This is a genomic window from Nostoc sp. NMS9, from assembly GCF_017114995.1.
Lineage (GTDB): Bacteria > Cyanobacteriota > Cyanobacteriia > Cyanobacteriales > Nostocaceae > Nostoc.
This window is the reverse complement of sequence record NZ_JABXKL010000026.1, coordinates 1-97,174: the sequence shown is the minus strand read 5'-3', so window position 1 is coordinate 97,174 and position 97,174 is coordinate 1. Positions and strand designations below refer to the sequence as shown.

General features: G+C 41.3%; 73 protein-coding genes, 3 tRNA genes and 1 pseudogene. 33 read left to right on the top strand and 44 right to left on the bottom strand.

Features of this window, described 5'->3' with window-relative positions; translation table 11 throughout:
• Positions 1-14: 14 nt before the first annotated feature.
• The gene (locus HWQ40_RS09510) at positions 15-641 is read left to right on the top strand and encodes a Uma2 family endonuclease (protein ID WP_366933942.1); all 627 of its coding nucleotides are present in this window, start codon (positions 15-17) and stop codon (positions 639-641) included.
• A 138-nt stretch (positions 642-779) separates the two neighbouring features.
• Here HWQ40_RS09510 and HWQ40_RS09505 read toward each other — a convergent pair whose 3' ends face one another.
• Complete coding sequence (locus tag HWQ40_RS09505; RefSeq protein ID WP_289799106.1) at positions 780-935, bottom strand: hypothetical protein; 156 nt, start codon at positions 933-935, stop codon at positions 780-782.
• A gap of 109 nt (positions 936-1,044) precedes the next feature.
• Here HWQ40_RS09505 and HWQ40_RS09500 point away from each other — a divergent pair, with 109 nt between their 5' ends.
• From HWQ40_RS09500 to HWQ40_RS09490, 3 genes are all read left to right on the top strand, one after another.
• Entirely contained in the window at positions 1,045-1,848 is an 804-nt protein-coding gene (locus HWQ40_RS09500) for an SAM-dependent chlorinase/fluorinase (RefSeq protein WP_292776975.1), read from the top strand.
• A 331-nt stretch (positions 1,849-2,179) separates the two neighbouring features.
• Positions 2,180-2,836, top strand: coding sequence for a DUF2301 domain-containing membrane protein (locus tag HWQ40_RS09495; RefSeq protein WP_292776972.1), 657 nt, complete (start codon positions 2,180-2,182; stop codon positions 2,834-2,836).
• Positions 2,836-3,525, top strand: a complete 690-nt coding sequence (locus HWQ40_RS09490) for an ElyC/SanA/YdcF family protein (protein WP_292776970.1) — start codon at positions 2,836-2,838, stop codon at positions 3,523-3,525. Before HWQ40_RS09495 ends, HWQ40_RS09490 begins: the two co-directional genes overlap by 1 nt.
• 196 nt (positions 3,526-3,721) lie before the next feature.
• On the opposite strand, the gene HWQ40_RS09485 is transcribed toward HWQ40_RS09490, so the two are convergent.
• Positions 3,722-4,858 (bottom strand): alpha/beta hydrolase, encoded by a 1,137-nt coding sequence (locus HWQ40_RS09485; protein WP_292776968.1) that lies wholly within the window; start codon positions 4,856-4,858, stop codon positions 3,722-3,724.
• A 219-nt stretch (positions 4,859-5,077) separates the two neighbouring features.
• Here HWQ40_RS09485 and dprA point away from each other — a divergent pair, with 219 nt between their 5' ends.
• On the top strand, positions 5,078-6,196 hold the full coding sequence (dprA, locus tag HWQ40_RS09480; RefSeq protein ID WP_292776966.1) for a DNA-processing protein DprA: 1,119 nt from the start codon (positions 5,078-5,080) through the stop codon (positions 6,194-6,196).
• Positions 6,197-6,571: 375 nt separating this feature from the next.
• Here the strand turns inward: dprA and HWQ40_RS09475 are convergent, their stop codons facing one another.
• Entirely contained in the window at positions 6,572-6,733 is a 162-nt protein-coding gene (locus HWQ40_RS09475) for a hypothetical protein (protein ID WP_292776964.1), read from the bottom strand.
• Between the two features lie 414 nt (positions 6,734-7,147).
• On the opposite strand from HWQ40_RS09475, the gene HWQ40_RS09470 reads away from it, so the two are divergent.
• Together HWQ40_RS09470 and HWQ40_RS09465 are read left to right on the top strand one after the other, a co-directional pair.
• Positions 7,148-8,041 carry a hypothetical protein gene (locus HWQ40_RS09470; protein ID WP_292776962.1) on the top strand — a complete coding sequence of 298 codons (894 nt, stop codon included), beginning with the start codon at positions 7,148-7,150 and terminating at the stop codon, positions 8,039-8,041.
• A gap of 164 nt (positions 8,042-8,205) precedes the next feature.
• Complete coding sequence (locus HWQ40_RS09465; RefSeq protein WP_292776959.1) at positions 8,206-9,069, top strand: PIG-L family deacetylase; 864 nt, start codon at positions 8,206-8,208, stop codon at positions 9,067-9,069.
• Positions 9,070-9,209: 140 nt separating this feature from the next.
• On the opposite strand, the gene HWQ40_RS09460 is transcribed toward HWQ40_RS09465, so the two are convergent.
• Both HWQ40_RS09460 and HWQ40_RS09455 read right to left on the bottom strand, forming a co-directional pair.
• On the bottom strand, positions 9,210-10,775 hold the full coding sequence (locus tag HWQ40_RS09460; protein ID WP_292776957.1) for a serine hydrolase: 1,566 nt from the start codon (positions 10,773-10,775) through the stop codon (positions 9,210-9,212).
• Positions 10,776-10,949: 174 nt separating this feature from the next.
• The gene (locus HWQ40_RS09455) at positions 10,950-11,690 is read right to left on the bottom strand and encodes an RNA methyltransferase (RefSeq protein ID WP_292776954.1); all 741 of its coding nucleotides are present in this window, start codon (positions 11,688-11,690) and stop codon (positions 10,950-10,952) included.
• A gap of 705 nt (positions 11,691-12,395) precedes the next feature.
• Between HWQ40_RS09455 and HWQ40_RS09450 the strand changes: the two genes are divergently transcribed.
• The 3 genes from HWQ40_RS09450 to HWQ40_RS09440 all read left to right on the top strand — a co-directional run bounded on the left by HWQ40_RS09450 (position 12,396) and on the right by HWQ40_RS09440 (position 17,463).
• A complete protein-coding gene (locus tag HWQ40_RS09450) occupies positions 12,396-14,000 on the top strand; it encodes a serine/threonine-protein kinase (RefSeq protein ID WP_292776951.1) in 1,605 nt (534 codons plus the stop codon).
• Between the two features lie 273 nt (positions 14,001-14,273).
• Positions 14,274-16,817 (top strand): penicillin acylase family protein, encoded by a 2,544-nt coding sequence (locus tag HWQ40_RS09445; RefSeq protein WP_292776949.1) that lies wholly within the window; start codon positions 14,274-14,276, stop codon positions 16,815-16,817.
• A 202-nt stretch (positions 16,818-17,019) separates the two neighbouring features.
• Entirely contained in the window at positions 17,020-17,463 is a 444-nt protein-coding gene (locus HWQ40_RS09440) for a hypothetical protein (RefSeq protein ID WP_292776947.1), read from the top strand.
• A gap of 70 nt (positions 17,464-17,533) precedes the next feature.
• Here HWQ40_RS09440 and HWQ40_RS09435 read toward each other — a convergent pair whose 3' ends face one another.
• From HWQ40_RS09435 to surE, 10 genes are all read right to left on the bottom strand, one after another.
• Positions 17,534-17,725, bottom strand: a complete 192-nt coding sequence (locus HWQ40_RS09435; protein WP_292776945.1) for a hypothetical protein — start codon at positions 17,723-17,725, stop codon at positions 17,534-17,536.
• Positions 17,726-17,963: 238 nt separating this feature from the next.
• A complete protein-coding gene (locus HWQ40_RS09430) occupies positions 17,964-18,650 on the bottom strand; it encodes a DUF3800 domain-containing protein (protein WP_292776943.1) in 687 nt (228 codons plus the stop codon).
• Between the two features lie 701 nt (positions 18,651-19,351).
• Positions 19,352-22,144: a preprotein translocase subunit SecA gene (gene secA / locus HWQ40_RS09425; RefSeq protein ID WP_292776940.1), complete on the bottom strand. Its 2,793-nt coding sequence runs from the start codon at positions 22,142-22,144 to the stop codon at positions 19,352-19,354.
• A 307-nt stretch (positions 22,145-22,451) separates the two neighbouring features.
• Positions 22,452-23,039, bottom strand: coding sequence for a cytochrome C (locus HWQ40_RS09420; protein WP_292776938.1), 588 nt, complete (start codon positions 23,037-23,039; stop codon positions 22,452-22,454).
• A 284-nt stretch (positions 23,040-23,323) separates the two neighbouring features.
• Complete coding sequence (locus tag HWQ40_RS09415; protein ID WP_292776935.1) at positions 23,324-23,707, bottom strand: type II toxin-antitoxin system RelE/ParE family toxin; 384 nt, start codon at positions 23,705-23,707, stop codon at positions 23,324-23,326.
• A complete protein-coding gene (locus HWQ40_RS09410; protein ID WP_292776982.1) occupies positions 23,697-23,954 on the bottom strand; it encodes a hypothetical protein in 258 nt (85 codons plus the stop codon). The genes HWQ40_RS09415 and HWQ40_RS09410 overlap by 11 nt, the downstream gene beginning before the upstream one ends.
• 274 nt (positions 23,955-24,228) lie before the next feature.
• Positions 24,229-25,137, bottom strand: a complete 909-nt coding sequence (locus HWQ40_RS09405) for a MoxR family ATPase (RefSeq protein WP_104909400.1) — start codon at positions 25,135-25,137, stop codon at positions 24,229-24,231.
• A gap of 166 nt (positions 25,138-25,303) precedes the next feature.
• Positions 25,304-26,365: a bifunctional riboflavin kinase/FAD synthetase gene (locus HWQ40_RS09400; RefSeq protein ID WP_292776933.1), complete on the bottom strand. Its 1,062-nt coding sequence runs from the start codon at positions 26,363-26,365 to the stop codon at positions 25,304-25,306.
• A gap of 504 nt (positions 26,366-26,869) precedes the next feature.
• Positions 26,870-27,766 (bottom strand): MBL fold metallo-hydrolase, encoded by an 897-nt coding sequence (locus tag HWQ40_RS09395; protein ID WP_292776931.1) that lies wholly within the window; start codon positions 27,764-27,766, stop codon positions 26,870-26,872.
• Positions 27,767-28,043: 277 nt separating this feature from the next.
• On the bottom strand, positions 28,044-28,850 hold the full coding sequence (surE, locus tag HWQ40_RS09390) for a 5'/3'-nucleotidase SurE (RefSeq protein ID WP_292776929.1): 807 nt from the start codon (positions 28,848-28,850) through the stop codon (positions 28,044-28,046).
• A gap of 343 nt (positions 28,851-29,193) precedes the next feature.
• Between surE and pheS the strand changes: the two genes are divergently transcribed.
• Together pheS and HWQ40_RS09380 are read left to right on the top strand one after the other, a co-directional pair.
• Positions 29,194-30,186: a phenylalanine--tRNA ligase subunit alpha gene (gene pheS / locus HWQ40_RS09385; RefSeq protein ID WP_292776927.1), complete on the top strand. Its 993-nt coding sequence runs from the start codon at positions 29,194-29,196 to the stop codon at positions 30,184-30,186.
• 165 nt (positions 30,187-30,351) lie between these two features.
• Positions 30,352-30,954 (top strand): Uma2 family endonuclease, encoded by a 603-nt coding sequence (locus HWQ40_RS09380; protein WP_292776925.1) that lies wholly within the window; start codon positions 30,352-30,354, stop codon positions 30,952-30,954.
• 158 nt (positions 30,955-31,112) lie between these two features.
• Here the strand turns inward: HWQ40_RS09380 and HWQ40_RS09375 are convergent, their stop codons facing one another.
• Positions 31,113-31,997 carry a hypothetical protein gene (locus HWQ40_RS09375; protein ID WP_292776923.1) on the bottom strand — a complete coding sequence of 295 codons (885 nt, stop codon included), beginning with the start codon at positions 31,995-31,997 and terminating at the stop codon, positions 31,113-31,115.
• Complete coding sequence (locus HWQ40_RS09370; protein WP_292776920.1) at positions 31,966-32,202, bottom strand: hypothetical protein; 237 nt, start codon at positions 32,200-32,202, stop codon at positions 31,966-31,968. The genes HWQ40_RS09375 and HWQ40_RS09370 overlap by 32 nt, the downstream gene beginning before the upstream one ends.
• Before the next feature lie 528 nt (positions 32,203-32,730).
• On the opposite strand from HWQ40_RS09370, the gene HWQ40_RS09365 reads away from it, so the two are divergent.
• Both HWQ40_RS09365 and HWQ40_RS09360 read left to right on the top strand, forming a co-directional pair.
• Positions 32,731-33,024, top strand: coding sequence for a DUF433 domain-containing protein (locus HWQ40_RS09365; RefSeq protein WP_292776917.1), 294 nt, complete (start codon positions 32,731-32,733; stop codon positions 33,022-33,024).
• On the top strand, positions 33,021-33,365 hold the full coding sequence (locus tag HWQ40_RS09360; protein WP_292776915.1) for a DUF5615 family PIN-like protein: 345 nt from the start codon (positions 33,021-33,023) through the stop codon (positions 33,363-33,365). Before HWQ40_RS09365 ends, HWQ40_RS09360 begins: the two co-directional genes overlap by 4 nt.
• Before the next feature lie 63 nt (positions 33,366-33,428).
• Here the strand turns inward: HWQ40_RS09360 and HWQ40_RS09355 are convergent, their stop codons facing one another.
• From HWQ40_RS09355 to HWQ40_RS09345, 3 genes are all read right to left on the bottom strand, one after another.
• Complete coding sequence (locus tag HWQ40_RS09355; RefSeq protein ID WP_292776913.1) at positions 33,429-35,315, bottom strand: S9 family peptidase; 1,887 nt, start codon at positions 35,313-35,315, stop codon at positions 33,429-33,431.
• 296 nt (positions 35,316-35,611) lie between these two features.
• Positions 35,612-35,842, bottom strand: coding sequence for a hypothetical protein (locus HWQ40_RS09350; RefSeq protein ID WP_292776911.1), 231 nt, complete (start codon positions 35,840-35,842; stop codon positions 35,612-35,614).
• Positions 35,823-37,268 (bottom strand): ATP-dependent DNA helicase RecQ, encoded by a 1,446-nt coding sequence (locus tag HWQ40_RS09345; RefSeq protein ID WP_292776978.1) that lies wholly within the window; start codon positions 37,266-37,268, stop codon positions 35,823-35,825. The genes HWQ40_RS09350 and HWQ40_RS09345 overlap by 20 nt, the downstream gene beginning before the upstream one ends.
• A gap of 152 nt (positions 37,269-37,420) precedes the next feature.
• Here HWQ40_RS09345 and HWQ40_RS09340 point away from each other — a divergent pair, with 152 nt between their 5' ends.
• Together HWQ40_RS09340 and HWQ40_RS09335 are read left to right on the top strand one after the other, a co-directional pair.
• Positions 37,421-37,858 (top strand): GNAT family N-acetyltransferase, encoded by a 438-nt coding sequence (locus tag HWQ40_RS09340; protein WP_292776908.1) that lies wholly within the window; start codon positions 37,421-37,423, stop codon positions 37,856-37,858.
• A 132-nt stretch (positions 37,859-37,990) separates the two neighbouring features.
• Positions 37,991-40,444: a HEAT repeat domain-containing protein gene (locus tag HWQ40_RS09335; protein ID WP_292776906.1), complete on the top strand. Its 2,454-nt coding sequence runs from the start codon at positions 37,991-37,993 to the stop codon at positions 40,442-40,444.
• Between the two features lie 310 nt (positions 40,445-40,754).
• Here the strand turns inward: HWQ40_RS09335 and HWQ40_RS09330 are convergent, their stop codons facing one another.
• From HWQ40_RS09330 to HWQ40_RS09300, 7 genes are all read right to left on the bottom strand, one after another.
• The gene (locus tag HWQ40_RS09330) at positions 40,755-44,075 is read right to left on the bottom strand and encodes an NB-ARC domain-containing protein (RefSeq protein WP_292776903.1); all 3,321 of its coding nucleotides are present in this window, start codon (positions 44,073-44,075) and stop codon (positions 40,755-40,757) included.
• A gap of 32 nt (positions 44,076-44,107) precedes the next feature.
• The gene (locus HWQ40_RS09325) at positions 44,108-44,557 is read right to left on the bottom strand and encodes a hypothetical protein (RefSeq protein ID WP_292776901.1); all 450 of its coding nucleotides are present in this window, start codon (positions 44,555-44,557) and stop codon (positions 44,108-44,110) included.
• A gap of 274 nt (positions 44,558-44,831) precedes the next feature.
• Entirely contained in the window at positions 44,832-45,227 is a 396-nt protein-coding gene (locus HWQ40_RS09320) for a hypothetical protein (protein WP_292776897.1), read from the bottom strand.
• An 841-nt stretch (positions 45,228-46,068) separates the two neighbouring features.
• Positions 46,069-46,731 (bottom strand): SnoaL-like polyketide cyclase, encoded by a 663-nt coding sequence (locus tag HWQ40_RS09315; RefSeq protein ID WP_292776895.1) that lies wholly within the window; start codon positions 46,729-46,731, stop codon positions 46,069-46,071.
• 357 nt (positions 46,732-47,088) lie between these two features.
• Positions 47,089-47,412: a GNAT family N-acetyltransferase gene (locus tag HWQ40_RS09310; RefSeq protein ID WP_366933940.1), complete on the bottom strand. Its 324-nt coding sequence runs from the start codon at positions 47,410-47,412 to the stop codon at positions 47,089-47,091.
• Between the two features lie 257 nt (positions 47,413-47,669).
• Positions 47,670-49,274 (bottom strand): 2-isopropylmalate synthase, encoded by a 1,605-nt coding sequence (locus tag HWQ40_RS09305; protein ID WP_292776892.1) that lies wholly within the window; start codon positions 49,272-49,274, stop codon positions 47,670-47,672.
• A gap of 102 nt (positions 49,275-49,376) precedes the next feature.
• Positions 49,377-49,898, bottom strand: coding sequence for an NYN domain-containing protein (locus tag HWQ40_RS09300; RefSeq protein WP_041565194.1), 522 nt, complete (start codon positions 49,896-49,898; stop codon positions 49,377-49,379).
• Between the two features lie 739 nt (positions 49,899-50,637).
• Between HWQ40_RS09300 and HWQ40_RS09295 the strand changes: the two genes are divergently transcribed.
• The gene (locus HWQ40_RS09295; protein ID WP_292776889.1) at positions 50,638-52,992 is read left to right on the top strand and encodes a CHASE2 domain-containing serine/threonine-protein kinase; all 2,355 of its coding nucleotides are present in this window, start codon (positions 50,638-50,640) and stop codon (positions 52,990-52,992) included.
• Between the two features lie 307 nt (positions 52,993-53,299).
• Here HWQ40_RS09295 and gorA read toward each other — a convergent pair whose 3' ends face one another.
• A complete protein-coding gene (gene gorA, locus HWQ40_RS09290) occupies positions 53,300-54,643 on the bottom strand; it encodes a glutathione-disulfide reductase (protein ID WP_292776886.1) in 1,344 nt (447 codons plus the stop codon).
• Between the two features lie 327 nt (positions 54,644-54,970).
• The gene (locus HWQ40_RS09285) at positions 54,971-57,292 is read right to left on the bottom strand and encodes a tetratricopeptide repeat protein (protein WP_292776884.1); all 2,322 of its coding nucleotides are present in this window, start codon (positions 57,290-57,292) and stop codon (positions 54,971-54,973) included.
• A gap of 265 nt (positions 57,293-57,557) precedes the next feature.
• Here HWQ40_RS09285 and HWQ40_RS09280 point away from each other — a divergent pair, with 265 nt between their 5' ends.
• Positions 57,558-58,403: a peptidoglycan-binding protein gene (locus HWQ40_RS09280; protein ID WP_292776881.1), complete on the top strand. Its 846-nt coding sequence runs from the start codon at positions 57,558-57,560 to the stop codon at positions 58,401-58,403.
• A 97-nt stretch (positions 58,404-58,500) separates the two neighbouring features.
• Here the strand turns inward: HWQ40_RS09280 and HWQ40_RS09275 are convergent, their stop codons facing one another.
• Complete coding sequence (locus tag HWQ40_RS09275; protein WP_292776879.1) at positions 58,501-59,160, bottom strand: exonuclease; 660 nt, start codon at positions 59,158-59,160, stop codon at positions 58,501-58,503.
• Positions 59,161-59,290: 130 nt separating this feature from the next.
• Between HWQ40_RS09275 and HWQ40_RS09270 the strand changes: the two genes are divergently transcribed.
• Together HWQ40_RS09270 and HWQ40_RS09265 are read left to right on the top strand one after the other, a co-directional pair.
• The gene (locus HWQ40_RS09270; protein WP_292776877.1) at positions 59,291-62,035 is read left to right on the top strand and encodes a tetratricopeptide repeat protein; all 2,745 of its coding nucleotides are present in this window, start codon (positions 59,291-59,293) and stop codon (positions 62,033-62,035) included.
• Positions 62,036-62,058: 23 nt separating this feature from the next.
• Positions 62,059-62,232, top strand: coding sequence for a hypothetical protein (locus tag HWQ40_RS09265; protein ID WP_292776875.1), 174 nt, complete (start codon positions 62,059-62,061; stop codon positions 62,230-62,232).
• A 44-nt stretch (positions 62,233-62,276) separates the two neighbouring features.
• On the opposite strand, the gene HWQ40_RS09260 is transcribed toward HWQ40_RS09265, so the two are convergent.
• From HWQ40_RS09260 to HWQ40_RS09245, 4 genes are all read right to left on the bottom strand, one after another.
• A complete protein-coding gene (locus tag HWQ40_RS09260) occupies positions 62,277-63,878 on the bottom strand; it encodes a TROVE domain-containing protein (protein ID WP_292776873.1) in 1,602 nt (533 codons plus the stop codon).
• A 37-nt stretch (positions 63,879-63,915) separates the two neighbouring features.
• Positions 63,916-64,041: transfer RNA gene (locus tag HWQ40_RS09255), tRNA-OTHER, on the bottom strand.
• A 208-nt stretch (positions 64,042-64,249) separates the two neighbouring features.
• Positions 64,250-64,374 (bottom strand) — tRNA-OTHER (locus tag HWQ40_RS09250).
• Between the two features lie 44 nt (positions 64,375-64,418).
• Positions 64,419-64,548 (bottom strand) — tRNA-OTHER (locus HWQ40_RS09245).
• Between the two features lie 1,014 nt (positions 64,549-65,562).
• Between HWQ40_RS09245 and HWQ40_RS09240 the strand changes: the two genes are divergently transcribed.
• From HWQ40_RS09240 to HWQ40_RS09225, 4 genes are all read left to right on the top strand, one after another.
• On the top strand, positions 65,563-67,641 hold the full coding sequence (locus HWQ40_RS09240) for a hypothetical protein (protein WP_292776871.1): 2,079 nt from the start codon (positions 65,563-65,565) through the stop codon (positions 67,639-67,641).
• Positions 67,642-67,826: 185 nt separating this feature from the next.
• Complete coding sequence (locus tag HWQ40_RS09235) at positions 67,827-68,399, top strand: PEP-CTERM sorting domain-containing protein (protein WP_292776869.1); 573 nt, start codon at positions 67,827-67,829, stop codon at positions 68,397-68,399.
• A 378-nt stretch (positions 68,400-68,777) separates the two neighbouring features.
• Positions 68,778-68,948, top strand: coding sequence for a hypothetical protein (locus HWQ40_RS09230; protein ID WP_292776867.1), 171 nt, complete (start codon positions 68,778-68,780; stop codon positions 68,946-68,948).
• Between the two features lie 184 nt (positions 68,949-69,132).
• On the top strand, positions 69,133-69,858 hold the full coding sequence (locus tag HWQ40_RS09225; protein ID WP_292776865.1) for a hypothetical protein: 726 nt from the start codon (positions 69,133-69,135) through the stop codon (positions 69,856-69,858).
• 32 nt (positions 69,859-69,890) lie between these two features.
• Here the strand turns inward: HWQ40_RS09225 and HWQ40_RS09220 are convergent, their stop codons facing one another.
• A complete protein-coding gene (locus tag HWQ40_RS09220; protein WP_292776863.1) occupies positions 69,891-71,036 on the bottom strand; it encodes a quinone-dependent dihydroorotate dehydrogenase in 1,146 nt (381 codons plus the stop codon).
• A 28-nt stretch (positions 71,037-71,064) separates the two neighbouring features.
• Positions 71,065-71,256, bottom strand: coding sequence for a hypothetical protein (locus HWQ40_RS09215; RefSeq protein ID WP_292776861.1), 192 nt, complete (start codon positions 71,254-71,256; stop codon positions 71,065-71,067).
• A gap of 292 nt (positions 71,257-71,548) precedes the next feature.
• Between HWQ40_RS09215 and HWQ40_RS09210 the strand changes: the two genes are divergently transcribed.
• From HWQ40_RS09210 to HWQ40_RS09190, 5 genes are all read left to right on the top strand, one after another.
• On the top strand, positions 71,549-74,470 hold the full coding sequence (locus HWQ40_RS09210; RefSeq protein WP_292776860.1) for a GAF domain-containing protein: 2,922 nt from the start codon (positions 71,549-71,551) through the stop codon (positions 74,468-74,470).
• Positions 74,471-75,210: 740 nt separating this feature from the next.
• Positions 75,211-76,983, top strand: a complete 1,773-nt coding sequence (locus tag HWQ40_RS09205; protein WP_292776859.1) for a VWA domain-containing protein — start codon at positions 75,211-75,213, stop codon at positions 76,981-76,983.
• 21 nt (positions 76,984-77,004) lie between these two features.
• Positions 77,005-79,773: a tubulin-like doman-containing protein gene (locus HWQ40_RS09200; RefSeq protein ID WP_292776857.1), complete on the top strand. Its 2,769-nt coding sequence runs from the start codon at positions 77,005-77,007 to the stop codon at positions 79,771-79,773.
• A gap of 30 nt (positions 79,774-79,803) precedes the next feature.
• The gene (locus HWQ40_RS09195) at positions 79,804-82,860 is read left to right on the top strand and encodes a hypothetical protein (RefSeq protein WP_292776855.1); all 3,057 of its coding nucleotides are present in this window, start codon (positions 79,804-79,806) and stop codon (positions 82,858-82,860) included.
• Between the two features lie 837 nt (positions 82,861-83,697).
• Positions 83,698-84,555, top strand: a complete 858-nt coding sequence (locus HWQ40_RS09190) for a PEP-CTERM sorting domain-containing protein (RefSeq protein WP_292776853.1) — start codon at positions 83,698-83,700, stop codon at positions 84,553-84,555.
• A gap of 985 nt (positions 84,556-85,540) precedes the next feature.
• Here the strand turns inward: HWQ40_RS09190 and HWQ40_RS09185 are convergent.
• The 3 genes from HWQ40_RS09185 to HWQ40_RS09175 all read right to left on the bottom strand — a co-directional run bounded on the left by HWQ40_RS09185 (position 85,541) and on the right by HWQ40_RS09175 (position 86,397).
• Complete coding sequence (locus HWQ40_RS09185; RefSeq protein ID WP_292776851.1) at positions 85,541-85,789, bottom strand: hypothetical protein; 249 nt, start codon at positions 85,787-85,789, stop codon at positions 85,541-85,543.
• A gap of 107 nt (positions 85,790-85,896) precedes the next feature.
• Positions 85,897-86,103 (bottom strand): hypothetical protein, encoded by a 207-nt coding sequence (locus HWQ40_RS09180; protein ID WP_292776849.1) that lies wholly within the window; start codon positions 86,101-86,103, stop codon positions 85,897-85,899.
• An 87-nt stretch (positions 86,104-86,190) separates the two neighbouring features.
• On the bottom strand, positions 86,191-86,397 hold the full coding sequence (locus tag HWQ40_RS09175; protein ID WP_292776849.1) for a hypothetical protein: 207 nt from the start codon (positions 86,395-86,397) through the stop codon (positions 86,191-86,193).
• Between the two features lie 1,042 nt (positions 86,398-87,439).
• Here HWQ40_RS09175 and HWQ40_RS09170 point away from each other — a divergent pair.
• The gene (locus HWQ40_RS09170; protein WP_094350216.1) at positions 87,440-87,634 is read left to right on the top strand and encodes a DUF2256 domain-containing protein; all 195 of its coding nucleotides are present in this window, start codon (positions 87,440-87,442) and stop codon (positions 87,632-87,634) included.
• Positions 87,634-88,587: an isoaspartyl peptidase/L-asparaginase gene (locus tag HWQ40_RS09165; RefSeq protein WP_292776847.1), complete on the top strand. Its 954-nt coding sequence runs from the start codon at positions 87,634-87,636 to the stop codon at positions 88,585-88,587. Before HWQ40_RS09170 ends, HWQ40_RS09165 begins: the two co-directional genes overlap by 1 nt.
• Here the strand turns inward: HWQ40_RS09165 and HWQ40_RS09160 are convergent.
• From HWQ40_RS09160 to HWQ40_RS09145, 4 genes and pseudogenes are all read right to left on the bottom strand, one after another.
• Positions 88,578-88,999: pseudogene (locus HWQ40_RS09160) on the bottom strand (DUF29 family protein). The gene HWQ40_RS09165 and the pseudogene HWQ40_RS09160 overlap by 10 nt on opposite strands.
• Positions 89,000-89,110: 111 nt before the next feature.
• Complete coding sequence (gene glmU, locus HWQ40_RS09155; protein WP_292776843.1) at positions 89,111-90,490, bottom strand: bifunctional UDP-N-acetylglucosamine diphosphorylase/glucosamine-1-phosphate N-acetyltransferase GlmU; 1,380 nt, start codon at positions 90,488-90,490, stop codon at positions 89,111-89,113.
• 203 nt (positions 90,491-90,693) lie between these two features.
• Positions 90,694-91,938 (bottom strand): two-component system response regulator, encoded by a 1,245-nt coding sequence (locus HWQ40_RS09150; protein WP_292776841.1) that lies wholly within the window; start codon positions 91,936-91,938, stop codon positions 90,694-90,696.
• 498 nt (positions 91,939-92,436) lie between these two features.
• Positions 92,437-93,360: an MnmC family methyltransferase gene (locus HWQ40_RS09145; protein ID WP_292776839.1), complete on the bottom strand. Its 924-nt coding sequence runs from the start codon at positions 93,358-93,360 to the stop codon at positions 92,437-92,439.
• A gap of 26 nt (positions 93,361-93,386) precedes the next feature.
• Here HWQ40_RS09145 and HWQ40_RS09140 point away from each other — a divergent pair, with 26 nt between their 5' ends.
• Entirely contained in the window at positions 93,387-94,208 is an 822-nt protein-coding gene (locus tag HWQ40_RS09140; protein WP_292776836.1) for a sulfurtransferase, read from the top strand.
• Positions 94,209-94,277: 69 nt separating this feature from the next.
• Here HWQ40_RS09140 and HWQ40_RS09135 read toward each other — a convergent pair whose 3' ends face one another.
• A complete protein-coding gene (locus HWQ40_RS09135; RefSeq protein ID WP_292776834.1) occupies positions 94,278-95,579 on the bottom strand; it encodes a hypothetical protein in 1,302 nt (433 codons plus the stop codon).
• 672 nt (positions 95,580-96,251) lie between these two features.
• On the opposite strand from HWQ40_RS09135, the gene HWQ40_RS09130 reads away from it, so the two are divergent.
• On the top strand, positions 96,252-97,174 hold a 923-nt coding region (locus HWQ40_RS09130; RefSeq protein ID WP_292776832.1), incomplete at its 3' end, for a FecR family protein.

Below are 97,174 nucleotides of genomic sequence, written 5' to 3'. Positions count from 1 at the left end.
TCCGCGCTTCCTAAATATTCTCGAATGGCTGGTACTTTATTTTTTCGCAAGTCCCTTACAGTTCTTGGAACGGGCCAAGTAATGCCCAAGGGTTTCTCGTTGCTGCCAATGTGGGTTTATTTACCACTGGTAAGCAACCGCCGATTGTGCCAGATGTATTTTTGAGCCTAGATGTACAGATAGCAGAAAACTGGTGGGAAAAAAAACATCGCTCCTATTTCTTTTGGGAGTTTGGCAAACCGCCAGAGGTAGTAATTGAAATTGTCTCTAATCGAGAAGGCAATGAAACAGGGCGAAAATTATTAGAGTATGCCAGGATGCGGGTAATGTACTACATTATCTTTGACCCAACTCAGCAACTTGGTGGTGAAATTCTACAGATGTATGAGTTGCGAGGGCGGCAATATATACCCACAAGCGAGCAATGGCTGACTGAAGTTGAGTTAGGTTTATGTTTGTGGGAAGGTGCGTATGAAGGTAAGCGAGATGTTTGGTTGCGGTGGTGTGACATTGAAGGTAATGTGATTCCTACTGTTGCAGAACGAGCCGAACAAGAGCGAGAAGCTAAAGAAACTGCCCTGCAACGGGTTGAACGCTTGGCAGCACAGTTACGAGCCTTGGGTGTTGAGCCAGGAGCGTGAGGAGGGAGTAGGAAGTGGGGTAATTCAATTAATTGCAAAACGCTGTCAGAGCGAAATTGCCAGGAAACCCCCTATCTAAAAAGAAAAAACCCGCCGTAGCGGGTTACACAACAAAACTATGAACAATGAAAACTTGATTTAGCTGGAATACCTCATTTCAGCTTCCAGTTGACGAATCAGCTGTTCGTCGCCTTTTGCTCTGGCTATTTCCAAGCGATGCTCTAGGCTTCTTTGAATATTGGCTCTGTGAGCTTCTCGTGATTTGCTTAGACTTTGTAATCTATTTTGACTCATAGTGATTACCTGCTTTAATTTTTCGCTTTATGTCTTGTATTCTTAACATAACATATATTTTGTAGCTGTTGCTACAGAAAATATCTTTTTTATATAATTTTACCAAAATATGTCTAAGAAGCAGATAGATGAACAACCACTCATGACTTTACTGAGCGATTTCGGCGATCGCGATGTTTATGTAGGCATAATGAAGGGAGTCATGGCCCAAATCAACCCCAGACTGATGGTGGTAGACTTAACGCACCAAATTCCGCCGCAAGACATCGCCGCAGCCAGGTTCAGCCTGATGAATGCTTATGCCCATTTCCCAGTTGGGACAGTGCATCTGGCAGTAGTAGATCCGGGTGTGGGAAGCAAGCGACGAGCGATCGCTGTAGAATTTGCTCAAGGGTTTTTGGTTGGGCCAGATAATGGTATATTCAGCGGGGTACTTAGTCAAAGTCCGGTGATCGCAGCCGTCGAACTCACAAATCTTAATTATTGGCGAACTTCTCAACCAAGTAAGACTTTTCACGGTAGAGATATCTTTGCACCAGTGGCAGCTAATCTTGCTAGTGGTGTTCCTCTCAAACAGCTAGGACAAGAAATCGACCCAGCAAGTTTGGTAAAGCTGGATATAGGCAACTGTAAGCAAACAACAACTGGTGTAGTGGGTTGCATTCAATATATTGACCACTTTGGCAACCTAGTGAGTAACATTCCAGCGAGTTACGTGCAAGGCAAAAGTTGGTATGTGCAAGTTGCTGGATTGAGTGTACCAGGCTGTGAAACTTACAGTGAGGTCAAAATGGGAGAGATAATAGCTTTAGTTGGCAGTCACGGCTGGGTAGAAATTGCTATTAATTGCGGACATGCTCACTCACAATTACAGATTAATTTACAAGATGCGTTAGAAGTCTTGTTTTTTTAAGAAAATCAGACCAGTGAATATTGCTAAAGTTAAGACAGTGAAAAATCATCAGGCTGCAAAGTGCCTGTTGGTGATTTGTGCCAAAGGCAAAGAAAGGAGAAAATTCTAGATATAAAACGGAGGTTGGGCAACTGCACACCACTTAAAAACAAGCATTTTCATTCACCGTAGGCAGTGCCAATTCGACAAAAATTTCCAGAAAGTAACTGCTAAAAGATGTAAGTTTAGGAATGGTGACATGAAGTTCGCCTTATTGCTCATAATAATAAAAGTAACCCTTGAGCAATTTCCCGTTGTACTCTACTAGAGAATCATAATTATATTCTTAGCTATGACTATACAAACACTCTCTGCACCAGAAGTTTATCAAGGTCAGTTTGGGGAATTTACAATTACTCAGAGCGATCGCACTGGCGTAATTATCTATCGTGCTGGATTGATGGTAGCAGCACTGAGCTTTGCGATAGGCAGCGCTTTGATTTTACTCAACAATAACCCAACAGTTGTAACTTTACTGACACCTCTATATGCTTGTTTTAGTCTCGCTCTTGGTGTAAGTTTATTTACCATCCATATCTATATGGCATCACTGCACCGAACGTTGCAAGTTTTTTGGGCAATCGGTAGTATCGCATCAGTGATTCTGGCAATCACTAGTAGTGAACCTTTAGCTCTTGCTGTTTACAACCAGCCAATTACCTTATTTGGAGTTGGTTTTATTTTCGTAGCTTTGACAGGTATTTATTTTAAAGAAGCTTTTTGCTTCAATCGCCTGGAAACAAAAGTATTAACCCCAATTGTACCGCTACTGTTGTTAGGACATTTGGTAGGAATTTTACCAACTCAGGGAGAAAGTGTTTTATTAGGAACTTGGGCGATATTATTTTTAGTGTTTGCCCTGCGAAAGACAGTCCAAGCAATTCCTGCTGATATTGGAGATAAGTCTGTGTTTACCTACTTAAAAGAACAACGTTTAGCTAAGGTTTAATGCGGATAAAAAATCGTCGGTGTCAAAAATTTCCCAAAATCAAACTAATCAAACGCCAAGAAATGTGGACACTTACGGCTCAAGGGTGGGCGATTGCGATCGCTTTGATTGCCTATTTAATATTTTTCCTTTTTACTCATGTACACTCATTTCTCGCCGTAACTTCCCCGATCCAATCAGCAGAAGTATTAGTTGTTGAAGGATGGCTACCAGATTACGCTATAGAAAAAGCTTTGACTGAATTTCAAAACGGTTCTTATCATCAAATAATTACTACCGGAGGCACATTAGGAAAAGGAAGTTATCTTACCGGATACAAGAACTTTGCAGACGTGTCGGCTGACACCTTTATAAAACTCGGTTTAGAAGCAGAAAAAGTAGTAGCTGTTCCGACACCTTTTGTGGTTAAGGATCGTAGTTATGCATCTGCTGCTGAATTTGAGCGTTGGCTATCCAATTCAAACTTAAAAATAGAATCGATTAATCTTTTTTCCTTGGACGTTCATGCCCGTAGGAGTTGGTTTCTTTTTAAAAAAATACTTACCCCTCACATTAACGTTGGTGTAATTGCTGCCAAAACGCAAGATTATAATCCAAACAAATGGTGGAGTTCTAGCGAAGGTGTGCGGACAGTTCTTGATGAAGGCATCGCTTATCTTTATGCACGGTTTTTGAACTGGAAAGCCTAACAGTAGTAATTCGTAATTCGTAATGACGCTCTCTACAAGACGCTGCGCATAGCTTGCTTCTCTGTAAGAGTACGCAGACTCGCTACTGCTACGTTCGCGGAGCGTCTGGTAGAGAAGACAGTAATTCGTAATTACCCGACTTATTTAATAAGTCGGGGAGCTATCTACTGAGCGTTTTATGTTTAATTAGGTTGACCTACTTACCCAGGATTTGTAATAATGCTTGCCGATAAATTTTCAGACCCTCTGCATTCAGATGGTCGCCATCACTGGTGAAATTTTCTTTAAGAACATTATTTTCATATAATGGTGCTAGTCCGGCTGCGGCAACTGGCACTTTTTCTGTTTCAGCAACTTGATTAATCAGAAGATTAATTTGTTCAACTCTAGCAAGTGGGGCTGCTACAGTTGGATCTGAGCTTGCTGCAACTGTCGAATAAAAAGCCGGAATCAGAAAAATCTCTTTAGTTCCCATTGTGCGGACAAGTGCGATCGCCTCTTGGAGATTTTTGCTAAATAACTCATCACTAATTCTATACAAAGCATCGTTTCCACCTATGGCAATAATGGCTTTTTCGCATTTCACCTTGGTAGGAATTAAACTTTTCAGTTGTTCTAGTAATGAGATTGTACTCAGACCATTTAACCCAAAATTAAAAGTACCACTCCCAAGGGTATTGCCAAGTCCAGCCGAAATAGAATCGCCAAATAAGCAACCTGAGAACTGTTTATCCTGGGCGGCGAGTGTTTGATATTGTAGTGCAACTTTCCCTAAAGGTGAAGAACTTACGTCATCTTTCGGCGGCGCATCAGCAGAACTAGAAGAGGAATTTGCCATACCGACTAGCTTCTGAATTTTTGACACGTCAATAACTAGTTGATTACTGGGATAGGCTTGGAGAAAGCTGGCTATTCCTAGACCTTCTGGCGATCTTGCTCCTATGATAATGGCAGATCGTAGTGCTTGTATACTGGCTTGATCGCGACGAGCGATCGCTTGGGAAGCAAAAGATAAAATTTGCTTGCCCATTCCTGTGTTTACCAGCTTATCTAAAGCCACAATATCAAGCGACATTTTCACCTGAAGGGCTTCTTGGAACTTCTGTTTCTCTTTAACGCTGAGGTAATCTAGAAAAGATTGCAGATCGGCAGAAACCTTTTGTGTCTCGTCATAGTTGCGTATATCTGCCACCGGGATCGATTGCTCAAACAATCCGTACCTGACGGTAACTTTTTCGGCTGCCAAACTAGGTAATAAACCAAGCCCGCTATGCAGCAGTAAAAATATAAAGCACCCAGATAGGCTTATTAGAAGACGATAGAAATATTTCATCACAGAAGATAAGAAGATAGATAGTCAATAGTTAATAGTCAAGAGTCAAGAGTCAAAAGTCAAGGGGAATTGGGAAAGAGGAGGCAGAAGTTCTTTGTAGAGACGGCGATTCATCGCGTCTCTTGCCTTAACCAAACAGTATTGCCCCCACTCCCCCTCGCCATCAACAGCCAACCCTAATTTGGGAATACTCAATCCAGTAGGCGTGAGGATAGAACTGTGGTAGAAGAAGGGGCATATTGGCTAGCTTGGGCACAAATTTCGGGAATTGGGCCGGTATTACTGCGACGGCTGCAACAGCATTTTGGCACGCTGGCAACTGCTTGGAACGCTACTAAGGTACAGTTAGGAGAAGTAGAGGGTTTTGGTTTTCAGACACTAGAAAAAGTAGTACAACAGCGATCGCATTTACACCCAGAACAACTATTCACCAAGCACCAGCAGGAAAACTCTCATTTCTGGACACCAGCAGATGCAGATTATCCCCGTTTACTGCTAGAAACTCCTAGTCCACCGCCGATTTTGTACTATCGCGGTGAAGTCGAACTCCAAGAAAATCTCGGACAAAAACCAATGATTGGGATTGTCGGAACCCGCCAACCCTCAGAATACGGTATCCGTTGGACTCGCCAAATTAGTACAGCTTTGGCTAAAAATGGCTTTACAGTTGTTTCTGGGATGGCAGAGGGAATTGACACCGAAAGCCACATCGCCGCCATGAAAGCAGGTGGACGGACGATCGCAGTTTTGGGAACTGGTGTCGATGTCATCTATCCACATAAAAATCGGGATTTGTACAAGCAAATTTTGACGGCTGGGTTAGTCGTAAGTGAGTACCCCACAAAAACCCCACCCGATCGGACTCACTTTCCCCGTCGCAACCGAATTATTGCGGGTTTAAGCCGCGCCATCCTAGTAATGGAAGCGCCTTTAAAATCTGGTGCTTTAATAACAGCTACCTACGCAAATGAATTTGGTAGAGATGTCTATGCATTACCTGGGAGACTGGACGATTATCCATCCCAAGGATGCTTAAAGTTACTGAATCAGGGAGCTTCCTTCATTCTTAAGGAACTAGACGAACTGTTAACAATGCTAGGAGCAATACCACAAATTGATGGAGTTGAGGCTTCCACAGCACCAGAACAGTTAAGTTTGCCAACTTTATCGCCAGAATTGCAAACGGTAATGGATGCGATGGCAAGTGAAGCTTTACCCTTCGATTTGATTGTCCAACAAACCGGCATGGCTGCTGGCTCAGTTTCCGGTGCTTTGTTACAGTTGGAACTTATGGGTTTAGTTTCGCAACTACCAGGAATGCGGTATCAAAAAAGTTAAGGGGTAAAAGACAACACACTTTACTGCTGTATACGTGCTTGTATACATCAGTAAAGTGTTGTCTACATATATGTTTAGACTTGCTTGCCAAAAGTCGATTCAATATCTACCGAATCCGCAACACATTCAGTCCAATTACTGCTGCAATATCTCCAGCACATTGAGAGAACATCGGCAGTTATATAGCTAGTACAGCATGGCGTAAATAAACATACCATTTCAAATGGCGCAAGAGCTTGGAATATAATTCTTTTGACTTTTGAATGCGTGACTTTTGACTTCCGCCTTGCGGTACTAGTGATATTTTAGTTCCCCAAACCCTTCTAAACCATACTTTTTCCATTTATGTAAAACTTCTCTGACTGTCTGTGAAGTTCAATTTACATGAGCCACTATTTTTTCTACATACCAACCGTGTACGTTTAACCTAATTACTTCTGCTTGTTCTTTGACTTTCTGTAGTACATCTGCTGTTCTAAGGTTTAACTTGGTTGTGTCTTGCTCGCGAGTCAGAAATACCCTTAAACAAGCGCCCATATTTTAGCTACCTCAGTAGATTCTTTCACCGTATTTATCTTCACATAGTTCAGTTTTTTCGCACTCAGGACTTACGCAAAGGTAACGTATTTACGTCATTGCGAGCGTTCGCGCAGCGTCTCCCTTAGGAGAAGCGAAGCAATCTCATCAAGACTGGGATTGCTTCACTACACTGCGTTTCGTACCCTACGGGAACACCAAAGGCGAACGCAATGACCAATTATCGCTGCGTAAGTCCTGGTACTTACTTATCACCATTATTATACACAAAAATAATATATTTTCTACACAAAAAAGACATACATCTAGTTAAATCCTCGGATAAGATACAAATAAGAGTAAATACTTAGAAGTATATTAACTTTATACTACTTAGATTTTAGTCTGAATTATCAAGCTACCTTTAAAATAATCATGCCATTCGTACAACCGACTAATACTCTAAATCACGAGATTAAAGAGAATCTTCAGCAATTTTGTTTCTGTACTCTAGCTATAGGTGCAAAGTATCGTAAACTCGCTCTTGATTTAGCAGCAGATTTAGAAAAATTTTCATCCCAACCACTGCTTATCCTGACTGATAAACCACAAGATTTCAATCAATCTTCCCATCTACTGGTTTTTAAGCATCAGCAAAAGAGTATAGGATGTTACCATGATAAACGCTATGTTATTGCAAAAGCTTTATCTCTTTATGATGCTTGTGTGTTTGTTGATGCTGATATGCGAATTTTAAAAGATGTGGCACAGATTCAGTGGCAACCTGGTATCTCAGCTCGCAGTTGTGCAAACATTCTGCAACACTATCAACCAGCCAAGGGTAGACCAGATCGCATCAAACGTATACAGATGATTAAAAAATGTTCTAAAAAATTCAATCTGGACTTAGAGCAAGTCAACTTTATAAGTGAGTTTATGTTTGCTGTTGCTAAAGATTCAGGCAAGGAGATCGAGTTTTTAGAACTATGGGAAAAAATTGGCAACTACTTTGAACTAAATGGAATATATGACAGTGAGGGTAGTGTAATAGGACTAGCGGCAGCTGCTCAAGAATTTCCCCTCCGACATCATGAAATGCCAGAAATTGAATTTTTCAATGACAAAATTGATGCTATTAGAATTAGAAAAGGACAGGTAGAGCAGGAAAAACTAGCAGCCTATTTCGAGAATTACAAACAGAAGGCATTCCGACAGCGCTCACTCCTGGAAAAAATTACTAGCCGCATCGGGAAGTTCGCAAGATATCTCTATTTTTTAGCCTGGTTGCGAGTTACTACATTAAAGGATTTTGTTTTTTACTATAGGTAAAAAATTAAGTTTTTACAGAAAGTTTAAAACCACTGCTGAATTGTCGCCTATCTCTCCTGAAGTTTTTGTTCTTCAGAGTAAATTAGTTATTACTGCTGAGACAATTAACTATCTTTAACGCTAAAACTGAGAATAACCACTTACTTAATGGGACTTTAGAAAATATGAAAATAGGATATCTTCTTCATCGCTTAAGATTAGGACTGCACAACAAGTGGTGGCTGTTTAACTACCGCTGGCGAGAGTTTCAGTTAAAGCTACAGTTTTACTGGCTTATGTATCAAAGCAGTAAAGGAATAGATTTTAGTCAAAAATCGGCACTCATATTTGCTCCTCACCAAGATGATGAAGTACTCGGCTGTGGTGGCATAATTGCACTCAAGCGAGAACAAGGTGTGCCTGTTAAGGTTGTTTTTGTCACGGATGGTGGAGCTTCCCATGCAGATTATTCTAAGATTACTCGCGAGGAAATTGTTCAAATCCGTAGACAAGAAGCACTCACTGCTTTGAACATCTTGGGTGTTAATTCCACAGATATTCACTTTCTCGATAAACGAGATGGTGGACTGCGCTGGATGACCAAAACAGAGCGGCAGCAAACCATTGAGGAAATAGCTTTGTTGTTACGTTCTTTTGATCCGAAAGAAGTGTATGTGACTCACAATCAGGATCGGAGTGTTGACCATGAGATTACTTATGAACTCGTTGTTAATGCAATAGCTGTAGCCGAAGTGAAGGTGGAATTGTGGCAGTACGCCATTTGGTTACTTTGGAAATCTTTGCTATTTCGCAATCTGAAGTTTAAAGAATTAGCAGGCGCTCATCGACAAGCTATCCACAAGGTGCAATTCAAGAAAAAGCAAGCAATTGAAACTTACCGCTCCCAATATCTACCTATAGATGCTGAATCCAGTGCTGTATTACCGCCTGGGTTCCTTTGGAGATTTTTATTACCTCATGAGGTTTTTTTCAAATCAGAATTATCAACATATCTCAAAAAGGATAATGCCATTCATCCAAACTACTAACTTTATCGTTTACGAGAGTAAAGATTTAATAAAACTTTTAGAGAGAATAAAATGCTGATAAGCGAACGCTCTATTCACTGCTTATTTGCGTAGTTTTAATCCGATTATCGGCTCGTAATTAAAAAATTCATAATTCATAATTATCTTGGAGGGTAATACTGAGGATTCATTACTGGAGATTGATAACCGCTTGTGGGTACTGTACTTCCCATGCCGTTGGGTACAGGAGTGACAACAGGAGGCTGATAAATGCTCATGGGCGCAGTGCCTGTTGTACCGTTAGGTAAAGCAGGATTCGCAACCTGGGGCTGATAACCATTTGCGGGTACAGTGTTTGTAGTGGCGTTGGGTGTGACAGGATTTTGGCTAAACTCTTGGTAGGCTGCACGAGAAATTGAGCTAATCAATTTTTCGGCACGAGGATCGTTTTCTGGGCGTTGTACCATGACGGAAGCTATGTAGCGCTTGCCAGTTGGAACAACAATTAAACCTGCATCTGCCAACATTGTGCCGATATCACCCGTTTTGTGGTATGCTCTTGCGCCTGTTCCCAAACCTGATGGTAGCAGAGTGTCTTTTTGGGTGCGACGCAAGATATCGAGCATGAGATCGCGTGATGGCATACTGACTAAATTTCCCTGACTCACAATCGCCATCAAATTCCCTAGTTCCTTGGGACTAGTGGTGTTTGTGCCTTGCAAATCTGGGAGTTGATTACGAATTGTTGTAGCTGTCAATCCCCAACTACGGAAACGCTGGTTTAAAGCATCTATTCCTCCCAGTCGGGCAATCAGCATATTTGTCGCTGTGTTGTCGCTGATTGTAATCATTTTAGTGACTACTTCCAAAGCGGCGTACTGAGTTCCGGGTGGTTTGTATTGCAGATTTCCCGAACCGCCAGCTACCATATCCTGTTGCATGGTCAGCATATCATCTAGGCGAATTTTCCCCGCGTCCACATCCTGGAAAAAGGCAATCAGAATTGGCACTTTAATCGTGCTAGCCGCCGGAAAACTGGTAGAGGCATTGATATCTACATAATTACCAGTATCTAAATCTACTAAGAAAATTCCAGGTGTGAGATTTGGGTTGGTGGCCGCCAAATTTTGCACGGAATTTTTCAACGAGGTAATTTCCTGAGATAGGTATAGACTCGAAGCTGCGGCTGGAGGAGTTTGGGTAGGTTGTGGCTGCGATCGCGCCACATTACTATTAGATTGCGACGCCGAGTTCGTGCTGATGCGATTGGCTGGGTCTAATACTGACAATACAGTGCCCACAATTGCACCCATCCCAACACCCACAATCAATAACCGCAAAACATACAATATGGTTTTGGCCATTGGCTTTAACCGGGTTTTCCGCGATGAGCGTCTGCCTGTTTTTGGCTTTTCCATCCGCACTGTTTTAACCATCACAGCACCTGGTCGGAAGGGAGGAATTTTTCCCTTGACACTAGGTATTGGTTTTACTGCCGTTGGCATGACTAACCCCGATTTTACCCTACGTGTAGCGCCAGAGATTGGGGGAGGACTGATTTGATTTTTTGGGCGTGTTAGTGCCCCGTCAGATCCATTTGTAGTTTGCTGCTGACTGTTAGCTTTAACTCTCTTTTTTACCACTTTTTGAACTTTTTGTGGCTGCTGGCGGCGATTTAAGGGTTGACGCCGCGAGAAAGCTGTTAGTTCGCCACTTGATTCTGACACAGTTACTCCTTGTGACCCACTTGACTGTTTTCTTGCAGACTCTTGACCCCAAACTTAATCTTTAAGCAATATTAATACTCAAATTCCACTTTGCCACTAAGTAGCATTTTTGTGTTTAGTTTAAGCCATATTAATTATTTTGGGGAGATGATTGCGTATATATTAAACGAATAATTACAAGTTTTCACTATTCTTCTGGTTTTTCAGCGCCCATTCTACCTGCTGCAAAATTCCTCGCAGCATAGCTACCTCCCCAGTTTTCAAGTGAGCGCGATTATACAATTGGCGAAATTTTCCCATACGACTAGCTGCCGTATGGGGATATACATAACCAATTTTCAGTAATATTGATTCTAATTGCTGGTAGTATCCTTCCACAACCTCCAAGGGTGCGAGTTCAGTTTGAGGTAAGGTTTGAGTGTCAAGTTGTTGGGCACATTGTGACAATTCATAACAACAAATTGCTACAGCAGTAGCCAAATTCAGGGCGACATAATCTTGACTTGTGGGAATGCCAACAAACCTCTGTGCATAATTTAATTCTTCATTGCTTAATCCCCGGTCTTCTCTGCCAAAAATCAGTGCTGTGGGTTTTTCTGGTTCCTCCAGTAACCAGGGTAGTGCAGTGCGAGGATTTTCTAAGGGTGTTTCCCAACTGCGAACGCGACCAGTGGTAGCGATCGCCCGTACACATCCATGCAATGCTTCTGGTAAGGTCGCCACGAATACCGCAGATTCTAAAATTTCTTGAGCGTGAACAGCCATCATCAAAGCTTCCGTCGATAGTGGATCGCATTGGGGGTTCACTAATACTAAATTATATAGACCGAAATTTTTCATTACCCTGGCGATCGCGCCGATATTTATCGGCCCAGCTGGTTCTACCAACACAATTCTTAATCCAGCCAAGCCCATTTTTTGCCTCCTGTGATCGCACCAGATAATCCTTACAGGCTAATTTTCAGCGTCGTCGTTCTGCTGAAGAGTTTCCTTGAAATCATTTTAGCTGTGTAAGTGAATGCCTGCATCAGGTCTGAACAGTTCAGCGCAATCTCCGCCGTTGGGCTAGTCGTTTGTCGCTTTTTAGAAGTTACCTGCTTTAATCATCACAACATTGATGGGCCCAGCTGGTACCAACACAATTCTTAATCCAGCCAAGCTCATTTTTTGCCTACTGCGATCGCACTCAGAAATACTTTTAGGCTGATTCTCAGCATTGTATGTTCTGCTGAAAAGTTTCTTTGACATCATTGTAGCTTTAATCAAGCCAGAATTAATCTGGGTTTATACATGATTTAATCCGTAACTGTCTTTTTTAAAATTGGTATTAGTTTCGAGTAATCACATATTTAACTGACTATCTATGATTTTAAATTAAACCTGTTATTTTTTTACAAATTTGGGAATTCTATAACTGAGACTCTGACCAAGCACATTTGAACAAACGTCATCGTGCTTGGAGTTAAACACCATGTGTGGCTGTGGGAATCATCCGATATACAGTTAGGGATAATCGGAAAACTAAAAGCTATAAGACGAATTTATCTGCTGAAAGCTGGATTTAGTTTCCTTAATCGTCTACCTTGCTAACAAGTATAAAACAATATTTAAGTGAAAGCTATGAACAACGAACTGGGCAAAGAGCTTGATAATCGCTATATAATCACCAAGCTACTTGGTAGCGGAGGATTTGGCGATACTTATCTAGCTAAAGACAAACGTTTAGAATGGCATGAATGTGTAGTCAAAAAAGTTCAATTAAACAAGATTCCTCCAAATTTTATAGATGATGTAAAAAAGCGATTTCGTGAGGAAGCCAAATTCCTATTTTTATTTGAGGAGTGTGATCAAATTCCTAAAATTACTGATTTTTTTGAGAACAATGGGGAACTCTATATAGTCCAAAATTTTATAGATGGTCATGACTTGAGTAAAGAGATGGACAAGCCTTTGAGTGAGAATCAAGTAATCAATATGTTACAAGATATTCTTGAGGTTTTGGAATTTATTCATCAAGAAAACATCATTCACAGAGATATTAAACCTCAAAATTTAATGCGTCGCCAGCGTGACAAAAAGATTGTAATTATTGATTTTGGGATAGCTAAACTTATTGATGAAATGACTACTAAGGCATCTGCCCAAGGTCTAAAGCCTCGAACTATTAGTATTGGTACTCCTGGTTATATGCCATCCGAACAAATCGATGGAAACCCACAACTTAGCAGTGATATCTACGCAGTGGGTATAATTGGTATCCAAGCCCTCACAGGGCTATCTCCACATGTATTAGATAGTGGTTCTAAAATACATGAGATTGTTTGGCGAAATAAAGCACCAAAGGTTAGCCGAAAGTTAGCAGGTATTTTAGAAAAAATGGTTCGTCGTGACTATAACCAGCGTTATCAAGATGCGACAGAGGCTTTGAAAGCTTTAAAGTCATTAAACACCACACCTGTTTTCCTATTTCCTTTACTTTTGTTATTGTTACTTGCAGGAGCTTTAGGACTTTTAAGTGTATTAGTAGTTTTAGGAATATCAAAAAAGCAATCATTTGATAATCCCCCTATAGTCACAAAACCTGAAGCTCCAAAATATGAATCAGTAAAAATAGTTGATGATGTTTATTCGCCGTGGGTGGAAGGTAGAGACAAGTACGGTGGAAGTGCTGAATTTAAGACAGCAGTTCTGTCTATTGGCTATCGATGGAAAGTTGGAGAATCGAATTTTGTAGAAGATAAAAATAAGACTATTACTCTCACACAATTAAAATCTCAAATCGAGAAAAAAGGAGAAATATTCAAGCAGATTGAGAATCCTAATAAAATTATTTCTGTTGGAACAGCATCTTGTGAAGCAGATTCAAGTCAGGAAGATCCACGAACCCGGGAAGAAGCTAGAGCATTACAACGAGCAAAGCAACTGCAAAAGCTGGTTTCTAAAGAGTTGTTTAGTGTAGGTGAATATAAATTGTTGAATTTAGGTCAATTTAAGTCTGATTCTTGTAAACGTCATCCAGATGAAACATCATTGCAGAGAAGCATTATCATGATCGGTGTTAGGAAAGAAACACCTGGTGTAATTCTTGATCAAGCTCTCCGGGATAAGTTTCAACAGGAACTTAATAACCCTAAAAATAAAATTCAAAACTATTCAGTTAATCTCAATAATTACTCACTTGGCTCGGAAGATAAATTTAGGTTAATTACTGATAACACTCCTTAAAGTAGCCCTCGGCATGGTGCGCTTTCCTGAAGTGTGTCCTTCTTTCTATTGTAAACTTGGCAAGAGTGGTATATTACAGCAGTTTTCAATTGAATAGACTATATGCCAAGGGGCATAATGTATTGTGCGCCTACAATGACTTGTATTCCACGTAGTTGAAAATTGCTGTAAAGTAGCGATGTCTATAACAGGCTATACCTACGTCATTTCCTGAAGATTTTGATTAAATTATTGTAATATCAACCTTGTAATATCAACTGATTTCACTTAACAATGAAAAGCTCCAGGAAAGGTTGGTTACGTAAAAGACTCAAAATTACTCTGATTTTCCTGTTAGTGCTAGGGCTATTGTTAGTGGGATTTACCACCTATACTGTGCGCAAATCCTTTCCGCAAGAGAGTGGCACAATTCAATTACGTGAACTGAAAGCCGAAGTAACCGTCCAACGTCATAAATGGGGAGTTCCCCATATTTATGCTGCCAACTCCCACGATTTATTTATGGCGCAAGGTTATATCCATGCCCAAGACCGCTTTTGGCAAATGGACTTTTGGCGACACATTGGTTCTGGGCGACTCTCAGAAATGTTTGGTTCATCTCAAGTTGACACTGATAAATATCTGCGAACAATGGGTTGTGCAAGAGTAGCGCAGCAAGAAATTCAGGAAATTAATGCAGAGATGAAAGCATACCTGGAAGCTTACGCCGATGGTGTCAATGCCTATTTGGCAGAGCATCAAGGTAGCGCCCTGAGTTTAGAATATGCTGTGCTAAAATTCCTCAATCCTGGGTATAAGCCAGAACCTTGGCAAATACTGCATTCTCTGACTTGGGGTAAGGTAATGGCTTACGACTTGGGCAGAAATTTCGAGAGCGAAATTGAACGTGCTATTTTGCTTAAAACCCTTAACCCAAATCAAGTAGAGGAACTTTTTCCACCTTACCCTAAAGACTTGCCAGTTATTTTACCTGAGTTGCAGCAAGAAACAAGGGAAGCAGCGGAAGAGAGGGACAATAATGTTGAAGTCCTTCTCAATTCTCCAGATGTATTACCTGCTTTAGAGTCAATTACTAAGCCGATGATGGCTTTAGAACAACTCATTGGGCCCACAGGAATAGGTATTGGCTCGAACAACTGGGTAATATCTGGTCAGCGGACGGCAACAGGTAAGCCAATCTTGGCGAATGACCCCCACTTAGGTGTGCAAATACCCTCTATCTGGTACGAGGTTGGTTTGCATTGCACACCGAAGAGTGCAGAATGTCCCTACAACGTTTCTGGCTTTTCCTTTGCGGGAATGATTGGGGTAATTATCGGTCATAGCGATCGCATTGCCTGGGGTGTCACCAATGTACAATCTGATGTAATGGATTTATACATCGAGAAAATCAACCCGAAAAATCCCAATCAGTATGAGGTCAATGGCAAATGGGTTGATATGCAACTCGTGCAAGAGGCGATTCAAATAGCCGGAAGTCAGCCGATTGTACAAACGGTGCGCTATACCCGACATGGGCCGATTCTCTCTGATGTTTCGCCAAATCTGAAGCAATTCAAGTCAAGTCAGCCGCTAGAATTACTGCAAAACTACGCCGTAGCCCTACGCTGGACAGCCCTAGCACCATCCAAGCTAGGGTATGCCATTCCCCAAATCAATCGTGCTCAAAACTGGCAGGAATTCCGTACTGCTGCCAGCAATTATGATGTCCCGGCTCAAAACTTGGTCTACGCTGACATTGATGGCAATATTGGCTACCAATTGCCTGGTAAATTCCCCATCCGCGCTAAGGGAGATGGGCGTTATCCCGTTCCTGGTTGGACGGATGAATATGAGTGGCAAGGCTATATTGACTTTGAGAAATTGCCCAAAAGTTTTAATCCACCTCAGGGTTATATTGCTACTGCCAATAATTTAGTTATGCGTGAATATCCTTACTTGATTACCGCAGACTGGGTTTATGGCTACCGAGCAAAGCGGATTGTTGAAATGATTTCACAACAAACTCAGCCGATTTCCTTGAAGGATGTGCAGCAGATACAGGGTGACGATCGCAATTTAAATGCACAAACACTAGTGCCAGTACTAAAATCTATCACTGTTAATACACCTCGCTTACAAGCAGCCCAAAAACTGCTGCAAGATTGGAATTTGCAGTTAAGAATGACATCGCCTGCTGCTGCTCTATTTGAAGTATTCTGGAAACACTTGCTAGCAGATACATTTCACGATCAGTTGCCTGAAAAGTACTTTCCTGATGGAGGCGATCGCTGGTATGCTGTGGTAGCAAATCTGGTAAATCAGCCCAATAGTTCTTGGTGGGATAACCGCAACACCCCAAAAGTTGAAAACCGCGACCAAATCCTTCGGCAGTCCTTTATAGAAGCCGTGGATGAACTAGAACGAATTCAAAGCAAAGACCCGAACAACTGGAATTGGGGCAAGCTGCATACCATTACTTTTCGGAATGCCACCTTGGGTAAATCTGGCGTTGCACCGATTGAAGCTTTATTTAATCGTGGTGCATTTGCGACATCTGGTAATGGCGAAACAGTGAATGCTAACCGCTGGATAGCAAATAAATCCTTTGAGGTAACTGATATTCCTTCACTGCGGATGATTGTAGATTTGGAAAATTTAGATAACTCAGTAACAATTCACACCCCTGGACAATCAGGCCATGCTTTCCATAGCCACTACAACGATATGGTTGAACCTTGGCGCAAAATTGAATACCACCAGATGTTATGGGAATCAAATAATGTTACAGAAAATACTACTGCCACACTAAGGCTAATTCCAAAAGTGGTAGAGTAAAGGACAACATGACTATACAATTTAAAATCCGGCTATTTACGTGTAATTACATACGCATTTTCGGAAAAATGAAGTATAAAGTAACAGGGCAGAAAGAAAGTTAAAAACAAAAATAAAGATTCTTTTTAGAAAAAGTATTTTCGCCGATCGTGCATTTCTACTGCCCAACTTTCACGAAACATAGTTGGAGATCATAGAACCTATGCAGCACGTATTTAAGCAAAGTTTTATACTTTCAGTCACAACTGCGATCGCTTTATTATTTGCAGGTTGTGGCGAAAGTAAAGTTGCTCAATGTAACAAAGTCATAAAAGTTGCCAATCAGGCATCTACTCTAGGTCAGGAATTCGCTAAAAATCCCAATCCCGCAAAAGGTTCTAAAGCTCTAACTGAACTTGCTGGTAAGATAGACCCACTTGCCAAAGAGATGAAAGCACTGGAAATTAAGGATGAAAAATTGCAAGGTTTCCAAGGACGCTTTCTCACACTCTATCAGAACATCAGTAAGGAATTGAATAATGCAGCAACAGCCATAGATAAAAAGAATATACCAGCAGCAAAGGGCTTTTTGGTATCTCTGCAAAAGAGTAGTAGCGAAGAAAGTTCAATAGTCAACGAAATTAATAGTTACTGTTCTGGCAAATAATCAATTCTCCTCTGCCTTAACTTTTGCTGTGTAGCCAAGATCGACAAGCCAAACTTCTCCACGATTAGGGCTACTCATCAGAAGCTTCTTGCCGATCTAACTCCAAAAAAAGTTCTTCTGCATTCCAAACCAAATCTTCCTTTGACAAATATGGAAAGTCCAAATGTCTGACCCTTTTTAAAATCTCCAAAGCTATTTCCAGTCTCTCTGGCTCTGGCAGACGATCAAAGGTGCTTAACAATTCTTCAACTGGAGCAGTCATGACTCTCTTCATTAGACACCCCAATAGCATAGCACGACCCATATAAACGTTTTGTGAGATGAGATTGCTCTATAGACAATTTTTTAAATTATTCAACGATCGCAGGAAATGAGCGATGGCACCACAGACAATCCCAAAACTACGCCAAGTATAAGCGATGCCTGTGGCGGGCTACGCCTACGTACTCTGTTCAGCTTCAGAAAGTTGCATTAGAGTGTAGTGTTAGACAAATAGAATTTTATTGCTGTATATGTAATCCATGAACTATACCGCCTTCAGAATCAAATCTAGACTGAATGATAGAAAAAAATCTGCTATCTCCCTTTTCAAAATGTCTGAAAATTGTGTAAGCGAGTATATCAGCAAGTTGAATTAGTCTCGAAGCTTTTGAGTCTAAAAATAAAGGTACTTCAGAAAAGTTTCTGATAACACCCCAACTGTATCCAATAGTTCTAAAGTCAGTTGCTAAAGATTGAATTGTTGTCTCGTAAGTGGATTTGTCAAAAATTATGATGCCTCTCTGTGTATTATCATTTTTGTGCAGCCTGATCAAATACCTATCAAACCTACTAGCCAGTTGTTCAAATGCAACTTCAACAGGGTCTTTTGGTGATACTACAGTCTTTTTGATCGCACTTGCGAATAGTCGATTAGTTGGGTGTGACTGTAGGAAAACCTGCAAAATATCTTCAATAGCTTTCTCTCTATCGGTCTTAGGATAGCTTCTCCACTTTCCTCTACCACTCAGCATTGGACTACCGTGCAATTCAACTGATACTGGATCGGCAGGATCAAATCTAGCAGCAATTTGGTCAAGCTGATCAGAAATCCAATATCCTTGGCGCTCAAATACACAAAATCCAGCCAGTACAAAATATTGTTGGTTTGAGTCGTGGGTTGTACCAGACTCATCTGCATACAGCAAATACATGACTGTTCTATATTCTTAGACAATAAAAATCAGTCAAGGGAAGACCTAGCTTCCGCGATCTGAAAAGGTCAGACCTCTTGACTGCTATTTATATTGTATCAGCTACTTTATAGGCTAGCTTGTCTCTGGTTGCCTAGTTATTAAAGTAAAATAGCTTACTCTGCGATCACACCACAGATAACCTCAAAACTACGCCCAGTAGAAGCGATCGCATCTTGTTCAGCTTCAGGAAGTTGTATTAGAGTGTGGTATTAAATAAATAGAGTTTTATTGCTATATATGTATCCCTAAAACTTTTCCATCATCTATACATTCATAACCAAAAGCCTCTTGAAAATAATCGTTTGACATAAACTCTAAATATATATCTCGAAATAAACGACTAATACCAATTCTGTATAAAGATGCGCCAAATTATTTATATAAGGAAGGAACCGCATTCGCGCAGCGTCTCGTAAGAGTTGGACACAAAGGAAGAAAGAAAATTTGGCGCAGCCTCACAAAGAAATGGTATAAGCATCGACAAATCGAAACTAACAACTTCGGGATTTTTGCCTATACGTGCACAATAATATTGCCGATTAACCATATTACTTTTTGGAATAGCTTATCTGATGATGCCTAAATGTCTAATTGTATACAACAAAGACGCAGAAAATGCTCTCTGCGCCTCTGCGTCTTTGTATGAAAAAAACTTACACCATCTCAGACGAAGCCTGCACCATTTGCTGCGGCTGAGGCTGGAACATAAACAACGAGTACACCACATCTCGGCGAATGTTAACCATCATATCCAAGAACAATTCATACCCCTCGCTCTTATACTCAATCAGCGGGTCTTTTTGCCCATAACCACGTAATCCCACCGATTCGCGTAAGGCATCCATTTGTTGCAGGTGTTCCCGCCACAGGGTATCAATGCGTTGCAAGATAAAGAAACGTTCCGCTTGGCGCATCAGTCCGGGTTGAACTTGGTCAATCTGCGCTTCTTTGAGGTCGTAAGCAATTCGCACCTGTTCGTGGAGGAAGGCTTTAATCTCGCTGACTGTGATATCTTCTAATTGACTTGCTTGCAAATCCGCTAGCAGATAGACGAATTCTTTGACTTTTTCAACCAACTTTTCTAACTCCCACTCTTCGGAGGGCAAGTCTACGTTGATGTAGAAGTCAACGATGTCATCCATCGTTTTTTCAGCGTATTTAATCACCTGTTCTTTCAAGTCTTGACCTTCTAGGACTCGGCGGCGTTCGGCGTAAATAGCACGACGTTGATTATTCATCACCTCGTCATACTCAAACACCTGCTTCCGAATGTCGTAGTAGTAGGTTTCAACTTTTTTCTGTGCGCCTTCCAAACTGCGGGTAAGCATCCCAGATTCAATGGGCATATCTTCTTCCACTTGGAAGGCATTCATTAACCCAGCAACGCGATCGCCACCAAAAATCCGCAGTAGGTTATCCTCTAAACTGAGGAAGAATCTCGTGGTTCCAGGGTCGCCTTGTCTTCCTGCACGTCCGCGCAACTGATTATCAATCCGCCGCGATTCGTGGCGTTCTGTACCAATTACGTGCAAACCGCCAATTCCCACTACCTCATCATGTTCGCGGGTAGTAAATTGTTCGTATTCCTGTTTAACGCGGTTGTAAGCTGACCGCAATTTTAGAATCACAGGGTCGTCGATGGGAGCTTTTTCGGCGGCTACAGCTACCTTGTCTTCTGCTTCCAATTCTGGTAAACTGCGATCGCCATACTCACGCACTGCAATTTCTACTGCATCTTTGAGTAGTTTCTCTGTTTCTTTTGTTAACTGGGTGGGGAAGATTTCTGGCGAAGCCCGCCAAGTTTTGACTTTTTTGCCAGGGACAAAGCCTTGACCACCACCGTGTCCTGTAGGCAATCCGGCTGGTCTTTGAACGCCAAAGCTATCTTCATCTTCTGGCATGACGATCCGGGGCATGAAGTATTCCCGCAGCTTCAGACGTGCCATATATTCGGAGTTACCACCCAGGATGATGTCTGTACCTCTACCAGCCATGTTAGTAGCAATAGTAACAGCACCTTTGCGTCCTGCCTGAGCGACGATTTCCGCCTCACGTTCGACATTTTCCGGTCGGGCGTTGAGTAATTCGTGGGGAATTTCCAGTTGCTTCAGTAGCCGACTGAGAAGTTCGGATTTTTCTACACTAGTGGTTCCCACTAATACAGGTCTGCCGAGTTCGTGCATTTCGGCACATTCTTTCGCGATCGCTCCCCACTTGCCTGCTTCTGTCTTAAAGACCATATCAGACAAATCTTCGCGTCTGCGATCGCGGTTGGTGGGAATTACCGCAACTTCCAATTTGTAAATTTTTTCAAATTCTGGTTCTTCCGTTTTTGCTGTTCCTGTCATTCCACCGAGTTTTGGATACAGCAAAAACAGATTTTGATAAGTAATTGTCGCTAGAGTTTGAGTTTCTGGCTGAATTTCTACGTGTTCTTTGGCTTCAATCGCCTGGTGTAGTCCATCACTCCAACGCCGTCCGGGTAGTACCCGTCCAGTAAATTCATCCACAATTACCACTTCCCCATTACGGACGATGTAATTTACATCCTTGAGAAAAAGTTCTTTGGCTTTAATTGCATTGAAAACGAAGTGCGCCCAAGGATCTTCTGGGTCAAATAAATCTGTGACTCCCAAAAGATTTTCTGATTCAGCAAACCCTTCATCTGTCAATAGCACGTTACGAGCTTTTTCATCCACATCATAATGCTCGTCTTTTTTGAGTGTGAATGCTATTTCAGCGGCTTGCAGATATTTTTCTGTAGGTCTTTCCACCTGCCCAGAAATAATTAGCGGTGTCCGTGCCTCATCAATTAAAATCGAGTCTACCTCGTCAATCACGCAATAATTGAACGGGCGTTGTACCACATCTGCCATTGATGTCGCCATGTTATCCCGTAGGTAGTCAAACCCTACTTCGCTGTTGGTGACGTATGTGATATCACACTCGTAATTTTTCTGACGTTCGCTGGGAGTCATGCTTGACTGAATTAGCCCCACACTCAACCCCAAGAACCGATGCACCTGTCCCATCCATTCCGCGTCCCGACGAGCCAGGTAATCGTTGACGGTAACGACGTGTACACCTTTACCAGTAAGGGCATTTAAGTAACTCGGCAAGGTAGCGACTAGTGTTTTACCTTCGCCAGTTTTCATTTCGGCAATTTGCCCCACGTGCAAAATGATACCGCCAAGAAGTTGGACATCAAAGTGCCGCAAGCCTAAGACTCGTCGTCCTGCTTCCCGAACAACGGCGTAAGCTTCTGGCAATATGTCATCTAGGGTTTCGCCTTTAGTGAGCCGTTGTTTAAATTCAACGGTTTTACCTTTTAACTCATCATCGGAAAGAACCTTAATTTCTTCCTCTAAAAGGTTAATTTCAGTAACAGAAGGTTGGTATTTTTTAAGCTTACGAGCGTTGGGGTCGCCCAACAAAAGTTTTAGCATGGCAGGTTATAGAACTGAATCAAAGGGGATGGAAATTAAAGGGTAGGCATTGATTATAAACATTTAACCCAGCCCAAACGTTTTAGTCGTAGATGGGTGTGAAATGAGAATTACCTCAAAAACAGGATAAAAACTAGCCAATCATTTAATAAACTGATTGGTTTTAACTCTTATCTTATATTTACTCTTTCTTCATAGTATCATTTTGCCCCCAGATGGGGCCAGAGAGGGAGTGGGGGAATAGAGTTAGGAGTTAGGAGTTAGGAGTTATGAATTTTTCAATTCCTCACTTCTAACTCCTCACTCCTCACTTCCACTCTGGTGTCAGGCGGCGGAAATTGTAATCATTAGCACTGGGATGACAGCTGACACAGCTGCCAATCTGGACGGGACGTCGTAACTCAACTCCTGGATGCAAAGCTTTGAAATAACGCGAGTTGTTGACGCGATATGGTGTTTCTTCGTCGTCTAGCTGCACACGGGAGAAAGTCGAAAGATATTTCCACACCAAGATGCGTGGCGGATCGACTAAAGGCTGGAGTTGTGCTCCGTAGTGCTGCGAGTCTTGCAGAATATTTTTCCAAGTTTGGGTAGGTAAAACGGCTGGTGGTATGGCAATGTGACATCTGGAGCAGTTTTCTAAATACAGTTCTTGCCCCAGTTGGTATTGTGCAGGTACTACGTCAACAGTGCCAATTTCAGCGGGGGAAGTAGCACTTTGGGCGTTAGTTGCCAAGGCTAGAAGCCAGCCCATAGCTAAACTCCACGTTACAATTACCAGAAGTAAACCGAAAAATTGGCGTTTGAATTCACGTTCCGCGCTTGGCTGTAGTGCTTGGCGTTGGCGTAGCCCGCCGTAGGCATCGCGGATTTTGCGCTTAACAAAAATTGACATTCCTCACATTCCCAGATATTTAAAAGTGGCGCTTGTGCTAATCATAAGACTTACGCAGTATTGGCAGTGTTTCAAATTTTGCGTAAGTAGTTTTGGCAAGCAACACATTTTTGATATCGACAACAGTAATATAAATATTTATTCAGCGCACCACTGACTATGCAAGGAAAAATGTTCTAGTACATCACCGCGTAAATAAACTAACCATTTAAAATCAATGAAATGCTTACTCTATATTCATTTTGAATTTTGAATTTTGAATTCGCCTTGCGGTACTAGCAGTTTTAATCTGACTCACTAGAAAAATCAGCCACAATATCTCGGATTTCATTTGCACCAATATCTTCTCGGTCAGATTTGGAATAAATCGTTAGTAGCAAAAGACTTGTAGGTGACTCAACTTGATAAATCAATCGGTATCCAGCACTCTTACCTTTTTGGATACTACTGTTACGAACTCTCACCTTATAAACAATATATTCCTCACCAATGCCCGCAATGCGTAGGCGTAGCCCGCCGTAGGCATCGCCGACAAAATTTCCTTGCTGTAATTGCAGGGTAATCGGTTGAACATCAGAGCGAATATTGCGAAATCTTTTTGATAGTCTGTAAAGTTCTTGCTCAAACTCATCGGAAAATCGAATTAAAACTGCATTATCACTCAGCATCAATCCTGTCCCATAGCTCACTGATTGGTCTAGTTTGACCAGATTTTGCTTGCTGCAAGGCTCTCCTCAAACTAGCTTTAATCTCCTCAACGGGTGTATCATCAGGGTCAACCTCTTCTGTTTCTGCTTGTTCTGGAACCAACACAATCACCCGAACCTGATGAGGATAAGTGTTTCCCTGAATCGGCTCATCTAGAACTAGATTTCCTTGAGAATCAATCCTGCCGGTAACTTCGATCGCTTTCATTTGTTGTCTACCTGATTTTGTAGGAGATCCTAACACGCCCAAATTCCGGCAGGTTCAGGAAACTTAAGTTCAGTCAAGTCTGACTATTATGAGGTATTTACTAAAATGGTGATGGGAGGAAATTTCCCTGATAGTTTGGATAAGTTGATACGCAATGTGCAAACTGACGCAGAAGGAACCGGAGTAAAAGCGTAAAAAAATATTTTTCCCAGCAATAAATAGAGTTATCGCCATCTCGGATAGCTGTTTTTTAGCTCATCGAAGTCACGTTACCTTAAGGAATAGAAACCGATCGCAATAATCGCTCAACAACAGTCCTTGAATTGCGTCCTCCTCTAGGAATAAGGCGATGGCAAAGAACGTGAGGGACAAGAAATTTCACATCATCGGGAATGGCATAATCACGCCCTAATAGAAAAGCTAGCGCTTGGGCAGCCCGTTGTAATGCTAATGTGCCACGCGGACTGACACCAAGAGCGATTTCCTCATCTTGACGTGTTGCCCGCACCAATTCGAGGATGTACTGTTGCAAGGAAGTTGCCACTTTTACTTGAGAGCAGAGGTAACGCAATTCCTGTACTTCTGCCAAGGTAATACAAGGCTGCAAATTAGCAACTTTTACACCATTTTGGAGATTTTGCAGCATCAGCAGTTCTTCTGCCTCAGAAGGATAGCCCAAACTCAGCGACAACATAAACCGATCCATTTGCGCTTCTGGCAGGGGAAAAGTACCTTGATACTCAATAGGGTTTTGAGTGGCAATGACAAAAAATGGTTGGGGAACTGCACGAGAGACACCATCAACTGTTACCTGATGTTCCTCCATAACTTCCAATAAAGCTGACTGAGTGCGGGGTGTAGCGCGGTTAATTTCGTCAGCCAATAGCACATTGGTAAAGACTGGCCCAGGCAGAAAAGTAAATTCGCCGCTTTTTGGGTTCCAGATGTTGGTGCCAGTAATGTCAGTTGGCAGTAAATCGGGAGTGCATTGTAGCCGTTGAAACTTGCCATCTAGTGAACGAGCTAAGGATTTAGCGAGCAGGGTTTTACCAACACCAGGAACATCTTCTAAGAGAGCATGACCACCACCTAGCAATGCTACTAGCACTAAGCGTATTGCCTCAGCTTTGCCAACGATGGTAAGAGCCAGATTTTGTGTTAAAGCGTCGATTTTTTCTCTCATGCGTTGTAGGGAGTGGGGACTGGGGAGTGGGGAATGGGGAATGGGGAGATGAGGGGGATGAGGGAGATGAGGGGACAAGGAGAATAACCATGCCCAATGCCCCATGCCCCATGCCCAATGCCCAATACCCAATGCCCAATACCCAATGCCCTATCTATTGTTCCCACTAAGCACTCAAAACTTCTCTAGCAACAACGCAATCAAGTTGAATTTGTGTTTTCAGGGCTTCAAGAGAAGGAAATTTTTGTTCGGGGCGCAAAAATTTAACTAGCTGCACAACCAGTTTTTTGCCATACAAATCACCTGACCAATTGAATAAATGTACTTCCGCAGATGAATAAGTACCATTTACAGTTGGACGATTACCGATATTCATGACGCCCAAGTTCTCACTAGGAGCGGTATCTGATGTTTCTTCGAGAGTGAAAACGCGGACAGCGTAGACTCCTTGGCGGGGCAAAAACTTTTCTTTTGGTAGTTGGAGGTTAGCAGTGGGAAAGCCAATTGTTCTGCCCAATTGTTGACCTTGAACGACATCACCAAGGAGAGTGTAGGGGCGTCCTAGTAATAGATTTGCGTTTTCGATGTCTCCCTGCTCAAGGGTTTGGCGGATCAATGAAGTGCTAATGCGGGCATCCTGAGTCGGAGTAGTACTGACGCAACTGGTTTGGATGGACGAATCACCTGTATAAGTTTGTAAGGGAACGATGGTAACGGGAATATTGTACTTGGCAGCGAGTAATTGCAAATCTTGAGCAGTACCACTGCGCTTTTCGCCAAAACAAAAATCCTGCCCGATGCTAATTTGCTGGCATCGCAGTTGTTGCACGAGAATTTTTTCGACAAATTCTTCGGGGGTCAACGCAGACAATTCTTTATCAAAAGGTAGTAGTACCAGTTGTTCTACCCCAAGCGATCGCAATTGTTGGACTTTTTCATCTAGTGGCGTTAACAAAGTCCGGGGTTGCCCCGTAAAGAACTCCTGTGGATGGGGGTCAAAGGTGACAACTGTTGAGTAGGTATATTCTTGATTTGTCAGTTGATTTTCCTTTGACTGCGGACTACTAGCTACTGACAAGTTACCACCATGCAAGACTGGTTGAATTACCCTTTGATGACCAAGATGAACACCATCAAACTTGCCAAGGGCAACAGCAGTCGGCGTTAGTAGCCCTTCGCTCGAAAAAGCAACCCGCACAGAACACCCATTTTTAGACAAATTTAGCACGTGGATTCTGAGATTTTAGGTTTATTTTAGCTCTCAGCAGGAAGCTACCCTATGGTAAACCGCCTTCAGGAGGACATTCACCAACTGCCCATGAGGTCTTGTGCTATCAGCCAGGGTGTTAATGCCACCCCTTTTAGCTATCAGCTAAAAGCCTAACCCAAGGGAAGTCGCCCAAGATGGTTTCTTGTGCTATCGGCTTGAGAGCTAATTGCTAAGTCTAGATAACCCCAAATACCAGAGCTAAAAAGGCTCTAGTTCCGTGTTGAGACTTCAACGAGGTTTTAGGGCGACCATCAGCCGCAATCTTAGGGCGTCTGTGGGTATCTGGGCTGTGTTGGTGAATCTATAAAGTTTGTCCTCCTGTTGTCGCCCCAATCCTGTGGTCGGCGCTCTGACAACTCTGGGCAGCGCTGTCTCACCGTACAGCCAACAGGTATGCTCTCGCGCTGAAAGCCTCTGATCACCAATCTAATCTAAAATCTCCAATTCCTCCGATCGCAATCTTTAGGTAGAAAACTTGCTAACAGGAAAAGATTCTGATAAGACAACTGAGGTCGGAACCTGAAGTACCAATCCTTCCCGTGCCATAATAGCACCAGGAAATTTTTCAGCGGCTTCTTTGCCTACACGATCCAAAAAGTCGTCATCGTGTGCCGGGTCGTGGTGGTAAATTACCAGAGTTTTGACGTTAGCGGCTTGTGCCACTTTTACCGCTTCTTGCCAGGTAGAATGTCCCCAGCCAATTTTCGGGGATTTTGGCGAGTGGTATTCCTCGTCTGTGTAGGTAGAATCGTAAACCAGAATGTCAGCATTACGAGCTAGCCACAACACATTGTCATCGAGTCGATCGGGAAAATGTTCGGTATCAGTGATGTAAGTAGCTGCACCACCACGCCAGTTGACGCGGTATCCTACAGCTTCACCTGGATGGTTTAAAGGTGCTGTTTCTATGGTAAGGTCATCGATGTGGATTGGTTGCCCCGGTCGAATATCGTAGAAATTTAAATTGGCTTGCATAATTTGCAAGGGTACGGGAAAGTTCGGGTGCAACATTTGATCGTTGAGGCGCTGTTCTATGGTAGAACCATCAGGTGCGATCGCGCCGTAGATATGAAAGTCATTCCCCTTTACAAATCCTGGCGTAAAGAAGGGAAAACCTTGCATGTGATCCCAGTGAGAGTGGGTAAAAAATATGTGAGCTTCTAACGGCATTTGGCGCAACAGAGATTGCCCCAAAACATGTAGTCCCGTGCCAGCATCGAAAACTAAGCGTTTATCGCCCGCTTGCATTGATATGCAAGGGGTATTACCGCCGTAACGAACAGTGTGTGGACCTGGGCTGGGGATGCTGCCGCGAACGCCCCAAAATTGTACGGTAAATTGATTCTCTATCCTAGACATGGGTGTTGCTTGCTGGACTGAGCGGGCGATAAATGAAAGAATTGTTACTTATTTTGTCTAAGTTTATGCTGTCTCACCGATTTTGCTAGAGGGGGGATTTCTTGGTAAAACAGCATATCCTGTTTCTGGCTGATTGTGTAAAAGTGAATGAGATACGTCAGTTATAATTTCCCAGGTGTTGGGGTGGATGTGTATCGGTTATTTCAAGAGTGCCCCTACGTTATAGCCTACATTTTTTCGTGATGCATTTGAATAACTACATTTTTGTCCTGATAAATCAAATGATTCCAGGAAAATTGAATTCCCACTCCGATAATTTCTCTAATCCAGTTGCGTAAGTAAGATTGTATTGTAACGGAGTAATACTGATGTAGTTTTTACGTACAACCTGCACGTCTGTCGGTACATTTTGAAGCAGATTTAATCCGCTTGGGGGTTCCACATCCTCAATTACCTCTCCGGTTAACCAGTAGTACGTTTTTCCACGAGGATCGACTCGTTTATTAAACACATCAATGTAACGCCGTATGCCTTGACGGGTGAGAGTAACTCCGGCAATTTTTTCCCATTTAACCGCAGGAATATTGACGTTGAGCAACATTAAATCTGGCAGCGGTTTTTGGGCTAACTGGTCTACGAGAACTGTGGCAAACTTAGCAGCAGCTTGAAAGTCTTTAGATGTGTGACTCATAAGACTCAGCGCTACACTGGGAATGCCTTCAATTAAACCTTCCATTGCCGCAGAAACAGTGCCAGAATACAGAATTTCAGTTCCCAAATTCGCACCTTGATTAATACCAGAGAGAACCAAATCTGGGGGAGTTTCCAATAAAGCCCACAGCGCCAATTTGACGCAATCTGAAGGCGTACCATCACAAGCCCAAGCTTTGACAGCAGGATGAAAAATATCTTCAACAATTTCGGCACGAATCGGTTGGTGTAAAGTTAAGCCGTGTCCAGTTGCCGATCGCTCTCGGTCTGGGCAAACTACACTCACATCATGACCAGCCTCTGCCAAATAGTTGGCTAGGGTACGAATCCCCAAGGCAGAAATGCCATCATCGTTGCTAATTAGTAATTTCATAGTCATTAGTCATTGGTCATTAGTTATTAGTTATTTGTTATTAGCCATTTGTCAATGTCTGAGGTCACAAGCAGCAAAAAAACATTTATACTCACTAGACAGTGTGGCGGAATTTTGCTTACCTTTAAGACAAGTTGCTCAATCCCCAAGTCTGGTGAAGTAAGATGTTAGCTGGATTTACGCACCCGCTGTACTAGCCCAATCATCTCTAACTGATAAACAGAGGTTTGGTTTCAACCCTCACCTTTAGCTGATGTTAATGGTATGACTGTAAGTTTATTTATCGACCAGTTCACAGCTTTTGACTATAGACTAATGACTAATGACCAATGACTAATAACTAATGACTAGCAATTTAGAAGCTCAACTTTTAGCACTGCGGCAAGAAGGAGAAAAAGCGATCGCAGCCGCCGACACCTTAGAACGTCTGGAGGAACTCAGAGTTAACTATCTGGGTAAGAAAGGGGAACTGGGGGCACTGTTGCGAAGTATGGGGCAGATGAGCGCAGAGGAACGGCCAAAAATTGGAGCGATCGCCAATACAGTCAAAGAATCCTTGCAAACTAGTCTAGACCAGCAACGTGCTGCCTTAGAAGCCGCGCAAATTCAAGCTTTGCTAGAGGCGGAAACTCTGGATGTAACTATGCCAGGAATTTACAGCCCCCAAGGTCGCATTCATCCCCTCAACGGCATTATTGACCGGGCACTGGATATCTTTGTCGGTATGGGCTACACGGTGGCTGAAGGGCCAGAGATGGAAACAGATTACTATAATTTCGAGGCTCTTAATACCCCGCCTGACCACCCCGCCCGTGATATGCAGGATACCTTCTACCTGCCAGATGGGAATCTTTTACGGACTCATACATCTTCGGTGCAAATTCGTTACATGGAAAGAGAAGAACCACCGATTCGGGTTGTGGCTCCAGGGCGAGTTTATCGGCGAGATAATGTAGACGCGACTCACTCAGCAGTTTTCCATCAAATAGAACTTTTAGCCATTGATGAGGGATTAACTTTTACAGACCTCAAAGGCACAATTAAAGTATTTTTACAAGCAATATTTGGCGATTTACCAATTCGTTTCCGCGCCAGTTATTTCCCGTTTACTGAACCTTCTGCTGAAGTGGATTTGCAGTGGAATGGGCGCTGGCTGGAGGTGATGGGCTGCGGTATGGTCGATCCAAATGTACTTAAGTCTGTGGGTTACGACCCAGAAGTTTATACAGGGTTTGCTGCCGGTTTTGGTGTAGAACGCTTTGCAATGGTGTTACATCAAATCGATGATATTCGTCGTTTGTATGCTAGCGATTTGCGGTTTTTGCAGCAATTTTAGGGAAGCGATCGCTTTAAATAATCAGGCATTTAGTAAATTGGCAAAAGTCAATTTGATGAAAATATAACCACAGATAAATACCCATGAATTATCTGTGGTTTTAAATAATAGATCAGGATTGATGAATTTGGTAAACTATTAGTACGTAACTTCTGTTGACCTGATATGACTGCAATCATTGGCAAAGGTCTAACGCTTGAGGAATATTTTAAGTATGACGATGGCACGGATAGCCAATATGAACTGGTGGCAGGTGAGTTAGTTGCAATGCCACCTGAAAGCCCAAAAAATGTCCAGATATCTCTCTTTCTGCTGGTAAATTTCCTCAAGTTCGTCCCAGTTAATCGCTTAAGTAACAAAGTTGAAATTGTTGTTGCTGGTTCTCGTGCGACAACTCGCATTCCTGACTTAGTTGTGCTGACGGATGAACTTGCAACCGCCTTAGAAGGTGCAACGCGATCCACAATCACTCTAGATATGCCACCTCCGGCTTTAGTTGTCGAGGTTGTTTCTCCTGGCAAAGCTAACGAAGATCGGGACTATCGCTACAAACGTTCCGAGTATGCCGCAAGGGGAATTGCTGAATATTGGATTGTTGATCCACAAATAAATGTAGTTACCGTACTGATATTAGTTGACGGGTTTTATGAAGAAACCAGATTTACAGGAAACAGTGCGATCGCTTCTACTATTTTCCCAGAGTTACAGCTAATCGGAGAGCTAGTACTCAAAGCTGGAGAAAGCAATGCGGGTAATGCCATTTCTTAGTTTAAATTTCAAAGGCAAACAGACGAAGTGATTTGAGAAGTGCAATCATCGCGCAATAAAATTGTGCGATGATGGGTAAACAGATTTCTAAACGTACACGAGTTAGAAAAATGAGAAAATTAAAGAACTTTTGCCGGTTTTAAATTAATTATTTTTTATTAGATATGTATTTCTGTATAGATTGCTAATGGGTCGATGACTGTTTGAACTTCTCCTGCCATTTGAGTCCATAACTCTGCCATATTTAGAGTTCCTGCCAATCCAGGGAATGTAGTTTGTTCTATTCTTCGTTTTGGTACAAATCCAACAATAGTTGTTTCTACATCTCCCGGCATTACATATGTTGAACGTAGTTGATCCTTGGTCATACATAAATTTTCAACATTAAGAGAGCTAATTAAAATTGAATTTCCTATTTTTGTGTGTAAAGTAATTTCTCCAAGGGAGAATAATTTTACTGCTTGTAATATTAGTTTAGTTGCATCTGCTTGTAATGCTTCTTCTGGTGGAGAATTATTAGCTATAAGATTTCCAAATTCATCAAAAACTTTTAGCAATGAATTCCAATCAAAAAATTTTGATGTTCCTGTAATTTTGATTAAAGATGCGTACTGCTTTAATTGATTCTCATGGCGAATTTCTTTTAAAATACCTTTTTTAATCAGTTGCTTTTCAAATATTAAATAAGTGTTATGATAATCAATTTTATCCTGTGAAAAGCTTTCTGATGATTCGTCCATTATTGTTTTGGCACCTTCTTTATATCCTTCTTTTTTAGTTATCTTATCATTCCCTCTCCCTGATACCCCGCCCATAAGATTCTTTGGCCCTACACTCAACTCTATGTCTCTTCCTTCTTCTTCTGTCTTTTCTGTATATCTCTCTCCATGTACATCAGCAGTTTTATTTGCTAAATTTTCTGTTAATCTTCTTACTTGAATTAACCCATCTTCTAATTGAGAAAAATATGAATTTAGACGGTTTCTGTCTAAGTAAATAAAGTGTTTTAAACTAGTAGCGCTTCCATTGTTTTCTAATTTCATCTCTTCTTGCTTTACGTTTAATCTCTGCTTGTAAGGTTCGTTCTTCTTCTTCACTCTCATTCTTTTTAATTATTGTATTAAATTCTTCTGAGGCTTGCTCTGATTTTTTTTTTGATGTTTCTTTTAATGCATTAGTAATTTTTTGACTCAGTTCTGCCGCAGACTGAATCTTTTTATCTAATTCACTGGGTTCGGAGGACATCATTATTCGCCCCACTACTTGCGGACTATTCTAATTTATTTTACCCATTTTTAGCCAAGATTTTGATTTATTCTTGTTTAAGATAGTTGTAGCAAAACCGTGACTGAACTCTATAAGCTTAATCCGCGTTGCTTAAACTATGTTGAAATGAATAGCTCTTTCATTGGAATTAAACTAAAAAGAATACTATCCCAAAAATATTGCTAATAAAGGCTTTCAATCTTACATTAGTGTAAGATTTTCCCGTTTCGGCACAGTGACACCATTTGCGTCTAGGTTTACTGGATTAAAAATATTAAGGTGGTCGGTGAATGACACTAACCACCATGCGTGAGACTTTATTTAACTATTCCTGAATGACCGGGGATATCTGCCAAAGGTTCAAATCTTCCACCTAAGTATTTGGCGAGAAACTCTTCTGCGATCGCATTCCTCGAACAAGCGATTTTTTAGTCTGGTAAACCAGCCTGCTGCTGACCAAAACTATTGGTAAACTGGAGGCAACGCCAGTTGTGCTAAGTGATTTATTCTATGTTCGCTGAAACCTCCTCACGCTACGTTACCCGTAATCCTGAAATTTTGAGTGGAGAGCCAATTATTATAGGTACTCGGACATCTGTTCGTGCCATCGTCGGTTTGTGGCGGTTGGGGATTATGCCAGAAGAAATCCCGAACCATTTGCCACATTTGACACTGGCACAAGTGTTCGATGCCTTGAGTTTTTATCTCGATCATCAGGCAGAGATTAATGAATACATTGAACGAAACCGAGTACCCGATGAATTAATACATCCGTCTGTAAAAGCTATATTGGGGACATTGTGACGGTTTTTGCTGCACTTTACAGTGATGAGGATATGTCAGCATTGGTTGCTAGACTGTTGCGATCGCGCGGTCTGGATATCACAACTGTTCCTGAACAAGGATCTCTCGGCAAAACTGACCGTGAGCAACTGGAATTTGCAACTTCTGTAGGCAGATGTATTCTGACACATAACCGTGTCGATTTTGAGCGGTTGCATCTTCAGTATATGGAGCAGGATAGAGAACATTTTGGGATTATCGTTGTGCCTCAGAAAAATGCTTATGAAGTGGCGCAACGGATTGGTATTCTGGTAAGCACACTAACGGCTGATGAAATTAGGAATCAGTTGTTGTATGCATGAATCGTTCCGAATTAAAAATATTAAGGTGGTCAGTGAATTACACTAACCACCATGCGTGAAACTTTATTTAACTATTCCTGAATGACCGGGGATATCTGCCAAAGGTTCAAATCTACCAGCTAAGTATTTGGCGAGAAACTCTTCAGCGATCGCAAAAAAGTGCAAGCGATTTTCTGGTCTGGCAAAACCATGTCCTTCATCACTGTAAAGTACATATTGCACTGGTAAACCAGCTTGTTGCATTGCGTTGACAATTTGATCGCTTTCTGATTGTTTCACCCGTGGATCGTTTGCACCTTGACCGATAAGTAAAGGTTTTTGAATTCGGTCAGCGAAAAATAAAGGCGATCGCGATTTGAGAAACTCCTCTTCTGTCTCCAAGTTGCCAATGCGATGATAAATCATTGCTTTGATCGGTTCCCAATAGGGCGGTATAGTTTCTATCAGGGTAATCAGGTTACTTGGCCCGACAATATCCACGCCAGCAGCAAAGATTTCGGGTGTAAAAGTCAACCCTGCTAGGGTGGCGTAACCTCCATAAGAACCGCCCATAATCGCAATCTTTTGCGGATCAGAAATACCTTTTTCTACCAGCCAGTTCACGCTGTCAATCAAGTCATCGTGCATTGTGCCACCCCATTCCCGATTTCCAGCATTCAAAAATGCTTTACCATAGCCTGTGGAACCGCGAAAGTTCACTTGCAACACGGCATAACCTCGGTTAGCCAGCCATTGCGTTGTGGGAGAGAAACCCCAAGTATCCCGCGCCCAAGGGCCGCCATGAACCAGCAGGACTGTTGGGAGATTCTGCGTAGGTATTCCCACAGGAGTTGTCAGGTAACTATGGATAGTTAAGCCATCCCGCGCTTCGTAGGAAATCGGTTGCATTGAAGCTAACTGCAACGTTTCTAGTTTGGGTTGGTTGCTAAAAAGGAAAGCGCTAGTTTTGGACTCTCGGTTGTAGGCATAGTAATAAACTGGGCCATTGTCAGTTCTATAAGCTAAAGCCCAAGTTTTATCTTCCAAGTCGCGGCTAATTATAGAGAATTCTCCAGGACGCACCTTGGCGATTTCGTCAAAATCTGCGGCGATACTGCGATCGATTACCTGCCATTCTTGTTTATCTTTGTAGAAAGAAACTGCTTGAATAACTCGCGTCAGTGGATGAATAATTATCCCCACGACATCATACTGCTCATCTTCAGCAATGACAGTTTCTTGACGGGTTTCTAGGTCAACAGCTAGCAGACGTTTGGCGTTAGCATCATGATTCCCTTGAATATAAAGGGTTTTGCCATCATCTGAGAAACTTACAGAATTTCCTTCCTCCTCTGCCCCCCAGTGGCGGAGAATTTCCCACTGTTTATCTGGTTTCTGCAACAATAAATCGTAACCACCATCGGGTGTACTAGCTGTTGCTGCACGTATTTGTAACTGGGCGTTAGATGTCCAACTGATAATGTTACCGGGGTTATCAGTGTCGAACTCAACCGCACCATTTTTGAGGTTGATGCGGTAAACGTCAAACTTTTGGGGATTGTTCAAGTTCAACGCTACCAGCGCTTCATCTGGAAATTTAGGTTCTAGTTCCACAAGTTCGGCCTTCACACCCTGGAATGGCGTTAAGTCACGCACAATCTTGGAGTGAATATTAACCAAGTGGAGGTGAAAGTTCTCATCGCCATCCGAGTCTTGCATATAAATCAACTGGTCGGCGTTATAAGTCCAGAAGAAAATGCGGATACCACGCTTTTTGTCAGCAGTTAGTATCTTGTCGTCTTCTTGTCCTATAGTTCGCAACCATACCTGCAAGACATTTTTCTCATCAGGGGCGATATATGCCAAGTACTTGCCATCAGGGGAGAGTTGTGGACTAGTTTTTTCGGGATTCCCAAACAGAATTTCGCGCGGAATCAACGGTGGTAGGGAGGGCGCTTGAGCAGATGACATATTTTTATCCTCTACTTGACTACCCTATTGTCACTTGGAGGTGAAAATGACAATTCATCCTATTGGATGAACCTAGTACCGCAAGGCGGAAGTCAAAAGTCAAAAGTCACGCATAATTATATTCCAAGCTCTTGCGCCATTTAAAATGGTATGTTTATTTACGCCTGTACTAGCTAGAGAATATCTAGGGGAGCAGGGGAAAGAAAAAAGTTTTAACTTACTCCTTGTCCCGCGATAAGATTATTTATCTTTTCTTTTGTGTCTTTCTCTAACAAAACGCTGCGCGATCGGAGTTATTAAAAAAATTTGGGTATTGTAGCGGGAATACCTGACGGCGAACAAACAGCAAGGGAGTAATACTCGTAAATGAGTCTTTGATACTCGGCGACGAGTCTTTGATACTCGTGAATGAGTCTTTGATACTCGCCAACGAGTCTTTTATACTCGGCGATGAGTCTTTGATACTCGTGAATGAGTCTTTTATATTCGGCGATGAGTCTTTGATACTCATTGACGGCAATTGTCACAATGTCCACAACGCAAGTTAGCTGCTTCTTTATCAAAACCAAAGGCGTTTAACAAAAACTGCCAACGACACTGCTTAGTTGTTAGGTATTGCTGCATTTGTTTAGCAGCGTGTAATTGCGTTGGTTGCTGATTTCCCGCTTTTTGCCCAATGGTGTAATGAAAAGGGTCAAGCCAGTTTAATTGACCGTTGCTGTGGAGTAAAGCTAGTGCCGTCGCACCTTCAGGAAATTGTCGCGTCACTGCATTCACTTCTCCCTGTTTTGGTAATTTTTTCACAAGTTGCTGCGCTATTTGTTGTTGCGATCGCATTTGTTGTTGAAAAAACTCCTGTCTTTGCTTATCCCCTGAATCTAACCACCCCGTAGGTTCACTCACCAATGTCAATGCTTGGGCCGGTTTCCCATCCCTTCCAGCGCGGCCTATTTCTTGCACATATTCAGATAACAAATGTGGCGCGTGAAAATGGGCAATCCAGCGAACATCTGATTTATTAATCCCCATGCCAAACGCACAGGTACAAACCACAAATGGTATTTTACCACTTAACCAGCTTGCTTCTACTTCACGGCGTTCGGTTGCACCTAATCCCGCATGATAACTAGCTGTAGCAAAACCCATCTCTGCTAACCATTGGGCTAAATCTTCGCTATCTCTCCGAGTGCGAACATAAACTAATCCCGATTGTTGCAGTCTATTTTGAATAAACTTTAATAATTGTTGTTTCCTACCTCGTGGTGTCCAAGCAATGCGAACGCTGGGATGCAAATTCGGACGGTAGGGATTCAAGCGGAAAATCTCTGGTTGCTGTAATTGTAAAACTGTTTGAATAATTTTTTGGGCTGAGGGGTCAGCAGTAGCAGTAAAAGCGGCGATGCTAATTTTTGTTCCTGGTGGTTTTGATTTTAGCAATGCCGGACGCACCGCCCCTAATCTGCGATAAGCTGGGCGAAAAGTATCACCCCACTGTACTAAACAATGAGCTTCATCTAAAATCAAACCATTAATTTGCAATTGTGGGTGACATAATCTTTCCCAAACTGGCGCACTGAGCAAAGTTTCGGGTGATAAATAAAGTAATCTTAGCTGTTGACCTTCTAAAGCTTGCAGAGTTGCACGGCGTTGAGATGAAGGTAATTCACTATGCAAAAGTGCTGCTTTTTGGTGGCTTTCTCGTAGTTCCTGTACTTGATTTTCCATTAGCGCCACCAAGGGCGAAACTACCAAGGTTAATCCTGTTTGTAGCAGTGCAGGAAGTTGAAAACAAATCGACTTCCCACCACCTGTGGGCATAATAATCAGCGCATCTTTTTGTGCCAATAAACTGCTAACAATTTCTCCTTGTGGTGGACGAAAATCTTCATAACCCCAGATTTGTTGAAAAGCAGTGCGAACTTCATGCCAAGATTTTGTTGTAGGCTGATTCATAATCAATGGTAAATACATCCATATCATTGAATGCTGAATATAGCCTCTGTTACCAGCTAATGGTTCAGTAATTTCATCATTTGACACTACAAACCACTGACCCCAAGAATGAATTATAATTTTTCAACCTATTAAATAAAAGATGTAGCGAGATGAATGAAGAATTAAAAAATCGATTTTACATCAACACCGATAAATCTAAATTAGATATTCAAATGGTTCATGATTTTTTACAAACTTCTTATTGGGCTGAAAACATCCCATTAGCCACTGTAGAAAAGTCAATAAACAATTCTTTATGTTTTGGACTTTATGAAGATAATCAACAAGTTGGCTTTGCGAGAGTCATCACTGATTATGCAACTTCAGCGTTGTTAAAAGATGTTTTTATTCTGGAGCCTTATCGAGGACAGGGTTTAGGAAAATGGTTTGTAGAATACATTTTAGAATATCCAGAATTGCAAGACGTTCAAAGGTGGTTGTTAGGCACAAAAGATGCTCATGGACTTTATCGCCGTTATGGATTTAAAAATTTGACAGAACCGGAAAAAATTATGATGCGTTTAAATGCCAATGCTAATCAAGCTTGAGCAAAGCGGGGGTAAATCAGTGCGTAGGCGTAGCCCGTCGTAGACATCGCTAACCCGGATTGACAGTTAGATTACAATCTAGGTATAGTTTCTCTGACTGGAGTTGTTCATCGGGTGATTCAATCCGATTCAATGACAAAGCATACCAGACAAGTATTACTTAGTGCGCTTAAGGTGGTTGTCTTATGCCTGACACTGTTCCTACTATGCACGAGCAATAGTTGGGCGCAAATCACTACTGACAGCAAAATTGCTCCCCTGATTCAGAAGCTAATAGATAACGATGCCCACATCAGTAGCATTGCCGCAGATGCATTAGTTAATATCGGTTCGCCAGCAGTGCCGTCTCTGATTGAAGCTTTGAAAAATCAGGATATTAATCTTCGCTGGCACGCCGCTTCGGTTTTAGGAGATTTGGGTGCAGAAGCAGCACCAGCAGTCCCAGCCTTAAGTGCGGCATTGCAGGATGAAGATGGACAAGTCCGCTTGTACGCCACCTTAGCTTTAGGAAATATTGGTACAGCAGCCAAAGCAGCAGTTCCATCGTTGATGGCAGCATTACAAGACAAGGAGCAATTCGTTCGCATTTATGTTCCTTCTGCACTCAGAAAAATTGGCGTAGAAGCGAAAGTCGCTGTCCCAGTATTAACTGCTGCCTTAAAAGATCATAACCCCACTGTACGTTACAATTCAGCCTACGCTCTGGGTGCAATGGGTACAGAAGCAGTATCTTCTGTCCCTAATTTAATTGCCCTGTTGAATGATAGCCAGTTTTACGTGCGTTTAGGTGCGATCAAAGGTTTAGGAGGAATAGCAGCAGGCTTTCAGGACAAAGCAAATGCTTTACCTACCTCCAAGTTGCAGAAAGTCATCTCAGACTTTGAGCAGGTGTTGACAACTATACAAAAATACAAAGATAAATTCACAGAGACGGACATTAGGCTGATACGTCGCCCTCTCAATGCCCTGAAAGCAGAAAAAGAAACTCGCCTTTTCGATAGAGTTCTGGAATCGCTATTTAAGCATAAATTACTTTTGGGAATTGCCGCCTACGTTATTTTATTGCCTTCTATTTGGTTAATTCTCTTGCGGATAGCCCCTTTATGGTTGTTGAAAATTAATAACGCCCTCAAACCTTACACAGACTTTTCCCTCCCATTTATCAGCGTTAATGTACCTCTGCGATATGTGCTATTTGTTGGGTGGTTTCATTACCATCCCAGAGTATTAGATGCGTGGGTAGCTAAATATATCAAAGCAGCCCGCGAACAATTTCCCAAAAAGGATACAGTTAGCAGTCGTGCCTGTTACATTCCCATTCCCGTTGTTCTGGATGGTACAACAGTTCCCCAACTGATGAATGAGAATTTGCACTCAACTTTCGAGAAACAGCGTAGCTGTCTAGTAATTGGTGGGGAAGGGGGTGTAGGTAAAACCAGTTTAGCGTGTCGAATAGCTGGGTGGGCAATGGCTGAGACTGAAGACCAACGACTCTGCAAACATTTGATGTTACCAGTGCTGTTAGAAGAAGAATTTCGGGTAACTGAAGGTAAGTCGCCGCTTTTAGAAGCCATCAGAGGACAGTTGCAAGCTTTAATTGATGAGCCAGAGCCAATTTGTCAAGAATTACTGTTACGTTTGTTAAGAAAGAAACGCATTCTAGTAATTGTAGATCGGTTCTCAGAAATGAATGCGACTACACGAGAAGCAATTGAGCCGGAGTCGCCAGAGTTTCCGGTGAATGCATTGGTGATTACTTCCCGAATTGAGGAAAAGCTGGGGCGGGTTAATAAGACAATAATTAAACCTTTGCGGATTGAGGCTAATAAACTATCGTCCTTTATGGAAGCTTATCTCATGCAGCGAGGTAAACGCGATCGCTTTACCGATCAAGAATTTTTTGACGCTTGTAACCGTCTTTCTCTCATGGTTGGTCAAAATAATATCACTGTCTTGCTGGCTAAACTTTATGCTGAACAGTTAATGGCCAGTAAAGACGTTACATCTAATATTTCTGCGTTACCAGAAAATATTCCTAATTTGATGCTGGGTTATATCAATGAACTCAATCGTGATGTTACAGACGAACAATTTGATGACCGCACTGTTCATCAAATTGCCAAAATCATCGCCTGGGAATGCTTGCAGCAAAGTTATCAACCAGGAACCGCCAAGCGTGCAGATGCTATTGTTGCATTAGCAGCTTTGGGTATTGACGACCCCGAAGCACACCTCAATTATCTGGAAAAGCGTTTGCACTTGATTCAAACTATCGGTTCTGCCAAAGACAGAATCCGTTTTTGTCTCGATCCTTTAGCTGAGTATCTTGCAGGTTGGTATTTAATAGAATTATATGGCAATAATGATGGCAAATGGCGATCGCATTTTTTCAAAAAGGCAGATGATTTAGTCAAAACAGGCAGACAAGATGCCATTAAAGGCTTGTTGTTGGCGGTGCGAGATTGCTACTTATCTGAGGTTCAAGGTAGCAAAGAAACCGACTTTGTACCCCAGAAGTTGGGTAAACTGGCTGGGTTTACACCTCCAGTTACACTAGTTAGTACTGTGCAAACAGTAATACCATGATTAATTGCCAGCTTGTGGTTCTGCCTGTAATTGCTGCAACAGTGGTTTGATTTTCAGTTGGTGGTTGACCCCGACCCCTGGCGATCGCTCATTGACAGTCTAGACAATTTCTCTGATGATTTTATGACTAATTGCGATCAGTCACTCATGGACACCAGAGAGAGTTTGTAAATTAGATACCTCGCATTCCTACGCTGTTGTTAGAGAACTGGGTTGAGTAGCTGTAAATAGTGATCGCACTTTGCCTAAAACTATAAATACTGCATCCCTCCGTCTTTGCATCTTCCTGTTCCCGTATATCCACGTCTCTTTATCGCCACCATCGTGCCACATCTTGAATAGCACGAGCAATTTCTGTCCTTGCTGCTTGGCCACCTAATACAAAAATAGCCGGAAACAATGCCTTTATACCTTGGAGCAATTGAAGGCGAGTACTAAGAGACAATTGATGAAGTATATCTTGCCAAAGGGGAAAAAGTTCAGCAGATGGCATCTGTGATAAACCAAAAGCTAAAGCTCTGAGCGCAGAGACAAAATAATTTTCATTTTGAATTGCCTTTGCCGCTGCTAGCGCTTCTGGCAACAACGCTGGCAGTTTGTCAGTTAAAATACAAAGAGCATCAGCACGATCCTCCTTATCTTGAATTGCTCTTGCTGCCGTCAGTGCTTCTGGCAAGAGTTTCGGGAGCATATCACTTAAAGCTATAAGAGCATTAACGCGAGAATACCCATCCTCAATCGCTCTTGCTGCGGCAAGAGCTTTTGATTTTGACAACAAGTGTGGCGGCTGTTTGTCGTCTAAGGCACAAAGGTTAACAGTATGATCTTCATCATTCATCAAGCTTGCGGCCACCTGGGCTTTTGATAATAACTCTGGCGGTTTGTCGGCTAAGACTGTTAGTAGAGCAGAAGTGCAATACTCTTCATCCTGAATCGCTCTTGCCGCTGCCAGCGCTTCTAGCAATACTTCTGGCAATTTATTAGCTAAGGCACTTAAAGTATTAGCACGATAACTCTCATACTGAATTGTCTTTGCTGCCGTTAGTGCTACTGGCAATAACTGTAACGGCAGTTTGTCGGCTAAAGCACAAAGGGCATCAGCACGATCCTCCTCATCCTGAATTGCTTTTGCCGCCGTTAATGCTTCTGTTAACAACTCTGGCTGTTTGTCAACTAAACCTATCAATGCATAAGCGTGATAATACTCATCCTGAATTGCTCTTGCTGCCATTAGTGCTTCTGGTAACAACTCTGGCAGTTGATCAATTAAAGCTCTCAAAGCCTCAGTGCGATAATACTCATTTTGAATTGTCTTTGCTACTGTTAGCACTTCTGGTAATAACTCTGGTAGTTTATTAGACAGGGCACAAAGAGCAGAGGCACGATACTCCTCATTCTGAATTGCCCTTACTGCGGTTAGTGCTTCTGGCAACAACTCTGCCGGTAGTTTTTTAGCTAAGGCTTTCAGAGCATCAGTGCGATATTCCTCAATTTGAATCGAGCTTGCTACGGTTAGTGCTTCTGGCAACAACTCTGGCAATTTTTCGGCTAAGACAGTTAAGGCAGAGGCACGATACTCCTTAATTTGAATCGCCCTTGCTGCGGTTAGTGCTTCTGGCAACAACTCTGGCAATTTTTCAACTAAGACTGCTAAGGCAAAGGCATGAAAAGACTCATCTTGAATTGTCCTTGCTGTCGCCAGGGCTTTTTGTAGCGCTATTTCTTTATAATCTGGTGGCAAATAGTCAACTAGTTTTGTAAGTAAATACACCTTCTGCTCTTGATACGGGTTTTGCAAGGCGTAACTTAGTCCTTGTTCAGGAGTCCAAATATTGTTTTTGACCAATGCAACTAGCAGTTCATTTGGTAAGTTTGCTGCCAAACTATTTAGGGATGCAGTGATCAAAGCATAGCGACACTGCAAACTCACAACTTGGGGTAGGGGTGATTCAGTCCAATTCGCTTCTATTAGTTCCCAAGCACGAGAAATATCTGTTATGTAACCTTCAGTTTGCCCTAATTTTTCTCGCACTTCATACCAGCCATTGTTTCCTGCCTGCGATTCTTCCCGTAATAACTGGTGAATCTCTTCTACCTGTCCAGCCTTTTCTAAATGCCAAACTAAATTTTGATGAATATAACTATCATTAGGTAGGGTATGCCAAAGGTTTTTTTCAGTCTTTTTCCGATACCGTTCTAGCAGTTGGCTGTGAGCGTCGAGTAAATTCAAACCCATTCCTGTAGGTGGAGATTTAATTAATAGGCTACGAGCTACATCATGCAATAAGTCATGTAGCCTGTAGCCTTTCCACTCAGCACCCCCGATAAATATAGGTGAATCAGACTGAAGTAAGGCATCATTCCAAAGTAGCTCTAAACGCTCATCAGCTTCATCCTGGGATTCCATATCCCATAATGTAACTGCCATTGGTGCGGCGATTGTGACATCCTCTGGTAAAACTCCCAACCAAATAAAATTTTTCCAAGCTTGTTCGTCATAGTCCCGCAAAGCTTTCAGGCTTAAATTAAAGGTTGCTTCTAAAGAGTTTTCTTGACGCGCCCCGTATAAAACTTTTAAGTTTGCAACCTCTTGTTTCAAAGTCGTTTCCAGCTTCACCCATGTAATTCCCCATTTAACTCTTGCTGCTACCAAATTCAGTGCGATGGGTAGGTATCCCACAGTCTGGGATACTCTCAAAGCCTCTTGTTTCTCTACTCCTTCTATTTCTCGTTCTAAAGATTTAGAAAGTAATTCCAGAGATTCTGCCGGCGTCATCAAATTCAATTGTTGCAAATAAGCACCCACGGCATCAGCCACGTCAGCCCGCCGCGAAGTGATTAATAGCTGGGATTGGGAACTTGCTATCAAAAAGGGTTTAACTTTATCTGGCTTCCAAGCATCATCAACTACCAGTAAAACTGCCTTATCATGTAGTAAACTTCGTAAATGGGCTGAGGTTGCTTCTATATTAATGGCACGAAATTCATTGTCTCCCAAGGCTTGCACCCAGCTACTCAGCCACGCCAGAATATCTGGTTCCTGTCCCAAGGTTGCCCAAAGTACACCACCAGAGAAACGTTTTTGGATATCTTCATCATGGGCAAGGGCAGTAACTAAAGTTGTCTTGCCAATGCCACCTAAACCGTGAATTGCACTGATGAGCAAAGCACCAGCATTAGATGTATTTGCCAGTAGACGAGCTTTGATTTCTATAGTAACTTGTGGGCGGTCTACAAAATTGGCAGGTAAACTCTGTACTTGAAAAGGTCTGTCAATTGGGCGACGATAATTAATAGTGAGGCTGCCTTCTACCCGACCTACATTAATATTGTTGTTGCCTTTGACGTTTTGAAGAACATTTTCATTGCCTGAAATTGTTTGTTCAACCTGAGACTGAATAGGAGGTTCTAAACTCGTTACAGAAGCTTCATCATTTTCTATGTTACCTAAAACTGGTTGTTCAACCTGAGACTGAATATGCCTATCTAAACGGGTTTGAGCAACTTCATCTCTAAGTAATAGATGTCGCCTACGTTTTAATCTCCGACGATTCCCTCTCAAAAAGCTAGCTAACTTAGATAAAAAAAGTATTATCTGCTTCCATAACCTTCTCAGGCTTCTTTTCTGCACAGTTTTAACTTCCTATTATTCTAGTTTTCTGACTAATTGATAGTTGCATCACCTCCCACTCTACCAATCGCCTTATTACCATCACCCGCAATGTTTTGCACTACGTTGTCATCGCCAGATATTGTTTGATTAAAAGTATTAACAACCTGAGAAATTGCTTCAGAATCTTCTTGCATTAAACGGGCAATTTCAGCATATAAATTTTTATCTTCATCCAGAAATTTCTTGAGTTGCTTCTGGAGTGTTTCTTTGGCATCTGCATCATTAGGAGAATTAGCCAACTCCTCTGCTGCACCTTTCGCCATTGGCTTTTCCTCCACCTTGGGTTGCAGCTGACTCCACAAAGCTTTGGCTTTTTCCCAGGCATTAGCGCCAAACCCTTCACCAAATTTCTTACCAGCTTCTTCAGTTGCTTTTTCTCCGACTTTGAGTAAGTAGGGTAAAAAAGGAGTCAAGAAAGTAGTTAAAGTTACTATATCCATTTACTTACTCTAATTCTGTATTAATACTTAATAATAAGGGGTGAAATACATAGTAATCACTTAATGTAATAATTTTTTATAGCGATCTCTACGGCGGCAAGCTACGCACAGCTTGTGATAAATGCGGGTACAGCGTATTTCAGGTAAATTAAGTACACGAGTAGGGGCACAACATGTTGTGCCCCTATGATTATCTGTACCTCACGCCTGTTGCAATCTGCTGTATATTTATCTGTGGTTAACTATTTTTTTCTGTAGCTTACCCATGCGAGAACTAGGCAGATTTCTGATTTTCATCTGATGTCTGCCGTGCATTACTTTTCAATCGACTCAACCTGCTTTTGCGTATACGTTCGCTGTCACGAACGCCACCTGCTACTTCATATTCGCTGCTGTCTGTGCCATACTTGAAACCAACTCCCTTCAGCATCTTATCTGAAAGTTTACTTAGCTTTTTTTCCATTTCATCGATTTTAGTTTTAGTAGAGTCAACCACAGCTAAAGCGTTGTTATAAGTATCAAGCATAGTGCGAAACTCCTCAATTGATTGAGTCAGATTTTCCAAATCGCAACTATTACCAAAATCCATGTTTGAATCAACTGCTTTGAATCCAGACGTTCTCAATTCAGCTTTTTCTAGAATCCGCGATGTCCGCTTTGTACGAGGCATGGATGTACTCCTTGAAGATATTTCTAGAACTAGCTTGCCTCAATTAAGCTGTATTCTGTATCAGAAAAACTCGCAAGTCATTATATTTTTTCTAATAATATTTGTAGGCAATTCCAGTGGTTTTGCTGAAGTCAAGAACTAGATGCTGATTTTTATAGAGATAATATATTTGAACTTCATACAAGCTTCAGTTTATTCACGATCGCTTTCATGTTAATGACTAATATTGTAATGTTGGTGACTAATGTCGTAATGTTTGATGACTAATGTCGTAATATTACTCACTAATATCGTAATGTTGGTGACTAATATTGTAATGTTGGTGACTAATATCGTAATGTTTGATGACTAATGTCGTAATATTACTCACTAATGTCGTAATGTTGGTGACTAATGTCGTAATGTTTTGGCAGTTGCTTGAGTAAGGTTGACAGTAATAATCATTTGCTTTGGTAATTAATTCCTAATATTCTTTAGGATAACACTGGATAGGTGGGCGATCGCTGCGATCGTGAGTTAGGCGAATCAGATTGCTGCAACGCGCCGTCAACAATTCAAGGTGCGTTATACCGTTTCACTTTAATTATGATACAAATACGTTGGTAGGGGCACAACATGTTGTGCCCCTACGCGAAATCTATATGTATCAGGGTTTTAGTGAAATGGTATTAGCTTACGGCGTAACGCACACTAGAGCATCGATTCAGTAATCAAAAACCTAACCCCCCAGCCCCCTTCCCTATAAGGGAAGGGGGAGCCAAACTCCCCTCTCCGCCTCGGAGAGGGGTTGGGGGAGAGGTTCTTTCAGGATTACTGAATTGGTGTTCTATATCTACTGATTTTAGGAATGAAAGGGACAACCGCCACTCGTTAATTTCTGAAGAAAGACATTATTATCAAAATAATGCTCTAAAGACTCAATCTTCAAATCATCAGTGACACGAGCAATACTAACTCCGACGATTTCTATTGTTTCACCTGTAGGTATATAGTCCTTATAGGAACCATTAAATGTTCCCCAATGTCGCCACTTAAAGGTAACATTAGGCGGCCCCGAAAGTACTTCTGTTAATTCCCAAAGGAAGCCATTAGGAAAGGCTTTATGAAAAACTTGAAATGAAGATTCAAAGGTTTCTGTTTCAGAGTTATATTGCTCAGTTTTACCCAAAAACAGGTTATATGTACCCTCAACTGCAACATCTTCAGCAGTGAATTGTTGTCCGCCATTGGTACTCATCTTAAACTTATCAGTAACAATCGAAAGCCACTGTTGAGGATTAGATTTATTAGAAGCTTCCATCTCAAAAGTGCGGACTAAGTTTTGAGCGATCGCTTCTAAAGAACCTTCAGGATGCTGAAATTTACTCTCTTGATGAAGAAATTCATTGGTGTATGAATAATCCGGGCGTTTTCCTTCTCGCCACTGTACTTCTTCATCATGAGCAATGACTATATCTCTATCTTGTACCCAGAGTGGCAATTCTGTTGTTTTTTCGCTACTCATACAAGCTGACTGATTATAAACATCGTTTCTCAGAATAAAGTTTTATGCATATAAGTAAATAGAAAAATCTAAAAAAGTAAAAAATATTCATAATGAACTCAATAGACCTCTTGCATAAATCAAAAATAAATAACCCTACCCCGCATTTGAGTAAAGCAAACGCTCCCCTCCCCTTACCAAGGGGAGGGGTTGGGGGTGGGGTGTTAGGGACTTTTGCAAGAGGTTTAATAAACTTGACTTGTTGTACAAATCCGAATATGAGCAAACACCGATGCTTCTTGAGCTAGAAACTTATCCTATCAAATTTAGGTTATTCATCCGCTAGTTACACAGAATTCAGAAATAAATTCTGTTTTGTTAAATCAAATCTAATTGCATTGCATTACCTTCAAAGAAACCGAGGCTGGAGTAAACTGGTTTACCCAATGGCGAGGCGTTAAGAACTACTCGCGTGCAGCCGATCGCTTTTAAATATTCAATTGCTCTATTAGTTAGAGATTTAGCAATGCCTTGTCTGCGGTAAGATTGTTCAACGTAAACACCCCAAATATATCCAAATTTGCGGTATTCATCTTTAAAAACATTCGGGTATAAACCTGCAAACAGTTGACAATTTACAGAACCCACAACTGTATTATCAATCTCTGCAATAAAAGCCTTATAAAACAAATCTCGACGCACCTATTTTATAAATTGGAGGGTAATATTCTGCCACTCCAGAAGAATATTACTCTCATCAACACCAATATCTAGTCACATTTGATAAAAGTGTTTTGCAATCAGTGAATCTTCTTTGCTGGAGGCTTCTCTAATAGTGATATGTTTTTCTGTCAGCATAATTTCTAACGATTTTTTGGAACTCACAAATAACTCCTCCCCAAAGTTGGAGAGGAGTTTGTTAGCATCAGCTAAAAACTGACAGTTTGACAGATCCGATTTCAGACTTTCTGTGCGGTTACTTCCTCTGGCTTTTCTTGAGTTTGCAAAGATGCATACAACCTATTCAACGCATTTACATAAGCTTGCGCAGATGCCACGATGATATCTGTGTTCGCTGCATGACCAGAAAATACTTTAGATTCATAACGTAAACGAATCGTCACTTCTCCAATGGCATCAATACCGGCTGTTACTGACTGCACAGAAAACTCAATCAACTGATTGGGTACATTCACCACACGGTTGATAGCTTTGTAAACTGCATCCACTGGCCCAGTACCGATCGCAGCATCAGTTAATTCTTCACCGTCTGGGGTACGCAGGGTAACTGTTGCGGTAGGACGGGCGTTGCTACCACAGGAAACTTGCACCAACTCTACCCGGAACAAATCAGGTGCTTGTTGGATTTCATCGTTAACGATCGCTTCCAAATCCCAATCAGAAATTTCTTTCTTTTTATCTGCTACTTCTTTGAATCTAACGAAGGCTTTATTTAACTCAGTATCTGACAGTTCAAAGCCCAATTCTTTCAACCGAGTACGGAAAGCATTTCTACCGGAATGTTTGCCCAAAACTATTTGATTGTCTGTCAAGCCAATCAATTGGGCATCCATAATTTCGTAAGTTAGCCTGTTTTTTAACACACCATCTTGGTGAATTCCAGACTCATGGGCAAAGGCATTCGCCCCAACAATCGCTTTATTTGCTTGTACTAACATTCCCGTCAAATTAGAAACTAAGCGTGAGGTTTTGTAAATTTGTCGGGTGTCGATATTTGTCAGGGATTCTTGAGAATTTTCTGGTCTGCCGAGATAAGGGTTAAAATATTGCCGCCGCACATGCAACGCCATTACCAATTCTTCTAGTGATGCATTGCCGGCACGTTCGCCAATGCCATTGATTGTACATTCTAGTTGCCGTGCACCATTTTTCACGGCTTCTAAAAAGTTAGCAACTGCCAAGCCTAAATCATTGTGGCCGTGAACGGAAATAATCGCTTGGTCGATGTTGGGGACATTTTCGATAATGCCTTTAATTATGGCTCCAAATTCGCTAGGGGTTGTGTAACCTACAGTATCGGGAATATTAACTGTTGTTGCACCAGCTGCGATCGCTCGCTCTAACACTTGGTACAGAAATTCTGGATCGGTACGGGCCGCATCCATCGGCGAAAATTCGACATCTGTCATGAAGGACTTGGCATAAGCTACCATTTCTTCGGCGATCGCTAGCACTTCTGCCCGTGACTTTCGCAATTGATACTCTAAATGAATATCAGAAGTCGAAATGAATGTGTGAATTCTGGCATTAACTGCTGGTTTTAATGCTTCGGCAGCCGCTTCAATATCTGCTTTAATGGCTCTTGCCAAACTACAAACTACCGGGCCATTTTCTGTCCCGACAATTTGAGCAATCTTCTTGACTGCTTCAAAATCTCCAGGACTAGCAAAGGCAAAGCCTGCCTCAATTACATCTACACCTAGACGCGCTAATTGTTTGGCAATAACTAGCTTTTCGTCTATATTCAAAGTCGCTCCCGGACACTGCTCTCCATCTCGCAATGTTGTATCAAAAATGATGATTCGATCTGTTTTGTTTGTCATTTGTCCTTTCTTGTTTAGTGTTTAGTGTTTACTTGTGGCTTAATATATCTTCAACCCTAGTTTTTCTTTTACTCTTATTTTTGTAAATAATTGTTAAAGCTACTAACCTTCAGTTTTCTCTATTTGATCTCTGATATCATTTAAATCTATATATCTATCAGTAGCATTGCGTAGTTCTCTAGCAATCATTCCTTCTGTTGATACTACCGTAATATGTGTATTTTTTGAGCGTAATAGTTCGATTGCTCTTTCAAAATCTCCATCACCACTGAATAATACTACTCGGTCATACTGGTCTACTGTATTAAACATATCTACAACAATTTCAATATCTAAATTCGCTTTTTGCGAGTAACGACCTGACGTATCATCATAATATTCTTTCAGAATTTTAGTTCGTACTGTATATCCTAGACTAATCAGAGCGTCTCTGAAACCTCGCTGGTCTTGTGGATCTTTTAAGCCGGTGTACCAGAAGGCATTAATTAATGTTGTTTCTGATTGCTCATGTTTGAAGTATTCTAAGACTCGCCGCGGGTCAAAAAACCAGCCATTTTTTTGTTGAGCATAGAACATATTGTTTCCATCTACAAAAATAGACAGACGATTCATTGGAGAACCCATACAAATTTACACCTAATAATATATATGAATTTAGATGGAACAATAGATTATAGCAATTTTCAAATGCCTTGTTTGCTAATATCTATAACGTAGTTCTTTATCTATAGCTTTTATCCTACCTCTTTCAAGACATAAAAACGCCTGCAATATTGAAGTTGAGATCCTGGGTGTTAACCTGATTCACCTCCAGCACTACAAGGGCCACCCGACGATCAAAATCTACTCATAAAATTGACCCAGTAACAGCATTCATCGCTGCATAACCCTAAAGTTTACTCCTAAAGAGGTATAACATAGGCTTAAGGTAAGATATAAATTAATGCCTATCTTTCGGGAAAGCTGTCAGTATCAGGACACGCTTTCTGGAGATTACCAACATTGCACCAAAGACAGAAGACAGCTTTGGGACTGCTTCTGGTATTGCATCCAGTTAGTAATGTACTTGTTGGTTAGGTTAGGGCAAAATCTTGCCACAACCAAATGCACTGGTAGAGTATATCTGGCTCCGATCTATGAGACAATCACTACTTGTAACTCATTCAACAGAAAAATAATAAATTAAGTAGTGGTTGAGTAAGAATTCCTTGGGGGCTGGCTCTGCCAATAAAAGTTTGTTGATAAATAGAAGATACTTTACAAATGTATAAGATTATCATTTAAGTCTTATTTCGATGTGCTTACACTAAAACGTGGTCTGAATAAATAAAAGTGTTGGACTTAGATCAATCAGTAACACGATATGGCAGAAGAACCTACATCTACCTTAACTAAAAACTATGTCTCTACTGCCAAAGGACTGTCAAGTAAACCAACAAAAGTGACTTCGACAGCATCTGCTCGCCACTCCCGATGGATGGTTCGCTTAGGTCATCTACTGGCAGGTACTTGGGCAATTGGGGGCGCACTATTGAGCGCTTCTGGTGGGGAATTGGTTCAATTGATGGAAAATCAGGTGCTTTCTGGCTTTTTTCAACTGCGCGGGCCGATTGTGCCTCCAGAAGACATTGTAATTTTAGCAATAGACGATCAGTCAATATCGGTTCCCGAACAGTACTATAAAACAGATCCGAAACAGTATGCCTACTTAGAAACACTGAAATCTTATCCTTATAAACGGGCTGCATACTCCCAGGTAATCACAAAATTAATCGAAGCAGGTGCCCGCGCTGTAGCATTAGATGTGGTTCTTGATACAGCAAGTAGTTATGGAGTTACAGACGATCGCCAATTTCAAGCAGTATTGCAAAAATATGGCAAAAAAGTTACCTTAGCAGCTGTCTACGAAAATTCCCAGACGCACCAAGGCTCTTTTACGCAGCTAACAGACCCACAACAAATGTTTCGTACAGGGTCAGTATCCATTGGCTCAGTTAATTTTCCTTTAGAAGTAGATGGAAAAGTTCATCGATTAGCGAGTGAGTTTCCCAAGTTCTTAGGTGAAGATAATCTATTTACCAAAAAGCGACTCTCTTTTGATGAAGCAGCGCTGAGGGCAGCAGAAGTAAATTATCCTCGACCAAAGGGCGATCGCATTTATTTTTGGGGGCCTGCGGGTACATTTGAGCAAAAACCTTTTTGGCACGTACTCGATCCGCAAAACTGGAACAGCTATTTGCAGCAAGGAAAGGTGTTCAAAGATAAGATCGTGCTGATTGGTGCAACAGATAAGTTACATAATGATTATTATCCAGTTGCTGGTAGTAATAGCACTGACCCGATGTCGGGTGTGGAAATTCACGCTAATGCGATCGCAACTTTGATGACAGGAAAAGCGATCGCCCCAGGAATTAATAGTCCACCTTTACAGGGTTTGTTTGTGCTAATGCTAGTGGGCAGTACAGCCTTGATGATTAGCAGACGCAAGCGTAGCATCCATAGATTTTTCTATAGCCTCGTCCTGTCTGGCGCTTGGGGAGGAATTAGTTATGGGTTATTTGTCTATGGTCAGTTAATTTTTCCCACTAGTGTACCAATGATCGCGATCGCAATGACCGGAATTTGCTATTTAGCAACCTCAGTCATCAGAGAAAGCATCAGAAAACGCCAGTTGGTAGACATTTTTCAGAAGTATAAAACTTCCCCCGTTGTCCAAGAGATTATCAGCCAACAAGATGACTTCCAACACCTAATCCAACAACGAGATTTAGCCTTATCAGGGAAAGTTTTGGCTAGACGATACAAAATTGTCAAAGTTCTCGGTTGCGGTGGATTTAGTGAAACCTACATTGCCGAAGATACCCAACGTCCTGGAAATCCGCGATGTGTTGTCAAACAACTAAAACCAGCCAACACCAAACCAGAAGGATTGCAACTTGCCAGACGTTTATTTAACTCAGAGGCACAAACACTAGAAAAATTGGGAACGCACGCTCAAATTCCTCAACTTTTGGCGTATTTTGAAGAAGATGAAGAATTTTATTTAGTGCAAGAACAGATAATTGGTCATCCTTTAAATCAAGAACTTTTAGCAGGTAGAGCAATTGAAGAAATTGCAGCGATCAAAATTATCAGGGACTTATTGCAAACATTAACATTTGTCCATGAAAACCACGTGATTCATCGGGATATTAAACCCAGTAATATCATCCGGCGACACTCAGACGGAAAACTGGTGTTGATTGACTTTGGAGCCGTTAAGGAAGTCGGCATCAAACAGATCGATCGTCAAGAGTCAACCCCTTTCACCATTGGTATTGGTACTCAGGGTTACGCACCAAGCGAACAATGTTTTGGGCGTCCACACTACAGTAGTGATATCTATGCAGTTGGTATGGTTGGGATTAAAGCCTTAACTGGTGTAGCACCCCGTGAGCTAGATAGGGATGCTGATGGGGAGATCAAATGGAGCGATGGCACTCAGGTAAGTCACTCCCTAGCTAAGATTCTCAGTAAAATGGTGCTGGATGACTTCAAACAGCGATATCAGTCTGCATCAGAGGCTCTTAAGGATCTTGAAGCTCTTAAAGCTCTTGACGATTTGGTAAATTTTCAACACAGACACCATCTCCCAGAAGATGACTTATTAATGAATACTTTAGACGATTTAGGCATTGCCACAAAATCTTGCTCAGAAGGACAAGAGACTTCCAAATAAAAAAATATCCAATCGCTGTGGAAGCTGTTCTTGAGTAGGGGAAGCAAAATCTGATAGTTGTATTGGATACAAGAATTTGAATAATTTAATTTTTGGAGCCAAAGTATAATTGGGCACGAAAATAAGGAGATGAGAAGAAGGATTTCCCCCTTCTCTGTTTGTGCCTTTTTCACTCAGCCCTGCACATGATTTTAATTTATAGCTGTAGTCACACAGATTAGGACAGTATTGATTGCTCAAAGTTTTGAAACAACTGGGTTTTTACTCAGCACGGGCTAAACGCCCCGCTTCCGCTAACAGCACTCAGCTATAAGGACAGAAATTCTTCTCCTGTCGTGGGATGAATGCCTATTGTTTCATCCAAATCTTCCTTGGTAATGCCCTTGCGAATTGCCACACCTAGACTTTGAATGATATCTGCTGCATGTTCACCCACCATGTGAGCGCCCAAAACTTGCCCAGAATCACTATTTAGCACTAACTTTATAGTGGTTGGCTCATCCTGTTCGATTAGCTGATACAACAATGGTTGGAACTCGGTGCAGTAGGATTGTACAGATTCACCAAATTTTTCCCGTGCTTTCGCCTCCGTCATCCCCACACTAGCCGCTTCTGGACGGCAAAAAACAGCAGTGGGCACATAATCATAATTTAGTTTTTGCGCCTTGTTGCCAAAAACTGTATCGGCAAAGGCAATACCTTCTGCCTTTGCCACTGGAGTCAATTGCATCCGACTGGTGCAATCACCCACAGCAAAAATATTTTCTTGGCTGGTGCGGCTGTATTCATCTACTTTGATTGCACCATGTTCGCCAAGTTCAACATGGGCATTTTCCAAACCCATATTCTTGGTATTTGGAGCGTAACCTGTGGCAACTAAGATGGTATCTGCTGTAATTATTTCTTGGCTCTCACCAGTAATAGTTAACAACAAACCCTCTTCTGAATATTTGATTTCTTGAACAGTGCTGTTGGTGAAAAACTTAATTCCGCGTTTAATCAAACCCTGTTGTACAGTAGAGCAAATGTCATCATCAAACCCCGATAAAATCATCTCATCTTTTTCAATCACCGTTACCTCACAACCGAAAGCGTGCATCATACTGGAAAATTCTACGCCAATGTAGCCGCCGCCAATAATTGCTAAACGTTTCGGCAGATAGGGTAGCTGAAACATTTCGCGGGATGTGATGGCGTATTCTATACCTGGGATTTTGGGCTTGAGGGGTTGTCCTCCCACAGCAATTAAAATTTTGTCTGCTGTAACTTTGCGTCCATCAATATTGATAGTATGGGCATCGATGAAAGTGATACGTTGGGAAATTAATTCAATTCCAGCTTTTTGCAATTGCTGAAAATAGGATTGGTTAACGCTGTCAATATGCTCATGTACTGACTTAATAAATAATGTCCAGTCAAAGTATGTTTGACAGTCACTCCACCCATAACTGTGCGCGATTTGATTTTTTAGGGCGAAGTCAGCAGCGTAGACAATTAGCTTTTTTGGAACGCAGCCGCGATTTACACAGGTTCCACCAATGGCTTCTTGTTCGGCAATGGCGACACGTACACCATAACTAGCTGCTTTTTTAGCTGCTGCCAATCCCCCAGGCCCAGCACCAATGACAAACAAATCATAATCAAATGTCATAAAAATCTGTTCCTTTTTCACTTTTTGGAAAGCAGAGCTATTTCATCCCTTATAGTTATTCAGACAAAACTTCATCTACTGTCTTTGGGTGGACAATTTGGGATGAAATCAGGCCAATATTTAGCAGATTGCCGCATTAATAGTATTAGATCGAAAAAGAACAGCGATCGCCCAATCATTACTAAGTTATATTACATTTTTTTGACAAACAACGCATCTTGTTTTTGGAATACTTAGAAGTGCGATCGCTGGCGACAAGGTGTAGCCCATTGTAGAGACGGCGATTGATCGCGTCTCTCTAACCGGAAATGCATTATTTGCAGATAATTATGGGCAATCAAGTAAAGTTTGCATCTCCTGTGCATCCCTTGTCATTCCCAATTGCTCAAAACCATTAATAGCCTGAGTTGACAATTGGCAAGCTTTCTGGACACTTCCCCACCTTCTCTCCCAGCGGGCTAGAGAACGTTGATAACGAGCTAGACGCCGTTTATTATTGCTACTTTCGGCGACAGTTAAGCCTTTAATTAATAGCTTTTGAGCTTCATCGCGATCGCCTTGTTCGATGGCAATATCAGCAAGCCAATTTTGAGCAGAATTAATCACCCGATGCCAATTAATTTTTTCTGCACTTTTCATCACATCTTGAAATAGCTTCTTGGTTAAAAAATATTCACCTTCTGAATAAAAGATTTCAGCCCGATGATAAAGAACAGGAATAAAATAGCGGATGTGCTTTCGCTCGTCTAGATTCGCCTCAATCACCAATTTTTCTTCTACCATTAGCCAGTGGCGTGCATCTGTATAATTATTCTGTCTGATTCGCAGTCTAGCCATATTTTCGGCTAAGTCAGCTTGAACGCATGAATCTGCATGGTCGCGTAAAACCCATGCCCGCTGCAATATTTCGTCTGCTTGTGTGAGACTTTGGGGTGAACACTCCCGAATTAGCAGCCAGGTTTTGCGGATCATGAATTTTACTAAAGATGACCATTCACCACGTCGTTCTGATTGTTCTATCAGCCATTGCAACCAATCGAGGCGATCGTCCCAATAAGCATAGAGATTGGCGTAGTGGTTCAAGAGCAACCACAAATCCCTAACTTCCGCATAATGGTCTTGGTTTTTACACCAATAAAGTACTGCCCGTAGATTTCCCTCCTCTTCCTTTAACCTGTTGTAATGTATCCATTTTTCCCAATCTTCTCCGCCGTAACTGTAAGCAAAATCTAGATACCATCTCACCCAACGCATCCGTGCTTCTTTCTCAAAATCTGGGTAAGCAGCTAATTGTGCTAAGGCATACTCACGAGTCAGAGAGAGCATCTCGTATCGCTTAGTCTCTGGATTCAGATTCACTAACGAGAGTTGCTGCAAACGTACCAAGCCATTACTGACAGAATCAGGAGCAGATGTCAGTCCAGCAACTTCAGCCACAGCAGCTTGGATAGGAGCGTCAGGAAAAATCGCCAGTGACATGAGTAACTTGTGTGGTGGCTGTCCCTTCGTACCTTGCACTGATTGCTCAAAGCAAAAACGAGCCACATCGCCTGTAGCGGAGGCTAACTGCTCCAATACAAAGTTCAAAGAGTAGCCACTGGATACTTGACCGAGTGCATAGACAATAGCGAGAGGGATTCCCCCAGTGCGATCGTAGAGCAAGCTAGAGTCTTCATCTTGGATAGTTATACCTTTTTCTTCAGCTTGTTGCTGAATCAACTGCAAACCATCATTCAGGGGCAAGTTTCGCAGACTGATTGGCAGTAGGGCAATTCGTTCGCGGGTAGTAATTACTACTTTGACGCAAATGGGTAAATTGTATAAGAATTCTATAACCTCATCCCTGTCCTCTATAGTCTCCATATTATCCACAATCAGAAGCGTTCGCTGTTTAGAAAGACATTGGCGTACACGCTCAAATTGGTCATTGGGAGGAGATTGAATAATTGTAGAGTCGTTTAAGGCATTGGCAATCACCCGAAAAATCTCGCGCAGGTTACGCTGTCCTTGCTGCCGTTGCAAAATCATATCGGGAATCAGTTCCTGTTGTTTGGCTGAAGTGAAAATAATTGCATCAAATTTAGGTGCATCAGAACTATTTTCGTTACTAGCTTCTAAGCACAGGTAAGCAGCTGCTAACACCAGCGCCGTTTTCCCTACGCCACCAATGCCATGCACTGTAATCATGTGAGCGCCATGCATCGGCAAAAGCCGTTCCAGTAGCTTTTTCATATCTGCCTCGCGCCCAATAAATTCTGTGTAGGTTGGTGATGGCAGATTATGGGGAATAGAGGTGCTTTCGGTACTAGATGCAGCAACACCTCTGCGATATCCATGTATCTCAAGAATGTAAATAAGGTTGCTTGATCTGACGCTGTTATCGGGTTCTCCTGTCAAAGTTTCAATATCTCGATAGATATTGCTCAATCCCACTCTCACACCAGCGTTATCTCTGTACAAGTCCTGACTTATCTTTGTCAAGCTATACCCACATAGCAACCCAAGTAACAGGTCTTTCTTAGAATTTTGCCTGTATCGCTGTTGAATTTTAGACTCCAAATCAGTCAGTAAACGATCTATATCCCAATCCTGTAAAACCTTTTGATACCAAGCTTTAGACAGATTCCCACCCTCTGACTGATCTGACATAAATATCACCCTATTAGTTTTGTTGTTGAATGTTGTGTTAGCAACATTTTAACTAACAAAACTTTTACCATGTTGTATTAGTAATTTTTCACTAACAAATTTTTAACATTGTTAATTACGCTATTTAGGGTCAATTTAGTAGGCTAATTACTAAGTTCATAATTGTTGGTAACAGGCTGCATACAAATGCAAAATCTATCCTGACAACCAACCAAAAACTCTAGCTGAATTATCGTTTTCACTTCTGACAACAAAGGAGTACTGAATGAATAAACTAATTCAAACTGTAAGTATCTTGGTTGGTTTAAAACAAGCTCGACTTTATTTTCCTGAAGAAAAACAAGTCTGTGTCTTTAATAAACTTCCGACACTTTACCGTGAGTTTACACCAAAATCTGTACAAGAATCAATCAACGAATTGCAAGAGCGATTAAAAACTCAAGGTTTACTTGCAGAGATTACTGGTAAATTTGACTTAGAGACAGACGAGGCAGTAAAAGAATTTCAAAAAAGAAATAATCTTCTAGCAGATGGAGTGGTTGGCCCACTGACATGGGCTTGCCTTTTGTACCCAAAACTTTCTCGGAATCAAAAAATTAAGTCCCCAGAATTAAGGAATGCGGTTAAGGAACTGCAAATTATCCTTTATGATGAAGGCTTTTTGAAAAAAGAACCTACTAGCTATTTTGACAGTGCAACAGAAAGAGCAGTGAAACGCTTTCAAAGAATTTATGGATTGAAGAATGATGGCATTGTTGGGGCAGCGACTTGGGCAGTACTGCTGGGAATGCGACAAAAAATTGATAAAAGCTTTCCGAGGTTAATTTATTTTCTGTCGCCGCAATCATGGTTTTTATGGGAGCAATTTTTGATGATTTGTTGCATCCTATTGGGTATTTATTATAGTCCTATACCAGGTCAGACTCCTAAATTCACTACTGCTTTAGCAACTGCGTATGGACTCACCTGTGTAGTACCTTTTCTGTTAGAAAATTTACCGCTAAAGCCTTCAATTAAGCCGAGCTTATCTCTATTGCAATATGCTCCTTATGTATTAACTGGTATCTTTTGGAAACCAATTATCAATTTCTTGGGACAATTGTTTAATTAATCATTCGGTAGTTGAATAATTGATCGGCAATCCAATTTTTGTGTTGTGCTTGTAAAAAAGTGCGATCGCTTCCAGCCGAGCGTAGGCGATCGCACTTTTATGCAGCAACTGCACTGAAGAAAAAATTCAGCCGATTAAGCCATTGATGCCAGACATGAATTAGCCTTGCACGGTCAAATTCAAAAATCTCTGCTTCCTCACCTGGCAAGGCTACGACAATCAGAGCATGGTTAATTTTGCAGTTAAAGAGGCGATCGCTATAATACCGATTTATCGCACCACCATAAGCAGCTAGTTGTAAAGGCTTGTCATAAAGCTTATCAATTCTTAGTTTTGGTTCCTCGGCTGTAGTCCATTCAATTAAATGGGGAACACCTTGGTAACGAGCAACTAAATCAACTTTCCCGGCGTAAAGTTCCTGATAGTTAGGCACAAGTTGCTCAACCAGTTGAACATCGCTAAGTTGATTTAGCACAGATTGAACGCTATCCCAGTAAGGCTGAATCAGGCTGCTGTCAGGTTTGGGTGAGTAACCTTGCAGGTGTTCTTTAATCAACTGGTGCAAGGCATTTCCTCGGCGACGGCTGTTAGCAGCGATTCGATTTGCTTCTGCATCGCCAACTTTATTGCGCCAATAGGAAAGGGCGGCTAGAGACTTTGGTGGCTGTGTCGCTTTTAAAACTGTGGTGACAGCAGGAAGAAGAACGCCACCATTGCCTTGATAGTAGCATCGTCCGTTGATGTAAGTAGATTTCATAAGTTGTAAGTCGTGAATTACTACATCAACTTTTGCGTTAGCCTAGTACACAAGTAATACACATGCTGTGAGTCTTTGTAACTATATCGAGTACACAGATGTGTACTGTGATTGTGATGCGCTAATAGTTATGAATCAACAACATTTCAATGCAGTATTTAATCGCTTAACTGAAAGGCGGCGAGAGGTGCTGCTGAAACTACTGGCTAACGAAACAGATGAAGCGATCGCTAATTCTTTGCATATTCAGAAATCAACTGTCAGAAAACATCGTGAGGAAATTTGTAAGTTATTTGGCTTAAATAATGAATTTTCAGACGAACGCCGTTCAAAGCTTCCAGAATTGATTTCTTTATTTGCCAAGTACAAGCCTGAGTTATTAAATCAAAATACTTCAGACTTACCACAAACTGAAAATTTCAGTGAAGATAAAACGATATCTGAAAATCCTGATTTCGTGGGGCGTGAGGATGCGATCGCAAATTCTATTCCAGAAAATCATCTTGCTGAACTTCTAAGAATTCTCCAGGGAATGCAACAGCAGGAGCAGAAGCCGATTTCTTCGGCTAACCTAATTTCAATACCACCAACACTAGATAACTGGCAAGGACGCAACGCAGAAATTAAAGAACTGCAAACATGGTTAGTAGATACTAAAGTTAAAACTCTTGGAATTCAGGGACTTAGTGGAGTTGGCAAATCTTGGCTGGCTTCATATATGTTTGAATCTACTGATTTCGAGGCAAAGTTTTGGGCTGATGTCAGACAAGGTACTGATTTCACAGTATTTGCCCAAAATGCTCTGATGAAACTGGCTGGGACATCTCCAGAACAGTTAGCAGCATTGCGGGAACCAGAACAACTAATTTTTGCTTTGCTAGACACTTTAAAAAAGCGCCCATGTTTGCTAGTAATCGATAACTTAGAAACCCTACTAGATCAAGATCGGCATTTTATAGGAATTTATAAAGACTTTTTTATTCGCTGGATTGAAAATGGAGTAGGTAGTAAATTGCTACTGACAACCCAAACTCAACCTGAAGTCATGGAAGGGCATGGCTATTGGCTACCGTTGCAAGGATTAGAAGCAATTAATGGAGCACGGCTACTTCAAAGATTTGGAATTGTTGGATCTGATGAGGAACTTCAAGATTTCTCCAAATATCTCAACGGACACCCCAAGATGTTGCGGCTAGTGGCATCAAAGTTAAAATCAGGTAATCACATTAAAGAAGCAGAAAAAATAGGATTTAGACAACTTGATTTACTTTTAAATAAAGTACCTATGCCTTATCGGGATAGAGAACGGATATTTTTTGTTTGGATTTTAGAGCAACATTTTGAGAATTTAGCTTCTGATTTAAAATGTTTTTTCCTCAGTCTTAGTCTCTACCGTAGTTCATTTAATCAAGATGCTGCAACAGTAGTTTTGAATAATAATCAACTAACTTCAAAGTTAATCTTGAACGATAGGCTTAGTCAAGGTTCCCTAAGTGATGATGAAATAAGCTCACTAAAAGGCTTTGATGTAGTTAAAATTAGCACTTGGGGCATGGTATTGACAAATTTAAATTCCCAAGATTTAGAAGATCCGAATAACTATTGGCAAACACAACAAGCAATAAATGAATTAACTAGCCGTTCTCTACTGGATGTAATCAATGAAGAACAACAGTTTCAGTTTCATCCTTTTGTTTTACATTATGCTAGACAAAAGATAGGCAATCAGCAAGATTCACTGAGAGATAGAATCATTACTTATTATGCTTCAATAGCAAAAATTGGAGAGGAATGGCAAAAACTTGAAGATGTAATGCCTCACTTAGAAGTTATATATCATCTATGCCAACAGAAAAAGTATGTAATCGCCTTTGATACACTCCGTCTATGCAAAGGTTTTTTAGATTCACAAGGTTATTATTCTATCCAAATGGAACTTTATGAAAATTTAGTATTTGCTTGGGAATCTAATGAAGAAAATCGATTAAGTTTGGCAGCAATAATGATTGATTTAGGCAGTATATATACACGGATGGGGCAGTACCAAAAAGCAATTAATATTCTTCAAAAAGCTTTACTGATAGAAAGGGAAATCAGCAATAAACAAGGTGAAGCTGCTGCATTGAATAACTTAGGTCTTGTTTACCAGGATATAGGGAATTATCAACAATCTATATATTGTCATCAGCAGCAACTAGAAATTGCAAATATAATAGGGGATTCTGAAGAACAAGCTAATGCATTAAATAATCTAGGCATTGTATGTTATGCATTAGGAAAATACTCTGAAGCAATTGATTACCAAGAACAAAAAGTAAAAATCTTACAAAACAATGGTGATCTTGAAAGAGAGGCTAGTACACTTGGTAATTTAGGTGGTGCATACTGTGCATTAGGAGAATATCAAAAAGTTCTTGATTGCCATAGTCGCCAATTAGAAATTGCTCAATCTATGAGAGATAAGCCTATGGAGGCTAGAGCTTTAGGAAGTCTAGGTGTTGTTTACAATCAACTAAATCAGCCTGAAAAAGCTATTGAGTTGATTCAGCAATCTTTGGATATAGCAAAGGAAATTGGTGAACCAGAACTACAAGCAGATTGTTTATTAAACTTGAGTAATTCTTATTTGTTTTTAGGAAAACTCTTGCATATGCAGGCATTGAAATACTGTAAAGAATCTTTGAAAGTGTCAGAGCAAACAGGTCGTGATATTGGTGCTGCGCGAGCTTTATATAACTTAGGAAATTTATTTGTTGAACTCGGTGAAAAATCAGAAGCAGTCAATGCTTACCAAAAAGCAAGTGCTTTGTTTAAATCAATGGGTATAGATAAGTATGTCAATCAAGCTAATGATGCCATTCAGCGTCTTTCTTGAATGTCTAGCTAGTTCTAAAAAATATGCGTTCACCTGTTAACCTGCGAATTCCATTCCCTTGGGCTGTATTTGAATCAAAAATAAAGGCGGGTGCGGGGATTGAACCCGCTAATCCCCACAATGGTGGAGACGTAACCGATAACCCTAAATTCTTCGGCCCCGAAAGGCAAGTTGCGAACAAGGATAACCCGCCATGAAGCATGAAGGATAAAGTGTTTCATCCTTTACCCTTCAGCAATATCTACAATTCACCCGTAGCTAGCATCTGGATGATCCGAGGCGTACCTGGGTCAAACCCTGCCAAATCCCAAGACAGCGAATCTTCAGGATCTACCAAAGTAATCTGGTAAGGTGTCAAGGTGACATACACCGCCTTGACGTTAGGATTTACCTTTTTGCGGTACTCCTTCAGCGCTTGACTTGGATGCTTATACCCAGCCCAACTTTCCGAGTCAGTCCAAAAGCAGACTACATCTGCTTTAAACTTATTCTTAATCATCCAGTCATAAGCTACAGACGCATCCGTTCCACCGAAATTTTGATTGCTAGCTTTGCGAACCGCAGAACTAAAACTATCTTTGGCAGTGATACTTAATTCCCAGAATTCGGTAGCAAAACCACGAATCATGTAGTTTTTCTCTGCTTTTGCTGTTACCAGTGCCATTGTAGTGGCAATTTCACAGCAAGTCAGTCCCATATCTGCAACCATACTACCCATAGAACCAGAAACGTCTACGGCGTGCATGAACACTTTACCAGTGGGTTGCACAACATCAAAAGACAGCTCAACCGCCTTTTCTAATATGTCTACAATCCGAGGAACTGGGTTCCAAGTTTTCTTACTGCGTCCTAATGTTCCACCAGATTTATAAGTTTTGAGTGCTTTCAAAACATCAATTGGATGGATGCGACCTTTACGCAGATGTTCCTTGTTGTTAAGAACTGCTTCCACTCGCAGCAAGTTGGCACTTTCATCTGTTCGCAACACACCCAGTTCAGTTAAAGAACCCAAGTTACGCAACATTGCACCTATTGGCATTTCCTGAAATAGCAGCTGCCAAGCAAGCTGATCCATTTTGCCCACTGGTGCAGCCATTTCGTGGGTTAAGCGTCCTTGGGAAATAGCTTCATGGGTTTGGGTTGGATTCCGCTTCAGCCACTCATACCACCAAATCTGCGCCAATGCTTCTGAGGGGATATCTGCTGGCAATTCTTCCCAGCCTCTAACTACCCACTCAAATAGTTGACGGTGATTTTCTGTAGGCGGTTTGACATGGAACAACCGCAACGCATCTCGGTGGGAGAAGCCTTGACGCTGTTGATATTTCAACAGTTGATAAGCTAAACCCTTGACATCTTCCCTTGAGAGCCAAGTTTTACCAGCTTCCCGGACTACTTTGCCAAATCCCCGCAGAGATTTGGTGTAGTTCAGCCATTCGTAGAAGTGGCTACCAGTGCGGACAACTTGCGGAAATATTTCACCAAACGCCTGTTTTGCTTCTGGTGCTTCACCCATAGAGAGCAATACCAAAGCCAAGATAGGCGCACTGTTATTGATGGCGCGTCCATCGCTAGCATACAAAATTTCTTCTGCTACACGGCCAGGATTTTCGGCAACAGCTTGTCTGACAACTGTCACAAAATCCTCAGTTAATTCCTGTTTACCAGCGTAGTAAGTGCTTTTTGCTGTGCCAACCAACAAACAACGGCGCAGCATTTTCCAAATACCAGCATCAAACATCCAGCCGCCGGAACGTCCCTGAACCATTTCTGCTTCTCGTCCGGGGATAGGTTGATTTTGAGGTGTAGTTGTTTTCTTTTTAGTGAAAAAATTGTAATTCATCGCTTCATCTCCCGGCCCTTGCGGGCAAAAATGAAAGGTGGCAGAGCAGGAATCGAACCTGCGACATCCGGCTTAAGAGGCGATAACCCTAATTCGTCGGCCTTCTCAGGCAAGGTGTGAACAAGGATGTTTTTCGGCGCTCTACCAACTGAGCTATCTGCCACATGAAAATTAAAAACGCAAAATTTACTCTGGTGGAACAGGATTTGTAGCTTGCTTCCCGTAGGGTACCTGCAACCGATGAATTAACGATAACCCTCGATTCGTCGGCCTTTGCAGGCAAGTTTGTGAACTAAGGACTATGGGAATTAACCCGTTCATTGCTCTGCCAGATTGAGCTACCCACCAGATGACAATTCAAAATTAAGTTTTGGGTGGCGGAGCAGGACTTGAACCTGCGACCTCTCGAACCCTAATCGATAACCCTAATTCGTCGGCCTTTGCAGGCAAGGGGTGAACAAGGATGTTTAGCGCTCTACCTCTGAGCTACCCGCCACATGAAAATTCAAAATTCAAAATTCAAAATTTTAGCACTAGATTTGGTGTAGTGGAGCGGGAATTGAACCCGCGACCTCCCGCTTGGCAGGCGATAACCCTCAATTCGTCGACCTTTTCAGGCAAGGTGTGAATAAGGATATTTAGGCGCTCTATCCACTGAGCTACCCACCACATATAAATTCAAAACTCAGCATTAAATTTGCTGTAACGAAGTAGGATTTTTACCTACACCTCCAGAAGTTTATCAAGGGTGTTTTAGTTATATGCGATAACCCTCGATACGTGGGCCTTTCCAAGCAAAGTGGGTGCTCTGCCATTTGAGTTATTCGCTACTGGTGAAAGCTAACTTCCTTGTGAAAGTTAACTTGTATTATAATGTAGCTTGTGTAGTATAAATTGTCAAGGGTCTGGCAAGCTAATTTAGAATTATTGCTTTGGAAAGAAAAGTCTGAGGAGTATAAGCAAGCCAATGATTAGAAGTTCGGGAGGATATTATCGGATGTCTCTTAACGTGAGTTCAACGGATAGAAAAGCGCAAAAAGCTTGCTATGTATGAATTTGCTCAACTGAACATTCTTCAGGCGATGCCTGCGGCGGGCTACGTCTACGCGACGATTGATTGAGAATTGGTAAAAAAGTGATAAAAAATGCCAAGACTAAAAAATTTGCCTAAAAAACCTTCCATTGACATTTACCCAAAAGATTTGCCTGCATTACCTCCTGCCATTTTTTACTCCCATCGAACTCACGTTAAACCTAAAGCGTGAACCTGATACTGAGCGCCAAAAATTAATTATGTATGTGGCAGTGCGATTAACTCGTACATCGCTTCCGAGTGCACGCCAATAGGTTGAATGGTTTTCACTCTTCCTCCAGTTGGATGAAACTGACGACTTCTTGCCTAGCCAGCTCTCCCTCTAATAACATGATCTCACGCTCGATATGTCGGTTTAGATGTATCGCTTTTGGGGCGTTACGCTATCTTATTGACAAAATTGGCAAATATAAATTATTTAAATTTTTATTTACCATATTTTACAAAGTTATAAAAGCACAACATATATATACACGTAATTTAACAAATCTTTTTTTATCGTGAACGAATACAAGAAAAATTTCTAGTGTCCTGATAACTATGTAATGGCGTGGTATATCTACTTAGAGTTTTTTAGTAACAGTAGGCTCAATGAAACAAAAAAAACCCAACCCTAAATATGGTGTAAGTAGATGGTTATCTGCGTTGAAAACTAAGATTTTCTTATTACTGTGCATTTTTATTACTACTATTTTTGGTATTGTGTTATCAAGTTTGTTGATAACAAGCCAGCCAGCTTTCGCGAAGATTGACCCACTACAACCAGCACCAACTCAACCAGTAGGCTACTACGATTATTTCGGTAAACTCCTCAGCCCCCAAGAAGCATCACAACTGGTTGCTAGTAAAGGACTTAATCCTAAAGACCCTATTTCTTATGAAAAAATAGGCGCAGTTCATATTACTAAAGAATTGATTGCCCAAGGTGAAGATATATTTTTCAATCGACCTTTAGGCGATTTGTTTGGTTTGCAAGGTGTGTTTGGTATTGGAAAAGGTTCAGCCATTCTTTCGGATGAAATTACCACAGCAATTATTAATTTGCAGGGTCAGCCAAGCAATAATTTAAAAATTGTCTTGCAGAAAGATATACCTATAGGTAGTCGGATTTTACGAAAAGGGACAGCCATAAATACAGGCTTAAAGCTAGAAAAAGGATCAACTGCTCCCTTAGGATCGACACCGAATGGGCAAACTAGCTGTGCATTTTGCCATGCGACTCTTTCCAAAGAAGGTAAACGTATTCCTGGTATAGCAAATGGTGAAATAGCATTTCCGATATTTCTGGGTTTAGCACCAAATTCATCTGCTGCTTTCTCACGCACCAAACTCAATCCCTTAGATCCAAAATACCAAGGCAATGGCAAAACTATTATTGACAGTAAAGGTAATTTAGTAAAATTGCCCGATCCTGAAAAGTTTGAGAAGGCTTTTGATGATATTTTATGGCAATTACCTTTTGGTAATTTTGAAAGTTCCACAGATGGAATTAAAAATACTACTCAAATTCCCAACAATTTCACCTTTAAAACTGCTCCTTACACTGCCTCTGGAGAAGCTGCCGTTGGCCCGTTTGCAGGATTGAGTGCTTTCAACAGTGCTGTTCACTCTTCAGAAACGAACATCCTCGCATCATACGAACTAATTGCCAAAAGTCTGAATATTGACCCAGAAGTTTATCTTGGTACTGCTCTTCAAAATGCTGCTGACGAAAGAATACGTTTACCAGAAGGATCTCCTATAAAACCTTCAGAGTTCCTGCGGGCGATCGCACCAGACCCTAATAAAGCAGAGTTACAAGATCAAGTTGTTGCTCCTGGCGTTGGTAACTATCCAGACTTGAAACCCACCCCGTTGACAGCTAATGGACTGATTTTTAGTCCCCCTACTGGCAATCCTTTCGATAATGCCAGTGGGAAGTTCATGTTTGCGAATAACGCCATGTCTGCTTTTCAAAATAGCTTAGTACCACCTGCTAACCGCACTCCTGAAAACTGGCAGGCACTAAATAGTAATTCAGTCAAACGTGGGGTCAAAGTCTTTGAAAAGGCTAATTGTGCAACTTGCCATATTCCCCCTTTCTTTACTGATAACAAAGTTCACCCAGTTGAGGAAATTGGTACTAATCCAGCCCGTGCAAAGTCTCGCTTGGCACTGTTGAAATTCTCAGTGCTTCCCAAGCTATACAGTTTCAATACTCCTGTTCCCATACCTGCTGATGCAAAAGTGTTGGATGTCCCAACCCCAGGCATTTCTGATAACCCCACTAATCAACTACCAAATGGTGGTTACAAAACTACTCCCTTACGTGGCCTTTATTTAAACCCACCCTATTTACATGATGGTGGTGTAACAGTACGTGCTGGTAGTTTAAAATTTGACTCTAATGGCGATTTCACTGTTGTTGATCCTACTGGGTTAGGGCTGCCTGGCACTCTACGCCAAAGCATACCAGCGGATGCTGCTAGCAGCTTAAGAGCTTTAGTTGATCGTGAACTTCGTGCCAAAGTCATCAAAGCTAACAAAGCTGACCCTGATTTAGTAAGTAGTAACCTTGATGGTACAGGTCATGAATTTTATGTAGACAGTCAAGCTGGATTTAATCCTAAACAGCAAACAGACTTGATTAATTTCTTACTGGCGCTTGATGATGACCCTGGTAAATTTTAATTGAAACTGAGGCTGATACAAAGAGTGAATCTACCTTTCATCGGACGCTAACTTCGGGCAAAAGTAATAGAGAGTTGCGTTCAAAGATATTACTTTTTGTTTGGAAACAGGGATTTGGGAGTCAGAAGAAAGAATATTCTGACTCCTACCAGAATTTTTACTTTATTTTTTTGGAGAATTATCTGATGGAATTAGTCAAAAAGCTTGGCATTGCTACCGCTAGTGCTGTTGTCGGCTTGACTGTTGTCGGTGCGTATTCTACAGCACAAGCTGTACAGTTATTTGATTTTCAGTATTCTTTTCCCAGTTACGAAGCAAATGGTACGGCTATTTTAGCTAGCGGCACTCTTACTACAACTGATCTAGACCCCATAAACAACAATTACACAATCACAGGTATAAGTGGGACAAGGACAGCTCAAGGAATTGCAGAGACAATAATCGGGTTGCTCTCACCCGGTACATACGGTGTCAACGATAATCTGTTGAATGCGAGTAAGCCACTGTTAACCACGAACGGTTTTTCTTACCTGGTTTCCGGTAACGGGGAAGACGGTCAGGGGAACGTTAACATATTCTACAGTAGTTTTAGTGAAGGTTATTCAGAGCTTTCAAGTGATGTGGATTATGGCAACTTTAGTATCAATCCACGTCTTGTTCCCGAACCTCATACAGTAGGTGGCTCATTAATTGCTCTTGGTTTTGGCTGGTGGTGGAAACGAAAGCAAGCAGTAGCTTCCCGAAAGAAAGCCTCTTAACAATTCAAAATTCAAAATTCAAAATTCAAAATTAAAGACATTTCACACGGGGATTTAAACCCCGACTGAAACTGATGCTACATATAGATGTAGGGGTCTTAAACCCTTGAATTTACGATAAAAGCATTTAGGGCTAAAAGTAGCCTAACGCAGCAGACTATTGCTCTGACAGTAATAGTCTGCTCAACCATTGGAACTTGTAAACTCTCCATAATAAGCGCGTACACCGAACACTAACCCTTTTTTATCACTCTCGCCAAAGTATAATTAAACGTGAGTTCGACGGATAGGAAAGCGCAAAAAGCTTGCTATGTATGAATTTGCTCAACTGAGCATTATTCAGGCGATGCCTACGCGACGATTGATTGAGAATTCTTTTTGGTTAATTTGATAGCTGGTTTAGCTGCTTATACCTATTTGTCTAAAAAACCTTCCATCGACATTTACCCAAAAGATTTGCCTGCACTACCTCCTGGCATTTTTTACTTCCGTCGAACTCACGTTGTATTACGATCGCTCTTATCAAAACTCCTTTATTTTCTCTGGTAAAAAACTTTTGCGCGATCGCAGACCAATGTTATATGAGCAGAAGGGTAATAAACCTATAACACCTACTGAATAAAGATTTTGCCGACAAATTTGCTGTAAATTTGCCAAAAGATACAAAAAAGTGTCTCAAATTTTGCCAAAATATATAATATTATTTCCCAAAATTCACTTGGCAAAAATCGGCATGAGTGAGAAACCCATAGAAGATAACGGTAAGGCTTTTCTCGTTCTACTTTTGCCCATCTCGTTTTTGATTATTTTCCTAGTTGCCACTTGGAGAATTTTACTGGCGGTAATTTTGCTGGTAATTGCTTTCAAGCTTTGGCAGGAATATCAATGGCAACAGTGGACTGTGCGAGTTAACCCAATTTTTCATCAGTTGGTTCGTGAAAATCAGGGCAGACTGACACCAATGGACTTGGCAATCAAGGGCAATTTTCCTGGAACAACGGCAAAACGCTACTTGGATGGTAAAGCCTCGGAATTTGGTGCCAGTATAGTGAACTCTGAAGATGCGGGGCAGTCTTATTACTTTATAACTGCCAGCATTCTCGGCAATATTCTTGATAGTAGTGAGCCAGTTAAAGAACTTCCGGCTCAACCTGTTACTAAAACAGCGCGATCGCTCTTAGCGCCACCACCAACCCCACAGGAGGAAGAACCAGAAACCGAATCACTCCCGCAGCAAACCCATGAGGAAGCTAAACTATCACTGGAAAAACAGTTAGTTTTTGGCTCTTTGATTCAATCTGAACTTGCGAAACGGCTCAATGTCTATTCCAGCACAGTTTATAAACGGCGAAACGATCCAGAGTTTCCTGAGTGGAGCCGCAGCAAAGACCCTGATGGTATTGCCTGGTCATACTCGGAAAAAACTAAAGAGTTTTTCCCAGTGGAAGAAGAAGGTTAAATAATTCAAAATTCAAAATTCAAAATTCAAAATTAGAATTTTTGAATTTTTGTTTGTAAACCCACAGCTTCGTTGATGGAATTTAATCCGCTTTGTTCTAGCTTGGAAAGTAAACCAGCTAGAATTCGGCGTACCATCATTGGCCCTTCGTAAATCCAGCCTGTATAAACCTGAATCAAGCTAGCACCAGCAGTAATTTTTTCCCAAGCATCTTCAGGAGAAAAGATGCCACCAACGCCAATAATCGGGATTTGTCCTTGAGTTTGCTGCCAAATAAAACGAATTACCTCAGTGGAGCAATCGCGTAATGGTTCACCACTAATTCCGCCAGCTTCATCCTGAGGTGATTTGCCTGTTTGGTCAATCACCTGGGTTTTCAGTCCATCACGGCGGATGGTGGTGTTAGTGGCGATAATTCCCGCCAGTTTGTAGGTTTTAGCCAAAGAAATAATGTCAGCGATCGCTTCCCATTCTAAATCTGGGGCTATCTTGACAAAAATTGGTTTATGTGTAGTATTTTCTTGTTGTAATAAATCTAAGATGGCACTGAGCATAGAAGCATCTTGGAGCGATCGTAAACCTGGTGTATTGGGAGAAGATACATTAACAACAAAATAGTCTCCCAAATTCTTGAGTAAACGAAAACTATCGAGATAATCCTGTGCGGCTGCTTCTAGGGGAGTTACCTTAGATTTACCCAAATTTATCCCTATGGGTATCGATCGGATTAACTCATGCTTTTCTTGTTCCAAACGTGCTGCCATTACTGCTGCACCACTGTTATTAAAGCCCATCCGATTGAGAGCAGCTTTATCCAACGGTAGGCGAAACAAACGAGGACGGGGATTTCCGGGCTGTGCGTGAAAAGTTACAGTTCCTAGTTCTGCAAAGCCAAAACCCAGGTTAGACCAAATGCTAGCAGCGACTCCATCCTTGTCGAAGCCAGCTGCTAACCCTACGGGATTTGGGAAGTTTAGCCCAAACAAATTTTTTTCTAGGCGGGAATCGTACAGACACAGGGATTTTTGTAGGCGGTGGTTTACCCAACTAGCAGGAGGGCTAATATTTCTTTGCGATAGCCAACTAAAACTACGAATCGTCTGCTGGTGTAACCACTCCGGGTCTGTTTTTATCACATTGAACAAAAGCGAACTAATTGCAAATTTATAAATATCCATTAGCTTTTATTTTCGGGGCTATTGCAGATCATTCGGCTTGGGATTGTCTAATTTTCTTGCGGACTAGCTGCTCAAATTGATCCATTGAAGTGATATCAATTCCAGGTTCATCTTGTAGTCTGTCCATGTATGCTTGGAATGCAATCTGGTCTTGTGGATGTTTTTTCACGTAGTCTCTCAATTGCTCTCTGCTCATTGCGGCAAGATTTATATCGGTCATAAAAACCTCACTTTTGCGTTTGGGTAAATCAGCACTTCTATGTCATCGCCAGCCAAGATATAAATTTGGTTGGTTCTCTCATCAAGTCTGACTATATTAATTGGCTGAAGTACATTACTTAATCTGACGCAAACTAAGAAAAATTCAACGGTTTGTTTTGCTGTAGGTACTTGTGGGTACATAACCGCTTATTCATCTGTCAAGGTTCAACATTAAACACTTGTGGCAATATTACTCAGGGTGCTTTTCTGGGCATCTTATATATTACAAGTTATGTTAACCAATAAATCAGATGGGGCAGCCACAAAAACCTATAGCCGCCGAACAGCAGATCCTCTCTTTGGGGCGCGTCCTCCAGAGCCTCAGAGAAGAAGATGATGTTGACGTTCTGATTGAAACTACTATTTCTTATCTCAAGGAAGAGTTTGACTACAAACTGATTTGGATTGCTCTTTACGATCGCCTGAATCACATATTATTCGGTAAAGGAGGCATCACACCCGATCGCGACATGAGCTTTTTACGCCAAAGGGTTGTTCTCAGTCCTGGAGATTTATTAGAGCAAGTAGTAATTGAACAGCATCCTTTAGGCGTAGCTGATTTGCAAACTGAAATCCGTGCCGCTGAATGGCGAAAAATTGCCGAAAAATTCCACATCCAAGGAACGATTATTTTACCAATTCGCTATAAAGACCGTTGCTTGGGCTTGGTATTACTAGGTTCAGAACGCTGGGGCTACCTACTGACAGGAGAAACAAAAGCACGTTTGATGATGGTTTCAGGTGAACTGGGGGCAGTGCTTTATCAAAATGAGATGCATAAGCAGCAAAAGCAAACCAGGCGAACCGACGAGCCATTATTAGAATTGCTAGAAAATTTACGCACCCTCAGTAACCTGAATCAAAGACTTGAAGCAGCGGTGCAAGCAACTCATAAATTTGTCTCTCCCAACCGGACAAATGTTTACTGGTTTGAGCGGGAAGGGCGCTACTTTTGGTGTCGAATGAGCAATCAACTGGTCAAAATGGATCGCAATTCTAGCAGTCAGCAAGCAGCGGGAATGACTGTACAGGACTTGAGCGATTTTTATTATGCTTTGGCAGTTAACCAAATAGTCTCGATTGGTGATGCTCGCAGTTCTTTAAAAAGCCATTTTACAGCTAAATTGCTGCAACGCTTGAAGGTGCGATCGCTCCTAGCAGCTCCGATTATCTGGCAAAAGAACTTAGTCGGTTTTCTGGCGGTGGAAAGCAATGAACCTCGCATCTGGACAGACACAGACAAAAATTTCGTCCAGGGTGTTGCTGGTTTAATCTCCCTAGTTACACCTACCGAAAGCATGGAAAGCACTATCAAACAGATTCAAGAGGATGCTCAACTAACTAGCCAAGTTGCCCAAGGTATCTATAGCGAACATGACCTTCAGACAACTTTACATAGTTGTGCTAAAAAAGTTTTAGCTCGATTAGGTGCTACCCGCTTTTTACTGTTGCAGTACGACCCTGAGCAGAAGAATTATCAATTTACTTACCAAAGTCAGCCCCATAATCGCCGACCATTGACATTTACCCTTCATACTCTCAAAGAATTAGATGGGCAGCTTTTGCAAAGTTCAACTCAGGCGGTGGAAATTGAGAACTTAGATGAAGATTTGCGCTTTTTTAATTGGCGACCCTCGTTGTTAGAGAATAATGTGCGATCGCTACTTGTTTGTAAATGCACTCATGAACATATACCAGCAGCACTTTTAGTCATCACTCACGAAACCCATCGTTCTTGGACAACTCTAGAAAAAGAATTGCTGTGGGCCGTCAGTCAACAGATTGGTGTAATTGTTCGTCAGTGGCAATTACATAATCGCACCACCCAGCAGCAAAAAACTTCCCAGGCATTTGAGCAATGCTTACGCATCCTGACACAATCCCAGAACAGGATTGAGGTCGAAAAAAAGCATTTAGAACGTACAGCACTCGAACAAATAGCATCAATTTTGGCCTGTCCCCTAGCGCTAATGCTATCCTGGGCACCTAGTGAAAGTTGGGCAGAAATTATCCCTGGAGTGATTGACAATAGCCAATTTGGGATTTTTTCTGATGTATCTATTTCTATCCAGGCTGAAGCCTTAATTCAGTGGGCACTTGCTACAGAGACTTACCTGACTTTGAAGGTGGATAATTTACCTTCAGAAACCCGGAAATGGTTGAATGTTCCAGACAAAAGTCAAATTTTGGTAATGGCATTACGTACAACTGCTGATTATGAAACCACTGGTGTAGTGTTGCTTGTAGACTATCAACAGCGTCGCTGGTCAGAACAAAACCTGAGTGCAACAGCAACTCTGATTTCTCAATTAGCCTGGTGGCGTCGTGAAAAGCAAATTACCCGACTTTTAGAATCCACAACCGAAGAATTACGACAACTTAACTGGTACAAACATCGTCGTCTAGAGGAAATTCAAAGAATAACGGCCCATTCTCTTAAACAAATACACGATTTGGGCATTCCTGCTAATGAACTGACTCAGATGCGCTACCAGCTATTGCTGCGGCAGTTAGACCATACAGCCACCTCCATGAGTGGAATGCTAAAACTTGAGAACTGGCAGCTACATATTAGTTGGGAAACTATGCCCATAGCCAGTTTACTGAAGCGATCGCTCGAACGGATCGAAAATTTACTTAAACAACAAAAGCTGTGGATTGGTGTACATGGTTTGGGACAACCAATTGACGAGCAGGAATCACCCAAGAATTCCTCATTAGTTAGAGGCGTTCCTACCTCCAGCGCTCAATCTGCAATGGCGATCGCTGGTGATATTGTCAAAATTGAATTAGTTATCCATGAATTATTGATTACTGCCTGTAACCGTTCTCAAACAGGTAGCAGAATAGATATTTGGTGCCGCCGTTTAGATGCGTCAAAACCCTCAGATACAAAATATTCTTCTACAAGTGGAGGGGCTGAACATCAGACATCGCTAGAATTATCGATCACATATAACGGTGCGATCGAACCACAGCTACTCAAGGAACTACATGATAATATACCGAAACATCTGCTTGCTCCTTCCAACCTCGACCAACCACCAGCTTTACATCTGGCGATCTGCCAAAACCTCATGCAAGAACTAGGAGGAGAGTTGAATTTCTATCAGTTACCAGATAATCGGGTAGTCAGTCGCTTGTTGTTGCCGTTAGCTATTCATGATTCTTAGTGCACAAGCATTAACAATTTATCTTTGTAACTGTCAAGGCTAATTAAACGGAAATATAAAATTATCTTGACAATTATCTCAACTATTTTGGATATATTTACTGATTCCACAAAGAGCTAAAATTGTAGCTTTTGATAATTTTAATATTTACAGAAAAACGTGACATTTTTTATAATAGTAGTTAATATGTAACTTGATAAAAAGCTGATCCATACCATTTATTTTTAATTTAAAAAATAAATATTCAGCCAAAATTAATCGAAATTTTCTATAAAGTCCATCCGCAAATATTATAAAGGAAGTAATTAGCAATTTTCTTTAGTGCTTTTCCAATACTTAAATATTGGTTTAATTTCGCCATCTTATCTAAAAATATTTATAAATAATTAAATTAATATCTATTTTTTAAAAAATATATCATTTTTACATATTTAATCAAATATTTATATCGAAATTAGGGATAAAACTAGTATAAAAAGCCTACTTTTATTAGGTAATAAAATGAAATCAGTGCATAAAATTATAACTGTAATTTTACGGAATCTAAGTTTACTGCAAAGAGGAATATCTGGATACTATGACAAGATATTTAAAAGCATCAAGAGGATTAAATCTCAACTCTTAAGCTACCGCTTTGAGGAAGACCAATATAAAATTTATATGCCTGGAGGAATCTATCAATGAGTTTTAGATACTTCAAGCATTGGTTGAGATTTAGTTCAATCAGAAGCATTATTTTTTTGGCTCTAATATCAATTACTAACTTTTGTAGTGCATCTGCTCAGACTACTCCTAAAGGGGGAATTGACTGGATTTTAGTAGTAGATACTTCTGCTTCCATGCGTGGTGTAGGTGGAACAAAAAACATTTTTGAACCAGTCAAAAATTCTATTACTGAATTTGTTAACACGGCCAGATTAGGCGATACTGTTACTATTTATAGTTTCGCTCAAGATGTCACCCTAAACGCCAATGATATCACCATTAACAGTAATCCAGACAGAGGTAAACTCAAGCAAATAATTAGCTCACTTCAAGCTGAGGGTGTGCGTACTCATACAGGTAAGGCTGTGCAAAAGGCTTTGCAACATTCTGCCCTGTTAAATAAACGTGCTGATGCTCTTGGTCGTACTGTTAGTATCGTATTTCTAACAGACGGATTAGAAGATGTACGTGGTATTCCTAATCCTGTTTCTATTCCTGGCAATACCCAATTTCTACGTGAGCAACAATGCAAACCCTATATATTTTTTGTGTCTTTAGGATTAAAAGAACACGAAAAGCAACTGAATGACTTTGCTAGCAATCCAGCACTTTGCGGTAAGGGGCAGGTATTGCGAGATCCTGGAGGAGTTCAACTCAACCAACTAGCTCAAAATATCCGACCAGCGCTTATTAAACCCAAACTTGATGTTAATTTATCCACTGCCAATTTGCCGCCAGTATTACCGGGAGCAACTACTGAAGCGCTGAATATTAATAGCATCAGTAATATCAATACTAAGGTAAGTTTGCAACTGGAAGACCCCAATCAAAGTGGTATTCGTTTAATTCCACGCGATCGCACCATCGACTTAGCTGCTAATCAAGCAACAGTCATTCCCGTGCGTTTACAGATACCACCAGAGGCAAAAGGGGGCGCAAATAACTTGCGCTTGGTGTTGATCAGCGCAGATCAGGCTATCCCACCAATTAAAATTGACCTACCTGTAACCATTCAGTCAAAACTACAAATACAACCGACAAAGATAGATTTTGGCTCAATAGAAGCAGGGAAAACCACTGAAACCCAAACTTTGGTAATTCGCAGTAATATATCTGGAACCGCTAGCTTACAACTGCAAGGCAATTTCAAAGACGTTTCTATGGCAGAACCTTCAGCAGCCATATCCTTACAACCAGGAGAAACTAAAATTCCTGTGCAGTTGCAGGTTACTGATAACAGTTTTGCAAGCGATCGCACCTTCACCTTAATCCTAACCCCAGATAACTCAATTGCTAATCCTGTCAGTGCGGAAGTTCATCTGTATATTTTGATGCCCCTATGGCGGAAAATAGTTATTTGGTTGCTCTTAGTGCTGTTGGTGTTGTTAATTGCCCTAATAGTAGTTTGTTTGATTCAACGCAAAACCCCCTTGGAATTAGTCGAAGATTTCCGCAACCGCAACCGCTTAGAAGGAGCATTGGTTGTGCTGGAACCACTGCCACAATCATCGCAAGACGAAGAGATTAGTCTGACTCACCTACAGAAGGACAGAGTATGCCTGAGTGATTTAATACCAGCCATTGCTGCGACAAATTCTGATGCTGAGTTAGTCACAGTTTGGCGGGCAGGCAAAAAGAATATAGATTTGCAGTGTTTGAAAGGTGTAATTTTTGTCAATACTAAAAATATAAATACAGATGAACTCTTCGACGAGGACATCATCCAGATTGGCAACGTTAAGTTGCAATTTAACTGGATTGAACACCAAAGACCCTCTGAGCCAAGCAGTGGGCAGACAAACTTTTGAATAAATATCACAGGAAAGTGAATGTTAAGTCCCACGGTTGTGCGTCCCACGGTTGTTTTTCGTCCTACCGTTGTTATCGGGCTAGGAGGAACGGGTTATGAAGTTGTACTCAAACTTAAAAAGCGATTTATAGATGTTTACGGCTCAGTTCCAGAAGTTATTCGTTTTATTTCTATTGATACTACTGAAAATATCCAAGAACGAGAAAAATCACCTGATGGAACTAAGGTTTTCTTAGAACCTAATGAACTTTATGCAATTTCTGTCGCAAATCCACTACCGCTAACACGTAACGACCACATCGCAGAATGGTGGCCTAGGGACATTCCAGCAACCGCCCTGATCAGTGGTGCCGGACAGATTCGTGCACGGGGACGGCTCGCCTTATTTGCGAGAGTAGGCGATATTAAAGGTTTAATTGATCAAGCAATCAATGCTGTCCGCGAAATTCGCACTAGCAAACAAGCATTTTCAGATAACTTTCAAGTTTCCAGTCGGGATGGTGTCGAAGTTTTTATTGTTGGCAGTTTGGCTGGTGGAACGGGCAGTGGCACATTTTTAGATGTGGCATTTTTAACACGGCAACATCTCAATAATTTTTCTAATATTACGGGGGTATTTGTTTTACCCAGAGTGTTTGCCAATATTCCCCAAACTCACTTGGTGAAGTCTAATGCTTATGGCGCTCTTAAAGAAATCGAACACTTTTGGGGATTGTCACCATCTAATAGCATTGAGATTGATTATGGTGTCACAAAAATCAAAGCCGATCGCCCTCCCTTTGATGCAGTGTTTTTAATTGACGGAGTTAACAAAAATGGAACTGTAGTTGGTCGTCCAGACGATTTGCAAAATTTAGTTGCAGATGGTTTGTACATCCAGATTGGTTCTCAAATCGGTCTAGATGCTGCTAACGTTGCTGATAACATTCGCGCTTATCTGGGAAATGGTGAAAAAGTTCGAGGGCGCAATATAAATTACTGTAGTTTTGGCTTTGCTACCCTGACTCTGCCAGTACAGCAATACGAGCGGATGAAATTAGAAGATGCTCAAAGCTTACTGAAAAATGAGTTAATGGCATCTACCCCAGCAATTGATTTAGAAAGCGACATCGCCCGGTTTTTAGAAGATTGCAAGTTAGCAGAAGCGACTACTATCCTGAATGCGTTGACTGAAAGCGATCGCGGCGGACAAATGAAACCTGAATTTAGAATTGGTGAAATCCGTCACGATCGCACAGCTTTGTCAACCATCAAAGAACTCTATAAACGACAGTTAGATCAATTTGAACAACGGACGGCTCAAGAATTGGGATTGAGTTTTTATCGCTTAGAGCAGACTGCAACAGCTGCGATCGCAACTTTCTGGGAACGCAGTCTGAATCGTCCCAATGGACTAGCTTATGTTTTGGAATTTTTGAGTAGCCTTTCCCAAAAATTAGACGAATTACAGCAAAGCGTGCAGCGCAAGTCACAAGAGACGCAATCTAGTTTCAATGCTTTGAAATTAGAACCACAAGAAGAAAAAATTAAAGAAGCCGCAGAAACTTGGTTCCCAAATAAAAATACTATTCAAGCCGCTTGCCAAAGATACAAAGAACGGGCTGACCAAAAGTGGAAGACTTATTTACATTGGAAACGGTGTGATAAAGCGGCTGAACTCTATGGTGTACTGCGGGCTAAGGTAGAGCAAATCCAAGAAAAGTGTCAGCGTCTACATAGCAACTTAGATAAAGTTTATCGAGATTTAGAGCAGAGTTATCACGAAGCCAACCGTCAAGGAAGTAACGATAATCCTTTTATTCACACCATTCAGCGTATCAATCTCCAATCAAAACGCCCCAAAGTTACTGGCGAAGATTTTATCCGTTGGTATCGAGAACAGTCTCAAACTTTAACGAATTGGTCTGAGAAAAAAGCTGAAGATGTCAAGAACGAAATTATAAAATTTGTCGATGAAGCTTACTATCCGCTCACCAGTATGACTGTTGAGCAGGTTTTAGCAGATAGTAATCCCGAAGATGCAGGGCAAGATTTGCAACAACTTGGCAAGCTTGCAGTTCCTCTTTGGCAGTATGAAGAAACGGAAATTCCCGTTCAACAGCAGCACGTAATCACAGAATTTTATTACTACGGAGTAGAGAGCAACAACACAATTTTTAGCGATCCGCCTCTTTCTAGTCGTTTGCCTAAAGGAAATAATAATCCTTCTTTCGTACCAACAGGCGAACCCCATAAGGTGATGCTGTTTCGAGTAGAAATTGGTGTTCCCTTATTTGCATTCAACGGAATGAGGGATATGGAGTCAGCCTACCTAGATCCGAATAAAGTCTTTAAGCACCTACATCGTAATTGGACAAACTTAGCAAATTTAATTCCTCCAGAAGACGACGGTGGGGCGTTGCGTTGGTTTGCTTTAGCGCTGGCACCCGATCCATATAAATTGATTGTCAATCAGGGTAGGAAATATTTCGTTTCTACAGAACAAGCGAAAAGATTAGAGGGCGGAGTTTTGCCTTTGGGAAGCGATGCCTACGGCGGGCAAAGCCTACGCAAATCAGCATTTAAAACTTTCAAAAGTAACTTGCCTCTAGTCAAGGAAATTGCTGACAAAGTTGAGCGTATTACCCACGAAGACCAAGACAAAGCCAAATTTACTTTGCAAAACTACATCAATCACCTCAATCAGGTTTTAAAGGGAGGTAAGGTTGATCCCCAGATTCAAGAACAGGTAGAAATGGAAATCCAGGAAATTGAAGCCTACCTGGAAGATTTAGATGTGATTATTTAGCCCCATAGTTTGCACTCTGAGAGTGTTCCCATGCCAAAACCAACTATTTTACTTGCACTCGATCCTCACAGTGCCGCTTTTTGTGCAGCCATTAAACGGCAACTACAAGAATTTCCCGCCGCCGAAAGCTCTTTAATTCAAACTTATACTTTAACTTGGGATGGTCAAGCTTTTGGCTTTAGTGGCGAGTTAGATCAGTTTGCTGACACGAGTTTTGATCTGGCTCAAACTCATAGTAAACAAGCTTATGTCTCCAAAATTCGTACCCAGTTCAGCGAAGCGACAGGCGAACTGCAAACTGCACTGATTGAATTATTGAAAACGCCTAGTCAATCAAAAGAAGCGATCACAGCAAAACGCCAAGGAGTGGAAATCAGTAGCAGCCATCGAGTATATCTCATGCTATCAGCCAGCAATCAATTTGCTAGGGGATTAGTTTTTGACATAGTACGCTTGATTCGTTGGCTATTTTCTAACTACTTTGCAGATATTCCTTACAGTTTAGAAGCTTTATTCCTACTGCCAGGATTATTTACCCAAGCCACAACTGCTGATTACGGTGCTGCTTACGCCTTCCTGAAAGAGTTAGATTACAAAATGGCCAGTGGAGTTGTGATTAAAGGTGCTCAAAAAGTACCACCTTTTGATAACTGCTGGCTAATGGATGAGCGAATTGGCGGACTGAGGGATAATTTACCTAGCTATGCTGATGCTTTGGCAGGTTTTCTCACCGTGGAACCGGAAACCAACGGCTTATTGATTGGCGTACAAAAAGTACGGGGGAAAATACCCGCTTATAGTTCATTTGGTTATGGAGAATTGTTTTTCGCTGGAGAAATAACTATTAATCGTTTGAGTGCTGCCTTAGCTGCCGATATTATCATGGAGCAGTTTTTACCCAAGGCAGAATTCACTCCCGAAGCAAGCCGTAAATGCCTGTTAGATGCCAAAGAATTTGTCCTCAGCGAAGATTTCAGTAATGCTTTTTTGCAGTTAGAACGAGATAACGGCAAACCAGTTTGGCAAGATTTTAATCCGCGTATTGACATCCATGCTGGCATGGCGCGGGAATATGGGATGGAATTGCAACGTGCTTATCGGCAATTTGAAAATAAAGAGCTACTTTCCTATAAGCGCACGCTCGAAAAGTGTTGCAAACAATTACAAGGAAACCTAACCGGCTTCTTAGATCGCAGCATAAATCGCTATGTCGATGCTACACCTAGAGGCTTACATGAAGGAGTTAGGCTATTAAACATATTGACCTTTTTGTATTTGGAACTGCAAACGGATGCCATTGGCGATCAATCCCAGAATCTGGTTACAGAACTGCGAACGGCTGAAGCATTTCTCGACTCAAGATTGCAGGTAACAATTGATCGAGAAGCCACTCAAAAGCTGCTCAACCAAGTTCTATCCTTAAAATTGCGGCAGCAACAATTACAAGATGGTTTAGCTGAAAGAAAGTCTGAAGAACAACTGCAAGAGCTACAAACAACTCAGAAACAGCTAGAAACAGCAGTTGCTGACTATCGTCAAGCCTTAAATGCCGAAATCGAACAAGCTCGACAAATTCGCTCTATGGCGATCGCTCGCGCTCGTGAACAAGCCGAAGCTGCGATCGTTGTAGCTCAGAACCACTTAACGGCCATTGAAAATCAGCTCGAAAAAGCCACAGATAACTTAGATGAACTGCTAACAGAAGAAAACCGTTTTCGCTCACAGTATCTGATCGTTTATCCTATCTTGGTTACTGCTGCTTTATTAGCCTTGCTGGTTCTGACCGGAATTTTCAGTCAATCAACACTATGGCTATTATTGCAAAAGTTTTGGGCTAACTTAGTTACTTATCTCCTTTGGACTGCGGTAACAATTTTGACTTACTTAGGTATTGTTTGGCTCAAGTACAGCACTAATATTCGCGATCGCATTCAGAAGGTTCAGAAACAAATTAAACGCCTAGAAAGCACTATTAAAGCAACCGCCGTCGAATTGCGTCGCAGTTATAATGAACAATTAAAGTTAGAGTACGATTTATACGCCCAAAATCTCCGTGTCGAGGCGTTGAATTATTTGATTAAAACAGCTAAACAAAGAACTGAAACCTTACGTCAAACTCTGGCCGATTTCTCTGAGATATACAATAATTTAGTTGCTCAACGCGATCAAGCGACCACGAAGTTCTCCGAAATTCGGCTGACAGTTCTAACTGATGCGGATATTGATGCTTATTATCAAAGTTTCCTTTCCAGATTAACGACAGAGAAGTTTACTCAGGAACAGGTTAGCCGTTCTCAGTCGTGGAAAATTTCTGCTGAAGAATTTCAGAACCAACTTATGCCCTTTGTTCGCCAGCAGTTCGAGCAATTGGGTAACTTGTCTCTTGGCGAAGTATTAAAGCAATCAGATTTAATTGCCGCCAATACAGCTACTCTGCGTTTGAATCAACTTTATGATAGCGCTAATTTGTTGCTGCGAATTCAAGATATTGACACTAACTTAAACCCAACTTCTCAACGGGAGATTACCCTCTGGGTGGGAGCAAAAGATAAAGAACAGATTTTTGCGTTTTACAGTCGCTTTAGTCGTAGTTTAACCGCTTTGGTAGCTGAAGATGAGCAACGATTGTGTATTTTGACCCGTTCGTTGGGCTTTCCGGCTTATTTTCTCAGTCAAATTGAGTATTATCGAGACTGCTACGAACGGACTCAAAGCGAACAAATCGAGCTAGACGAAAACATTCCCGATTTAATCCCAGAAGAAATTGGTTCTGGTAGGGAATTAAAACTAGCTTATGAGAAAGTGATCTTAGCGATCGCTCTTGGGCTACTATCCCAGCATTCTCAAGGTGATTATCAATTCAAGGGTGGGTCAATTGGTAAAGACCGAGAACAAATTGCCTTCGCTTTAGCAACTGAGTTTACCCTTCAGGAACTCTATGGAGACTTAGAAGAACGTATCGAAACATTTGAACGTGATTTTATCTACCATAAATTACAGGAATTCGGAACATCTGCCTTAGATTTAAATCCTTACGAACGTAAGCTTTTGGATGATCTACTCTCAGACTATAACCCTTTGAATTAGGCATTCAATCACCTTTTTTACTTCTCTGGAAATTTAATATAGACCTAACCCAACTCCTAAAGGGCTTCCAGTAAAAAAATATCCCATCCCTGCGGGACGCTCCGGGAACGTAGGGGCGCAAAACCTTGTGCCTCCAGTCAGATATTGAGTCATAGACTCAATGAATGCATTCCCAGTTTCGGACTGGGAACGAGAAAAGTCTTATCAAGCTAGGTTTTTAGGACTTGTGTGTACACCGTAGCTTTTTAAGAGTGCACCTTAACCAAACCGGATTGCTACAATTCTGACTTCGACAATTGGTACAGGCGATCGTTGCTTGATTTTACAATGACTTCCTTGCTCATCAAAGGATGCTTTGGCAACAACATCACTTATGTCAACTCCTCCCTACCTATAGGACTCCGATTTGATTTCTGAAAACATACTGAGACTGAAAAGCCTGTTTTATAAGGGTTTTATCTGAAATCTTGTTCAAAAATATGATATGAGTCCTATAAATCCTTACGTAAATACCAATAAAAAAACTCTCCGTTTCACTCAAACTTTACAAGAAACAAATCGATCACGGCTAGTATAAGTATGTAACCAATTATCTACTGCCCCGGATTTATGACTAAATCACTGATGCGGTTATTACTGAATTTTCGGTGCAGTAACGGTAAATAAACATTCGTTCTTAGAAGAGAAGATTTCTTCTGCATAAGACAAAAACGGCTTGAGAATTTCCCAAGTTGTCCATCATGCTTGCCTATATTTTACTCCTGCTCATTAGCAAGGAGTCAGTAAGCATGACAAATTTACAATCCTAGCATGATAAAAGTAAAAATGAGTAATTGTATGAAACAATACATCAAAGTTGTAAAGCGTTTTTTGACACTAGCTACTCCAGCGATCGCTACTTCGATATTGGCAACCTTACCGAGCCAAGCTGCTACCATTGCATATTCTGAGTCAAAATTCAACATCAACAACTTTAGTAGCAGCCCTTTAGATGTTAGGACTTTGACTGATAATGTGACCACAGCAATTAGCACAGGTGGTCAAGTAACTGCTGATGCTAAGGCTGAGGCTAAGTTTAATATCGATGCAAACAACTCTGCCTCTAATTTGTCCTTCAGCCAAGCTCAAGGTCAGGGTGATGGCTATACAGGGTCGGCGGAAAGCTTCGCTGCGATTATCGGTTATGATTTTATAGTAGACAAAGAGTTTTCTTTTGATTTCAGTGGCTTATTTAACCTTAAAACATCCATTGATGATGCACTGACTGAACGTGCAAATGCTCGTGGAGAGTTCTTATATGAGTTATACGACAGTGATAGTGGTAATCTTTTAGACTCTTTCAAGATTTCTGGAAATTTATCAACTATAGGTAACAATGATGCTTTTGTATTTGAACCGAGTAGTAACATAACTCTTGATTCAAGTCAGACTTCTATTGATAAATTTTTTGGCGGAACACAGGAATATGCTTTGACTAGCTTTAAAGGTAAATATTCTCGTACTTTCGATAAGTCAACTCGTTTATTATTAATAGAATCTAAAAGTAATCAGGTGAGCGTCTATACTGTCCCAGAACCCTCAACAATTCTAGGTTCGCTGTTTAGTTGCACTATGTTTGGTGCTGTCTCGATACGCAAGCGTAAAAGAACTTCTTCGGCTGCGTTGTTGGTTAATAAGGATTTAAGGTCTGTTTAGTATGTTTGCACTAAGAGAAGTTCAGGTCATGGATAGCAAAAGCAAAGTCACATTAATCCATCCTAAAAGCGAACTGGCTAAAAGAGACTGATAAGCCAGACCAAAACGGTAATAGTTATTCGGGGTTGCTATTATGCGCTGCTCTATACCAAAAGGTAGCAAACTTCTGTAAGGTCAGCAAAACCGTTAGGAAACTGAGACAGAGGATATATCGAACTGCGCTCTGTCCCTACTCTATTCTTTCTACTTTTGGCTAATGTTCGCTCTGCACGGTCTAGAAACCATAATATAGCGGTTCCCATTCAGATGCGGTACACAACTTTATATCACAAGGTGTAGGGGCATGGCTTGCCATGCCACTACGGGTGTAACTCACATAAACGAGAACCGCTATAAAAAGCGTCTTCCCTGAAAAAATAAAAAATTAAGGGGAAATGGCATTTATGGAAACTTTAAGTCATTAGGTATGCAAATAGTTTTGTGATTTTGCACCCTGACATACAAGCATAAAATAAATGCAAATAAATAGCTATAAAAATGAATGGTTTTAAACCCGAAGTACCCCTTTTACAGTTGTCATAAAACCAAGAGATAGAAGACCATGCTTGTTCTCCACTGGTAAGTCTTGCCATTGAGTTAAGTTCATTAGCAAAAGGAAAGTTAGCTGCAAATACAGCACAATCAATTCAATAATTTATGCAAATTTTTTTTAGCTGTATTTTTAACATTCATCTATAGCCAAATACAGCTATTTTGAATGAATTCTTACAGTCAGAATTGCATTATCTACTGCTGTTATCTGGGCTGACTTTTCATAAGCTTTGAACTCAAAAACAAGCATAGTCATTGAGCAACGCCGAAGTGTCGCTTTTACCTACTGTCTTATACTGCTATATGTAGTATAAGACAGAGGTATAGAAATATTCCTAACAAGCTTTTATAGGCTATGTCCATAAAAGCTTCCTAGAATTTGGTTATGCCAGCTTTAGGAAACTGCTGCCGATGTATTGGCAGATGCAATGGCCTTATCACCATCAGTAATAGCGCCAGCAATACCGCCAGCAATAGCACCTTCAATAGTACCTGTAATACTGGATTTGCCTACTTTATAACTGCTCTTGTTAGCAGTAGAATAACTACGTGCGTAAGCAAATGCAATTCCCCCTTGTACTTGACTAAGATCGGAAACTTCATCTTCACAAAAACTGAGATCGGAAATTCTTAATCGTTCCATAAAAAAGCTCTCTTTGAAAAACGAATGTATTGCTGAAAGTTATCAAAAACTTTCAGCAATTTTTCTATCTAAAATGCCCTGTAGTACACTGTAGTACTAAGGCATATTTAGCCGGCAGCAGAACTAGATTCACCGTAACTAGAAGATAGGCTGTATTTCTTGGAGACAGCAACAGTGCTAACGACAATGCTGGTGGTAGTGATGTTTTTACCAAAAGCGAATGCTTTTACCTTAGCATCTGCAAAAGCTATTCCACCTTGAACATTCTCATTTTCAAGAACGGTTTCTACATGAGAAAGATCGTTGATAATCATGATTTTACTTTCCTAAGAATTAGTAAGGTCAACTTGCAATTTTTCTATCTAAAATGCCCTGTAGTACACTGTAGTACTAAGGCATATTTAGCCGGCAGCAGAACTAGATTCACCGTAACTAGAAGATAGGCTGTATTTCTTGGAGACAGCAACAGTGCTAACGACAATGCTGGTGGTAGTGATGTTTTTACCAAAAGCGAATGCTTTTACCTTAGCATCTGCAAAAGCTATTCCACCTTGAACATTCTCATTTTCAAGAACGGTTTCTACATGAGAAAGATCGTTGATAATCATGATTTTACTTTCCTAAGAATTAGTAAGGTCAACTTGTTTGTTGTCGTGCCACTACAACTTGTTTTTTAGTGGCATACAAACAATAGCACTATTAGAATTCGATTAATAGTAGCTTTACGTAAATTTTATTTTAAAAACGAAAAAACATTCTACTATCAAGTTACTTACAGTATCTAGTATTTAGAAATTGTTTGAAAAGTGTTTTGCTATGTATTATCAAGCTACTTACGGCATTTACTATTTAGAGGTTTTTTGAAAAGTGTTTCGAGATGACTTTAGGCACTTTTAATCTCCCTAACCTCCAGGGCTATTTCATCCGAATCTATTAGGGATATTGTCAACAACATAGGCAATAAATTTGGGGAAGTTAGTAATCGAAAAATTACTATCTCAAAGAGTCAATTCCAGTGCGTTGGCGAAACCTTGCTGGAGGCATCACCATTTTCTTGTGCAATCAGATTTTTTATTCACCTGATTTTTTTGCTTAAAACCTTTGTAAATCAGCACCTTTTAGGCAATGAAACTGCCTTGTCCTAACCTGTCAGGAGTGTTTCATGTCCTTCATTGGTATCAGTCAACTTAAGTTACAGCAGATTGCAACTTTGTGAGGTACAGATAATCGTAGGTGCGGAAGGACTTGCATTGGTGTCAACTTAAGCTGAAATTCCTTTAAAATCTAGTTTCCAGCCTCTTGCTGGAAATGCTGCCTCCCATTAGGCATTCCCAGTCTCCGACAGGGAGCGAGATAATCTGCTAAAAGCTTTTTCTAGACTGGCTTTAACCTTCAGTTGACACCAATGCAAGTCCTTGCACACCTACAAATCTAGAAATAATTTGGGATAATTTATTTTTTGCAAGTCCCTAAAAGAGAAGGATAGTAAGATTCAAAGCCTCTCTTCTTTTAGAAGAGATGTTGCAAATAGGTCTAAGGATAGATTGACAATATATTTATTCGTCGAATTTATCCTGCCTTCTTAGCAAACTGGTTATAATTATCTTCCATCTCCCTCAGAAATGAAATTCTCATCTACACAGTACTTATATGGGACGGGTTCGTTCTAAATCTGACCTCCCGACAAAAATCTGTCCGGTATGTCAACGTCCTTTCACATGGCGTAAAAAGTGGCAAGATTGTTGGGACGATGTGAAATATTGCTCAGAACGTTGTCGTCGTCGCCGTTCTGAAGCTCAAAATGAAACCAACCGCAATACAGACGCAAATAGCGCAAGAGATTAATGGAGTTACAGGTGCAACCTAAATTAATTATTCATGGAGGGGCTGGTAGTTCTCTCCACGGTAAAGGCGGATTAGAGGCGGTGCGCCGATCGCTCCATACAGTAATAGAAGAAGTTTATTCTCTGCTATTGTCAGGAGCAACTGCCTCTGAGGCGGTGGTGCAGGGTTGCCAAATGCTCGAAGACAACCCCCGCTTTAATGCTGGTACTGGTTCAGTATTGCAATCTGATGGACAAATTCGTATGAGTGCTTCCCTGATGGATGGTGCATCAGGGCGGTTTAGTGGTGTGATTAATATCTCGCGGGTGAAAAATCCTATTGATTTAGCGCAATTTTTACAAAGCTCGCCAGACCGAGTGCTATCAGATTTCGGTTCAGCTGAGTTGGCGCGGGAAATGCAAATTCCCAGCTATAACGCTTTAACTGATTTGCGATTACAAGAGTGGATACAAGAGCGCCAGGATAATTTTAAAAGCACAATGGCTGGCGTGGTAGCAGAACCCGAACTGCTAGAAACCAGCAATGCCGGACGCGGTACCATCGGTGTAGTAGCTTTAGATGCATCTGGTAAGCTAGCTGCTGGCACTTCTACTGGTGGTAAGGGATTTGAGCGGATTGGCAGGGTAAGTGATTCGGCGATGCCAGCAGGTAATTATGCTACTAGTAATGCTGGTGTTAGCTGTACTGGCATTGGCGAAGATATCATTGATGAGTGTTTAGCCGCACGGATTGTAGTGCGTGTCACTGATGGGATGTCACTGAAGGAGGCCATGCAGCGATCCTTTGGGGAAGCCCACGAGAACAAACGCGATTTGGGAGCGATCGCCTTAGATGCTAGTGGAGCGATCGCTTGGGGAAAAACTAGTGAAATCTTACTCGCCGCCTACCACGACGGCGAAAAAATTGGTGATACTTTGGAATGGAATGATAGTGAATTGATTGGCTATTGTTGAATCAGTTTCAGTGCTTCGGCTAAAGTTTCTTGCTGGTCAACATTGCAGCTAATTCTTCGGCTTCATAACGCCCTTCAAAAGCTTCTAGCGCCGCTCTTTTGAGTGCCACTTGATATCCTTGTTGCAGAATATCGATTAATTCTGCTTGATTCAAGTAAAAACCACCGGATTTGCGGCGCTTGTTTATTTTGTTGATTTCACGTACTGTATTTTCTATCGAAACATCGCAAGAGCGAGTAGAACGTTTTTCGGCCTTTTGTTTAATTAAATGGATGAGCAGAATTACACTATAACTATCAATTTTATTGATTTTGTCACCGAGGCTCATTTCTTCTAACTCATCCACCAACAGCAGCGCCTCATGGATTTTGCCTTGTTCTAGAAATTGCCTAAGTTCTAGCAGTTCTTCCATGTTATATGTTGAGATTTTGGCTTTACTACTAATCTAGCTAGATTAGACAACTCACAAAAATCCTGGTTTATGCTCTCAAACCACAAATCAACCGCGATTAACACCGATGAATTATTTATGTTGATCTGTGGTTTTATTGTCAACACTTTTCCTACGCCAAGCTGGTTTCACCACCTGACGACTACGAGCAATCACTAGAGAATTATCAGGAACATCTTCTGTCACAGTAGAACCAGCTGCGATATAGACATCATCTCCCAAGGTGAGTGGAGCTACTAAAACGCTATTGGCACCAGTTTTTGTTCGATCGCCTATTTTGGTGGGATGTTTCTTCACGCCGTCATAGTTGGCAGTAATTGTACCAGCACCAATATTCACCTGATTGCCGACAACAGTATCGCCTATATATGACAAATGTGCTGCATTGGTGCGATCGCCTAATTGCGTATTTTTCAATTCCACAAAATTCCCCACACGGCAACCAGCACCCACCTGTACCTGACCGCGCAAATGAGTATAAGGGCCAATTTGGCTTCCGGCCTGTACGGTACTATTTATGACTACTGAATATTGCACTGTGACATTTTCACTTAACTGACTATTTTCAATTAGACTCCCCGGCCCAATGTGACTTCCTGTTTGGATCGCCGTATTTCCCCGCAGGTGAGTTTGGGGTTCAATAATTACATCCGGCTGCAATTCCACTGTTTCATCAATGGTGATGCTTGTGGGGTCGATGAGAGTGACACCCGCCAGCATCCATTTTTCCTTGACTCGTTTTTGCAAAATTTCGGATGCTGTTGCTAGTTGCAGGCGATCGTTGATGCCGAGAATTTCTTGGTAATCTTCCACATCCACTGCCATTACTTGTCCCACTTGAGTCACGGCATCGGTAAGATAGTATTCTTTTTGGGCATTGTTTGCCTGGAGGTGGGGAAGCACCTTTGCCAAATCTGGCCAGCGAAAGCAGTAAACTCCAGCGTTAATCCGCTGATTTTGTGTTTGAGCAGCCGTACAATCCTTATGTTCGACCATTTGCTGCACAATATTTTCATCGTTACAAAAAACGCGCCCATAGCCTGTGGGGTCAGGTAGGTGCGAGGTAAGAATAGTGGCAGAGTTTTGATTTCGGATGTGAGTTTGTAACATCTGCTTAAGAGTTTCGCTGCGTATTAACGGTAAATCGCCGTTAAGTACCAGCAAATCTCCAGTGTAATTTTCCAAGTGAGGAAGTAATTGCTGGATAGCATGACCTGTCCCCAATTGCACAGTCTGTTCGACAAACTCCAAACTGGGAATTGAATGCATGGCGGCTTGGACTTCCTCGGATTGATATCCCACAATCACGATTCGCCGTGAGGGCGAAAGTGGTTCTACACTTTCGAGAACTCTCTCTACTAGCGATCGCCCACCCAAAGAATGTAAAACCTTGGGTAAGCGTGATTTCATCCGTGTGCCGCGTCCTGCCGCTAGAATTGCTACAACTACCATAATTAGCTATCAGCTATCAGTGAAATTGTGATTAATGCTGTTGGTACTTTAAAATCTCGGCTCAAATCATACCAGCTAATTATAGAAGACTGAAAATATCAAAGGAGTCAGAATTCAGAAGTCGGTATAATTTCACTCCTTAAAAGCAGAGATTATCATCATACCAATTAGCGTTGATTACAGCAGCTACAAATCATTACTCCCTATTCCCCACTCTTCCCTTTTTCCTGACAAGAGCAAATAAACTCTGCAAACTGCTGCATTAGTTTGGGATTACGCCAACCGGAATCAGCTTCTTCTTGCATCATTAAAAGTGCTTCTGCTGAAGTAAAAGCTCTTTTGTAAGGTCGTTCGCTGGTTAGGGCATCGTAAATATCAATTAACTGAAATACTTGCGCTAGGTAGGGAATATCATCCCCCTTGAGTCGATCGGGGTAGCCTGAGCCATCCCAACGTTCGTGGTGATGACGAATAATCGGAATTACACCGCGCATACTCCGTAGTGGTTGGCAGATTTTTTCTCCAATCAAAACGTGCTGCTGCATAATTTGCCAATCTTCGGGGGTGAGTTTGCCTTTTTTTAGCAGCACAGCATCGGGAATACCCACCTTACCGATATCGTGGAGATAACCACCCCACATCAAATCTCGAATTTGATAGCGTGAGAGGTTGAGGTATTCACCAAAAACTTGTCCTAGTTTTACTAGACGTTCGCAATGGTTGCCTGTATTGGGATCGCGGCTTTCAATGGACATGGCAATAGAAAACAGTACTTGTTCAGCATGGTCTAAATCTTCGTTCAGACGCTTCTGCCGCACCAAGGACTTGACACGCGCCGCTAGTTCCACCCGATCGAAGGGTTTGGTGAGAAAATCATCTGCCCCAACTTCAATTCCCCGAATGCGCGATCGCCTGTCATTTAACGCTGTAATAAAAATTACTGGGATTAACCTAGTCTGCTCATCATGTTTAAGCAATTGGCACACTTCAAATCCATCCATTCCTGGCATCATTACATCCAGCAAAATCAAATCTGGTTGTTTTTGAGTTACCAATCCAACAACAATAGAACCACTGTCCGCCTCAATCACTTCGTATCCTTCCATCCCCAAGAGCGCAACAGCAGTCATCCGACTGGCGGCATGATCGTCAACTACTAAAACCTTCGGCGGATCTAAATCAAACCCATTCACTTTAGAACCTTTGGCTTGTAGTGTTCTAGAGACCAATGAATCATCACCACAATTAACATCAGATTTTATCCAAGAAGACATTGCTTGTTTATCTTCAAGCATAAGGTCTCCTTGAGATAAGCCTAAAGAATAACCCTCCGCATTTTGCGATTCTACGGCATGATTTGAACCGATACTCTTCACTGTGCTAATGGGGTTTGACCCATTAACAATTTTTTCTGTAAAGTCTGTATGGTTGGATTTCCATTGAATCACAAAGGCACTCCAAGTTTTTGCACAAGTTAGTTAACAGTGTCAGATTTTAAAAACAAATTTAAGATTCGACGGTATCTGAGTCAGAGTTTCGATATGGATTATGCATGATGTCAAGCTGCCATCAGAATTTTTCGCAGTATGTATCTTTTCTAGTACGAACAAGGTGTATCTTGTTGTCAAATTTTTTGCTTCTAATTCCAGTATGATAAATTCTCACAAATGTTAAATCAGGTTTTTTACGGAGATTTTTTCGGCTTGTGGCGTCAGAAAGCGTTATAATTGACTGCTTTATATCGAGATATCGGATTTTGAGTTTCAAGTCTTTATAATAATCATTAGATATAAATGTTTTTACTCACTTATAGCAATACTCCAGTACTGTTAAATAGTATGTAATATTGAATACTAACATATAGATAAGCTATTTGGCTCGTAAAAACTCGTTGAATTAGGCTTGCAGTCTATAGGCGTAGCATATTGTATGATATTGCAATCAAACTACAAGCTAGTTCCCATCAAATCCCTGCCTTGTGTTCCCAATAGCCACCTTTTTCGCCAATGGGAGGCAGGTTCCAGGCAAGAGCTTTGTTGCTCTTGTTGTCGCCGCTTGACTATGACTTCAGTTGGATCGCTCAATTGAGGATCGCGATAGGGAATAGCAGCACGAGTTAGCAAGTGTTCTTTTTCAACTTCTGAAAGGGTAGTGAGTGGCAAGTGGTCTTTAGACTCAGTATTTTTAGAATGTGTTGCCACGGTACCAGGCGATCGCCTTCCTACGGGTGGGGTAGAACCTATCACCAAGCCAGCAGACAAAAGCGCTGTACGTACAGCAGCAGCAGAAGAATAGGTGGCTAATAAACCATCTGGATGTAAGCACAATGACAAGTGTTTAATAAATTCAACAGTCCATAATTGAGGACACTGTGGTGGTGAAAAGGGATCGAGGAAAATTGCATCTGCCCAGAAACCTGACTGACGTACTAGTGTTATCGTAGTTCTAGCATCGCCAATTAGTAGCTTCGCTTTCAAGCAAGGTGTTTGTACTTGATGCTCAAAAGCTAGCTTTTTCAAAATTTCAATATAGTTACAGTTCCAATTGTCGAATAACTGATGAGCGATCGCCGCTTGTGGAACTGCTGGATTCAGTTCTAAACCGATTACTTCAACACAACAACTAGGATTCACTGCCCAAATTGTTTGCAAAGCAGCAGCTGTGTTATATCCTAGACCATAACAAACATCCAATAGTCGCAAGATAGGTTTTTGCGCTGCTGTAGCCAGTTGAGTAGGTTCCACAAACTTGCAAAAACTTTCCTGCTGCGCTCCATAATGGCTGTGAAAGGATTCACCAAACTCTTGAGAGACAAAGGTGAAAGAACCATCTGCTGTTAACTTAGGTGTAAAATTCTCTAAGTCTGACATCTTACAAAAAAACTAAATAATGACTAATGCCTAATCCCCAATTTGTTGTTTCGCCAGCTTGGCTGTTTGAACATCTAGAAGATCCGCAAGTCGTTATTGTGGATTGTCGCTTTTCTTTAGCCGATCCACAACTAGGACAACAACAGTATCAAACAAGCCATATAGAGGGGTCATATTACTTAGATTTGAATCAGGATCTTTCCAGTCCAGTGGGTAAGCATGGCGGGAGACATCCTTTACCTAACCCTAATGATATAGCTAACAAATTGGCAGCGATTGGGGTAAATTACCAAAAAAGTTTAGTTGTAGCTTATGATGATTCGCGCTTTGCCTTTGCGGCTCGTCTATGGTGGCTGTTGTGCTATCTAGGACATGAGCAAGTAGCAGTACTGGATGGCGGCTTGACTGGATGGCAAAAAGCTGGATATTCTGTTACAGATGTTATTCCTCCCGCCCGGATGGGTACGTTTGTAGCTCAAGTACAAACACAAAAGGTGGTAGATATTACAGCGGTGAAAAGCCGGAAAGATAGCCACGAGGTAGTATTGGTAGATTCAAGAGAGAGCGATCGCTATCGAGGCGAACGAGAGCCAATCGATCGAATTGCTGGACATATTTCCGGTGCAGTCAACTATCCTTGGCAAGAAGTTACAGACTCTTCCGGCTACCTACTCCCTCCAGAAGAACAACGGCGTCGGTGGGAAAAGCTAAAAACAGCCGCAGAAATCTTGGTATATTGCGGTTCTGGCGTTACTGCTTGTGTGAATTTACTTTCTTTAGAATTAGCTGGTATTAGCAAGGGGAAACTTTATGCTGGTAGCTGGAGTGATTGGATTTCCTATTTATAGTCATTGGGCATTGGGCATTGGGCATTAGTCATTGATTTTTGACAAAGGACAAAGGATAAATGACAAATTTCAAAACCTACCTAATTGCAAACTGTAATTAATAGCGAAGAACCAGCCATCAAAATCAATGTTTTCGGCGGTTGAACTACCTAAACTTACTCCAGCCTGCATATTCATATTAATGTTGTCGGATATTCGGTAATTTAAGTGTCCGAATAGCCGGTAAAATTCGTCTTCTCGATCGCGCTGTGTAAAGTCTGATAAATTCATTTGGTAGTCAATACCAACCTGGAGAGGCTTTTGCAAGTAGTAGTTCAGAGACACCCAAAAGGAATTGATTATCCGATTACGACTTTGGGGATCGGCAAAATTTACACTCAATTCGTAGAAGCTATCTAGGGTTAATCTTGAAGTTAAGGGATCTCGGCGTCCCAAAGACAGTTGCAGGGAATTTTCATTTAAAAAGCGATCGCCTGCTTTGAAGCTATCCAGGCGATCGCTGCTGTTGGCATAAAATAACTGTTGATTGCTCCAACTGATTTCTCCAAACATTCGTTGGGATAGCTGCTGGTAAATACTGAGATTGAATCTCACCTGGTTGTAATGATATTCTGACTGGTTTATATAACGAATCAGATTGCCATCAATTGAGCCATTTAAAAAAGTCTTAGATCCTAAAGGGAAATATGTAGAGGCTAGTGTCAGTCCAGAAATAATTAAACCATCTTCTATGGGACTATCATTTGAGGAAAATATATTACTCGTTTGGAAGTAGCCGACACGTCCTTGTAGATAGCCGATAGGTTTAAACTGAGGTACAGGTTGTTCTGTCGGTGGTGGTAGCCGTTGTTCTAGAGGTCGTAACCGCACCCGCAACCCCAATTCGCGATCGCTATCAGATTCAAACGGTTGTTTTGGCGATCGCAGCAGTTCTATCAACCTCTCTAGCCTTTGGGAATATTCTATCTCAGGTAAATTTAATAGTTGCTCTTTTGAGTCTGAAGGAGATATGGGCAAATTATTTGGCTGCGATTCTAGCTGTGGCGGGTCATTTTGCTTTTGAGTATCTATAGGTTCTTCGGTTTGATCTGGGATTTGAGTCGTTTCTGGTGTTTGCTGTGCCAGATTTAACCGCATCCGAGAATCTAAAGTATGTGACTCACTCGACAGCTTGCACAAAGAGTTAATTGCCTTTTGCTCCAACTTATGACATAACTGCTCATGAGTTACCTGTGTAGTTGCTAAATTATTAGGATGCCAAACATCTGTAATTGCAGATTCTGCCGCATCTACTCTAATGCAACACCAGCTTCCACCACTAGACGTTAACAAAATACAAAAAAACAAATTTTTCCAGTTCTTGAGTCGCATCTGGTTAGATCGCGTTGATTGCGTTTGGCAAATGTAGACCCACAAGCTGTATCGGAAGTTCCGACTACAAAGATACAGTTGATTGCATCTATTTTAGCTTTGTAGGTATATACTTAGACTACAAACTAAAATTGCTGCTTTTCGGATTTTTTCCCAGATTTTTTGTAAAACCGAGATGCTACCATGAAATTGCTGTTTAAATTTTAGTGAAATACAGCTAGTGGGTAATTTCACAACAAATCCTTAGTAAGTTATTGTTCCCCATAGTTAATGATCCTCTGGCTGAACTGATTATAAAGGATTATATGTAAGTTCTTCTGATTTAATTATTTATATCAAATACTAACTTTTAACTCTGCTACAGACTTTATTGCATACAATTTAAGTTTCAGAAGGAAAACTTAAATCAACTAAAGACATATAGTAATCCAATTTGATTCATGAACTTGCTTAAGTAGAGAAGGAACAGGTAGACACGAAAAAAGATAATAGATGTGTACTGAGTTTTTTCAAAAATAAAATATGAGTCATTGATTTCAATTGTTATCTATTTTAGAGATTAAATTTAAATTAAAATTTAAACCAATTTACCAGAAAAACTCTTACAACAATTAGCATTAGCTTAAACTTTAATTTTTATGATATTAGTTGAAGGTAAAAATTTCTCAAACTATGTTTTATAAATCGTTTCCATTATTGGTGATTGGTTTATGGGGAGTTATAGTACTGCCTCTGCCAAATCGGGTAAGTGCTACAACTCCTCTAACGCGAGCAGAGATTCAGAACCTCCGCAACATCGTACAACTGATACCCAAAGATAAATTGAAGAAACGTCCTGCACGCAAATTAGATGCAATGACTCCTGGGGACGGGCTGTCAACTGGTCGAGCTTCCCTAGCAGATTTGCGTTTTAATGATGGCTCTTTGGCACGAGTTGGAGAACAGGCGTTATTTCAATTTTTGCCGAAGACTCGTGACTTTAAACTGACAAACGGGACTGTGTTGTTGCTCATCCCACCAGGAAAGGGGCAAACACGTATACAAACACCAAATGCAGCAGCAGCAATTCGTGGTTCAGCATTATTTGTACGCTACGACCAACAAACAGACACCACGATTGTGGGTGCGCTGACAAATAGCGGCATTGAAGTTTTTAACAAGAAAGGTTCTCAAAGTCAGGTGTTGGAAGCAGGGCAAATGGTGATTATAATTAAAGGCGAATTTCAGAGGTTATATGATTTTGATCTAAGAAATTTTTATGAAACGAGCCAGATGGTTCGGGAACTTGATTTGAACAGGCAGAGTCCTGTGCCTACACCTGATCCTGCAATCACCAGTGTTCAAGCCGAAACTGCTGCGGCTTTGGAAGCACAGCCACCAATAAAAGGCGAGGGAGTATTTGAAATGAAGCTAACTCCTAGTCCTTCAAATAGCCCATCTGAGACAACATCGAACACCTCATCTGAGACAACATCGAATACCTCATCTGAGACAACACCTGTAACCCCAACAGAACCAACACCTGTAACTCCAACAAATCCAACACCCGTAACCCCAACAAATCCAACACCCGTAACCCCAACAAATCCAACACC

Excerpts from the sequence above, each read along its gene's own strand:
- HWQ40_RS09505 (WP_289799106.1), bottom strand. The coding sequence starts at position 935 with ATGAGTCAAAATAGATTACAAAGTCTAAGCAAATCACGAGAAGCTCAC.
- HWQ40_RS09500 (WP_292776975.1), top strand. The coding sequence starts at position 1,045 with ATGTCTAAGAAGCAGATAGATGAACAACCACTCATGACTTTACTGAGC.
- HWQ40_RS09495 (WP_292776972.1), top strand. The coding sequence starts at position 2,180 with ATGACTATACAAACACTCTCTGCACCAGAAGTTTATCAAGGTCAGTTT.
- HWQ40_RS09490 (WP_292776970.1), top strand. The coding sequence starts at position 2,836 with ATGCGGATAAAAAATCGTCGGTGTCAAAAATTTCCCAAAATCAAACTA.
- HWQ40_RS09485 (WP_292776968.1), bottom strand. The coding sequence starts at position 4,858 with ATGAAATATTTCTATCGTCTTCTAATAAGCCTATCTGGGTGCTTTATA.
- HWQ40_RS09475 (WP_292776964.1), bottom strand. The coding sequence starts at position 6,733 with ATGGGCGCTTGTTTAAGGGTATTTCTGACTCGCGAGCAAGACACAACC.
- HWQ40_RS09470 (WP_292776962.1), top strand. The coding sequence starts at position 7,148 with ATGCCATTCGTACAACCGACTAATACTCTAAATCACGAGATTAAAGAG.
- HWQ40_RS09465 (WP_292776959.1), top strand. The coding sequence starts at position 8,206 with ATGAAAATAGGATATCTTCTTCATCGCTTAAGATTAGGACTGCACAAC.
- HWQ40_RS09455 (WP_292776954.1), bottom strand. The coding sequence starts at position 11,690 with ATGGGCTTGGCTGGATTAAGAATTGTGTTGGTAGAACCAGCTGGGCCG.
- HWQ40_RS09450 (WP_292776951.1), top strand. The coding sequence starts at position 12,396 with ATGAACAACGAACTGGGCAAAGAGCTTGATAATCGCTATATAATCACC.
- HWQ40_RS09445 (WP_292776949.1), top strand. The coding sequence starts at position 14,274 with ATGAAAAGCTCCAGGAAAGGTTGGTTACGTAAAAGACTCAAAATTACT.
- HWQ40_RS09440 (WP_292776947.1), top strand. The coding sequence starts at position 17,020 with ATGCAGCACGTATTTAAGCAAAGTTTTATACTTTCAGTCACAACTGCG.
- HWQ40_RS09435 (WP_292776945.1), bottom strand. The coding sequence starts at position 17,725 with ATGACTGCTCCAGTTGAAGAATTGTTAAGCACCTTTGATCGTCTGCCA.
- secA (WP_292776940.1), bottom strand. The coding sequence starts at position 22,144 with ATGCTAAAACTTTTGTTGGGCGACCCCAACGCTCGTAAGCTTAAAAAA.
- HWQ40_RS09420 (WP_292776938.1), bottom strand. The coding sequence starts at position 23,039 with ATGTCAATTTTTGTTAAGCGCAAAATCCGCGATGCCTACGGCGGGCTA.
- HWQ40_RS09415 (WP_292776935.1), bottom strand. The coding sequence starts at position 23,707 with ATGCTGAGTGATAATGCAGTTTTAATTCGATTTTCCGATGAGTTTGAG.
- HWQ40_RS09410 (WP_292776982.1), bottom strand. The coding sequence starts at position 23,954 with ATGAAAGCGATCGAAGTTACCGGCAGGATTGATTCTCAAGGAAATCTA.
- HWQ40_RS09405 (WP_104909400.1), bottom strand. The coding sequence starts at position 25,137 with ATGAGAGAAAAAATCGACGCTTTAACACAAAATCTGGCTCTTACCATC.
- HWQ40_RS09395 (WP_292776931.1), bottom strand. The coding sequence starts at position 27,766 with ATGTCTAGGATAGAGAATCAATTTACCGTACAATTTTGGGGCGTTCGC.
- surE (WP_292776929.1), bottom strand. The coding sequence starts at position 28,850 with ATGAAATTACTAATTAGCAACGATGATGGCATTTCTGCCTTGGGGATT.
- pheS (WP_292776927.1), top strand. The coding sequence starts at position 29,194 with ATGACTAGCAATTTAGAAGCTCAACTTTTAGCACTGCGGCAAGAAGGA.
- HWQ40_RS09380 (WP_292776925.1), top strand. The coding sequence starts at position 30,352 with ATGACTGCAATCATTGGCAAAGGTCTAACGCTTGAGGAATATTTTAAG.
- HWQ40_RS09375 (WP_292776923.1), bottom strand. The coding sequence starts at position 31,997 with ATGAAATTAGAAAACAATGGAAGCGCTACTAGTTTAAAACACTTTATT.
- HWQ40_RS09370 (WP_292776920.1), bottom strand. The coding sequence starts at position 32,202 with ATGATGTCCTCCGAACCCAGTGAATTAGATAAAAAGATTCAGTCTGCG.
- HWQ40_RS09365 (WP_292776917.1), top strand. The coding sequence starts at position 32,731 with ATGTTCGCTGAAACCTCCTCACGCTACGTTACCCGTAATCCTGAAATT.
- HWQ40_RS09355 (WP_292776913.1), bottom strand. The coding sequence starts at position 35,315 with ATGTCATCTGCTCAAGCGCCCTCCCTACCACCGTTGATTCCGCGCGAA.
- HWQ40_RS09345 (WP_292776978.1), bottom strand. The coding sequence starts at position 37,268 with ATGAATCAGCCTACAACAAAATCTTGGCATGAAGTTCGCACTGCTTTT.
- HWQ40_RS09340 (WP_292776908.1), top strand. The coding sequence starts at position 37,421 with ATGAATGAAGAATTAAAAAATCGATTTTACATCAACACCGATAAATCT.
- HWQ40_RS09335 (WP_292776906.1), top strand. The coding sequence starts at position 37,991 with ATGACAAAGCATACCAGACAAGTATTACTTAGTGCGCTTAAGGTGGTT.
- HWQ40_RS09325 (WP_292776901.1), bottom strand. The coding sequence starts at position 44,557 with ATGGATATAGTAACTTTAACTACTTTCTTGACTCCTTTTTTACCCTAC.
- HWQ40_RS09320 (WP_292776897.1), bottom strand. The coding sequence starts at position 45,227 with ATGCCTCGTACAAAGCGGACATCGCGGATTCTAGAAAAAGCTGAATTG.
- HWQ40_RS09315 (WP_292776895.1), bottom strand. The coding sequence starts at position 46,731 with ATGAGTAGCGAAAAAACAACAGAATTGCCACTCTGGGTACAAGATAGA.
- HWQ40_RS09305 (WP_292776892.1), bottom strand. The coding sequence starts at position 49,274 with ATGACAAACAAAACAGATCGAATCATCATTTTTGATACAACATTGCGA.
- HWQ40_RS09300 (WP_041565194.1), bottom strand. The coding sequence starts at position 49,898 with ATGGGTTCTCCAATGAATCGTCTGTCTATTTTTGTAGATGGAAACAAT.
- HWQ40_RS09295 (WP_292776889.1), top strand. The coding sequence starts at position 50,638 with ATGGCAGAAGAACCTACATCTACCTTAACTAAAAACTATGTCTCTACT.
- gorA (WP_292776886.1), bottom strand. The coding sequence starts at position 54,643 with ATGACATTTGATTATGATTTGTTTGTCATTGGTGCTGGGCCTGGGGGA.
- HWQ40_RS09285 (WP_292776884.1), bottom strand. The coding sequence starts at position 57,292 with ATGTCAGATCAGTCAGAGGGTGGGAATCTGTCTAAAGCTTGGTATCAA.
- HWQ40_RS09280 (WP_292776881.1), top strand. The coding sequence starts at position 57,558 with ATGAATAAACTAATTCAAACTGTAAGTATCTTGGTTGGTTTAAAACAA.
- HWQ40_RS09275 (WP_292776879.1), bottom strand. The coding sequence starts at position 59,160 with ATGAAATCTACTTACATCAACGGACGATGCTACTATCAAGGCAATGGT.
- HWQ40_RS09270 (WP_292776877.1), top strand. The coding sequence starts at position 59,291 with ATGAATCAACAACATTTCAATGCAGTATTTAATCGCTTAACTGAAAGG.
- HWQ40_RS09265 (WP_292776875.1), top strand. The coding sequence starts at position 62,059 with ATGCGTTCACCTGTTAACCTGCGAATTCCATTCCCTTGGGCTGTATTT.
- HWQ40_RS09260 (WP_292776873.1), bottom strand. The coding sequence starts at position 63,878 with ATGAATTACAATTTTTTCACTAAAAAGAAAACAACTACACCTCAAAAT.
- HWQ40_RS09240 (WP_292776871.1), top strand. The coding sequence starts at position 65,563 with ATGAAACAAAAAAAACCCAACCCTAAATATGGTGTAAGTAGATGGTTA.
- HWQ40_RS09235 (WP_292776869.1), top strand. The coding sequence starts at position 67,827 with ATGGAATTAGTCAAAAAGCTTGGCATTGCTACCGCTAGTGCTGTTGTC.
- HWQ40_RS09225 (WP_292776865.1), top strand. The coding sequence starts at position 69,133 with ATGAGTGAGAAACCCATAGAAGATAACGGTAAGGCTTTTCTCGTTCTA.
- HWQ40_RS09220 (WP_292776863.1), bottom strand. The coding sequence starts at position 71,036 with ATGGATATTTATAAATTTGCAATTAGTTCGCTTTTGTTCAATGTGATA.
- HWQ40_RS09215 (WP_292776861.1), bottom strand. The coding sequence starts at position 71,256 with ATGACCGATATAAATCTTGCCGCAATGAGCAGAGAGCAATTGAGAGAC.
- HWQ40_RS09210 (WP_292776860.1), top strand. The coding sequence starts at position 71,549 with ATGGGGCAGCCACAAAAACCTATAGCCGCCGAACAGCAGATCCTCTCT.
- HWQ40_RS09200 (WP_292776857.1), top strand. The coding sequence starts at position 77,005 with ATGTTAAGTCCCACGGTTGTGCGTCCCACGGTTGTTTTTCGTCCTACC.
- HWQ40_RS09195 (WP_292776855.1), top strand. The coding sequence starts at position 79,804 with ATGCCAAAACCAACTATTTTACTTGCACTCGATCCTCACAGTGCCGCT.
- HWQ40_RS09190 (WP_292776853.1), top strand. The coding sequence starts at position 83,698 with ATGAAACAATACATCAAAGTTGTAAAGCGTTTTTTGACACTAGCTACT.
- HWQ40_RS09185 (WP_292776851.1), bottom strand. The coding sequence starts at position 85,789 with ATGGAACGATTAAGAATTTCCGATCTCAGTTTTTGTGAAGATGAAGTT.
- HWQ40_RS09180 (WP_292776849.1), bottom strand. The coding sequence starts at position 86,103 with ATGATTATCAACGATCTTTCTCATGTAGAAACCGTTCTTGAAAATGAG.
- HWQ40_RS09175 (WP_292776849.1), bottom strand. The coding sequence starts at position 86,397 with ATGATTATCAACGATCTTTCTCATGTAGAAACCGTTCTTGAAAATGAG.
- HWQ40_RS09170 (WP_094350216.1), top strand. The coding sequence starts at position 87,440 with ATGGGACGGGTTCGTTCTAAATCTGACCTCCCGACAAAAATCTGTCCG.
- HWQ40_RS09165 (WP_292776847.1), top strand. The coding sequence starts at position 87,634 with ATGGAGTTACAGGTGCAACCTAAATTAATTATTCATGGAGGGGCTGGT.
- glmU (WP_292776843.1), bottom strand. The coding sequence starts at position 90,490 with ATGGTAGTTGTAGCAATTCTAGCGGCAGGACGCGGCACACGGATGAAA.
- HWQ40_RS09145 (WP_292776839.1), bottom strand. The coding sequence starts at position 93,360 with ATGTCAGACTTAGAGAATTTTACACCTAAGTTAACAGCAGATGGTTCT.
- HWQ40_RS09140 (WP_292776836.1), top strand. The coding sequence starts at position 93,387 with ATGCCTAATCCCCAATTTGTTGTTTCGCCAGCTTGGCTGTTTGAACAT.
- HWQ40_RS09135 (WP_292776834.1), bottom strand. The coding sequence starts at position 95,579 with ATGCGACTCAAGAACTGGAAAAATTTGTTTTTTTGTATTTTGTTAACG.